This window comes from Streptosporangium sp. NPDC002607 (assembly GCF_053592655.1).
Map to the genome: position 1 here is coordinate 57672 of NZ_JBSFWD010000012.1, position 115343 is coordinate 173014.

Sequence of the window (115343 nt, forward strand, 5' to 3'; positions counted from 1 at the left end):
GGACCCGGCGCCGTGCCGAGACGGTCGGCGAGGAAGCCCCTGGTGTCGCCGTCGGCGATGAAGCAGATGTCGTGGCTGTCGGGTTTGTCGGCCACCATGAGCCCGCGCCGCGCGGCCTCCTCGCGCACCTGGGCCTTGGTGGAGTCGCCCAGCGGGAAGATCGCGTGACCGAGCTGCTCCCTGGTGAGCACGCCCAGCACGTACGACTGGTCCTTGCCCTCGTCGGGGCTGCGGCTCAGCACGCCGTCGGTGACCCGCGCGTGGTGCCCGGTGGCCACCGCGTCGAAGCCCAGCGCGAGGGCGCGGTCGAGCACCGCCTCGAACTTGATCTTCTCGTTGCAGCGCAGGCACGGGTTGGGCGTGCGGCCGGCGGCGTACTCGCTGACGAAGTCCTCGACCACGTCGCGGTGAAACCGCTCGGCCATGTCCCAGACGTAGAAGGGGATGCCGATCACGTCGGCGGCCCTGCGGGCGTCTCGCGAGTCCTCGACCGTGCAGCACCCGCGGGCGCCGGTCCGATAGGACTGGGGATTGGCCGAGAGGGCGAGGTGGACACCGGTGACGTCATGGCCCGCCTCGGCGATGCGGGCGGCCGCCACGGCGGAGTCGACGCCGCCGGACATGGCGGCAAGCACACGAAGACTCATAACCCCTTGAGCGTACCCGTGTTGGCGGGCACCCCGTCGGGCTGGGAGAATCCGGGGTCATGCGACTGTTCGGGCGGAAGAACGAGCCCGCCGCCGACCCTGCCGACGGTATCGGCGAGTTCTGGGCGTGGTGGGCGGAGGCGAGACCGGAACTGGACGCGATGGTCGCCGCCGGCGAGGCCGAGCGGCTGGCCGAGTGGATCGGGCCCGCGGTGCTGGTCGTTCACCCGTCGCTGGTGTGGGAGATCGCCCCCGGCCGGAGCGCCGACCAGGCCCTCGTGGTCACCTCGGCCGGCGACCCCGAGCTGCGCCCCATCGCGCATCGCTGGGCCGCCGCCGCGCCGCCCGCCGACGGCCTGTGGGAGTTCCACCCGTCCCGGCGGGCCAACCCGCACGCGATGGACCTCACGCTCGACGTGGGCGGCTACGAGTTCGCGCTCGACAAGCTCGTGCTCGGCCTGCGCGCCCCGCACGGCAACCCCCGGGTCGACGTGGTCGCCTACCATCCGATCTTCACCATCCTGGACGACGAGACGCGCACCGAGGCGGCGCTGCTCGCCCTCGACTGGCTGCTCGGCGAGGACGACGTGGCCCGCTGGGTGGGTGACATCTCCGCCGCGGCCTTCGAGCCGATCGACGCGGTACCCGCCGTACACCTGCCGAGCGTGGTCTCCGATCTGGCCTCCGGCTACCGGGACGAGCAGTGGGCGCTGCTGGAGGGTGAGACCGCCACCGGCGCCCGCCTGATCGCCACCGCCCGATACCCGCTCCGCCCGGTCGACCACCCGCTGTTCGACCAGCACATCGCCATCACGCTGCCGTACGCGCACCGCGACGCCGAAGGGCTGCCCACCGGCCCCTCGCTGGAGGCGCTGCGCGACTTCGAGGAGCGTCTCGCCGGGCGGATCAGCAGGCTGAACGGCCAGGCCCTGCTCGCCGCGCACATGAGCGCCGAGGGGCAGCGGGTGCTGCACGTCTACGCCGACCCGGTGAGCGAGACGGCCATCCACGCCAAGGAGCTCATCGTGAGCTGGGAGGAGGGGCGGCCCCGGGTCGACGTGGTCGGCGACCCCGGCTGGATCGCCATCTCGCCCTTCCTGACCTAGGAATCCTCGGCACGGGTCCTAAGGAGGCGCCGGGGTACCGGCGGCCGTATGGGATCACTCAGAGCCGTACGGATCAGCTCAGACCCGCGCGGCGGGCGCGCTCGACGGCGAGGCCGATGATCTCGGCCAGCCGGTCCACATCGGCCTCGGTCGAGGTGTGGCCGAGGGAGAAGCGCAGCGAGCCGCGCGCCCGGAACCCGTCGGCGCCCATCGCGAGCAGGACGTGGGACGGCTGGGCGACACCTGCCGAGCAGGCCGAGCCCGTCGAGCACTCCACGCCCTTGGCGTCCAGCAGCATGAGCAGCGCGTCGCCCTCGCAGCCGGGGAAGGAGAAGTGGGCGTTGCCCGGGAGGCGGTTCACCGGGTCGCCGTTGAGGATCACATCGGGCACCGCCTCACGGACCCGGCGGATCAGGTCGTCGCGGAGCGCGGCCAGCCGGGTCGAGGTCTCGGCCTGCCGGGCCACCGCGGTCCGCACGGCCGTGGCGAAACCGGCGATGGCGGGGGCGTCGAGCGTGCCGGAGCGGACATCTCGCTCCTGACCGCCACCGTGCAGTACCGGCACCGGGTCGACGCCCCGGGCGAGCAGCAGCGCGCCGACGCCCATCGGGCCGCCGACCTTGTGACCGGAGAGCGTCAGCGCGTCGATCCCCGAGTCGGCGAAGACCACCGGGATCTGACCGACCGCCTGGACCGCGTCGGTGTGGAAGGGGACGCCGTACTCGCGGGCCACCTCGGCGAGCGCGTGGACGGGCTGGACGGTGCCGACCTCGTTGTTGGCCCACATGACGCTGACCAGCGCGACGCTGCCCGGGTCGCGCTCGATGGCCTCGCGCAGGGTCTGCGGATGCACCCGGCCGAACTCGTCGACGTCGAGCAGTTCGACGGTCGCACCCTGGTGATCGCTCAGCCAGTGCGCGGGGTCCAGGGCGGCGTGGTGCTCGACGGCGCTGATCAGGATCCTGTCCGCGCCCCCGGCGCGACGGGCCCAGTACAGGCCCTTGATGGCGAGATTGTCGGCCTCGGTGCCGCCCGCGGTGAAGACGACCTCGCTGGGACGGGCGCCGAGCGCGGCGGCGATGGTCTCCCGCGACTCCTCCACGACCTGGCGGGTGCGGCGGCCGGCGGCGTGCAGGGAGGACGCGTTGCCGACCTGGCCCAGTTGGGCTGTCATCGCCTCGATCGCCTCGGGAAGCATCGGCGTGGTCGCCGCGTGATCGAGATAGGCGGACTGCACGGCCGCATCCCCTCCCCCACATCGCTGTCAACCTTCCAAGGGTATCCGTGCTCGGGAAGGGCCTCACCCCCGGAGTTGACCACTAAACCGTCCAGACGGTACAGTAGCGGCCATGAGACGGGGTGAACTGTTGGACGCGGCAGAGGATCTGCTCTCCGACCAGGGCTCCCAGGCGCTCACCCTGGCGACCGTCGCCGAGCGCGCCGGATGCAGTAAAGGCGGCCTGCTCTACCATTTCAGCACCAAGGAAGCCCTGATCAAGGGCATGGTCGAGCGGCTGATCGAGGAGTTCGACGAGCTCATCGCCGCCCAGGGCCACGACACCTACACCAAGAACTACCTGGCGGCCACGTTCGCCGCCGTGCGGAGCGGCAGGCTGCGGCGCTGGGCCGTGGTGACCGGAGCCTCCGGCAACCTCTATCTTCTGGCACCGCTGCGGGTGGCGATGGCCCGATGGCATCGCGAGGGGCTCGACAGCGAGCCCGACCCGGAGGCGGCGCAGATCGTGCGCCTCGCCTGCGAGGGACTGTGGGACGTGGCGAGCCACGACCCCGATCTCTATGACGACGAGCGCTACGAGAGCCTGAAACGGCGTCTGCTGGCCATGCTGCCCGCCTGACCCTGATAGGCCCCTGACACCTTACTTCTCCTGGTTCCCCTGGCACCCCTCACTCGCCCGCGCGCCTGATCGCGTGCCCGGCCAGGGAAAACCCATCACACAAATTGGTGGTCGCTTCCGCACGCGCGAAAGCGACCGTCTTTGGTGTGCCCGTTCACCGGTTTGTCAAAACATTTATTGAAGGGATTGAGCATGACCCGCGACCTGAGAACGGCTCGAACCGGGGCGGTTCTCACATTCGTGCTGGCCGGTCTGATGTGTGGATCGATGACCGTGCGCATTCCGGCGCTCTCCGACAAGCTCGGCCTGTCCGAGGCGTCGGTCGGTGTCACCCTCCTCGTATGGGGGCTGGGAGCGCTCATCACCATGCAGTCGATGCGCGCCGTGATGGCGCGCTTCGGCAGCCGGAGCATCCTCCGGGTCGCAGCCCCCCTCACCGCGACCACCCTGGCCCTGCTGGCGGTGGCGCCGTCGTTCCCCCTGGCCGTGGCCGCGAGCGGCCTGTTCGGCATGGCGTTCGGCGCGGTGGACGTCGCGATGAACGCGCAGGGATCAGCGGTCGAGCGCGCCTACGGCCGCCCGCTGATGAACGGCATGCACGCCGGCTGGTGCGCCGGAGCGATCAGCGCGGGCCTGCTGGGCACCGCGGCGATCGCGGCCGGACTCTCGATCACCGCCCACCTGGTGCTGATCGCCCTGCTCGCGCTCCCCGCGACGGTCCTGATCAGCCGCACCTACCTGCCCGACCCGACGGTGGTCTCCGGCACCGCCCCCACCGCGCCCCGCCGCCGGATGCCTCCGGTGATCTACCTGCTCGGTGTGATCGCCTTCTGCGCGTTCATGGTGGAGGGCACGGTCGCCGACTGGAACGGCCTGTACCTGCGGGACGCGCTGGGTGCCCCGGAGGCGGTGGCCGCCCTGGGTTACCCGATCTTCGAGGCGGGCATGCTGGCCGGGCGGCTGACCGGCGACCGGGTCCGGGCCCGCTTCGGCGCCCGCGGCATGATGGTCGCCTCGGGCCTGGCCACCGCCGCGACCTTCGGCGTGGTCATCACGGCCCCCAGCGCACCGGTCGCCCTCGCGGCCATGCTGTTCGTGGGCGTCGCCGTGGCGACGGTCTCGCCGATGGCCATGTCCCTGGCGGGCGAGGCGACCGGCACCCCGGGACCCGCCATCGCCCAGACCGGTGCGATGGGCTACGCGGGACTGCTGCTGGGCCCGGTGATCATCGGTTTCCTCTCCGATCTGGCCACGCTCAGGACGAGTCTCGGCATCGCCGTGCTGCTCGGTGTCCTGATCGCCGCGGTCGCGTGGTTCCTGCCCCGCCACCGCGCGGCGGCCGTCCCCGCGGAGACCGCCGGGCGAGAGCTCTCGATGGCGGCCTGACCCGGGAACGCGAGACGGCACCGCACATGTCGTGCGGTGCCGTCTCGCGTTCCCATCACCCCGCGCGTACCCCGTACCCCTGCCGGGTCACTTGCGCTTGATGACCTCCTGGGTCAGCTGCGGGACCACCTCGTGCAGGTCGCCCACGACGCCGAAGTCGGCGAGCTCGAAGATCGGCGCCTCGGGGTCCTTGTTGATCGCGACGATCGTCTTGGCGGTCTGCATGCCGGCCCGGTGCTGGATGGCACCGGAGATGCCCGCCGCGATGTAGAGCTGCGGCGAGACGGTCTTGCCGGTCTGGCCGACCTGGAACTGGTGCGGGTACCAGCCGGCGTCGGTGGCGGCGCGGGACGCGCCGACGGCCGCGCCGAGCGAGTCGGCCAGTTCCTCGATGATCGAGAACTTGTCGGCCGAGCCGACACCCCGGCCACCGGAGACCACGATCGCGGCCTCGGTGAGCTCCGGGCGCGCACCCTTCTCCTGCTTGACCCGCTCCACGATCCTGGCGCCCTTGGCGGCGTCGGACACGGTGAAGGAGACCTGCTCCTCGGTCCCCGCGCCCGCGGCGGCCTCGACCGGCGTCGAGTTGGGGCGGACCGCGATGATCGGGGTGCCCTTGGTCACGCGCGACCTGACGTTGACGCCGCCGCCGAAGATGGACTGGTCGGCGACCAGGCCGTCCTCGATGCCCACGACGTCGGTCAGCACACCAGAGTCGATCTTGATAGCGAGGCGGCCGGCGATCTCCTTGGCCTCGGCGGTCGCGGCCACGAGCACCGCGCTCGGCGACTTCTCGGCCACGAGGTGGGCGAGCAGCTCGGCCTTGGGGGCGACGACGTAGTCGCTGACCTCGGCGGAGTCGGCCACATAGATCTTCTCCGCGCCGTACTCGGCCAGCTTGGCCGCGGCCTCGGGCGCGTAGCCCGCGCCGGTCCAGACCGCCGACGGAGCACCCAGCTTCCTGGCGAGCGTCAGCAGCTCAAGGGTGACCTTTTTGACCTGGCCCTCGACGTGCTCGACCAGAACGAGAATCTCAGACATTTCCAGCTACCCCCGCTCTCAGACGAACTTCTTCGACGCGAGGAAGTCGGCGGCCTTCACGCCACCGTCGCCCTCGTCCCTGACCACCGTGCCCGCCGCGCGCGGCGGAGCGGCCGCGAAGTCGACGACCTCGCTCCAGGAGCCGACCAGACCCACCCGGGAGGCGTCGATCTCGGCCTCGGCGACGCCGAGCTTCTCGACCGGCTTCTTCTTGGCGGCCATGATGCCCTTGAAAGACGGGTAGCGCGGCTCGTTGATCTTCTCCACCACGGAGACGACGGCGGGCAGCGAGGCCTCGACCCTGTCATAGCCGTAGTCGGTGACGCGCTGGATGGAGATGGCGCCCTTGCCGATCTGGACCTGATTGGCGAAGGTGAGCTGCGGCACGCCGAGGCGCTCGGCCAGCATGGCGGCGAGGACCCCGGTGCGGGCGTCCGTCGACTCCGAGCCAAGTACGACCAGGTCGAAACTGATCTTCTTGAGAGCCTGCGCCAGGGCGTGCGAGGTGCCCAGCGCGTCCGAGCCGTGCAGCGCGTCGTCCACCAGGTGGACAGCCTTGTCCGCACCCATGGCCAGGGCCTTGCGGATGGTGTCGCTCGCCTTGTCGGGACCCATGGTGAGAACGGTCACCTCACCGCCATGAGCCTCCTTCAGGCGCAGCGCCTCCTCGACCGCGTATTCGCACAACTCGTTGATGACGCCGTCGGCGGCGTCGCGATCGAGCGTCTTGTCATCGGACTTCAGCTTGCGCTCGGTCGCCGTGTCGGGGACCTGCTTCACGCAGACGACGATGTTCATGGCTGGTGGCCGACCTCCCGTGGTCGCTTACGCCACCGCGTCACTGCGGTTGGCGCCGGATACTCGGTGCGTACACGCGGGGCACGTGCACACTGTGCCAAGACTGCCAGGTGCCCGAGAGCGGTGTGGCAGCGGGTGGCCCGGTTGGGACACGCCCGTCCCTACCCCGAGCCTATGTTACTTCCCAGTAGCTTGGCCGCAAACCGCCAGGCCGGACGGCTCACGACCGGGACCCCAGAGTCCCCAGGGGACCCTCGACCACCATACCGAACTATATTCCGGTATCTGCGCGCGGGCCCCTCACTACGGAAACGTACCCGGGAACCGGCCTGGGGAGCCCTGCCCGTTCAGCTGGCCACCAGGATCCCGACCAGGACGAAGACGACGGTGCCCAGCGCGAGTGCCAGGGTGATCGTGCTGAAGAACGCGCTGAGGGCCGCCCACAGCGCGACGGCCCCGGCTCCCGCGGACAGGGCGAGGATCGTGCGCCCGCGGTCCCTGCGGGCGAACAGGGCGATGCCCGCGTCGACGAGCATCGCCGAGCCGTACCCGGTCAGCAGCAGCAGGGCCACCTCGGGCAGCGGCTCCCTGGCGGTCGCGGCCATCAGCGAGACGAGCAGGCCGGTGCCGACGACCCAGCGGCGGTGCAGCACGACTCTGCGACGCTCGCGGGCCTCCTCCAGCGTGGGCCTGCCCTTCTGCGGGCGGGGGCGATCGCCCGGCCGCCACTCCCGGGTGGTGAGGCCGTGCATCCCGCTCTCCACCACGGCACGGGGCCGCGGCGGGCCCACCACGGGGGCCGCACCCAGCCGGGCCAGCAGCGCGCCCGCGTCAGGCCGGGCGGCGGGGTCGCGCAGCAGGCACTCCCGCAGCAGCGGCTCCAGCCAGCCGGGAACGCCTTCGAGGTCGGGAGGGTGGTGGACGACGCGGTAGCCGATCGCCGACGCCGGGCCCGTGCCGTAGGGGTGCCGCGCCGTGGACGCGTACGCCAGCGTCGCCCCAAAGGCGAAGACATCGGCCTCGGCACCTGACCCGGTGCCCTCCAGCACCTCGGGCGCCAGGTAGCCGGGCGTGCCGAGCACCGCCCCCGAGGCGGTGACCGAGGGCGAGTCGAGCGCGCAGGCGATGCCGAAGTCGATGACGACCGGCTCGCCGTCGGTCAGGATCACGTTCGCGGGTTTGAGGTCGCGGTGCACCACCCCCGCGGCGTGCACGGCCGCCACGGCCTCGGCCAGACCGCGCGCCAGCCGTACGAGATCGTCGCCCGCGACCGGCCCGTCCGCGCCGACCACCTCGCTGAGCGGGCGACCCTGCACGTAGCGGGTGACCAGGTAGGGGCGTGCCCCGTCAAGGGAGGCGTCCAGGACCTCGGCGACGTGCGGGCCCCGGACCAGCCGCATGGTCTCCACCTCGCGGGCCAGCCTGGTCAGCGCCGTCGCGTCGGCCGCGACGTGGGGATGCAGGATCTTGACCGCCACCGTACGCCCCTCGGGGTCCAGCGCCAGGTGGACCTCGCCGAAACCTCCGGCCCCCAGTCTCGACAGCAGGCGGTAGGGGCCAAGACGTTCACCGTCCGGCGCAACCATGCGACTCCTTCCGGTGGATCTCCTCCATCGTGCCGCAGAGAGGGCGATCCCGCATCAACTGGAGGCCAGGAAACCTCCACGGGCGGGCACGAGACGCAAGCTGGACGTTTTCCCTCGGCCACATCTCGCAGCCGAGCCCGGGACCGGCTTGACATTGAGCTCCAAGGGTCACCAAGAGGCAGGGGCCATACTGTCGTCACCATCCCCGGACGAGGAGAACCCCATTGACGACCAAGCGTCCCCCCTCCGTCCCGCAGATCAGGCTCCCCGGCCAGGCGGCGGCGGTGGAGGGCCCGCTGGACATGACGAACATCTATCTGGCCCACTACGGCTTCCGCCGCGACCTCGGTCGCCTGCTGACCGCCGTGTGCCAGGTGCGGTTGACCGACCGAGGCCGCGTCAGAGCCCTGGCCAAGCACCTCAAATGGGTGCTGCTGGTGCTGCACCACCATCACAGCAGCCAGGGCACGATGGTCTCGCCCCTGCTGAGACAGCGGGCGCCTGAGGCCACCGGGATGATCGACGCGCTGGAGGCCGAGCGCCGGGAGATCGACCGGTGGATCGGGGAGACCCAGAGCGCCTTCACCGTGTTCGAGCGCCACCCCACGGAGGAGAGGCGTGCCAGGCTGACCGGAGCGCTCCGCTCGCTGGCCGACACGCTGGGCGCCCACCTGACCCGCCAGGAGACCGAGGGCATCCCGCTGATGATGACCCACATCACACCGGAGGAGGCGGCGAAGAGAGAGCGGGACATCCGCAGGCTGTACGGTCTGCGGAGCCTGACGGAGTTGGTGGCCTGGATCGGTTTCGACCTTCCCGCCGACGTCGAGGAGCACCTGCGCCGGTACGCTCGCAGGGATCTGCTGCTGCTCCACAGGCTGGCCGGCCGCCGCTACCGGCGGCGCATGGCCTACCTGTGGAGCTGAGACGGCCCCGCCTCCGCCGACGGCGGGATCGTCACTTCCAGAACGTCAGGAACCCGAGGCCGAGGCTTGTCATCAGGTCGTCGAGGAGGCCGCCGATGAGATCGAGCACGCCCATCGCGCCCTCGTTCGCCGACTGCCGCCACTGCGTCGTGAGGTTGTCGACGACATCGGTCGGCTGCTGCCACGGGAGGAAGGAGGGCACCACGCTCACCGCGGCCATCACCGCGAAGAACGCCAGCGTGCCCAGGATGATCGTGGTCACCATGCCCGCGCCGGGGCTCCGGATGATCCCGCTCAGCGCGCGGGCGACGGCCTTGCGCGGCTTGCCGCCGCCGGGGAGGACGAACAGCCCGGCCGCGAAGGCGCCTGCCGCGTAGGCGGCCGCGTGGTTCTTGTTCATGTCGCCCGCGTAGACCAGGAACCCCCACACGCACATGCCGAACATGGCGGAGAGCATCGCGGTGACCAGTGTCGCGAACGCGGCCTTGATCAGCGCCCATGGGGTGCCGAGCACCGCGAGCAGCGGGTCGGTGGCGCTGCTGCCCCTGATGGAGCGGCGCTGGACCAGGTCCCCGAACAGGTACTCCCCCACCCGCAGGCAGAGCGCGGCGGCCAGCGCGAACACGCTCACCACCACCGGCAGCACGCAGGCCACCGCCACCAGGATCGTCAGCAGCAGGAACGCGGCCAGCGGGTGGCTGGCGCGGTAGCGCTCCTGCGGCGGGGTTCTGGGCGCGGGCCGCTCCTGCGGCGGGGTGTGCGGCCGTGCCTGGACCGGCGGCGGGTAGTGCCTCGACGGGCCGGTCGGCGGCGGCGCCGGGTATCCGGCCACCCGCTGGTCGGGGTAGGGCGGCGGTGCCGCGCCCCTGGCCTGCGCCGCGGGCGGCGCGGGGACGTAGGGCGGCGGCTGGGGGGCCGGGACGTACGGCGGCGGGGCGGTCCCCGTGCCGGACGCCTGGCCGGACTCCTGCCTCGGCCTGCGCTCGCGCCGCTCCGGCTTGGCGTACTCGACCGGCGGGAGCAGGTCGGCGTAGCCCTCGTCCTGCGGCAGGACACGGGTGCCGTTCGGCGGGGGCGGCGGGCTCTGGCCGTCCAGGATCCTGGTGCCGTCGGTGTTGAGGACCTTCGTCCCGCCGTCGAGGACGGCGGTGGGCGGCGTCTCGTGGAAGGTCGTCACCGTCGGGTCGAGGGCGCGGGCCATCCGGTGCAGCTCCGTCGCGGACGGCCGGGCGGCGGGGTCGACGGCCAGTGCCCGCTTGAGCCAGCCGCGCAGCCACCCGGGGGCCCTGTCGACGTTTGCCCGGCCCTCCATGATGTTGAAGCAGACGACCTCGAAGCTACCCGTGCCGAACGGCGGCTGGCCGGTCGCGCCGAAGAAGACCGTCGAGGCCAGCGCGTGCACATCGGCCGCCTGGGTGATCTCGGAGTCGCGGATGATCTCCGGGGCGAGGTAGCCGGGGGTGCCGACGAACATGCCGGTCTGGGTCAGCCTGGTCGCGTTGACCAGGTGCGCGATACCGAAGTCGATGACCAGCGGATCACCGTTGACGATCATCACGTTGGACGGCTTGAAGTCGCGGTGGATGACGTCGGCGGCGTGAATGGCCACCAGTGCCGCGCACATGCCCTGCGCCAGCCGGATGACCTGGTCCGCGGGGAGCGGACCGTCCTGCAGGACGGTCTCCTCCAGCGTGCGCCCGGGGGCGAACCGGGTCACGATGTAGGGCTGCCTGGCCGTCAGTTCGGCGTCGAGCACCTCGGCGACGTGCGGGCTGCGCACCCGCCGCATGGTCTCCACCTCGCGGGTGAGCCGGTCGCGGGCCTTGAGGTCGGCCGCCACGTGCGGGTGCAGGACCTTGACGGCCACCTCGCGCCCGTCCTCGTCGACCCCGAGGTGGACGACGCCCATGCCGCCCTCGCCGATCTTTCTGAGCAGCCGGTACGGGCCCAGCCTCTCGGGCGCCCGCGTGTCCCCCGTCATCACGCCGCCTTCTTTCGTAGGTCGCTCAGTTCGTCCACCACCGTCCCGACGTCGACCGGCGTCCACACCGCCGGCCGTGCCCTGTCTCCCACGGTGCCGATCGCCAGGAAGACCATCAGCGCCGCCACCGCGCCCAGCGCCGCGGCGGCGATCATGGCCGCGCCGCGTGACGGCAGCAGTGATGCCAGCGTACGTCGCATCTGGCGGCTGGGGCCCTCCACACCCGGTCCGGCGCAGACGGTCCAGAGCGCGACGGCCGCGCCCCAGCTCAGCGTGTTGGTGATGGGCATGCTCCCGACCAGCACGGCGAGCAGGAGCGTCACCGGCAGGCCGAGGATCAGCGCGTACGGCACCAGGGCGACGGTGATGCCGATCGACTTCAGGAGCGCGGCCGGCTGGCCGAGCACCCGGAAGACGTCGGTAGCCGCCTCACCGGCGGTCCTGCGGGCGTTCAGGGCCGGTTGGGCGATGTCGGCGGCGCGAAGCAGGATCGCCACCGGGATGGCCACCGCGGCGACGATCAGCGGGGCGATGACCGCCGCGACCGTCATGATGACCAGCATCAGCACGCTCACCACCCCGTACGCCTTGGAACGCTGCAATGCGTGCCCCGGCCGCTGCCCGGGGTGGAGCGGCAACGGCGCGGGGTGCTGCTGGGCCTGCTGGGGGTACTGCTGAGGGGGCTGCTGGGCCTGCGTGGGGGGCTGCGAGTGCGAGTAGGGATAGGGCGGGGGTGCGGGGGTGCGGACGTGCGGGGTCTGCTGCTGATCGAACGGGGCCTGCCGCTGCGGGTACGGCTGCGGGGCGCCCACCTGCGGCGACCGGCCCTGCTGACCCGGCTGCCCCTGGTAGCCACCATGCCGGCCCGGCTGGTTCTGCTGGCCCGGCTGGTTCTGCTGTCCCGGCTGGCCCTGCTGTCCCGGCTGGTTGGTGTACTGACGGATGTATTCCTGCAGGTCCTGGGGGCGGACCCGCTGGGTGGGGATGTCCCCGTCGGGGACCGGCGCGGTGAAGCCCTGGTCGTCGACCCTCGCCCCCGGCTGGTCACGGACGGCGGGGCCGGGTGCGGAACCCGCGACGGGCGGGGAGCCCTGGACCGCGCCGGGGGTGCGGGTGGGCACGTCCTCCGGGGCGAGCATGCCGGTGGGCAGGTCATGCGCGGACTGCTGGGCCGCCGCCTGGCGCAGTTCCTCGGGGGTCACCCGGCGGGTCGGCCACGGGTCGGGCTGCTCCTCGCCGAGCAGCGAGACGTACTCGTGGGGCTGGGCCACGGGGGCGGGAGGCCAGGGGGTGGGTGGGACCGCCGGGCGGGACGCCACCGGGGTCGGCACGTCGCCGGGATCACCGCGGAAACCCGGGTCAGGGGCGCCGCGAAAGCCGGGAGCGGGGTCGTCGAACTCCGCGACCGTGGTGATCTCGTCCGGCACCCGGGACCGGCCGGTGTCCGGCAGCAGGCGCCCCACCTGCGCCGCCAGGTCGGCGGCCGAAGGCCGCCTGGCCGGGTCGCGCTGAAGCGCGGCCCGCAGCACCGGCTGGAGCTCACGCGGGACGGCCTCGACGTTCGCCTTGCCCGCGGTGATGTTGTAGAAGATCATCTCCAGCGTGCCCTTGCCGAAGGGCGGCTGGCCGGTGGCGGCGAAGACCAGGGTGCCCGCCCAGGCGTGCACGTCGACCTCGGGGCCGGCCTCGTGTCCCTCGATGATCTCGGGGGCGAGGTAACCGGGCGTGCCGATGAACATGCCGGTCTGGGTGAGCCTGGTCGCGTCGACGGCCTGGGCGATGCCGAAGTCGATGAGGACCGGCTGGCCGTCCAGGATGAGGACGTTGCCGGGCTTGAGGTCGCGGTGGATCACGCCGACCGAGTGCACGGCGGCCAGCGCCGACGCCACACCGTGCGCGACCCGCAGCAGCGCGGGCAGCTCCATGGGGCCGTCCTGCTTGATCACCTCGTCCAGCGGCCGGCCGGCGACATATCGTGTCACGATATAGGGGCGGTGGCCGGTCACATCGGCGTCGATGACCTCGGCGATGTGCTCGCTGCGCACCCGCCGCATCGTCTCGACCTCACGCGAAAGACGGCGACGGGCGACGTCGTCGCCCGCCACCTCGGCGCGGAGCACCTTCACCGCGACCTGTCGGCCCTGTGGGTCGACCGCGAGGTGAACCACACCCATACCGCCCTCACCGAGCCGCCGCAGCAGCCGGTAAGGGCCCAATCGGTCGTCCTGATTCATGGCATGAAGCACCATATCGGCTTAGACCCCGCCCATGAGATGAACCATCGGGCCACATTTTCCGACTGAATAACGTTCACAGAACCCCGACGGTTTCCCGATTCCCGCTCTCACTTAATCTCATTTTCGCTTCAGTTCGCCAGGCGGAGAACCTGCGCCGTTTTCAACCCGGCCAGCAGGGAGCCCGACACCGCCAGTTTGGAGCGGCGGACCCCGCTGCCGATCACCACCTCAGGATGGGCCGCCACCGCCTCGTCGACGAGCACCGGCCACTCCTCGGGCAGCCCGAGCGGGGTGATCCCGCCGTACTCCATGCCGGTCAGCGTGACCGCGTCGTCCATCGACGCGAACGAGATCTTCCGCGCGTCCAGGTGACGCCGGACCACTCCGTTGACGTCGGCCCGCATGGTGGCGAGCACCATGCACGCCGCGTAGCGGACCTCCCCCGCGCGCCTGGCCGCCACGATCACGCAGTTGGCCGACTCGCCCAGGTCCACGCCGTAGCGCTCGCAGAAGGCCGCCGTGTCGGCCAGTTCCGGGTCGATCTCGGCGACCTTGATCTCGCCGAGGACCCCGTCGAGCCCGTCGGCCGCTCGCGCCACCGGCTCGGCCAGCAGGTCCAGCCGCTCGGTGGCACTCGTCCAGTCCAGTGTTCCGATCGCCATCGCCGTCTCATCTCCCTCAGATTTCCTTCGCACCGAAAACCTTACGGCCGCGCCGGAGAACTCAGGAGGTCGCGCTCAGCACCCGGCGGTGCAGCTCGGTGACCGTCCTCCTCGCCGACTCCATCGCGCCGGCCTGCCAGGCGATCAGCTGGGTGAGCCAGTCCCCGGCGAAGTAGACCCGCCCCGCCGGGCGCTGGAGGAGGGTGAAAGCACCCTCGTGGGAGGGCCAGCCCACCCAGCCGCCCTCGATGTGCGGCCTGCGCCGCCAGGCGATCGAGATGCTGGAGCGCAGCTCGGCGCGGTACTTCTCACCGTGGATCTTCTTGCCCTGGGTGAGCGCCCGGCTTCGACGGTCGCGGTGGGAGAGCGCGCCGTAAAGATCGGCGTTCTGCCCGACGTTGTAGTAGCCGACCACCAGGCCACTGCGGGAGTGGTAGCCGTGGGAGGGGTACCAGATGTGGGTGATGTCCAGGTCGGTCTCGGTGACACCGCCGTAGATGCGGTCGTCGATCTCCCACCAGCGCCTGCCGTACTCCAGCCCGATCTTTCCGGCGGAGACCGGTACGGGCGTGCGGAGCGCGGCGGTGACCGGGGTGCCGAGGTTGTGCGGCAGGCGCGCGAGCAGGTGGGGAGGCAGGGAGGCGATGCAGTAGTCGGCGCGGACCGTGCCGCCCTGGTGGGTCACCTCCACCCCGTCGGGCAGGTTCCTTATCCCGGTGACCCGGGTGCCGGTTCTGATCCGGTCGCGGCCGACCGCGTCGGCGAGCGCGACGGCGATCGCGTCCATGCCGCCCACCGGCTGGAACATGGGCATCGCCTGGTCGTAGCCGAAGTCCATGGTGACGGCCCTGCCGGTGCCCGCGGCGAGCACGTCCCGCAGCGAGGGCGCCGCGCCCAGGGGAACGCCCTGGTCCACTCCCGGATAGGTCTCGAAGCCCCGCCGTTCCGACCCTCGGTAGCTGAGATCGGGTCCGAGGTCGCCGAAGCGCCGCAGGAACTCCGCCAGCCGCTCGCGGTCGTCGGCGGTGAGCCTGCGGTTCAGCGCGCCGGCGCTGCTCGCCTTGGCCAGCAGTTCCGCGACGTAGCCGTACAGGTCCGCGCGGGCCGTACGCGCCCGGACCGGGGCACTCATGTTCTCGTTGTAGACGTACGCCGAGGCGTTGTTGTTGACGAACGTCTCGATGGGGACGCCCAGCTCGCGGCAGTAGTCCATGGTGACCATCCACGGCGCGATCCGCCCGGCCCCCGCGTTGAAGTAGGTGCCCTCCTCGAACGCGGCCGTCTGCGTCTCGCCGTCCAGCTCGTCCAGCCGGTCGCCCGCGCGCAGCGTGAGGTTCCTGCCGCCCACCCGGTCGGACGCCTCCAGGAGCGTGCAGTCGTATCCGGCCTTGCCCAGCTCGTAGGCGCAGGTCAGCCCGGTGATGCCGGCGCCGAGGACGACCACCTTGGCCGCCGCTCTGCCGCTGAGGGAGAAGTCGGAGGGCTGCGGAGGGGTGAACTCTCTCTCCTGGGACTCCGGGGCGAGGCCGAGCGCGCCCATGGCCGCGAACATGGCCCCGGCACCCCCGGCCGCGCCCACCCCGACCAGCAGCGCCCTGCGCGTCAGTCCTCCGCCTCCGGCCGTGGCGGCCTGGGCGACAGGCCCCGTCTCGTCACTCATCGAAAATCGTCAAGGGCATCGGGAACCGTCCGGGGGGCTATTTCCACGGGGACATTTCAAAGGGGACGTAGAGGGAGATCAGCCATAAATGCCGCTGCCGCAGGCGACCTGACCGCCGATCATGGCGAAGACTCCCAGCAGGGCCATGATCTGCGAGAAGTCGTCCGTGCTGAACTCGGTGTGCCGGGGGCCCACCGCCCGCACGCCGGGAATGATCGCGCATCCGGCCGCGATGGCCGTGGAGTTCCACTCGACGCCGAGGGTGAACGGCGGCTCGGGGGCGCAGAGGCGGAAGTCGGCCACCCGGTCGAGCGCGCGGGCGGTGGCCTCGCGGATGCGGGCCTGGGCGACGGCGGGCGGCAGGAGCTCGGCGGCGAACCTGTCGATCCCCTTCTTGACCGCGACGGTCTCCACGTCGCCGAGCAGTTCCCTGGCCTCCTCGCAGACCGCCTCGTCCCCGGTCACCAGGGCCACCGGCACGCCGAGCGCCCCGGCGAAGGAGGCGACGAGACGGGTCTCGCCGCAGACCTCGTCGTTGAGGTAGACGTTCTGGATCTCCCTGCCCATCCAGGTGTGGTTGAGGACGCCGTGCTGGACACCGGCCCGCGCGTGGTAGCCGACGAAGCAGGCCGCCCGGTGGCTCGCGTCGAGTCCCTGCCCCATCCGCATCGGCTTGCCGGGACCACGGAGCAGGGTCGCCCGCTCGTCGAGCAGGTCGATCCTGAGGTTCTTGGTCGAGCCGTGCGCGTCGTTGACGCGTACCGCGGTGGCGCCCGCGTCGAACGCCCCCTCGATGACCGCGTTGGCGTCGCCGGTCATCAGCTCGCAGCCACGCTCGTAGCCCCGCCCTCCGGCCTGCATCTCCTCGGGGTCGGTCAGACCGGTGACACCCTCCATGTCGACCGAGACGTACACCTTCACGCCGTCCCCCACGTCTCGACGCGCCGCACCTCGTCCTCGTTCATGAAACCGATCTCCCCATCCACGAAGTCGTGAACCTGCTTGCGCCACGGTTCGGGGATCTCCGCGATCGCGGGCCGGTAGCAGCGGTCCAGCCAGGCGGTGGAGGACTCGCTCGCGCGCAGGTACCCGGCCGCCGCGCCGAAGACGGTGTCCTCGATGCCGGGCACCCTGGCGCAGCCGTACTCGATCATCTCCTGGCCGCCGTATGGCGGCGGCTGCTGCCACCTGCGGGCGACCGGGCGGCCCGCGGTGATCGTGGTGCGGAGCGGGCGGCGCTCGACGGCGGCCTGGATGAGCTCCTTGTACAGGCACTTGCCGCAGGTCCCGCAGGGGCCGCTCACCCCGCGCAGGCACCAGCGAACCTGCCCGCGCAGCTCGGAGCCGAGGGCGAGCCGCATCGTGACGGCCTCGCTGACCCCGCCCACCGGGAGCACGATGTGCAGACCGGCCGCGGCGAACGCCCGCCCCCAGGCGCCGTGCGGCGCCCACATCGGGTTGTCGGGTGTGTAGCGGAGCAGGTAGCGGTCGCCTCCCAGCCAGCGCGAGCCCAGCTCGTAGCCGAAGGCCAGGCCCCCCAGGTCGAGCTCGTCCGCCAGCAGCAGCGCGCCGGCGGCGACCGCGTGGTGCTCGGGGTAGCCGGGGCGCGGCTCGGCGAGCGTGAACTCCAGGTCGGAGCGGACGACGGTCAGCTCGCGCCCGGTCCTGGCGGCCAGCGAGGCCAGCACGTCGGAGCGGTAGTGGGTCCACCGGTTGGGCACCCGCGGGTGGGAGACCCTCTGGAAGTGCACGAAGGGCGCGTCGGGCAGCATCGCGGCCACCGCGACCGAGTCCGCCCCGCCGCTGTAGGAGATCGCCAGCCTGTCACCCGACCGCGCCCGTCCGCCTCCGGGACCGGCCTCGATCCCCCAGCCGTCGCCGATCGCCCCCGCGAGCTCCGGTGAGATCGGCCGGTCGAAGACGACGCGCCGCCGGGTCCACGGCGCGACCACGGTCCACGCGGCGAGGGCGAGCAGGTCGGGATGGATGTCACGCGGGGCGCGGGGCAGTTCGACCCGGAACGAGTTCGTGGCCAGCTTCAGCGGCTGGCCGTCGGCGCAGAGGCCGGTGACGTCGTCCTCGGGGTCCAGCCGGAACGCCAGGTGCCAGGTGCCGCCGTCCGCACTCCAGGTCACTCTCACGCGGTGCCCCCGGCGGCCCTGTCTGGAACGCTCCCGCGCGCCCCGGGGAGTGCCGCCCGGCCCGTGCCCTCTCCCGCGGCGCGGTCCACGGCCTGCCAGAGCAGCACCTCGTTCTGGAGGACCCCGTCCAGCGCGACCGCGGTCTCCTGGGCCAGCCGGTGGGCGTCGTCCCAGCGCCCGGCCCGCGCGGGGTCGAGAGCGACCCCGGCCACCCGCGCGCGGAGCTCGACGACCTCCGCGCGCAGCGAGGTGACCTCCCTGGCCAGCGTCTGGACCTCCCAGAGCGCGTCCTTGACGTCCTGCCGGTGATCCGCCCTGGAGATGTACCGGGAATCGAACCAGCCGAGGACCGCCCGCCGCAGCGGAGCGGGCACCAGCGCACGCTTCACCAACCGCACCATAATCCGGCACGATACCGGCAATTTTTAATCATCCATGACCGATCCCAGCAAGCCGGCTGAATGCCTCAGCGGCCGGTGAACTCGGCCTTCGACCTCTCGGAGAAGGCGCGCATGCCGATCCCGGCGTCGGCGGTGGCGAACATGCCGGAGAACTGCAGGCGCTCGATCTCCAGACCGGTGTCCAGATCGGTCTCCAGGCCGTGGTCGACCGCCTGCTTGGCGGCGCGCAGCGCCAGGGACGGCCCCCCGGCGAACTGGGCCGCGTACGCGAGGGCCTCGGTGTACACGTCGTCGTCGGGGACCACCCGGTCCACCAGGCCGATGGCCAGCGCCTCGTCGGCGGCCACGTGGCGTCCGGTGAAGATGAGGTCCTTGGCCTTGGCCGGGCCGATGAGCCTGGGCAGCCGCTGGGTGCCTCCCGCGCCGGGGATCAGGCCGAGCAGGACCTCGGGCTGGCCCAGCTTGGCCGACTCCCCCGCGATCCTGATGTCGGCGCACAGGGCCAGCTCGCAGCCGCCACCGAGCGCGTAGCCGGTCACGGCCGCGACGACGGGCTTGCCGATCCTCGCGACGGCGGTGAAGCAGTCCTGCAGGGTCCGCGAGTGGACCGCCATGTCCGCGTACGACATGTCGGCCATCTCCTTGATGTCGGCACCGGCCGCGAAGACCCGTCCCCCGTAGACGACCACGGCGCTCACGTCCCCGTCGGCGTCCACCTGCCGGGCGCACTCGGCGATCTCCAACTGGACCTGCCGGTTGAGCGCGTTCATCTTCGGCCGGTCGAGCCTGATCGTCGCGACCCCGTCAGCCTTCTCCACCCGCACGAACTCACCCATGGACGTCCCTCCATCAAGATTCACAACGCGACCGGTCCGGTGCCGGCCGCGCCGTGATCCAACATAGAGCGCCGCTCAGTTGACGGGCATGGCCAGGTCCCTGCTCCCCGCCGCACTCTCCGTCGCGCTCGCCGCGACGCGCTCTCCTGCCCGCCTCGACGGCCCGGCGATCACCCTGCGATAGATCGCCTCGTACGCGCGGGCCATCGTCTCCACCCCGAAGAAACGCTCCGCCCGGGAGCGGCAGGCGTGCGGGGCGAGCACGCCGGCCGCCTCGATGGCGGCGGGGAGCTCCGCGGGGGCGCTCCGGATGAATCCGGTGACCCCGTCCACGACCACCTCGGGCACCGCGCCCCGGCCCAGGGCGACCACGGGCGTGCCGCAGGCCATGGCCTCGATCATCACCATCCCGAACGGCTCCTCCCAGAGGACCGGGAAGACCAGACACCTGGCCGCGGCCAGCAGCTCGCGTTTGCGGGCGGTGTCGGCCTCGCCGACGTATTCGGCGTCGGGACCCAGGCGTGGCCTGACGTAGGCGTCGAAGTAGTCGTGCTCGGTCTTCTCCGTGAGCTTGCCGGCCAGCAGGATGCGCCGCCCGGCCGCACGGGCGGCGTCGATGGCCAGGTGGGCGCCCTTGTCCTCGCTGAACCTGCCCAGCCAGAGCGTCCAGTCCTCCTTGCGTTCCCTGAAGGGGAAGGCCTCGACGTCGACCGCGTTGTGGACGACCCCCGCCCAGTTCAGGTCGGGGGCGATACGCCGCTGGGCCTCGGAGATGGCGACCATGGACATGCCCGCGCCGAGCACCCGGTAGTACTCGCCGTACTCGCCCCCCACCTCGCCGTGGCAGGTGATCATGGTCGGCACGGCCTGCGCGGGCGCGGTCAGCGGACCGGCCAGGGAGTGGTCGTGGATCACGTCCACGACGAGCTTCGAGCTCATCGCGTACGCCCTGGCGGCGTGCAGGACCTCGGGCAGCGCCTCGCCGATCCGCTCGGACGGCGCCCGCCCGTAGGTGGCCAGGAAGCGCGCCGGCGTCCCCGCCGTGCCCGCCCCGATCATCGTGACGTCGTGCCCGCGCCGGGTCAGCCCGGCGACGAGGCCCGCCACCATCGACTCGATGCCCCCGTAGCCGTGGGGCGGTACGTCGTACCAGGGCGGCGCGACCATCAGGATGCGCATGCCGTTGGACCAGCCCGGGACAGCTCTGGAAGAAACCATGGCGACCTCACCTGGAGAGAGACGAAGGAAACGGTCAGTGCACCTGCCTCAGGGCGGCGGTCAGCGGGCTGCGCGGCGCGTTGATCAGGGTGATCCCGTCCGGCAGCCCGCTGATGGCGGCGCCGGACGCGCCGACGTCGATCGTGACCCTGGAGTCCGCGAGCGGCAGCCCCTGGATCCGCAGGCCCTCCAGCCCGACCGGATCCAGCCACACCCGCCCGTAGGGAATCCACGGCTCGAAGCGCAGCAGGCTCCTGACCAGCTGGATGGGGCTCGCCGCGGCCCACGCCTGCGGGGAACAGGAGGTGGGGTACGGCACGGGCCAGGTGAACTCGGCCCGGTCGAACCCGCAGAACAGCTCGGGCAGCCGCCAGCCGAAGGCCTCGGCCGCGTCCAGCAGGCCGTAGGCGATCCGCTGCGCCTCCCGCGTGAAGCCGTAGCGCATCAGCCCGGACGCGATCAGGGCGTTGTCGTGCGGCCAGACCGAGCCGTTGTGGTAGCTCATCGGGTTGTAGGCGCCCATGGTGGAGGCGAGGGTCCGCACCCCGTACCCGGTGAACATCTCCGGCGAGAGCAGTCGCTCGGCGACCTGTGCGGCCCGGTCCTCGTCGACGATGCCGGCCCACAGGCAGTGCCCCATGTTGGAGGCGAGACTGTCGATGGCGCGCCCGGCGCCGTCGAGACCGACGGCGTAGTAGCCCCGGTCCGGCAGCCAGAAGCGCTCGTTGAAGGCGTCCCTGATCCGGCTCGCGCGGGCCGTCCACTGCTCCTCCAGAGTCGCGTCGCCGACCTCGTGGGCGAAGTGGGCGCGGGCGATGTAGGCGGCGTAGACGTAGCCCTGGACCTCCGCCAGGGCGATGGGCGGGCGGGCGAGGGTGCCGTCGGCGAAGTTGATGCCGTCAAAGGAGTCCTTCCATCCCTGGTTGATCAGTCCGTGGTCGGTCTTGCGCCGGTAGGACAGGAACGGGTCGGCGCACCTGTTGATCCAGTCGAGGGCGGCGTCGGCGTGCGGCATGAGTTCCTCGACGGCCTCCCCGTGCATGCCCCATCGGCGCAGTTCGCCCAGGACCATCACGAACAGCGGGGTCGAGTCCACCGAGCCGTAGTAGGCGCGGCCGACCTGCGGCGAGGCGCCGACCTGGGTCCCGAAGCGGAGCTCGTGCAGGATCTTGCCCGGCTCCTCCTCGGTGAGCGGGTCGTTGACGGTGCCCTGGAGCCTGGCCAGGCGGCGCAGGGTGCCCAGCGCCAGGCACTGGTCCATCTGGAGCGCCATCCACGAGGCCAGCAGCGAGTCGCGGCCGAACAGGGTCATGAACCACGGCGCGCCCGCGGCGATGGTCGGCGGTTCCTCCGGCCTGTCGGATTCGAAGAGCCGGAGCGCGCCGAGATCCTCCTTGGAGCGTTCCAGCACCTTTGCCAGGAGGCGGTCGGAGGTGACGACGACCGGGCTGAGGCGCTCCCAGTCGGCCCGGCGCCTGGCGGGCTCCGCGTGCTCCAGGGGATAGCGCGTGGAGAACCAGGCCGGCGACTCCTCGCCCTCCAGGATCGGGTTGACCTGCAGGCTGACGGTCCACTCGCCCCGGGTGGGCACCACGACCCTGAAGATGAGCATGCCCGGCACGGCGAACGGCGCCGGCTCCGCCACCACCCTGGTGCCGCGCGAGCGGCAGGCGGAGATGATCAGCAGCCCCGATCTGTCGGCCGTCATCTCCACGTCGGCCACGTGCCTGACCCGGCCCGCTTTCACCTCGAACAGGTCCGCCACATCGGAGGCCACGTGGATGTCGACGACGCATCCGGCGGGCTCGTCGGCCAGGTTGCGCAGGGTCAGGTCCTCACGGAGGCCACCGCCGACGTAGCGGTCCCTGATCACGAGCAGACTGCTCTCGGCCCGCCCCGGGCGGGGGCCGGCCCTGCCGAGGAACGTCGCGTGGTACGGCTCGGCCGGCAGCACCCTGAGGGGCTCCACCGCCGTCTCGTCCACCCTGAGCTCCCAGCGCGAGAGCAGCCGGGTGTCGGCGTGGTAGACACCCTGCGCCCCGCCGGGCCGGATGTCGCCGTTGCGCGCGCACACGCAGAAGGAGCCACCCTCGACCAGGGTGACCGTGGTGTCGCCCAGCGGACCCGGTTGCCCCTCGAACGTCCATGCGTTCAATGCTCACTCCAGCCTGTGCGATATGTCGGCTATCTAGCCATTCCCACATAAAAGGAGAGAGAACTAGGCAAAAGAGGTCCATTATCACGTTTTGCCCGATAAAAGAGCTTTTGTCCGATCCGGCTTGATATTCCGCTCCCGGGCGCCATCACCCACCCACCGACCCTCCGTCCGTCCATTGCGACAAAAACCGCAAAAAACAGGCTCCGTCACATCGGTTGGAGTCACAGCCTGGAAGATCCTGGCACACCGGAAGGCAAACCGATAGTAGTCATCTCATTACCTAGAGTGACTAGCGACAGGAGGATGCCGTGACAGGTATCGACCGGCGAGGATTCGCCAGGCTGGCCGGGCTGGGCGCGGTGGGGGCCATGGGCTCCGCCGTGGCCCCCATGGCTCCCACGGTCTCGGCCGCCCCGGCCCCCACCGGCACCCGGCGGGAGCCGCGCGACGGAGAGCGCTGGGACACCTGCCTGAAGGTGGCACGGGATCTGCTGCTGATCGACGAGGACGGCGCGGACCTCAAACTCGAATACCTCAGGGTGCTGATCGACAAGGGCCTGCCCAGGACCCGCAGCCCCAAGAGGATCCTGGTCGTCGGCGCCGGGATCTCCGGCCTGGTGGCCGCCACGCTGCTGAAGCGGGCCGGGCACAAGGTCACCGTCATCGAGGCCAACGGCAACCGGATCGGCGGCCGGATCAAGACCTTCCGGACCGGTTTCGCCGACCGACGGCAGTACGCCGAGGCGGGGGCGATGCGCATCCCCGACTTCCACCCGCTCACCCTCGCGCTGATCGACAAGCTCGGCATCTCCCGCCGCCTGTTCTACAACGTCGACGTGCGGCCCGGCGACGCGGCGAGCGGACCGACACCGCCGGTCGTCTACACCTCGCGCCGCGGACCGGTCTGGCGCTCCGGGCCGTCCCGCGGGGAGTTCACCGCACCGCAGCGGGCGAACCACACCTGGATCCGGGTCAACGGCATCTCGCAACGGCGCGACGAGTACGCCAGGGACCCACGAAAGATCAACGCCTCGTTCGGGCTCAGGGACGACAGGACCGCGGGAAGGATCCTGGACGAGGCGCTGGATCCGGTCAGGGACTACTTCTCCGTCGTCCGCGGCTCCGAGCGGGTCGACAAGCCGCTGCCCGAGCTGATCGAGGGCTGGGCCCGCGTGCTGTACGAATTCGACGACCACTCCATGAACCGCTTCCTCCGGGAGCACGCCAGGCTGAGCGACGCGGCCATCGACGCCATCGGCACCATCGAGAACCTGACCTCCCGGCTGCCGCTGTCGTTCATGCACACCTTCCTCACCCGGAGCCTGGTCAACCCGTCGGCGACCTACTGGGAGATGGCCGGAGGCAGCCGGGAGCTGCCCTACCGGCTGGAGCCCGGGCTGCGCGGGAACATCCGGATGGACCGCCGGGCCGTGCGGATCCAGCACACCGCCCGGGGGGTGCGCGTCGAGACGGTCACCGAGACGGGCAGCACCGAGTCCGTCTCCCGGCCCCAGGGCAGGGGCGAGACGTTCGAGGGAGATCTCGCGATCATCACGATCCCGTTCTCCGCGCTGCGCCACGTGGAGATCACCCCGGCTCTGCCCTACCCGAAGCGGCGCGCGGTGATCGAGCTGCACTACGACTCCGCGACCAAGGTGCTGCTGGAGTTCCGCAGGCGCTGGTGGGAGTTCGACGAGCGAGACTGGAAGCGCGAGCTGGGCCCCCGCTACCGCCCTGGGCCCGCGAGCCACGTGACGGGCGGCGGCTCGGTCACCGACAACGCCAACAGGTTCATCTACTTCCCCTCACACCCGGTGCGCGGCAGCGAGGGCGGCGTCGTGCTGGCCAGCTACGCATGGGCCGACGACGCCTCCCGGTGGGACTCCATGGACGACGCCGAGCGCTACGGTCACGCGCTGCGCGGACTGCAGGAGGTGCACGGGGAGCGCATCGCCGACTTCTACACCGGCCATGGCCAGACCCAGAGCTGGCTGCGCAACCGCTACGCCTTCGGCGAGGCCGCGGTCTTCACCCCGGGCCAGATGACCGAGATCCACCCCGCCATCACCGCACCCGTCGGGCGGCTGCACTTCGCGGGCGAGCACACCTCGCTCAAGCACTCCTGGATCGAGGGCGCCCTGGAGTCGGCCGTCCGTACGGCTCTGGAGGCCAACGCCTGACGGCGCCGTCCACCCGGCGCGTCCACCCGGCGCGCGCGCCGGGTGGACGCGCGCTCAACGGAGGGTGCCGTTGGTCATGCCCACCGGCTCCTCCGGCACCGTGACCAGGCCGAGTTCCGCGGGCGATGCCACCAGGGAGTGGTCGGGAACGACCCGGACCGTGTAGCCGAAGGGGCCGGTGCGCTCCAGCGGGATGGTCCCGCCGAAGACGGCCCTGCCGTCGTCACCCACGTTCTCGACCGTCAGGTCGGCGTAGGCGGGGGCGGCCAGGTCGTCGTGGTCCCCGACCCGACCGTAGGCCGCCTGAACCCGGATGTCACCGGGCTCCAGCTCGCCGAGGACGATGGTGGCCTTCAGCCCCAGGGACGATCCGAGCTCGGGGGTGTCGCCGAGACCCGAGGCCTCCACGTGCTCGACCCGCACGCCCGGCCAGGCCCTGCCGACCCTGAGCTTCCACGCCGCGAAGCTCCTGGCCTGCTCGTACCCGTCGCCGGACAGGGCGCGCGCGGAGGAGGCCGCGGGAGCGTAGAGACCGACCACGTAGTCGCGGAGCATCCGCCCGGCGAGCACCTTGGGGCCGAGCGAGGTCAGGGTGTGCCTGACCATTTCCAGCCAGCGCCGGGGCAGGCCGTCCGCGCGGTCGTAGAACCGGTCGGCCACCTCGTGCTCGATCAGGTCGTAGAGGGCGGTGGCCTCCAGCTCGTCGCGGCGGTCGGGGTCGGCGACGCCGTCGGCGGTGGGGATGGCCCAGCCGTTGGTGCCGTCGTACCACTCGTCCCACCAGCCGTCGCGGATGGACAGGTTGAGCCCGCCGTTGAGCGCCGCCTTCATGCCGGACGTGCCGCACGCCTCCAGCGGGCGGAGCGGGTTGTTCATCCACACGTCGCAGCCCTGGACGAGTAGCTGGCCCAAGGCCATGTCGTAGTCGGGCAGGAAGACGATGCGGTGCCGCACGTCCTCTGCGTCGGCGAACTTCACGATCTGCTGGATGAGCTTCTTACCGCCCTCGTCGGCCGGGTGCGCCTTGCCCGCGATCACGATCTGGACCGGCTTGACCGGGTCGAGCAGCAGCGCCCGGAGCCTTTCGGGGTCGGACAGCATCAGGGTGAGCCGCTTGTACGAGGGCACCCGGCGGGCGAAGCCGATGGTCAGCACCTCGGGGTCGAGGGCTTCGTCGATCCAGCCGAGCTCGGGCGGGGAGGCGCCCCGGTTGAGCCACGACTGGCGGAGCCGGGCGCGAGCCGCCCTGACCAGCTTCTCGCGCAGCCTCCCCCGGATGCCCCAGACGTCGCCGTCGGAGATCTTGGTGATGCTCTCCCAGCCCTGGGCCTGCTCGACCAGCGTGGGCAGCTCCTGGCCGGCCAGCTCCATGATCTCGCGGCCCACCCAGGTGGGCGCGTGCACGCCGTTGGTGATGAACCCGATCGGGACCTCGTCGGCGTCGAAGCCGGGCCAGAGCCACTGGAACATCTCCCGGCTCACCGCGCCGTGCAGCTCGGAGACGCCGTTGACGCGCTGGGCCAGCCGCATGCCCATCGCGGCCATGTTGAACTTGCCCGGCTCGTCCTCGGCGCCGAGCGCGAGGATGCGGTCGGTCGGGACCGTGGGCCACGCGTTGTCGCCGCCGAACTGGCGGGCGATCATCTCCGCGGGGAAGCGGTCGATCCCGGCGGGCACCGGAGTGTGCGTGGTGAAGACGGTGCCGGCCCGCACCGCCTCCAGCGCCTCGTCGAAGGAGAGCCTGGCCTCGGTGAGTTCGCGGATGCGCTCCAGTCCGAGGAAGCCGGCGTGCCCCTCGTTGGTGTGGAACACCTCGGGCTCGGCGTGCCCGGTGACCCGGCAGTAGGCCCGGATGGCGCGGACGCCGCCGACGCCGAGCAGCAGTTCCTGGAGCAGGCGGTGATCGGTGCCGCCGCCGTACAGGCGGTCGGTGACGTCGCGGGCCGCGGTGTCGTTCTCGGCCACGTCGGAGTCGAGCAGCAGCAGCGGCACCCTGCCGACCTGGAGCACCCAGACCTGGGCGTGCAGCGTGCGCTGCTCGGGAAGGCTGAGCTTGATCCGTACCGGGGTGCCGTCCTGCTCCTTCAGCAGGGTCAGCGGCAGGCCGCCCGGATCGAGGGAGGGGTAGTGCTCAAGCTGCCAGCCCTCGGGCGAGAGGGACTGGGTGAAGTAGCCGTGCCGGTAGAGCAGGCCGACGGCCAGGATGGGCACGCCGAGGTCGCTGGCCGCCTTGAGGTGGTCGCCGGCGAGAATGCCGAGGCCGCCGGAGTACTGCGGCAGGGCGGCGGCGATGCCGTACTCGGGCGAGAAGTAGGCGATGCTCCGGGGAGCGTCGGAGATGGTCTGGTACCAGCGGGGAGCGGTCATGTATTCGCGGAGATCGTCGGCCGCGTCGGCCAGCCGCCGCAGGAAGCGGCGGTCGGCGGCGAGCTCGCGGAGCCTTTCGGCCTCCACCGCACCCAGCAGGGCGACGGGGTCGTACCCGACACGCCCCCAGATCGCCGGATCGACCTCGCCGAACAGATCCAATGTCTCCGGGTGCCACGACCAGCGCAAATTCAGCACGAGCTCCCCGAGGGAGGCCAGCTCGGGGGGCAGGACGGTGCGGACGGTAAACCTGCGAATAGCTCTCACGGTGCCAGACCCTAGTTACTCAGCGCCACGAGGGCGACTCAAACACTCACCCGTCTCCCTCTCACCGTTATCAATCACCCCCAAACACATCAAAGGCAGGTGATCGACTGTTAGGACAACTCGCCGAAGAGTAAGAGGTCCCGCACTCTATCCACCGGCACGCATGAAGATGGACTATTAGGGCACCGGACATACGAGCCAGAATGCACTGCCCTCGGAACCGGCCGTCCCGGCAGGGCAGGGTTCCGCCCTGCCCCGAGAGCGGCCGCCGGGGACGATTGAAAATCGAAGATCCTTCCTTGCTGACTTCCCCGGCGGTACCGGGCGTGCCGCCGCTACCTTGAGACGCGATGATCGGACGAATCCCAATCCTGGACATCTACCCCACGGTCGAATGCGGGCGTTACCCCGCGAAGGCCGCCGCGGGTGAGACCTTCGAGATCTCCGCGACCGTGTTCCGCGAGGGACACGACGCGGTCGCCGCAGGGGTCGTGTTCACCGGCCCCGACGGCGTGCGCGGGCCGCTGCTGCCCATGGGCGAACTCGGGCCCGGCACCGACCGCTGGGGCGTGGAGGTGACGCTGCCCACCGAGGGCGAGTGGCGCTTCCGGGTGGAGGCCTGGGGTGACCCCCTGGCCACCTGGCTGCACGACGCGGGCATCAAGATCCCGCGCGACCTGGACGCCGACCTGATGTGCGAGGAGGGCGCCCGGCTCTTCGACCGTGCGGCGAGAGCCGTACGGGCCGCCGACTGCGGGCCGGCGACCGGCGGTGTCGCGACCGGCAGGCCGGTGAGCGGCAGGACCCCCGCGGCGAGGACCGCGAGACGGGGCAAGGTCACGCAGGCACACGCGTGCGGGCACCGCGCCGCGCTCCAGGCGGTGGCCGCCAGGCTCCGTGACACCCGGATCGACCCGCGTGCCCGGTTCACCGTCGCCCAGCTTCCGGAGACGGCCGCGCTGCTGCACGCGCACCCCCTGCGCGCGCTGATCACGAGGTCGTCGCCGCGCTCGGTGGTGGTCCACCGCCGCAGGGCGCTGTTCGGGTCGTGGTACGAGTTCTTCCCACGCTCCGAGGGCGCGATCATCGAGCGGGACGCAGCCCCCAAGTCCGGAAATTTCCAGACTGCCGCGAAGCGGCTGCCGGCCGTCGCGAAGATGGGCTTCGACGTCGTCTACCTGCCGCCGATCCACCCGATCGGGCAGAGCTTCCGCAAGGGGCGCAACAACACCCTGACCCCCGAACCGTACGACCCCGGCTCGCCCTGGGCGATCGGCTCGCAGGAGGGCGGTCACGACGCCATCCACCCCGACCTGGGCACCTTCGAGGACTTCGACGCCTTCGTGGCGAAGACCCGCGAGCTGGGCATGGAGGTCGCCATCGACCTGGCCCTGCAGTGCGCCCCCGACCACCCGTGGGTCACCGAGCATCCGGAGTGGTTCAACATCCGCGCCGACGGCTCGATCGCCTACGCGGAGAACCCGCCGAAGAAGTACCAGGACATCTACCCGCTGAACTTCGACAAGGATCCCCAGGGGATCTACGAGGAGATCAGGCGGGTGGTGCGGCTCTGGATGGATCACGGCGTGCGGATCTTCCGGGTGGACAACCCGCACACCAAGCCGGTGGCCTTCTGGGAGAGGCTGCTGGCCGACATCAACGCCACGGACCCGGACGTGCTGTTCCTGGCCGAGGCGTTCACCCGGCCGGCGATGATGCGGACGCTGGCCAAGGTCGGTTTCCATCAGTCGTACACGTACTTCACCTGGAAGAACTCGCGCTCGGACGTCGAGGAGTACCTGAGCGAGCTCTCCCACGAGACGTCGTCGTACATGCGGCCGAACGTGTTTGTTAACACTCCGGACATTCTCCACGAGTACCTTCAACATGGGGGAGTCCCGGCATTCCTCATCAGAGCAGTACTTGCGGCGACGGCGATGCCGACCTGGGGCGTCTATGCAGGTTATGAACTTGCGGAGAATGTACCGGTTAGACCAGGCAGTGAGGAATATCTAGATAGTGAGAAATATCAATACAAACCCCGTGATTGGGTAGGGGCTGAGCGGGAAGGACGTAGCCTTGCCCCGTTCATCACGCAACTCAATTTGTTCCGAAGAGCGCACCCGGCGCTCCAGGAACTGCGTAATCTACGGTTTCACAGCGTTAACCATCCGGACATGATCTGCTTCTCCAAGCGGCTGCCCGGCGCCTACGACACGGCCACACGACGGCACGGCCTGGGCGACGTGGTCCTCGTGGTCGTGAATCTGGATCCGCACAACACCCACGAGGCGACGGTGTCGCTGGACATGCCCGCCCTCGGTCTCGACTGGCAAGCCGAGTTCGTCGTGGACGACGAACTGTCGGGCGAGTCGTATCGGTGGCGGCAGGACAACTACGTGCGCCTCGATCCCCACATCCACCCAGCGCACGTCTTCACTCTGCGTGCAGCGGCGGCGAACCAGCGGTGAGCCGGCCGGGTACGCGTATACCGGCAGAACAGCGGGGAGTCCACTGGTGAGTCAGCTACCTGAGCCAATTCCGAACACCTTCGACGAGGAAGAGCCGCGCGATCCCTACTGGTTCAAGCGCGCCGTCTTCTACGAGGTTCTCATCCGGGGTTTCGCCGACTCCAACGGCGACGGCACCGGAGACATCCGCGGTCTCATCCAGAAACTGGACTACCTCCAGTGGCTCGGCGTCGACTGCCTCTGGCTGCTGCCGCTGTACGAGTCGCCGCTGCGCGACGGCGGGTACGACATCGCCGACTTCATGAAGATCCTTCCCGACTTCGGGGACCTCGGAGATTTCGTGAAGCTGGTCGACGAGGCGCACAAGCGCGGCATGCGGGTCATCGCCGACCTGGTGATGAACCACACCAGCGACCAGCACCCGTGGTTCCAGGCCTCCCGGCACGACCCCGAGGGTCCTTTCGGCGACTTCTACGTCTGGAACGACCACGACGAGCTCTACAAGGACGCCCGGATCATCTTCGTAGACACCGAGACGTCCAACTGGTCACACGACCCGGTCCGGGGACAGTACTACTGGCACCGCTTCTTCTCGCACCAGCCGGACCTCAACTACGAGAACCCCGACGTGCAGGACGCGATGCTGGAGGTGCTCCGCTTCTGGCTGGACCTCGGCATCGACGGGTTCCGGATGGACGCCATCCCGTACCTGTTCGAGCAGGACGGCACCAACTGCGAGAACCTGCCCAGGACCCATGAGTACCTGAAGCGGGTCAGGGCGGAGGTCGACCGGCTCTACCCCGACCGGGTGCTGCTGGCCGAGGCCAACCAGTGGCCCGCCGACGTGGTCGAGTACTTCGGCGACCCCGCCACCGGTGGCGACGAGTGCCACATGGCGTTCCACTTTCCGCTGATGCCGCGCATCTTCATGGCGGTCAGGAGGGAGTCGCGTTACCCGATCTCGGAGATCATGGCCCAGACGCCGAAGATCCCGGAGAACTGCCAGTGGGGCATCTTCCTCCGCAACCACGACGAGCTCACGCTAGAGATGGTGACGGACGACGAGCGCGACTACATGTACTCGGAGTACGCCAAGGATCCCCGGATGCGCGCCAACGTCGGCATCCGGCGGCGGCTGGCGCCGCTGCTGGAGAACGACCGCAACCAGATCGAGCTGTTCACGGCGTTGCTGCTATCCCTGCCCGGTTCTCCCGTGCTGTACTACGGCGACGAGATCGGCATGGGGGACAACATCTGGCTGGGCGACCGCGACGGGGTCCGTACCCCGATGCAGTGGAGCCCCGACCGCAACGCGGGATTCTCCGACTGCGACCCCGGCCGGCTGTATCTCCCGGTCATCATGGACCCGATCTACGGCTACCAGGCGCTCAACGTCGAGGCCCAGCAGCGGAGCGCGGGCTCGCTGCTGCACTGGACCAAGCGGATGATCGACATCCGCAAGCGCCACTCGGTCTTCGGTCTCGGCGCGTTCACCGAGCTGAACTCCTCCAATCCGAGCGTCCTGGCCTACGTACGGGAGCTCGGCGACGACCGGATCCTGTGCGTCAACAACCTCTCCAGATTCCCTCAACCGGTGGAGCTGGACCTCCGCCGCTTCGAGGGATCGATTCCGGTGGAGACGATGGGCGGGGTTCCTTTCCCGCCGATTGGCGAACTTCCGTATCTTTTGACGCTCCCTGGGCATGGGTTCTACTGGTTCACCCTGCCGCCCGTATCCCAGGAGGCGTAAAGCCGTGTTGACGGAGCTCCTTACCGGTTGGATCACCCATCAACGATGGTTCGCCGGTAAGGGGCGTCCGATCGACAATCTCGTCGTCGACTCGGACGTGCAACTCGGACCCCGCCTGCGCCACCTGGTCATCTCGGTGCACCAGGCCGGGGCACGCGACCGGTACCAGCTGCTGCTCGGCACCGACGCGCCCGATGAGTACCGCTTCAAGCCCGCCCACATCGGCGAGGACTACTACGACGCCGCCTATGACGCCGACCTCACCTGCGTCCTGCTGACAGGCATGGCGGAGAACCGCGATCTGGGCCCGCTCCGCTTCCGGCACCTCGACGGGGTGGAGATCAACACCTCCCTGCGGAGCCTGGTGCTCAACGCCGAGCAGTCCAACACCTCCCTGGTGTACGGCGACACCTACATCTGCAAGCTGTTCCGCCGCCTGACCCCCGGGGTCAACCCGGAACTGGAGATCGTCACCGCCCTGGCCCTCCGTGACGGCACCCACATCGCGCGGCCGTACGGCTGGATCGAGACCGACCTCGACGGCGAGCCCACCACGCTGGCGATGACCCAGGAGTTCCTGTCGAACTCCAACGACGGCTGGGCGCTGGCGCTGGCCAGCGTCCGCGACCTCTACGGCGCCCTGGAGTCCTCGGCCTCGGAGGCGGGCGGCGACTTCAGCGCCGAGTCCTTCCGCCTCGGCGTGGCCACCGCCCAGGTCCACCACGAGCTGGCCGCCGCCTTCCCCGTCGACGTGATCGAGTCGCAGGAGGTCAAGCGGATGGTCGAGGAGTTCGGCCGCCGCCTGGCCGTCGCGGTCGCCGAGGTGCCCGAGCTCCGCGAGCACGCCCATGTCGCCGAGGAGGCCTACCAGCGGGTCTCCGAGGTGGCCAGGGAGATACCGGTCCAGCGCGTCCACGGCGACTACCACCTCGGCCAGGTGATGCGGACCCCCACAGACTGGATCATCCTCGACTTCGAGGGCGAGCCTGGACAGCCCATCGCCGAGCGCCGGGCCCTGGCCTCACCGCTGCGCGACGTGGCCGGGATGCTCCGCTCCTTCGACTACGCGGCCCGCCACCTGCTGGCCGACCACGTCGACGCCGACGAGCTGCGCCCCCGCGCGGTCGAGTGGGCCGAGCTCAACCGCTCCTCCTTCCTGGCCGGCTACTCCGCCGGAGGCGGCCACCTGCGCGCCGAGGACGCCGTCCTGCTCCGCGCCCTGGAACTCGACAAGGCCGCCTACGAGGTCGTCTACGAGGCCCGCAACCGTCCGACCTGGCTGCACATCCCGATGGCCGCCTTCAGAACCGGCCATTAGGCGCCCGCCCGCGGCGCGCGGAGATCGCCGGCGTCGCCCCTCATCGGGACGGCCGCCGGTCGGGGGACCGGCGGCCGCACGAACATCTCAAGAGGTCAGCGGAGCTTGCGGACCTCCACCTTCTCCTTGCGGTAGTTGTTGCCATTGCCGTCGGGCTTGTAGTTGCTCTCCACGTTGCCCGCGATGTCCACGGCGAACCAGTGGACGTCGGAGGTCTTGTCGAGTGTGATCTGCTGGGAGCCCTCGCGCATTCCCGCGGCGAGAAGCTTGGTGGAGTTCAGCGTCGGCCGGCTGCCGTCCAGGGTGTAGTAGACGTTGGCGGGCTCGTCGACCTCGAAGGTGAACGTGGTCGACGTTTCGGTCCGGTCGGTCACCTTCACCTTGGAGGCGGGTTTCTTCTTGTCATCGGCGTACTCACGGGCCACCTCCAGGATGCCGATCTGGCCGGACGAGAACTCCATCGCCTCCTCGTGGCCCTCGGCGAACGGCGGCTGGAAGCCGACCGCCTCGAAGCGCTTGGTCTCCGGGTTGTAGACGTCCGCGCCGACCTCGAAGCTCCAGCCGATGATGCCCCGGTTGTACCAGTGCTCGTCGGCGCTGTTACCGGCCGCGGAGTACAGCACGTCCGGTATCGGACCGGTGCGGCCCGGCCAGATACCGTTGCCGCGCCAGGACTGGACGCTGGAGAGGATGTGGCTGGAGGCACTCCAGAAGAAGTTCTCCGTACCGAAGTCGGGCCGCGGCAGCGTCTCGCGCCCGGCGGTCTTGTACGCGCCCGGAGCCCACATGAAGTAGCCGCCGTAGGAGTGCGTGTTCATCGCGAACTTGATGTTCGGGTACTGCTCGGTGATCCAGACCTCGTTGCGCGCCTCCGGCTCCGACAGCTCGGCCGGGCCCGCGTAGGTGCCGCTGGTGCAGGTCGCCGAGGCACCGCTGTAGCCGTCGAACAACGAACCGACCGAGAAGTTGCGGTTCAGGTCCACACCCCAGGCGTTGCGGTTCGCGGGGTCGGCCGCGTTGACCGGGCAGTGGTTGGTCATGGTCTTGCGCTGCATGTTGTAGTCGTACACGCTGTAGTGCCCGCCGTCGGGGTTGACCGTGGGCATGATGAAGATGTCGAGGTTGTCGACCAGCTTCTTGGTCTGCCCGTCACGGGCGTAGTTGCGCAGCAGCCGCTCGGCGGTCTCCACACAGGTCAGCGGGGTCACCCATTCGCGGGCGTGCTCCTGGCAGTAGAGGAACACACCGACCTTCGAGCCGTCCCGCTGCTTACCGATGCGCAGCGCCTTCATCTGGAACGGGTCGCGCGAGACGGTGGCCGGCGCCTTGAGGTTGTCGGTCAGCTTCGTCGCCGCGGCCGCGGCGACGAGACCGGCACCGGCGTTGCCCCGGTAGGTGGCGGCGGTCAGCAGCGCCGACGCCGCGGCGTTGCCGTTGAGCGCGTCCACCACCGCCTTGGCGGTGCTGCTGATCGCGGAGGACTCGTTCGTGCCGAGGTTGACCACGACGTCCTTGCCGCTCACCGAGACGCTCAGCGCGGCCGAGGCGGCGTCCGGCTTCACCAGGGCGACGCTGATGTCGTTGCCGCCCTCGTGCCCGTACGCCTTGGAGGTCACGTAGAGCGTGCTCGCCGCGACCGTGCCGAACTGGGCCTGCGCCTGCCGGCGGTAGCCGTTCGTCTTGTACGGCAGATTGACGATCTGCGAGATCTTCGGGAACTCCTGGGCCAGGCCGGAGATCCGGTCGGTCACCTCGGTGGGGTCCATGTAACGGTCGACGAAGTCCGCGACGTAGTGCTTCTTCGGGGCCTTGCGCTTCTCACCCAGCCACTTGGTCACCGGAACCGTGACCGTACCGCCGCGGTTGCTGGTGATGGTGGCCTTGGTGGGAACCGCGGTGAGGGCCAGCGGCGAGCTGAACCGGTGGTACATGTACTGGCCGGCATCGGTGAAACGCGACATCGTCGCGGTGCCGCCCGAGTCGGGGGCCGTCCCCTTGCCGCTGTCCCAGGTGACGGTGAGCACCGTCGCCGCGTCGATGGCGCTCGACTTCACCTCGATCGACAGGAAGTTCTGGTCGTCGAGACTGGTGAACCACTCGGCGCGGAGCGGGGTCAGCGTGTCGACCTCCGCCGCCGCCTGGATCTCGGCCGCGACGGCGCCCCGCCGCTGGATCAGGTTATCGGCGACCTCCGTCTGGTCGGAGATCTTGCCGACTATGTTGAATCCGAGATCGCGGAGGTTCTGAGCCTCCTCTGGGCTCAGTATCGCGTGCATCTCGAACCCGCCGTCGACGGGCTTCTTGTACTCCGCGAGGTCGATTCCCATGGAGTTGAGCCGGTCGATGCCGGCCTCGTCGGGGACGATGACGCGCAGCAGCGCCACGCCGTTCTGTTCGGTGCTGGACTGACGGTCGGGGACAACCTCGCTGGCCGGCGGGGACGGCTCGGCGAGAACGGGGAACGAGCTGAGGCTCAGGACGATGGGAAGAGCGAGCACGACCGTGATACGGCCGAGCCTCCTGCCATTGAGAGAACTCCTCATGAGAGATGCCTCCAGTTGGCGCACGCCTCCGGGTATTGGGTCAGCCCGGCAGAAAGTACGCAATTGGCAAGAATCTTCGCCAGAGGACGGATCTTCGTCAAGGCCTCAAATCAATGCATTCTACGCATCTAACAACTTTAGGGTAAAATTTATATGAAATTTATACATAAGGTACATGTTTTGAGATGTAGTCGCCGTAGCTCTCAACCTCAAATTTTGCCGGATATAATCTAATTTGTCGCCTTTAAGGTGGTTTGAGGGTAATTCTGCCCCCGCTGCCGCCTTCTCGCCGGGTGACCGGCCGCAGCACGGCCCGCCACCGGACGCGGATCTCCGCGCCCAGGGCGTCGGTGTGCGCTCCGACCGGCGGCACCCCGCCCGCACGGGACCCTCCGGACGGTTTCCAGACCCGGCCCCGGCTCACGGAGTGTCCGCGCCGACGCGGTGAGCCACTTTCACCGGCATGCCGTCTCGGAGACCCGGCGAGGATTCATGGTCACCGCGAGCGCCCACGGGTTCACTTCGAGTGGGGCATCAGCACCTTGTCGATGATGTAGACGGTGGCGTTCTTGGTGCCGATGTCGCCACAGACCACCTTGGCCCTGCCGGAGACGACGAAGCTCTGACCCGAGCCCTTGACGGTGATCTGGCCGCCCTGCATGGTCTTCAGCGGCGCGCCGACCAGCTGGGACGGGGTCTTCTTGCCTTCGACCACGTGGTAGGTCAGCACCTTTGTCAGCAGCTTCTTGTCGGCCAGCAGCTTCTTGAGGGCGCCCGGCGGCAGCTGGTTGAAGGCCGCGTTGTTAGGGGCGAAGATCGTGACGTCCTTGACCGTGTAGAGCTTGTTGGTCAGACCCGCGTCCTTGATGGCGGTGCTCAGGGTGGACAGATCCGGGTTCTCGGCCACCGCGGTGGTGACCCGCTCCCTGGCCGCGTTGCTGAGGCTGCCCCTGCCCGTGGCCGGCAGGGCCGAGCAGCCGGGGCCGACCGGCTTGCCGCTCACGCCGGCCGACGGCGTCGGGGTGGGCGCGGAGTGGGTGGCCGCCCCCGCGGCGACAGGGAGCGCGCTCAACATCAGCACGCTCAGCCCGGAGACGAGAAGTTCCTTCTTCATGGGACCTCCTGATTCGGATGCATGAGCCGCCGGCTATACGCCCCAGCGGTTCATGCCGCCTGCTCACTGGCCACCTTCCCCGCAAATAGCCATCTATCGGGCATATAGCCATTAAATGCCTAAAACAGATCAGAATGTTCACCAGTAAGACGGCACCCCAGGTCACCCCCACACCGAATCAGGGCACAGAGTAATCAAACAAACTCATAGAGTGACAGCATGGCCCCACCGCTACCCGGCCCGCTGGCCCACCTGGCACCACTACTGGACCACTACGGCTACCTGGCCGTCGGCACGCTGATCTTCATGGAGGATTTCGGCATTCCCGTCCCCGGGGAGACGATCCTGCTCACCGCCGCGATCTACGCCGGGGCCGGGCAACTGCACCTCGCCGCCATCGTGCCGATCGCGGTGCTGGCCGCGGTGGCCGGGGACAACCTCGGCTACCTGATCGGCCGCACCGGCGGTCGCGCCTTCATCCGCCGCTGGGGCCACTACGTCCTGCTGCCCCCGGAACGCTTCCAGAAGGCGGAGCGGTTCTTCGAACAACACGGCGGCAAGGTCGTCGTCGTCGCCCGCTTCATCGCGGGACTGCGCGAGGTCAACGGCATCGTCGCGGGCACCATCGGCATGCCCTGGCTCCGCTTCCTGGCGTTCAACACCCTCGGCGCGGCGCTGTGGGTCACGGTGTGGACGGTGCTGGGATACACCGTGGGCAACTACATCGGCGAGGTGTACGACGAGATCGCCCGCTACTCCACCTACCTGCTCCTCGCCCTGGTCGTCCTGGCCGCCGGACTGATCGCCCGGCACCTGCTACGCCGCCGCCGCGACCGCCGGTGACACCGGAAAGCGTGTCGACCATGGTAGGCGACCAGGCTGGAGCCGATGGGAGGCAGGAGGCGGCCTTCACCGCCTTCGAGGACCGCCACGACGGCGGAGGGGCCGGACGGTCGGCCTCCCCGGTAACCGAAAAGGCGGATGGCCACGAAAGGATGTTCGTGATCATCCGCCTGCGGCGTCACAGGACGGTTCAGGAAGCCCGTGCCCCCGCGGTGTTCGGCTGCTTCCGTGTTCTCAGCCGCTTCCCGTCCGCGTCCTCGTCCTCGTAAACGGTCCAGTTGATCCGCGTCCCGGCTGTCCGCCCCGTGGGCGGCGTCAGATAAGCGAAGGCACCGCAGTTGCCGGGCCATGCCGGGTTTTCCCCGCTGCCGGGGGTCGGGTTGACCACGCACGCCGTCTGCGCGACCCTGCCGTTGTCGCTCAGCACGGTGACGTACAGGCGCCTTCCCAACGCCGCCAGGGTGACACCGACCACGTTGCCGGGGTAACCGGCCACCGACGAGAGGTCGTGCCAGTTCGGAGTGGTTCTCGGATCCCGGAGAAGGGTCCGGCCGTCGCCGGGGACATAGCCGAGGTATTCGGTGTTGTCATTGAAAGCCGAGTCGATATCGATTCCCGGCCCCGGGGGACCCTGCGGGCCCGGGTCGCCCTCCTCGCCCTCCTCGCCCTGAGGACCCGCCGGACCCACCGCACCCGCAGGACCCTGTTCGCCCTGGTCTCCCTTCCCGCCCTTCTCGCCTTGAGCACCCGCAGGACCCGCAGGACCCGCCGGCCCCTGAGCACCCTTCTCACCCGCCGGCCCCTGAGCACCAGCCGGACCTTGCAGACCTATCAGACCCTGCAGACCCCGCACACCCTGCGAACCCGCAGGACCCTTCTCACCCTTCTCACCCTTCTCGCCCTGCGAACCCGCAGGGCCCTTCTCACCTTGCGGACCCGCAGGACCCTGACCGCCCTTCTCACCTTGCGGACCCGCAGGACCTGCCGAACCCGGATCACCCTGTGTGCCCTTCCTGCCTTCCGGGCCCCGTTCCCCCCGAGGTCCGGGGAAACCCATCGGGCCTCGCTCACCCTCGGGACCTTCCGGACCCTCCGGACCTCGAGGTCCTGGAACACCCTGTATCCCCTTACGTCCCCGCCGTCCGCGCTCGCAGAATCTGTGACAACGGTGGCACGAACGGCCGCAACGGCGGCAAGGTCCGTGACGGCACTCCCCGCGGTGGTCGACGGATGCGACGGGACCGCCACCCTTGACAACCGCTCCGGCAGAGGTGCCCGGCACGGGCCCAGCCATCGCACTCACCGGCGCCTGGCTCAACAGCACCGTCCCCGCCGTGGTCACGACGACGGCACACTTCAAGAGGCGGCGGCTGACAGGACCCCCGGCCGGCTCGCTCCCATGAGGAATCAACGCATTTCCCTTTTCAGTGAGAATCCGATTTTTTATCATTTCCAGTGATCCAAATCGGAAGTACCCGCACACCAAAAAGGAAAACGCATCCTCCATTTTCGGGTCAGCAAACAGATGGCATTTCGGGGAAAACCAAATCCACCCCGACGGGACTTCTTCGCATTTTATGTACGAGTAGACAATTCAACCTAAAGCGCCAGTTACTACGGCCCTATTCCCTGAAATGCGCCGAACGCGATATCACGGGAGCCGTACGGCAGGATGCGTCGGCCGAGCCGAGGTCGTCGCCGTCCCCGATCACCATCGAGGCGACCGCCGCCTGAGGTCACGGCCGCCGAGGCCCCTGTCGTCCCGGCGGAGCGGATCGAACCGGGCCTCAGGCGCCTGGCGGAGAGCTTCCGCGCCGCGGCGGACTCGCGGGACTCTCAGGGTTGATGTTCTTCGGGTGGCTTGGAGACATCTTCTGTCCAGCGGTGGGCCGAAACCCTTCACCTGCCGACTGACAGTCGACGTCAAATACTGAAAAATTATGTATTGATGATCAAAATCATCAATGTTACGTTGATGCCGTTTCGTTTACTGATCTTCTTCAACTGAAGAGAGACGGCACATGGGAAAACGTCGCTCGAAGCGAAAAATCCTGGTCTTAGCACTGGTGGTCGTGCTGGGGGCAGCACTCACACCACCGGCCATCGCAGAGTCATCCCAGGTCACCCCCTCGGTCACGCCCGCAGCGGCCGAGGAGCCAAAGACCGAGCGCGAGGTCCGCGTCAGCTTCAGGTACGCCGACGGGACCACGCTCACCACGGATCAGTTACGGACCAAGGTCGCGAAGGCGACCGAGCCGCTCACGCCGGAGCAGGCACAGCGCGAGGCCAAGCAGGTCGCGGTCGCCACCGGTCAGAAGTCCTACCGCGACTCCGCCGAGTTCGGTGACGGCGAAGAGGAAGCGGGCAGGATCGCGGCCCTGGCCGAGCCGCCGGACGAGCCCGACAGCGGCTTCGTCGACACCTGCCTGTCACTGCCGGGCGCGGAGAGCGCGGTCGGCCGTATCCACAACAGGTTCCAGTACTGCCAGCGCGGCACGATGATCTTCGACTACTGGAAGATCTACACCAACAAGCCGCCGGAGCACGAAGGAACGACCGAGGCCAAGTACAACATCATCGGCCTGTCCAGCAACCAGACACGCAAGGCCCGGATCTACTTCAGGATCGAGAAGGACTCGGTCGACTACGACTGGGGCCTGATCGACAACTGGGTCACCGCGCCCGGCCAGTCCTTCGTCGCGGTCGGCGACTGCCAGGAGTCGCCGACCTACTGCCACGGCGCGTTCTCCGGCATCGACCGCACCTGGAGGGACTGGGATCGCGGAGATTGGGCCAAGTGGGACATCTACTCCCATGAGGACCAGTCCAGCTACCAGGACAAGGTGCTGTACCACAAGTGGTTCATCAGGTTGACCTCCGGCGAGGAGGGGGAGTTCAAGATGATCGATGACATCCACACTCCTGACCGGATGATCCGTTGTGACTCGGCCGGCTACTTCCAGCACGCCCCGAATGCCTGCGTCTTCAGCGAGGTGCTCCCGCACATCACCTACTCCACCGGCGACAGGGATCTCGAATTGGTCGCCTTCCACATCAAGACGGCCCAGGACTTCCCCAACGACACCTACCCGCTACTCGTCCCGCCGGGCGTGCCAAGCCCGCGCGACAAGAAGATGCCCGGCCGGCTGGGCAGCGAGAGCGACCCGGGCCTGCACCGCTACGACCCCGCGAACACCACGGTCGCCAGGTCGAACGAGGCGCACAAGGAGGCCGCCTGCTACCGCACCGGCACCGAGCGGGACTGGTACTTCGACCTGTGGTTGCCCACGCCACCCCAGCCGCCCGCCGAGCAGTGCGACGAGTACCCCTTCGCCTCCACGATCGAGGGCGCCGCACACCCCGACTGGGACTTCTCGGTCCGGCCCGTACCGCAGCGGCAGAACTCCGTCGCGGGCGGCAGGCTGCGTGCCTACTACACCGGCGACCGCATCCTGCACACCTCGACCGACCCCAACGCGCCCGTCCAGGACGAGTTCTGGGTGAACATCACCGACGGCGGCAGCGGTGGCTCGCTACCCGCCCCTGTCAACGAACCGCCCACGGCCAACGCCGGGCCCGATGTCACCGGTGACGAGGGCGCCCGCATCACGCTCAACGGCTACGCCCACGACCGCGAGTCCACACCCGCCCTGACCTGGACCGTGAGCCCCGTCTCCGGCACCGACGCGGGCGCCGCCTGCGTGGTGGCCGAACCGCACGCCGCCCGCACCACCGTCACGTGCAACGACGACGGTGAGTTCGTGGCGACGCTGACGGCCAGCGACGGTGTCAACGGTCCGGTCAGTGACCGCGCGAGCGTGACCGTACGCAACGTCGCCCCCAGGGTCTCCGGCTCCGGCGGCTCGCTGCGCGGCTCGGCGACCGCCGACCTCAACGGCTTCGGCCCCGAACCGTGGTCGGTCTACCGCGCCGGCACCGACGTCACCGTCACCGTGCCGGTCAGCGACCCCGGCACGAACGACACCCACACCTGCGTGGTCGTCTGGGACGACGGGGTCAGGGAGGAGTTCGCCGCCACGGGCAAGCGCTGCGACCGCACGCACCGCTACGCCCACCCCGGCATGTACACGATCAGCGTCACCGTCACCGACGACGACCTGGGTACCAGGAACCGGCAGACCATGGTCGTGGCCTACGACCCCGACGCCGGATTCGCCACCGGCGGCGGCCACTTCGTCTCGCCCGCACCCATCGAGGGCAAGGCACACTTCCAGTTCAACCCGAAGTACCTGCCCGCCGACCAGGGACCCGAGCCGGGCAACGGCAAGGTCACCGTCCGCGTGCAGGGAACGGACTTCGAGATCAGATCGGACCGTCTCGAATGGCTGGTGGTGACCCCCGACGACCGGCTCGCCGTGAAGGGCGAAACGGCGGACGGGCGAGGCTTTGTCCTGTACGGCTACGATCCCGGACGGCTCAGGCTCGTGGTGTGGGACCTGAAGACCGGGGCCTACCCGGTACGGGCCAAGCTTTACGACAACCGGCCTTCGCTGGAGTACGACCTGGACCTGGCCGATCCCCAAGAGATCACCGCGGGATCGGTGCAGGTGCACAACTGACCGCTGATCTGATGTGAGGGCCCGCCTCGTTCGCCGATCAAGGCGTCCGGGGCGGGCTCTCGTACCGCGGTGACCGGCGAGCACGCCCGCCTTTCGGATCCGTCATAACGTTTGCCTGCGAACCACATCCCCATACACCGCTTTTACTCGGCCTGTGGAACGCTCTGGGCAAAGCAGACGACGAAGATCGAGTGGGGACCAGGTGGCATCGAGTACTGGGGGATCGACATGGTGGCGTCCTGGACGGGCGGTCGCCTCAGCCGCGGGAGCCGTCATGACGGCGATGCTGGCGGCGAGTTGTTCCTTCGGCGGCACTCCGGACCGGGCGGTTCCCGACGCGCGACAGGCCGACGCCCCCTCAACGGCGGCGGCCGGCCCCTCAACCGCGGCGTCCAACAGCAAGATCCAGAAAGCGCCGGCGGTGGACCCCGCATGGCCTCGTTGGGGGTTCACCCACACGGGGGTCAGCGCCAACAACGTCACCCCGCAGTTCGAACAGGAGGTGAGCCGGAGGCTCGCCCAGACCCCGATGCTGCAGAACCAGCACATCATGGGGTTCGGGGCGCTCAACCCCCAACCGCGCCCGCAGGAGTTCTACTGGGAGGACCTGGACAGCCGGACGAACCTCATGAGGCAGTCCGGCGGCACACAGATCATCACGCTCTGCTGCGCCCCTGACTGGATGAAGGGCGGCCCCGAGGGCCCGACCGAGGACTCGGCCTGGGCCGAGCACCTGGAGGACGCTCCCTACCCCAAGCACTTCGACGACTTCGCCAAGCTGTCGGCGACCGTCGCCGCGAAGTACCGCGACGTCGAGTACTTCATGGTCTGGAACGAGTTCAAGGGCTTCTGGAAGGACCACTCCAAACCCGCGGACTTCAAGGGCTACACCGATCTCTACAACAAGGTCTACGACGCGGTGAAGGCGGTCCGGCCCGACGCCAAGATCGGCGGCCCCTACCTCGGCTTCGACAGCAACAGGACCGGCAAGTCCGAGCTGCGGGGCACCTGGGGAGTCGTCAACCAGAACGCCCTGGACGCTTTCAACTACTGGTTCGAGAACAAGAGGGGCGCCGACTTCATCGTGGTCGACGGCGCCTCGCTGACCGACGCCCACGAGTTGCTGCCCGACGCGTTCGGAGCACTGAGCAAGTTCAGCGCGGTCACCACCTGGCTGCGCGACAAGACCGGCGACCTGCCGGTCTGGTGGTCGGAGTGGTACTTCGTCCCCGAGGACAACACCACCTGGCCGGAGCCGATGCGGCTCGCCGTCCAGGCCGCCTCGATGATCGAGTTCGCCAAGAGCGGCGCCGCCACCGTGCTGTACTGGAATCCGCAGGTCAAGGAGGGCACCTGCCAGGGCTGCATGTGGGACCCGCGGACCGGTGCCGAGCTCCCGACCGGCAAGCTGGTGGCCGACTTCACCACCTGGTTCCCGGCCGGAGCCGAACTGGAGCACGTCACCTCCTCCGACCCCAAGGTCCGGGTGCTCGCACAGCCGCGGCGGCTGCTGATGGTCAACACCACCGACGCGAAGATCACCACGACCGTGGACGGCAGGTCGTTCGCCCTCCAGCCCTACGAGATCAAGTGGAGCGACCGCTAGCCCCAGGACGTCGCCGCCGGACACATCCCGGACGGGGCCGTGATCGGCGTACGGATGCCACCGGCCTTCCAGCCCCACCGCCGCGCCTGCTCACGGCGGAACGATCGTCCAGGCCGAACCGGTCTTTCGAGATGATGAGCGCAGGACGCTGTGCGGGATCGGGGAGATGAGCGTGGGGCAGAGGAGCGGGCCGTTGCGGGCCACCCGGTGGTTCGCTGACACACCGGTGCCGGCGGGCGACATCGTGCGGGTGCTGGAGGCGGCTCGCTGGACCGGGTCGGCGCGCAACCGCCAGCCGTGGAGGTTCGTCGTGGTCAGGGACCGCGGCCTGCAGCAGAGGTTGAGCCTGCTGGGAGGCTACGCGGCTCACCTGGCCGCCGCTCCCGTGGTCGTCCTGCTCGCGGTGGACCACGGCACGGGCGGCGAGGACGCGGAGTTCGACGCGGGCCGGGCCGCCCAGAGCCTCATGCTCGCCGCGCACGACCTCGGCCTGGGAAGCTGCCCGGCCTCGTTCTTCCCCGCCTCCAACGCCGAGCGGGCCGGCCGGATGGTCGGCGTCGAGGCTCCGTGGCAGGTCAGGACCGCGATCTCCCTCGGTCACCCCGCACCCGCGCCTCGCGGCAGGTCCGCGATCCCCTCGGGCCGCCTGCCGCTGAACGAGCTGGTCCGCTGGATCGGCCCCTGAGCGGCTGCCTTCTCACCGGCTGCTGTGCGGGGTCCGGCGAAGGGTCATGTCGGGCAGCGCCTCCACGTTGCGGCTGCCATCGCCGGTGCCGAGGACGGTGATGCCGGTCAGGGTCCGGTTCTCAGTCGCGGGTCGGTGATCCCGCCGGGGCAGGCGAGCCGGGCGACGTCCCAAGATCGGCCGGTTCCGGGAGGGGCGGTAGTGGCGGCAGGAGCTTGCTGTTTGAATGATCCGGATCGTAACGGTTCAGGGCTTGGAGTCCGAGTGACCGTTGTGGAGCTGGGCCGGGTGAGTGGAGGCGTGCCGGATGGCGATGGACGGCGGTACGGCCGCGGGACGGGTGGTTTCTCCGGTCCTGGTGGGGCGTGCGGACCAGTTACGGCGTCTGGTGACCGCGATGAGCCGTCCGCCCGCCGTGGTGGTGCTGGAGGGAGAGGCCGGCATCGGTAAGACCCGGCTGGTGACGGAGATGGCGGCCCACCCTGATGCGGCGGGTCGCCTGTTCCTCGTCGGGGGCGCCCGGCGGATCCGGGAGCCGTTTCCCCTGGGGCCGGTGGTGGAGGCGCTGCGCGGCACAGGTGAGCTGCTGGCGCGAGCCGAGCTGTCGCCGGTCACGGGTGCTCTGCGGGGGTTGCTGCCGGAACTGGCGGGAGTGCTGCCGCCTCCCCTGGAGCCGCTGGACGACCGAGCGGCCGAACGCCACCGGCTGTTCCGCGGTCTCACCGAGGTGCTGAGCGCGCTGGGACCGCTGGTGCTGGTGATGGAGGACCTGCACTGGGCCGACGAGCAGACGGTCGAGTTCCTCGCCTACCTGCTGGCGGCCCTGCCGGCCCGGATGTCGGTGGTGCTCGTCTATCGGGGTGAGGAGGTCGGAGCCGGGATCAGGGAGGCGACGGGCCGTCTCCCGGACTCGGTCTTCCACCACCATGTCGTGCTGGAGGCCCTGGACGCCGAACAGACCGGCGTGCTCGCGGCTTCGATCCTGGACGCGAAGGAGGTCACCCCCGACTTCGGGGCGCACCTGCATGAGCTGTCGTCGGGTCTGCCGCTGGCGATACAGGAACTGCTGGCGTTGCTGCGGGAACGAGGTGCGCTGATCCAGCTGCGCAGCGGGCGATGGGCGCGTAAGGCGCTGGCGGAGCTTGATGTGCCGCCGGGGGTCCGTGACTCGGTGCGCGAGCGGGTGGGCCGGCTGTCCGCGGCGGCGCGCGGGGTGGCCGAGGCGGCGGCGGTGCTGCAGGTGCCGGCGCAGGTGGCGGTGCTGGCCCAGGTGGGCGGGCTGTCCCGGGCCGAGACCGTGGCCGGACTGGATGAGCTGCTGGTCTCGGGGCTGCTGGCCGAGCAGGGCGGGACGGTGGTCTTCCGGCATGTGCTGGCCGCACAGGCGGTGTACGGGGGAATCCCCCTGGGGCGGCGGCAGGACCTGCACACGCGGGCGGCGGCCGCCGTACGCTCGGTGAAGCCGGTGCCGCTGGGGCAGGAGGCTCACCATCTGCGCCAGGCCGGTCTGCTGCGGGAGTGGGTGGACGCCGCGGAGCAGGCCGCCGGCCAGGCGTCGGAGCTGGGCGACGACGCCGAGGCCGTGCGGATTCTGGAGGACGTGCTGCGGAACGCCCCGCTGGAGCCCGAACGCCGGGGACACCTGGCGGTGCGGCTGGGCTGGGCCGCCGGCCAGGTGCTGCGCCCCCCGGAGGTGATCGACCTGCTGTCGGAGGCTCTGGAGTCCGAGCAGCCGGGGCCGTTGCGCGGGCAGCTGCACTTCCTGATCGGCCTGCTGCAGGAGCGGCTCGGCGACGCCCCCGGCGCGCAGCGGCGCGCCTTCATCGCGGCGGTCGACGACCTCGGCGACCGGCCCGAACTCGCGGCGTGGGTGATGGCGGCACTCGGAAGGCCGATGGACGCGACCGTGACGCTGGCCGAGCACACCGTGTGGCTGGACCGGGCTCTGGAAGTGGTGCCCGCCATAGGCGATCCGGTCGAGGAGGTCTTCGTGCTCGGCAAGGTCGCGACCTCGCTGAGCGGATTCGGCGACCGGCGCTGGGCCGCGCTGACCGACGCCGTCCGCCGGCGGACCGGCGGCCGGCCGCGGCATCGCCAGGAGGTGAACGCCTACCGGTCCATCGCGGAGAGCGCGTGTTGCACCGGGTATTTCGAGCTCGCCGATCAACTCCTGACCGCCGCGTCACAGGGGGCGGCCGGTGAGGAATCCTCCCGGGAACCGCTGGCCCGCTGCCGGCTGGTCGCTCTGGTCCTGGCCTACTGCCGGGGCACGTGGACCGGGCTGGACCAGGAGACCGCGCTGCTTCTCGACGAGTACGGCGGCCGCCCGTTCGACAGGATCACCGCCGAGACGGTCGCGGCCTGCCTGGCGCTCGCGCACGGCGACCTCGACGTCGCCCGGCGCGACCTGCACGATGTCGTCCAGCGCACCGTCGCCCTGGGCGGCTACGAGCTGCTCCCGCTGTCGGTGGCCGGATTCCTCCGGCTGTCCAGCGCACGCGGCGAGGCCGAGGCTGCGCTCGCGGTGACCGGCGCGGCGGTCACCGTGTGGGAGACCAAGGGGCTCTGGCCGCTGGCGGTACGGGCGGTGCCCGCGCTGGCCGAGGCGATGGCCGGCGTCGGCAGGCACGACGAGGCCGCCGATCTGATCACCCGGCTCTCGGCGCGACTCGACGGCCTGGACGCTCCACTGGCTCCGGCCGCGCTGGCGCACGCGCGCGGGCATCTGGCGGCCGGCCGTACGGCCGCCGCGGAGCAGTTCCTGGCGGCCGGGTCCGCCTACGATCGGCTGGGCGCCCCGTACGAGGCGGCCCAGGCCCGTGAACAGGCGGCCGGCTGCCTGTTCGCCGCCGCGGACGCACGGGCCGAGGAGCCGCTGCGCGCGGCGATCACGACGTTTCAGGCGTTGGGTGCCCGATGGGATCTGGACCGCGCCGCGCAGCTGGCCCGCAGGTACGGGGTGGCGGTGAAGGGGCGATACCCCGGCGGCCCGCAGGGTTACGGCGGCGGGCTGTCTCCCCGGGAACGGGAGATCGCCGAAATGGCCGCCGCCGGACTGACCAACCGGGAAATCGGCCAGCAGCTTTTCGTATCCCCCAGAACGGTGGAGAAGCACCTCGGCGCCGTGCTGCGCAAGCTCGGACTCCGCTCTCGCGCCGCCCTCGGGATGCACCTGGGCGTCGACCGCGACGGTCTCTGAGCCGGGCACGGATCCGTACGGCACCGCCCACCCCCGTAGTACCCCACCCGATTACGGCCCTCCGAATGGGGTGCCCTACCCATAGTCCCGACGTGCCGCGCAGGCGACGCTAACGGCATGTCCGAAACCGACTCCACGGATGGCCGCCTGGCCGATGCCGCCCCTGAGGCCGACGCAGACCAGGAAGGGCGGGTATCCCCCGCCGCCCCGCCGGATGAGGCGGCCGCCGAACTCCCCGACGACACCCCCGAGGGGTTCGAGCCCCTCTGACCTCCCCTACCTCCAGCCCCCAGCTCCCGAAAGGGCAGTTCCGCATGTCTGCACACAGCTCCACTGACCGCCCCCCGCCGGGCGGCGACCCCGGCTCTACCCCCGCTCGAACCGGCACGAGACGGAAGGTGACGCGCGGAGGATCGCTTCTGGCGGCCTCGGCCATGGTGCTGGGCACCCTGGTGGCACCGGGCACGGCCGCCCTCGCCCAGGAGCAGGAGCCCGCACCGGCCACCCCGGCGACGGAGCCGGTCCCCGGCCTGATCGCACTGACCGGGCTGGGCACAGGATCCCGCACGATCACCCTGGTCACCGGGGACAAGGTGAGGTTGAGCGACGCCGGCGGCGGCAAGTACGCCGTGCACCCGGAGCCGAGCGTCCGCCCCGACGGCACCAGCGCCCGGTTGTCCACGCTGGCCACCCCGAAGGGCGTGTACGTCACCCCCAGCGACGCCATGCCCGCCATCAACGCCGGCCGCCTGGACCGGGAGCTGTTCAACGTCACCTACCTGGCCGAGAACGGCTACACCGACGACAAGACCAAGCAGCTGCCCGTCATCGTGCAGTACCCGCCACAGCACACGGACAAGGCCATCGCCTCGGCCGCCAAGGCCATCCCGGCCAGCGAGCCGGTGCTCACCCTGGAGAGCGTCAACGCCTCCGCACTCCAGGTCGCCAAGGCCGAGGCGGGCACGTTCTGGAACGCGGTGCGGGCCGTACCCGAGAAGCGCGCGGACGGGATCGCCGGGCCGGCCAACGTGCCGGACACGCTGCGCGGCGACATCGCCAAGGTGTGGCTGGACGGCAAGGTCAAGGCCGACCTCGCCGAGAGCGTCCCGATGATCGGCGCGCCGCAGGCCTGGGCCGGCGGCCACGACGGCACCGGCGTGAAGGTCGCCGTCCTGGACACCGGCATCGACACCAAGCACCCCGACCTGGCCGACCGGATCGCGGACAGCAGGTCCTTCATCTCCGGCCAGGAGGTGCAGGACGGCCACGGGCACGGCACGCACGTCGCCTCCACCATCGCCGGCTCCGGCGCGGCCGCGGCCGGAAAGTTCAAGGGCGTCGCGCCCGGCGCCCAGCTGATCGTCGGCAAGGTGCTGTCCGACGGGGGTGAGGGCCTGGACTCCGGAATCATCGAAGGCATGGAGTGGGCCGCGGCCTCCGGTGCCAAGGTGATCAGCATGAGCCTCGGTGGCGGCGCCACCGACGGAACCGACCCGATGAGCCAGGCGGTCGACACGCTCAGCACGTCCTCCGGCGCACTGTTCGTGATCGCCGCGGGCAACGCCGGCGCGGCGGGCGCCGAGACCGTCGCCACCCCCGGCGCGGCCGACGCCGCGCTGACCGTGGCCGCCGTGGACAAGAGCGATGCCTGGGCCACCTTCTCCAGCCAGGGGCCGCGCATCGGCGGCGGCCTCAAGCCGGACATCGCCGCCCCGGGCGTGGCCATCGCCGCGGCGCGCGCCGCGGGCACCACGATGGGCACCCCGCTCGACGAGCACTACACGGCCGCGAACGGCACCTCGATGGCCACCCCGCACGTCGCGGGAGCCGCCGCCATCATGGCGCAGCAGCACCCGGACTGGACGGGCACGCAGATCAAGGCCGCGCTCATGTCGACCGCCAAGGACGACGCGCTCAGCGTGTACAAGCAGGGCGCCGGCCGGGTGGACGTGGCCAGGGCGTACACCCAAAAGGTCTTCGCCACCACCGCGGGGCTGGACTTCGGCGCGGTCGAGACCGACGCCGCCCCCGCGACCCGGGAGCTGACCTACACCAACCTGGGTGGCCGGCCGGTCACCCTGACCCTGACCCCCGATCTGCGCGCGTCGGACGGCAGCGCGGTCGAGGGCGGGCTGAGCATCGCCGAGACGACGCTCACCGTGCCGGCCGGAGGCACCGCGACCGCCACCGCCACCGTCGACCCCAAGACCCTGGCCGACCTGGACAACTACACCGGCGCCGTCACCGCGGCCGCCGACGGCGTCCAGCTGCGCACCCCGGTGGGCGTGGTGCGTGAGGCGCCCAAGGCGACGCTCACCATCCACACCCTGGGCCGCGACGGCAAGCCGCGCAGCCCCTGGGCCCAGGACACCATCGACGTGTCCGGCGACAAGGGCCTCCTCGGCGGTGTCGCCCTGACCGCCGAGGGCACCACGGTCGTCCGCGTCCCGCAGGGCGTCATCAGCGTGACGCAGCTCATGGACTGGGTCGGCGACGACGAACGGAGCAACCTGGCGCTCCTGTCCGTGCCCGAGCTCACCGTCACCGGGGACACCGAGATCACGCTCGACGCCCGGAAGCTCACCGAGGTCCGTTTCACCACCCCGCAGCCCGCCGAACCGTTGAGCAACATCCCCTACCTGGCGTATCAGCGGACCGTCAGCAACGGCACCCCCTACATGGGGTTCGTGTGGCCTGGCCACGCCTGGACCCGGGTGTGGGCCCTGCCCACGGAGAAGGTCACCAAGGGCGCCTTCCGCTTCCACACCCGCTTCACCCTCGGCAAGTCCGAGGTCGCCATGAGCGTGCGCGGGCGGGGCGGGCGTGGCGGGCTCACCCTGCACCCGGCCTCCGCGCTACACGGCATCAACACCTACGGGGTGCACGAGCAGAGCGACGGCTTCCCCGACTTCCGGCCGTTCACCGGCACCCGCGAGCTGCAGGTCGTCGACGTCGGCGAGGGCAGGCCCGAGGACATCGTGGGCCGTGACCTGCGCGGCAAGCTCGTCCTCATGGAAGCACCGATGTCAGCGGGCCTGTCCGGACCCGTGTGCGGAGTCCAGATCGAGCGGATCGGCCCGATCCGCGACGCCGGCGCGGCCGCGATCGCGCACTTCCCGCAGCCCGGGACCGGCTGCGCGATCCCGATGGGCTTCACGCAGATCCCGTTCACCGGAGAGGCCAGGCCCATCGGCGTCCCCACCGCGTCCCTGCCCTCCCGCGAGGCGCTCGACCTGCGCGAGCGGCTCTCCGGCGGCAAGCCGGTCACCATCCGGGTGACCGGCACCGAGGAGTCGCCCTACACCTACACCTTCGCCCCCTACGAAGAGGGCCGGGTGCCTCGCTCGCTGCACTACACCTTCGCCGAGCGCGACCTGGCCCGGATCGACCTGGCCCCCCACACCGTCGCCCCCGCGCGCTACAACGACTGGCGGTACGCGCAGAAGCCCGACGACGTCATGCCGATGTCGACATCGCTCACCGGGTGGGGCGCCCCCCGGCTCACCCTGCAGGAACGCCGCGACTGGGTCGGGCCGCTCGACTCCGAGGTCCTCTGGTCGCACGGCATGGAGGAGATGCGCGGCACGCCGATGGAGGATCGGGTTCCGCAGTGGGCCCTGGAGGTGTTCGACAAGCCGGTCCGCATCCGGCAGTCCTGGATGACCACCCCGTTCACGCCCGGCGCCGCAACCGGCTCTGACAAGGTCTACAAGCTCGCCAAGCCGGGCGCGAACATCGGCTCGTTCTTCCGGTGCATGATCTGCGTCCAGGGCGACAGCCTGTGGGCGGAGTTCGAGCCCAGCTACGGCTCGCCGGGCGCCAGGAAGTACAACGGCGACTACTGGCCGACGACCGACCTGTCCAAGCCGGGCTTCGACGTCCGCCTCTACCAGGACGGAAAGGAGATCCCGCGCACCCCTGTCGGCGGCACCGACTTCATGCCGCTCTTCAGCCTGCCGGACGGCCCCGGCAGCTACCGGCTGACCGCCAAGAACGACCGGAACGACACCGAGTGGACCTTCACCACCCCGGTCTCGGCCGATCCCCTGCCGGGGTCCTTCTGCTCCCTCGAAGTGCTGTACGGCAAGGCGGAGCCCTGCAAGCCCGCCCCGGTCGTGTTCGTCGGCTACGACCTCGGTGACACCCTGGACGCCGCCAACGCCGTGCGCGCCGGCCGTACGCACACCTTCACCGTCTCCCCCTACCACTCCCCGTCCCCCTCGAAGATGCCCGCCATCGCCGGCCTGAAGTTGTGGGCCAGCACCGACGACGGCGCCACCTACACCCCCGTCTCGGTCAAGTCCAGCAAGGACGGCACCTACACCGCCACCACCCGCTACCCCGCCCTCAAGCACACCAAGGGCGCCGTCACCCTCAAGGTCGAGGCCTGGGACAAGGCGGGCAACACCATCAAGCAGACCACCGTCCGCGCCTTCGATCTCCGCGGTTAAGCCGCCGGACAACCGCACGACCACACCGAGCGGAGAAACCCGGGGTCACCCAGCGTGACCCGGGGTTTCTCCCGGTTCGCCGCCACGGTTAACCCGGTGGACCTTCCCGGTCAGGGTCCGGTTCTCAGTTGCGGGTCGGTGATCCCGCCGGGGCAGGCGAGCCAGGCGATGTCCCAACCGGCACGCCGGGCTCCGGCCTGGTAGGCGCTCTCGTAGAAGGCCAGTACCGCGGCGCGCGGGTCGGCCGCTGATCGGGCGTCGTCGTAGCGCAGCACGGCCAGATGGCTGCCTCGCTGCTCGATCCACTCCGCGGCCCCGGGGCTGAGCGGTTCGTTCTCCAGCCCCTCGGGCTCGGGGGCGGTGTAGGAGTAGAAGGCGGGCTCGGGGAAGGCGTCGTCACCGAACCAGAAGCCGGAGCTGATCACCTCCCGCGAGTAGGCCTCCCGCGTCACGGAGTCGACCGACGGCGGCTGGTCGACCCGGCGGTCGGAGAAACGGCTGCAGGCGATGTCGAAGGTGTGCCAGAAGTGGTGCACCGGGCTGATCTTTCCCGAGAAGCCCGCGGCGAACTCCTCCAGCACCAGGTTCACCTGGCTCAGCACCTGCCAGTAGCGATTGGCCATGGCAGGGTCGTAGGCCGCGTGCTCGGTGTCCTCGACGAACGGCCGACCGGAGTCGGGCAGGTCGAACGGCCACGGCCTGTCCAGATCCACCTGCACGTCCAGCTCCGCCAGCGCCAGCATGACCTTCTGGTAGAAGGACGCCACCGACTGACCGTAGAGCGGGAAGGACACCGCCCGGCCGTCCAACTCGGTGACGAGTAGCTGGTGGCCGACGAAGTCGAAGTCGATCGTGAAGATCGGATTGCCGTCCGCCTGTCCCATCGGGCGGGTGGTGAACCCTCTGCCGGTGAGATGGAACGGCACGTTCCACCAGTGGTTGCGCCGGACCTCGGCGGTGAGCCGGACCTTGCCCACCACCTGGCAGAACCGGTGCAGCGTGGCCTTGGTGTCCCGCCACTCGTCCAGCGGTATCGGGGCGAACAACTCCATGACGCCACCATTCCCACGGCATGCACATCAAAGACCCGGCCGGCACCACAAACAGCAAGATCTTCACCGGGCCGCGCCGGGAACACCCGCAGGCAGTCCCAGGCTCTCCTGAGCGGGCGCGGGGGCAACTCGGGGCGCCCCCGTGCCCGCGCCTCGCGGCAGGTCCGCGATCCCCTCGGGCCGCCTGCCGCCGGATGGCCTGGTCCGCTGGATCGGCCCCTGGGAGGATGCCGCCTCTCCGGCCTGTCCGAGGTGACCCACCGCGTATCCGTGCGGCACCCGACAAAGAGTCATATAGGAAATCTTTTATAAAGAGTAGGCAAATCCTTTTATAGCAGTGAGTACGCCCTTTTATTGGGGGTATCGGCCACGAGTATGTCCGGCCTGCGCGTGCTGCTTCCCGCACAGTCGACTTGCGTGTGGCTCGCCATTCTCATCACCACCCTGGCGACACTGGTACTGGCGCCGGGAGACGTTCTCATGGCGGCGTACGTCCGAGGCCGGATCGCGATGTCCCGGTGGAACCCCGGTACGGAAGCCGCCACGGCCCTCGCCCACGGCGTCCATGCGGGACGGTCCGACAACCCTGGGCGTCGATCCGCTCCAGGTCGCGGAGCCGGGCGATGAGGTACCGAGCTCGCCGGCCGCCCGGGGCACGCCTCCGGCACACCCCGGAGGCCTCCCGCCCGATGATCCCGCCCGGATCGGTCGGCCCTGCTCCCATCGCACCAGGGGCTGCCCGCGTGCGGTCCGCTCCGGACTCCCCTGCCCTTCACGCGGCGCGACGCGTCCTCGGGCCTGTCGTCCCAGGCCTGCTCGGCATCCTCTTCGCGGCCCAGACGATCATGCCGATGGCGCTCGCCGGCTGGAGGATGCGCGGCATCGTCACGGCTACGCTGCGCCCGGTGAGGAGGATCTGCGACCGCCTCGACGAGATCAACGAGGGTCACCCGGAGGGCCGGATCCAGGAGTTCCCGGACCGGCAGGAGATCAACCGGCTCGCCCACGGCATCAACAGCGCCCTTGAGCGCAGCTGGAAGGCGTACCGGTTCGCGTCCGACGTCTCACATGAGCTACGCAACCCGCTTACCGCCCTTCGCGTGCAGATCGAGGAGGCACGGCTGCATGGCGGGCAGACCGACCTGGACGACCTGCTCCGCCGGGAGTTATGCGAAGTCGACCGCCTTGAATCGATCATCGATGATCTCCTGACGCTGTCTCGCGCGGAACAGAGTGGCGGATCAGCGGCGTGTCGCCCGCTGGACATGGCGGTAGTGGTGAAGGAGTACGTCGCCCGGCGGCACGACCGCGTTCCGGCCGGGCTTCGGCTTGAATCCGGTGTGTTCGTCAACGGCGTGGAAACCCAGATCTCCCGGATTCTCACGAACCTGCTGGACAACGGGCAGCGACACGTCAAGAAATCGATCACGGTCGGAGTCCGGCGCGACAGCGACATCGCCGAGATGACCGTCGAAGACGATGGCGACGGCGTCCCACCCGCTGAGCGGGAGCGCATCTTCGAGCGCTTCGCCCGGTCCGAGAAGTCGCGCCGCGTCGACCCGCGCGGCGCCGGGCTGGGTCTGGCGATCACACGCGAGATCGCCCACGCGCACGGCGGCACCATCCATGTCGAGGATTCCGCAGCCGGTGGCGCCCGCTTCGTGCTCCGGCTGCCCGCCATCGACCCGCCGGGTGAAACCGGCGAGATGAGATCGGTGTGATCATGCGCAGCGGCCGTACCTGAGGGACCGCCACCTGCCGGCGACACGGCACCGGCAGGTGCGGAGAACGCGAGCGAGGCACGGCACCGGACGCGGGCGAGGCCGCTGACGAACCGGCCACGCGACACCTCGGTCAGGTCGCCACCGCGCCGCGCTCCCGATGCTCGTCGAGCAGCGCGATCGCGGTGCTCGACACCATGCTCGCCACCGCCCTGCGGCAGCACGCTCCTGTGCCGGAAACTTGACATTGATCGAGATCCGCGAAAATGCCGAAGGCGGTGACTTTCCATAGGCGCCTAGGTCAGACTGGTGGCCATACGAGCGAGAGGAAACCGCGTCGAGTTACGCGGTGGTCGCAACAGCGGTGCGGGGGCCCAGGAATTCTGGAGTGCCAATTTGGACGTGCTGGTGACTGTCACAGCCGAGAACTCCGCGGACGAACTCCGTAATCTGTGCTCCTGCCCGTGATGGCGACGGCTGAACCGCTTCCCGGCCTTCTGCTCGCCGCGCCGGGCACCCAGGTCCTCCTGATCGGCTCGGGAACATACCCGGCCGGCTCCCGCCTGCCCGATGTTCCCGCCGTCCCCGGCACCATCAGCGATCTCGGGCAGTGCCTGATCGACCACGCGGGGCTGGACCCGGCCAATCTGACCATGCTGATCGACCCCTCCGACCCGCAGGAACTCGGCGCCGCCCTGGTCCAAGCGGCACAGCGGGCGCGAAACGCACTGTTCGTCTACTACGTGGGCCACGGCCTGGTCAGCAGTCACAACGAGCTTCATCTGGCCACCCGCTCGACCGTCGATCTCACCGAGGGGATTCCCAGCCACCAGGCCCTGCCGTACTCGGTCGTCCGGGAGGTCGTCGCCGGCTCCCCGGCCCGTCTGACGCTCATCGCGTTGGACTGCTGCTTCGCCGGTCGGGCACAGGGGACCACCGGCCGCGCCGACATCGACCAGGTCTTCGATACCGCCCAGCAAGGCATGTATCTCCTGACCTCCACCAACAGGGACGAGGCCGCATGGGCCCCCGAGGGGCAGCGGCACACCGCCTTCACCGGTGCCCTCATCCACCTGCTGGCCGGCGGAGACCCCACGGCTCCACCGCTGCTGACCCTGGACGATCTCTACCGGTCGCTGTCCCGCACTCTTTCCGAGCAGGGATTTCCCCGGCCTCGACGCCAGGCCGCCGACTACGGAGACCGGCAGCCGCTTGTCCCCAACCCCGCCTACCGGAGCAGATCTCCGGATGTCCGGAGGGAGCAGGTAGGAGATTTCAGCCCCTACCGGGGGCTGGCCGCTTTCGGCCCGGAAGACGCCGGACTCTTCTTCGGGCGCACCGATCTCATCACCACCCTGGTCGACCGGGTGACCGAACATCCGTCCCAGGCGGGGCCGCTCGTGGTGATCGGGCCGTCTGGGTCAGGCAAGTCGTCGCTGCTCTGCGCCGGTCTGGTCCCCGCCCTCCAGCGAGCACCACACTCCGGCGAGACCGGCACCAGATTCATGATCTTGAGCCCCGGTGACGATCCGGTGGGCATGCTCGCCAAGCGGTTCGCCGTTCTCGGCGACTCGTCTCCCGAGGAGCTCCGGCGACGGCTCCAGGATCGGCCCGGTCATCTCCGTGAGACGCTCGGACAGATCCTCGGCGACCGGACCGAGCGTCCGGTCATCATCGTCGACCAGTTCGAGGAGGTGTTCACCGCCTGTCCTGACGAACGCCAGCGTCGAGTCTTCGTTGAGGCACTGCACTCCGTATCCGTCGGTTCCGAGGGTGATGCCCCGGCTGTGGTCGTCATCGGAGTGCGGGCCGACTTCTACGGACACTGCACGGCCCATCCGGAACTCCTGTCCGCCCTGGACCACCCCCTGGTCGTCGGCCCGATGACGACGGCGCAGCTGGGCGAGGCCGTCGAAGGACCGGCCGCGCTGACGGGGCTGATCCTGGAAGACGGGCTCGTCGACCTCCTCCTGGAGGATCTCGGGACCGGCGCGCAGCTCAGCGCGATGGGAATGGGAGGCGTGCTTCCCCTTCTTTCCCACGCCCTGCTGGCGACCTGGCAGAACCGGGAGGGGCGGACGCTGACCCTGGCCGGATACCGCGCGACCGGAGGGATCTCCAGATCACTGGCGCAGACCGCCGACACCACCCTGGAGGATCTCGACCCGGCGAGCCGTCGGATCGCCCGATGGCTGCTGCCCCGCCTGGTACGGCTCGGCGAAGGCACCGAGGACACCCGGCGGCGGGTCCTGCTGCTCGACCTGCTCCCGCCGGCCACCTCACCGGGACACTCCGAGGCGCGGCAGGTTCTCGACCGCTTCGTCCACGCCCGGCTGGTGACGGTTGACGAGGACAGCGTGCAGCTCACCCACGAGGCCCTCATCCGCGCCTGGCCTCAGCTACGCCTCTGGATCGAAACGGACCGCGCCACCTTGCTGGTGCTCCAGCAGCTCGGTGAGGACGCCCGCGAATGGGTCCAGCATGACCGTGATCCAGCGTTCCTCTACCAGGACACCCGTCTCCTGACAGCTCAGCAGGCTCGTACGCGCTGGGAAGACGACCCCGTGCGCCACCACGTCATGCTGACCGTGACCGAGCAGGCGTTCCTCGACGCGGGTTCGGCGTTGATGAGGCGGCGGCGTCGGCAGCGTCGGCTGACTCTGGCGGTTCTGACGGGACTGCTGGTCGTCGCCCTGGCAGCCGCGGGTCTGGCCGAGAGCCAGCGCCGGGTGGCCAACGAGCAGACCGCCGCGGCACGCGCCCAGCAAGACCGCGTCGTCGCCAGCCTCGTCGCCGCTCGCGCAGGCGTCCTGCGGCCTACCGACCCGGTGAACGCCACCCTGCTCAGCATCGCCTCCTGGCGGCTCGGACAGGTTCCGGAGGCCCGAGGCAGCCTGTACGAGGCGCTGGACCAGCTGGAACGGTCAGTGGTCACCGTCCCCGGCGCGATCGTGTACGAGCTCAGTCGGGACGGCACGGAACTCGTCACCTTCGGACCGGACGGTGGCGGCGTCTGGGACGCCGCCACGGGCAGGCGGCTGCGGACGCTGAGCGGCTCCGGATCGGACGTCACCGTGCCGACGAGCAGGGGCGCCGCAGCGGGGAGGTCGTTCAAGACCGTCACGCTCAGTCCGGACGGCCACACGCTGGCGGTCGTCACCAAGAAGGGCAGGGTACGACTCTGGGACACCGGAACAGGCCGTCAGGTGGGCGCCGAGTTCGGCTCCGAGGTCAAGGCCGTGGAGTTCAGTCCCGGCGGAAAACGACTGGTTCTCGACAGGGGAGAGCCCGAATGGTTGACGTTCGATCTGGAGGTCTGGGACGTGGCCCGGCAGGTCATGCTCCACAGAACCTACTCAAGTCGGCGACTGGTCACGTTCAGCCCCGACGACCGGCTGGCCGCCTACTTCGACCTGGACCAGGACACCATCGTCTGGGACCTGGCCTCGGGGAAGAAACGTCTCACTCTGAGGACGAGGTCAGCGGGAAGCGAGGCGATAAATACTGACACATTGGGAATAGCCTTCAGCCCCAATGGAAAGTACCTGGCCGTTGCCGGCCACAGTAGCGGCCCGCGACTGTGGGACCTCGGCACCCGGCAGGTCTTCCAGGACGAATACGGCGTTGACGGCTACAGCGTTAACGACTACGACGGAGTCGGCGTGGCCATGCTGCGCTTCAGCTCCGATGGACGGTTCCTCGCCGGATTCGACGACGACAGAGCCGTGTGCCTGTGGCGCGTCGCCGATCACGCCCTGCTCCAGCGCTACAAGCCCGCCTACGAGGAGGTCTTCGACTTCCGGTTCACTCCGGACGCCTCCTCGCTCAGGCTGGTGGGCGACGACGGTGCCGTACTCACTCTTGACCTGCGCGCCAACACCCACCCGACGATCCTCGAAGGAGCGTCGCTGAGCCGCGACGGCTCAACGGTCGTCTCGGTGGGAGAAACCAGCACCACCCTGCTCGACTCACGCAGCCGCAAACCGATCGGGTCGATCCCCAACGACGCCTTCGACACGCTGGAGGTCGGACCCGGCGCACGGATCGTGGCGTTGCAGAAGGGCTCCCGCGTGACACTGGCCAAACCCGCGGGCCAGGCACCGGTGGTCTTCGACCTACCTGGCAAAGCGCCGTACGGACGCTGGCAGTACTTTCTGCACGGCATGACGTTCAGCCCCGACGGAAAGAGCATCGCCTTCGTCACCGGTGACGACACCAGGCCCAGGCAGACGGTCCTGCTGTACGACGTCGCGACCGGGCGGCGACTCCACTCGATCGAGGTCGATCACATCGACAGGCCCACCGGGACATTGGCCTTCCAACCGGGTGGCCATCTGCTCGCGCTCGGCACCTACCCCGGACGCACACTCGACCTGACCTCAGGCAAGGTCCTTCCGGAAAAGTTCGGTCCGGGGACGAACCAGATAGGCACGCTGGCCTTCAGCCCCGGCGGCGACTTGATCGCCGTCGGCGGCAACGACGGCCAGGTCACCTTCTGGGACGCGACCACGTTCAGACGGGTCGGGCTCAGCCTCCGCGGTCACAAGAACGGCGTCGACTCGCTCGCCTTCTCCAGCAGGGACGATCTGCTCGCCGTCGCGGCATCCGACGGCGTGCGGATCTGGGACGTCGCGAGCCGGCACCAGCTAGGTCTCCTGCTGACCACCCTGGGAGGTGACGTGACCTTCGCCCCCGATGGGTCGGCCCTGTACACGACCGGAAGGACCGAGTACGAGGAGACCTGGCTCTCCGCCTTTCCCACAGATCCGGAGCAGGCCGCCGCCACGCTCTGCGCCCGGGTGGGAACCACCCTCTCAAGGGAGGAGTGGACGAGACTTATCCCCGAATCGCCCTACCGCGAGATCTGCCCGAAGGGCGCGGCGGGGATCAGATAGGCGGTGTCCGCTCGGTCATGGGATGACTCCCCCAGGACGCCCCTGCTTGGGGGCGTCTGCTGGGGCTCACCCGCCAGGAGTGCCCGGCCGAGGAGTGGGTGGCGACCCCGCTCAAATCTCAAGCCTCGGATCCCGGCCGAGCGGCTCTGGCGGTCAGAGGATGCCGCGCTTCTGTGGCAGGTCGATGCCGCCGAACACGGTGACCAGGACGAGCCCGGCGAGGCCGATGACGACAAGGCCGAGCAGCAGCCAGGCGATGGGGTGCCCGAGGTTGAGCGTCCAGCTGGAGGAGCCCAGCCGGGCGTGGACGAGAAGGGCGGGGTCGCGCCGGTTGGCATAGATCGTGCCCGCGAGGAACCAGTACCGGTCATCGTCGCGCTGCGCCATCCCAGTGTCCTCCTCCTGTTCATCGGGCAGGGCGGGCAGGCGATGCCCTGCCTGGCCGACCTTCGTCTCCCACACCAGCCATCCGCCGAGCAGGGCGACCAACGGCAGGCACCCGGCCACCAGCCACCCGACCGTATTCCCGACGACCCCCCATTGCCGCAACGCCCAGATGAGCAGGCTCAGATTGAGGCAGGCGGCGGACAGCAGCGACAAGGTGGCCACACCGCGCAGGTAGATGCGGTAGCGGCGAGCCGAGGACTTGGGCCGGGCCGCGTCGAGGTCGGGCCGGGCACGCAACACGATCAGGATCACGACGACGACCAGCAGAGTGAGCCCGGCCTGGGACAACACAGGCTCGAGCCATCCGGCCACGGTGCCGGACGACCGCCAGCCGATCCCCGCGGTGAGCAGCACGACGGCCAGGGCGGGCAACCCCCACACCCACGGCACGCGGACCGGGTCGGTGCGGAAGGTCGTGTCCATGGTGATGCCCTGGCGCCGCTCGCCCGCCCATCCCCCGCCGCTCTTGGCGGCGCGGACCTTGAGATGGGCACGGTAGTACAGCAGCAGATCGGCGGCGACCAGTACCCCGAGTGTCACCGCCGGCTGCCCTGTGAGGATCGAGACCACCGCGGCGACGGCGGCCACCGCGACGACCAGGCGGGTGTAGCTGCGCCGCTGGGTGACGATCGCCGGGTCGCCTGCCCGCTCGGCGGTCACCCGCACCCCGAACGGCAGCGTCGGCCGCGCCAGCGCGGGCAGCACCAGCATGAGGCATGTGACCAGCGCGACCAGAGCCAGGTCGGCGGCGATGGACAGCATCATGACCGTGTCCCGAAGCCGGCCACGATCGCCTCGCAGCGTCGTATCACGTCGTCGCGGTCCAGGCCGTGAACGGTGGCTTCCGCCAGGAGTACCCGCATTCTCTCTTCCCAGTCGTCGATGAATCCGGCCTCGGGCGGGCCGGTGTCGGCATCGCGGCGGATGACCGCGCCGCTCTTGCGGTTGATCCGGATGATGCCCTGCTGTCGTAGCAGGTCATAGGCCTTGTTCACGGTATGGAAATTGATACCGAAGTCCGCGGCGAGCTGCCGTGTCGAAGGTAGTGGGTCGCCTTCGCGCGCCTGCCGGCGGGCGATCGCCTCCACGACCCGGTCCCTGATCTGCTGGTAGATCGGGACCTCGCTGTCCAGGTCAAGTGTCAGGTGCACATCGACATCCTATCTGATATAGAACTAATAGAACAGATACAACTTGCCGAGGAGGCAGCATGATCCAGGTACGGATTCACGACGGAACGCTGAGCGTGCACTTTCCGCCGTGGACGCGACCGTTCGTCAGGGCCGGCCAGGTGGACGTGCCCCTGGAGGCGATCGCCGACGTACACCACCTCGACCAGCCGCTCGCCGCGGCCAAGGGGCTGCGTTCCGGGCTGGTGGTCAGCGGCTACACCAAGGTCGGCACGTGGACGTCCTTCAGCGGCGTCAAGCGGCTGGTGGCCGCCCGCCGAGGCGTTCCGGGCGTGCGGATCGTCCTGAAGCACAGGGTGGCGGGCGTCGACGAGCTGATCCTTGGCGTCCAGGACGCCAAGGAGATCCAGCGCCGGCTGACGCAGGTGCAGCAGTGAGCATCGAGGTACGCGGCCTGACCAAGGCGTTCGGCCCGGTATCCGCGGTCACCGACCTCACCTTCCAGGCCGCCCCCGGCACGGTGACCGGCTTCCTCGGGCCGAACGGCGCGGGCAAGACCACCACCATGCGGATGGTGCTGGGCCTGGTCGCGCCCACCTCCGGCACCGCCACCATCGACGGAAAGCGCTACGCCGACCTGGCCAGGCCGTCGGCGACCGTCGGCGCGGTACTGGACGGCTCCGGCTTCCACCCGGCCCACACGGCCCTGCGCCACCTGCGGATCTACTCCCGCATGGGCGGGTACGGCAAAGCCCGCGCCCTGCAGGTCGCCGAGTTGACCGGGGTGTCGGCCTTCGCCGGCCGCGCCACCCGCACCCTGTCCACCGGTATGCGCCAGCGCCTCAACCTGGCCACCGCCCTGCTCGGCGACCCCCACGTGCTCCTGCTGGACGAGCCGGGCAACGGCCTCGACCCCGAGGGCATCGCCTGGATGCGCACCTTCCTGCGCGACCTGGCCGCCGAGGGCCGCACCATCCTGATCTCCAGTCACGTCCTCGGCGAGATCGAGCAGACAGCCGACCGCATCGTGGTGATACATCAGGGACGGCTGATCTCCACCGGCCCCATCTCCGAGCTGTACGGCAAGACAGCCGTGCTTGTCCGGTCACCGCAGGCAGAGCGGCTCAGAAGTCACCTCACGGTCCCCACGGAGATCCTGGGACCGGACACCCTGCGCATCCACGGCATGACCACCGCGCAGGTCGCGACCGCCGCGGCGGACCGCGGCATCGCACTGCACGAGATCACCCCCGAACGCCCCACCCTGGAACAGGCGTTCCTCGATCTCACCGGAGGCCACCGATGATCGCTCTCATCGCGGCGGAATGGAGCCGCCTGACCGGCACCAGGCTGTGGCTGTGGGGTCTGCTGGCCGCTCTCGGCAGTGGTGCCCTCACCGGGCTGCTCGCGCTCATCGGGCCGGAGAACTTCACCCCGCCCATGCCGGGCCTGGACACGGCCGAAGGCGTGCACGTCATGCTCGGCCTGCTCGGGTTCACCATGTTCATCCCCGCCCTGCTCGGGACGGCTGCGGTGACCACCGAATACCGGCACCGGACCATCACCACCACGGCGCTGTTCGCCCCCCGGCGGTGGACCTGGCTGGTGGCCAAGCTCCTCACCTACACCGGAGGCGGACTCGTCTACGGCCTCATCGCCTGCACCGTCGCCGCCGGCGCCCTCTTCGCCGCGGCGGCGCTCAGGGGTGTCGCCCTTGGCCTGCCCACGAGCACCGTCCTGGCACTCCTGGCCCGCATCGCTCTGGCCATGGCCGTCTACACCCTGCTCGGCGCGGCGGTGGGCGCGATCCTGCGCAACCAGGTGGCGGCACTCGTCACCGTCGGCGCCTACCTGTACATGATCGAGACCGTCCTCATGCTCATCCCCGGCGTCAAGGCGGTCTACCCCTACCTGCCGGGCGGCGCGACCTCCGCGCTGACCGGATTCACCTACCTGGCCGACGCCATCGCCGGCCAGACCGGCACCTCGGCCACCGCGTTGCTCTCCGCGCCACTCGGCGCCGCCGTACTACTCGGCTATGCCCTGATCGCCACCGTCATCGCCGTCGCAGCACCGCTCAGGCGAGACATCACGTGAAAGATCTGCTGGAACACCTGGTGGTCCAGCACCGGGCCGATCTCCCAGCCGGTGTGGCGGCCCCGCCCTGTCCGGTGGCGGACATCGGGCGGGGCCGCCGGGGGTCAGCGGGCCTCGTGGCGCCGCTGGCAGGCGATGCAGTACCGGGCGAGCGGACGGATCTTCAGCCTCTCGAAGGGAATGTCCGCTTCGCAGCCGGCGCACCGGCCGTAGGTGCCGGCGTCAAGGCTCTCCATGGCCCGCCTGGTCTCCGCGAGGTCGCGGCCCGCGGCGGCGAGGGCGACGAGCTCGTCCTGCCGGGACGCGACCTCCCCGTCCTCCACCGAGGCTTCGAGCTCGTTCACCCGGGTGGTACGCCACAGGAGCTGCTCGTCCAGCTCCTCGCGGATGATCCGGGCCTGCACGCTGCTGAGACGGGTGCGCTCACTGTTGACTGACATGATCGGAAGTCCTTTCCAAAGCTGAGAACGCCAAGCGGCGCACGTGGCCGCGCTCGTCATCGAGTTCGCCCGGCGGGGCCTGGTCGCGGCCTCGCGGGCATGGCGTGAAACGGGCCGGAGTACGGCCCGATGAAACCTGCGGGGTATCGGCCGGAGCGGGAGTGTGCACAGAGCCACGGCCGTTCCACGACTCTGTCCGGTGACACGCGGACACGGCGGACGGCAGAGCGCGCACCCGGGTGTTCGGTGAACACCGGCGCGCGTACGCCACCCGCCGGTCGAGCGCGTGGCCCGACAGGTGGTGAAGGGGAATGGATCGGCTAGATCAGGGGCGGGCTGCGCGAGCCCGAGGTCCGGTGAGTGGCCAACTGGGGGCTGCGCACCATGTCCGGATCCCGCCACGCGGGGGACAGGAGCGGTAACAGGTTCGTCAGATCGGAGGCGGAGCGCTGGTGCAGCCGCCGGAGGGCCGGCAGGTGCTCGAAGGCACCGGCGGATGCCCGCGGCATGGTCGACGACTGTTCGAGCCAGTTCCCGGGCTCCCAGATGTCGCCGATCGCTCCGGCGGACCGCTGGACGGGGCCGCCGCCGTACGAGGCCGGGGCCAGGGCGGCGAGCAGTAGGGCGGCCAGAACCAAGCCCACCACCCCGGACAGGGCGGTGGACTCACGTGGGGTTCGCCACGAGGTCGCCATGCTGCCGACCATAGCCCAACCAGCGAAAACAGGCACACGCCCAGTCCGGTGCCCCTGGACTCGCCGATCCCGGACCCGCCGGCGAGCGGTGGAACCGGCCCCTTCGTCCGGTCCGGCCAGGAAGATCTGCCGGAACCCGGCCCCGGCAAGCGGCAGTTCAGCGGCTGCCAAGGCGGGCGCGTCAGGCTGTTCCGTATGTCGTTCCTACCAAGAACCCATGAGATTCCCGCGGGTGTGGAGCATGAGCGGTTCCGCATCCGGCCCATCACGGTGCACGACGCGGTGCGTGACTTCGACGCCGTGATGAGCAGCGCCGCCCGGCTGCGGGAGCGCTTCCCGCTGTGGGGCGGCTGGCCGCTCGACGACATGACGCTGGAGGACAACCTGATCGATCTGGCCTGGCACCAGAAGGAGGCGCTGCTGCGCAGGTCGTTCAACTACGCGGTGATGAGCCCCGACGGCTCCCGCCTGCTCGGGTGCGTCTACGTCGATCCCCCGGAAAGGCAGGGGGCCGACGCCGACGTGTCGCTCTGGGTACGGGCCGACGAGGAGGGCACCGGCCTGGAGGAGGAGCTGGAGCCGGTGGTCCGCGCCTGGTTGCGCGAGGCGTGGCCGTACGCCTCGGTCCGCTGGCCCGGCAGGGAGATCTCCTGGCGGGAGTGGGATCTCCTGCCGCCATACCCTGGAGGATCGTGAGAGCGGGATCGGGGCGGCGGGAATCCAGCACCGGATGGGGTTCGCCGCTCCGTCCGTTCAGTCGCTGACCCGGCTGCGGTTCTGGTAGAGGAGATCGGCGTACTCGGGGTGGCGGCTGATCCAGGCCAGGTAGAAGGGGCAGGTTGCCAGCACGCTCAGCCCCGACTCCCGCGCCGCGTCCAGAGAGACGCGAACCAGCGCGGAGCCGATTCCCTTGCCCTCGTGGACCGGGCCGACCTCGGTGTGCACGAACGCGATCAGATCCGGCGTGCGGATGTACTCCGCGAACCCCACGACCTCGGACCCGCCTTCCAACCGCGCCTCGTAGCGGCGTGCCTCGGGCGCGTCGGTGACCTTGACCGTCATATGTCCTCCTCGGCTTCGATCGCGTTCGGCCTCCCCGGCCCGGCACGGCCGGGCGGAGCCCTCCGCGATCGGTGAGATGTCAGCTGGGGCAGCCCGAAGGACTGGTACGGACGAATGTAGCCGACCGTGTCCCATGCCTTATCGCCCCGCCTTCCCGTCCGGCCGGCAACCGGTCAGGTCGCCGGGCCGGCACCGTACCGGAGCAGGACATCGGCAGAGCCGTCCCACGTGCCGGTGGTGCGGCTGAACGACGGCCGCCGGTCGGTGGACCGGCGGCCGTGCGAACGTCAGGCGGGGTCAGCGGGCGTCGCGGACCTTCACCTTCTCCTTGCGGAAGTTGTTGCCCTTGCCGTCCGGCTTGTAGTTGTTCTCGACGTTGCCGGCGATGTCAACGGCGAACCAGCGCACCTCGGTGGTCTTGTCGATCGTGATCTGCTGCGCGCTCTCACGCATTCCCGCGGCGGCGAGCTTGGTGGAGCTCAGCGTCGGGCGGCTGCCGTCCAGCGTGTAGTACACGTTGGCGGGCTCGTCGGTCTTGAAGGTGAACGTGGCCGAGGTGCTGGTCTGCCCCGTCACGCTCAGCTCCGACTTCGGCTGCTTGTTGTCGTCGGAGAAGGACCTGGCGACCTCCAGGATGCCGATCTGACCGGCGGCGAACTCCATCGCCTCCTCGTGGCCCTCCTCGAACGGCGGCTGGAAGCCGACCGCCTGGAAGCGCTTGGTCTCCGGGTTGTAGACGTCCGCGCCGACCTCGAAGTCCCAGCCGATGATGCCCCGGTTGTACCAGTGCTCGTCGGCGCTGTTACCGGCCGCGGAGTACAGCACGTCCGTCACCGGACCGGTGCGACCCGGCCAGATCGCCGTACCGCGCCAGGACTGGACCGCGGACAGGATGTGGTCGGAGGCCTTCCAGAAGAAGTTCTCCGTGCCGTAGTCGACCCGCGGCAGCAGCTCGCGCCCGGCGGCCTTGTAGGCGCCCGGAGGCCACATGAAGTAGCCGCCGTAGGAGTGCGTGTTCATCGCGAACCTGATGTTCGGGTACTGGTTGGTGAGCCAGACCTGGTTGCGCGCCTCAGGCTCGGACAGCTCGGCCGGGCCCGCGAAGGTGTCGCTGGTGCAGACCGTCGAGGCGCCACTGTAGCCGTCGAACACCGACCCGACCGAGAAGTTGCGGTTCAGGTCCACGCCCCAGGAGTTGCGCCGTGCCGGGTCGCCGTTGGTCGCGTCACAGTGGTTGAACATGTTGCGGCGCTGCATGTTGTAGTCGTACATGCTGTAGTGCCCGCCGTCGGGGTTGGACGTGGGCATGATGAAGATGTCGAGGTCGTCGACCAGCTTCTTGGTCTGCCCGTCACGGGCGTAGTTGCGCAGCAGCCGCTCGGCGGTCTCCAGGCAGACCAGCGGGGTCACCCATTCGCGGGCGTGCTCCTGGCAGTAGAGGAACACACCGGTCTTCGAACCGTCGCGCTTCTTGCCGATGCGCAGCACCTTCGTCTGGAACGGGTCGCGCGAGACGGTGGCCGGCGCCTTGAGGTTGTCGGTCAGCTTCGTCGCCGCGGCGGCGGCGACGAGGCCGGTGCCGGCGTTGCCCCGGTAGGTGGCGGCGGTCAGCAGCGCCGACGCCGCGCCGTTGCCGTTGAGCGCCGTGACCACCTGGGCGGCGGTGCTGTTGATCGCACCGGACGCGTCGGTGCCGAGGCTGACCACGACGTCCTTGCCGCTCACCGAGACGCTCAGCGCGCTGGAGGGGGCCTCGGGCTTGACCAGGGCGACGCTGATGTCGTTGCCGCCCTCGTGCCCGTACGCCTTCGAGGTCACGTAGAGCGTGCTCGCCGCGACCGTGCCGAACTGGGCCTGTGCCGCCCGGCGGTAGCCGTTCGTCTTGTTGGGCAGGTCGACGATCTGGCTGATCTTCGGGAACTCCGCGGCCAGGGCGGTGATCCGGTTGGTGAGCTCGGTGGGGTCCATGTAGCGGTCGACGAAGTCCGCGACGTAGTGCTTGCTCGGCGCCTTGCGCCTCTCACCCAGCCACTTGGTCACCGGGACCGTGACCGAGCCGCCCCGGTTGCTGGTGATGGTGACCTTGGTGGGAACCGCGGTGAGAGCGATGGGCGAGCTGAACCGGTGGTACATGTACTGGCCGGCGTCGGTGAAGCGCGACATCGTCGTGGTGCCGCCCGAGTCGGGGGCCGTGTTCTTCCCGCTGTCCCAGGTGGCGGTGAGCACGGTCTGCGCGTCGGTGGCGCTCGACTTGACCTCCACCGAGAGGAAGTGCTCGTTGTCGAGGCTGGTGAACCACTCGGCGCGGAGCGGGGTCAGCGTGTCGACGTCCGCCGCCTCCGCCTGCGCCGCCTTGGTGAGCGCCTCCTGCCGTGCGGCCCTGTTCTCGGCCACATCGGCCTGGTCGGAGATGGCATCACGCACGTCGAAGCCGAGGACGCGCAGTTCCTGAGCCTCCTCCGGGCTCAGTACGGCGTGCACCTCCAGACCCTCGTCGACGGGCCTGCGGTACTCCGCGAGGTCGACGCCCATGTTGTTGAGCCGGTCGATGGACTCCTGGTCGGGAACGATGACGCGCAGCAGCGCCACGCCGTTCTGCTCTGTGCTGGACTGCCGGTCGGGGGCGACCTCACTGGCCTGCGGCGCCGGATCGGCCAGCACAGGCATCGCGCTGAGGCTGAGGGCAAGGGGCAGGGCGAGCACGACCGCGGCGCGACCGACTCTCCTCCCGTTGAGGGGGCTCCTCATGAAAAATTCCTCCAGTTCGCGCACACCCCAGGTAGTTGGTCATTCTGGAATGAAGTGCGCAATTGGCAAGAATCCTCGCCAGAGGCCGAATATTCGTCAAGGCCCCAAAAGGGCATATCAGGCGTACTTAAATTCTGTAAGCAAATATTCACATGAAGGTTATATATGACTTATGCCATTCACCCCAGGACTGTGGTATATAGCAAAGATCAATAGCCTGTCAAGTAAGTACATCGCGTAATTGATGACTGTTTGGGCGATTTGTAGTCCTTAGTGCATATATGTCGCGATCGGCGACCCCTGTCGTCGGCCCCACCGCCGGCCGGCGCCTGCCGGCGAGGCGCTTGGGGGCATCAGCCATGCCCCGAACCCTCTCACAAACATTTCTCAAAACAACCTCGGTCGAGGACTTGCGGGAGAACGAGTCATGAGAGGGATTCGAGGCTGTCGGCCGTCCCGTGCGGCGTTTTGGTGATCTTCTCTCGGAATCGAGTGTCTGTGAGAAGCGGCTCTGTGCGGGACGGGGCAGCGTGGCGGCCTCCTACAGTGGGTGTTTGTGCTTTACGGCAGATCTGCGGAAATCAGCGCACTCGACGAGGTGATCGCGCGGGCTCGCGACGGTTCCGGCGGCGCGGTGGTGTTGCGGGGCGGGGCAGGCGCGGGCAAGACCGCCTTGCTCGACGCGGCGGCCGCGCGCGGTGGTGCGATGCGGGTGTTGCGGGCCACCGGCGTTGAGTCCGAGTCCGACCTCGCGTTCGCGGCGCTGCACCAGGTGCTGTGGCCGGTGGCCGGTTCGCTCGACGCACTGCCCGAGCCGCAGCGCGATGCCGTGCGCGCGGCCCTGGGGCTTGCCGCGGGCAGTCTCGGCGATCGGTTCCTGGTGGGGGCCGGTGTGCTCTCGCTGTTGGCCGAGGCGGCCGCGCCGGACGGGCTGATGTGCGTGGTCGACGACTTCCAGTGGGTCGACCGGGCCTCGGCCGATGCGCTGCTGTTCGCCGCCAGGCGGTTGGGGACGGAACGGATCGCGATGTTGTTCGCCGTACGCGGGGAGGCTCCTGTCAAGGGCGTGCCGCTGACGGTGAACGTGCGCGGTCTGGCCGAGTCCGCCGCGGCCGAGTTGCTGGAGTCCCGCCACGGTGTGCTGCCCGCCCAGGTGAAACGGGAGCTCGTCACGCTGACCGGCGCGAACCCGCTCGCCCTGGGTGAGATCGCCGCCCGCCTGACGCCCGCGCAGCTCGCCGGGCGCGAACCGCTACCCGACCCACTGCCCGCCGGCGCCCGGCTCTTCGGCGATCGGGTGAGCGGGTTGTCGGCCGCTGCCCGGCTGGTCGCCTTGGTCGCCGCCGTAGCGGCCGACCTCGATCTGGTCCTGCGCGCCACTGAGCGGCTGTTTGCCGAGCAACCGGTACGGCCTGGCGCGAACGCGGCCCGATCGGCCTCATCCGGGCCGGGGACGGAGGTCGGGGCCGGGCGGGTGGCGTTGGCCGAGCTGGAGGAGAGCGGGCTGGCCGAGGTGTCGGGCACGAGCGTGCGTTTCGGTCATCCGCTCATCCGATCCGCGGTGCACGAGGCGGCCGGCGCCGCCGATGTTCGCCGCGTGCACGCCGTTCTGGCGGAGCTGACCGCGGATGACCGCCGCGCCTGGCACCTGTCCGGAGCCGCCCTGGGTCAGGACGAGCAGGTCGCCGCTGCGCTGGTGGCCGCCGCGGAGCGGGCGCGTGACCGTGGCGGGTACGGCGCCGCCGCCACGGCCCTGGCCAGGGCCGCCGAGCTGACCCCCGAGCCGCGCGCCCGTGCCGTCCGCCTGAAGGACGCCGCCGTCGCGGCCTGGCTCGGCGGCCGCCCGGGACAGGCGGAGTCGCTGCTGGCCGAGGCGCGCGAACGGGCCGGCGGGGACGCCACCCTCGCCATGGAGATCGCCCAGCTCCGGGGCCGGTTCGAGCTGAACTCGGGCAACGCCGCCGAGGCCGTACGGATCCTGGCGGCGGGTGACAGCTTGGACATGCTGGCCGACGCCGTGGAGGCGGCCTCGTACGTCGGTGACACGGCGGCCATCGTCGAGCTCGGCCGACGGGCGGCGGCGCACCCCGAAGGGTTCTTGCGGGACACGGTGGCCGGGATCGGCCTGACTCTGGACGGCGACGCCGCCGGGCCGGGCCTGCTGCGGCGGGCACTGGTGCGGGCCGGCGAGCTGGAGGACGCGGCGGGGTACCTGTGGGCGACGGCCGCGGCCAGCGCTCTGGGCGAGTCGGATCTGGCGGCCGAGATGGCCGAGCGGGCCGGGCGAGTGGCCAGGGTGTCGGGGATGACCGGGCAGCTGCCCGTCGTACTGGAGTTCGTGGCGACCGCAGAGCGTATCGGCGGTCGGCTGGCGCGCAGCCAGGCCGTCTCCGAGGAGGGCCTGGCGCTGGCCCGGGAGGCCGGGTACGAGAACACGGTGGCCGCGCACCTGGCCAACCTGGCGGTGCTGGCGGCTCTGCGGGGTGAGGAGGAGCCCTGCGAGCGGCAGGCCCGCGAGGCGCTGGCCATCGCCATCCCGCACCGGGTGGGACTGCGCGCGGGCGTTGCGGCGTACGCGCTGGCGATGCTCGACCTGTGCCTGGGCCGCTACGCGGCGGCGCACGACCGTTTCACGGCCATCGCCGCGGCGCGACCGGGCGCCGGGCATCCGACCGTGGTGTGGCGGATGGCGCCGGACCGCGTCGAGGCCGCCGTGTGCGCGGGCGACGAGGCGGGCGCGCGGGCGGCGCTGGAGGCGTACGAGCAGTGGTCGGCGCACGCCGCGACGCCCGAATCGCGCGCGCTGCTGGCTCGCTGCCGGGGCCTGGCCGACGCCTCCGAGGACGCCTTCGGCGAGGCGCTGCGGCTGCACACCAACCCGTTCGAGGCGGCCAGGACGGCCCTGCTGCTGGGTGAGCGTCTGCGCCGCGCGCAGCGGCCGGGCGAGGCACGGGCGCATCTGCGGACGGCGTGGGAGACGTTCGAGCAGGCGGGTGCCCGGCCGTGGGCGCGGCGCGCGCTGGAGGAGTTGCGGGCGGCGGGAGAGAGCGGGCAGGCCCCGCCCGCGGCCGTGCTCGACGCGCTGACCCCGCAGGAGCTGCGCATCGCGGGCCTGGTCGCCGACGGGTTGTCGAGCAGGCAGATCGCCGCCCGGCTCTTCCTGAGCCCGCGCACGGTCGAGTACCACCTGTACAAGATCTATCCGAAGCTGGGCATCGGCTCCCGTACGGATCTGGCGCGGCTAGTAGTTCTACAGAAGGCGCCCGTAGCCGGAGACGACATGCTCTGAGGCATGCAAAACGTGACCATCTGGAGTGAGGAGTTCGGCGCCGAGACGGACGCGCCGATCCTGTTGATCATGGGTTCGATGTCGCAGGGCATCCTTTGGCCGGACGAGCTCGTCGGCCGCCTGACCGCCGGAGGCCGCCGGGTGATCCGGTACGACCACCGTGACACCGGCATGTCGGGCACCGTCGACTTCGCGACCGAGCCGTACACGTGGGACGACATCAAGAACGACGTCTACCGTGTGATGGACGCCCACGGATTGGACGGCGCGCACCTGGTCGGCCACTCGGCGGGCGGGCTGCTCGGCCAGTTCATCGCCGTGGAACGGCCGGAGCGGGTGCGCTCGCTGACCGTCATCGCCTCCTCGCCGCTCGGCGGTGGCGAGGGCCAGGTGCTCCTGCGGGCCCTGACGGGGCAGCCACAGCCCGAGGGGAGCCTGCCCGAGCCGGCGCCGGAGTTCGTGGCCTTCTACCGCGCGCTGATGGCCGCCCCGCCGCCGCAGGACCGGCGCGCGCTGATCGACGGCATGATCGCCGAGCAGCGCGTGCTGCACGGCACCGGGCTGTCTTTCGACGAGGACGCGGCGCGCCGGCTGCAGGAGCGGATCCATGAGCGGGCCCGCGACCTGTCAGCGGTGGCCAATCACCGGCTGGCCGCAGCGGGCAACCCCGATTTCGAGCCGGTGGACGTGCTACACCGGGTGAAGGCACCCACCTTGGTCATCGAGGGCAGCCACGAGCCGGTCAAACCGGGTCACGGCGCGATCATCGCCGAGCAGATCCCGGGGGCGCGGCTGACGATCGTGGCGGGCATGGGGCACACACTGCCGCCCGAGGCGCACGAGGAACTGGCCGCCGCCATCCTCGCGCACACAGCAGAGTGACGCGCGTTCCTGATCGACGACGAGCCGTTCGACGCAGAGCAAGGGCATCGAGCACCGGGCCGCCCCCCGGATGCGGCACGGACGGCAGCTGGGCCCCCAAGAAGGCCATCAAGTTCCACAAACCTCAGTAACACCCACCAAAAACGCAATACGCCTTTAGACCCGCCACCTCCCTCCCCGATCGCTACCCTTCGCAATGAAAAGTCAACGGTGAGTAAAGAGGGCACTCATGGGGCGAAGGTTGATCGTGACGGCGATCGCGGGGGCGGGGGTGGCCGTCGTCGCCGGTGCGCTGCTGTTCGTCTCCGGCGAGCAGGGGTCGCAGGCGGCGAGGTCCGCCCCGCAGATGCCCGCACGGGAGGATCCGCTGACCGGTCAGGAGGTCGCCCAGGCCACCACGATCGCGTCGGCGGGCTCCAGATCGCACCTGGCCGCGGGGCGGATCAAGCTGCTCTACGTGGAGCGCGACGACGACAAGGACACCTCGGACCGCCGCCGTGCGGACGCGTATCTCTACGACTACGGCAGTGACCGGCTCATCGTGCGGACCGTCGACCTCGGCCGGGGCACCGTCGTGCGGGAGACGGTGGCCCGGGGGGTGCAGCCGCCGCCGTCGAAGGAGGAGGAGACGACGGCCGCCGGGCTCCTGCTGGCCCACCCGGGATACGGCAAGGTCGCGCGCGAGGCGTACGCCAGGGCGGGGGGCGGGCAATTGGGGTCGGCGGCGGACCTGGGGCTGCGCGGGCTGATCTTCACCCCGTCCGGCGAGAAGGGACCGGCCAGGCGGTGCGAGGTCCACCGGTGCCTGCGGCTGTTCGTCCGGCTGCCCGACGGCACCTGGCTGGACACCAGCCGGCTCATCGTCGACCTGTCCGCCAAGAAGATCCACACCCTGGAGTGGTAATCAGTGTTCCTCCGCTTCGCCCTCTCCTGCGCCCTGCTCGCCGGAACTCTCACCGCCCCACAGGCCGCACCGATACCGCCGCCCCCCTCGCCCGGTGCGTCGTCCGGCGCTCCGGCGGAGACGACCGCCGCGCAGCCCGCGACGGCACCGTGTAACGCGCCGTACCGGATCGACAAGACCCTGCCCAACGGGGCGCGCTGGCAGCTCTGCTGGGAGATGCGCAACGTCGAGGGGCTGACCCTGACCAGGGTCGTCTACACACCGAGGAACCAGCGGGCGATCGCCGTGCTGCGCAGCACCTCGCTGGCCCAGATCCACGTGCCCTACGACAGGGGCCGGCCGCGCTACCACGACATCGGGTCGCTGGGCTACACCGCCATCCCGCTCCGGGCGGCCGACTGCCCGCTCGGCGAGCGTCGCGAGCAGTTCGTCTGCGTGACCACCAGGGCCCGCGGCCACGCGTACCTGAAGTCGGTCCCCGACCAGCCGAACCTGACTGCCCAGGGGCGTGACCTGGTGGTGTTCGCCGCCTTCCAGGTCGGCTGGTACACCTACCTGGCCGAATGGGCCTTCTCCGACGACGGCGCGATCACCCCGCGGGTGGGGGCCACCGGGTCACTCGCCGGATTCACCACCACGCCGGAGCACGGCTGGCCCATCGGGGTGGGCGACGACAAGTTCGAGGCGAGCCACACGCACAACATCTTCTGGCGCCTGGACTTCGACGTGGCGGGCCGGGCCGACGACGTCGTGGAGCAGTACGACTTCAGCGGCTCGGGCACCGCGAACCGGCGGCTCGAGCGGACGACGTTCAGCACGGAGACCAAGGCCGTCAGCAGGCCGATGCGCTGGTGGCGGGTGGTGGACCGCAAGGTGCGCAACGCCGACGGGCACCGCGTCTCCTGGGAGATCAACAACTCCGACAGCGCCCAGTACCGGGGCCCCGCCGACGAGGCCTTCACCCGGGCCGATCTCTACGTCACCGACTACCGCTCCTGCGAGCGCCTGGCGAGCGTCAACCCGACTCCCCAGTGCGCCAGGTCCGTCGACCGCTACACCAACGGCGAGCGACTGACCGACCCGGTCCTGTGGGTCAACGTCGGCTACCACCACGTCCCCCGCGACGAGGACGCCGACCCCATGCCGAGCCACTGGCAGGGCTTCCGCATCACCCCCCGCGACGTCACCGCCAAGAACCCGTACTGACGCCGCCGGGCATCCGGGCCGGGCGCCTCGCCCGGCCCGGGTGCCCGGCACCGCCGGCGGAGGGCGTTCCGGTATGCCCCATATAACCAATAATCGTCACTTTTCTCTCACTCAGATCTGCACCTTTTCCCAGCACGCATGGTGATAGTGGACAAGGGCATGGGTTGAGAGACCCGGGTAGGGCAAGGTAGGGGCTATCGATCTACGGGAGTGAGTCATGAACGCGCACTTGGACCTGGACCGGCTCGCGGGCGGAGCGCACCATGACCCGCACTCGATCCTCGGGGCGCACCAGGGTCCCGAGGGCGTGACGATACGGACGCTGCGCCCGCTGGCGCAGAAGGTCCAGGCCCTCGTCGACGACAGGGCCCACGACATGAGGCACGTGGCCCACGGCGTTTTCGCGGTGACGATCCCCGGCCTCGACAAGATCCCCGACTACCGGCTCCGGATCGCCTACCCCGATGCCGAGCCCTACGAGACGGACGACCCCTACCGGCACTGGCCCACGCTGGGCGAGATGGATCTGCACCTCATCGGCGAGGGGCGCCACGAGCGGCTCTGGGAGACCCTCGGCGCGCGGGTCATGCGGCACGAGGACACCGAGGGCACGGCCTTCGCCGTGTGGGCGCCCAACGCCCATGGTGTCCGGGTCATCGGCGACTTCAACCACTGGGACGGCACCGCGTACCCCATGCGCTCGCTCGGCAGGTCGGGTGTGTGGGAGCTGTTCATCCCCGGTCTCGGCCCCGGCGACCGTTACAAGTTCGGCATCCTCGGCTCGGACGGGATCTGGCGGGCCAAGGCCGACCCGATGGCCCGGCGTACCGAGATGCCGCCCGCGACCGCGTCGGTGATCGAGAAGTCGGAGTACACCTGGCGGGACGAGGAGTGGATGCGGCGCCGCGCCGACAGCGTCGCGGTGCGGGAGCCGATGAGCGTCTACGAGGTACACCTCGGCTCCTGGCGCCCCGGCCTGTCGTACCGGGAGCTGGCCGTCGAGCTGGTCGACTACGTGGTGGACATGGGGTTCACGCACGTGGAGTTCATGCCGGTGGCCGAGCATCCGTTCGGCGGTTCCTGGGGCTACCAGGTGACGTCCTACTACGCGCCGACCGCCCGTTTCGGCTCCCCCGACGACTTCCGTCACCTGGTCGACAGCCTGCACGAGGCGGGCATCGGGGTGCTGGTCGACTGGGTGCCCGCACACTTCCCGATGGACGACTGGGCGCTGGCCAGGTTCGACGGCACCCCGCTGTACGAGCACGCCGACCCCGCGCGGGGCGAGCACCCCGAGTGGGGCACCTACATCTTCGACTTCGGCCGCAGGGAGGTGCGCAACTTCCTGGTCGCCAACGCGGTGTACTGGCTGCGCGAGTTCCACGTCGACGGGCTGCGCGTCGACGCGGTGGCCTCGATGCTCTACCTCGACTACTCGCGGCGCGAGGGCGAGTGGACGCCGAACGAGTACGGCGGCAGGGAGAACCTCGACGCGGTCGAGTTCCTCAAGGAGATGAACGCGGTCGCCTACCGCGAGGCGCCGGGCATCGTCACCGTCGCCGAGGAGTCGACCGCGTGGCCGGGCGTCTCACGTCCCGTGCACCTGGGCGGGCTCGGCTTCGGCTTCAAGTGGAACATGGGCTGGATGCACGACACGCTCGCCTACCTCAGGCACGAGCCGATCTTCCGCCAGTACCACCACCACCAGATGACGTTCTCGCTGATGTACGCGTACTCGGAGAACTTCGTGCTGCCGCTGTCGCACGACGAGGTGGTGCACGGCAAGGGGTCGCTGCTCGGCAAGATGCCCGGCGACGAGTGGCAGCGGTTCGCGAACCTGCGCGCGCTGTTCGCCTTCATGTGGGCCCACCCCGGCAAGCAGTTGCTGTTCATGGGCGGCGAGTTCGGCCAGGGCTCGGAGTGGTCGGAGGAGCGCGGGCTCGACTGGTGGGTGCTCGACTTCGACGGGCACAGGGGGGTGCAGCGGCTGGTCCGCGACCTCAACCGGGTCTACAAGGACTCTCCCGCCCTGTGGAGCGTGGACGCCTCCCCCGAAGGGTTCCGCTGGATCGACGCCGACGACGCGCTGGGCAACGTGTTCTCCTTCCTCCGCTACGCCGAGGACGGCTCGGCGGTGGCCTGCGTGGCCAACTTCTCCGGCGCCCCGCACGAGAACTACCGCCTCGGCCTGCCCTTCCCCGGCTCGTGGGAGGAGGTGCTCAACACCGACGCCTACGACTACGGGGGCAGCGGCGTGGGCAACCTCGGCTCCGCCGAGGCCGTCGAGGAGCAGCGCCACGGCCTGCCGTACTCCACCACGCTGCGCGTCCCGCCGCTGGGCGCCCTCTGGCTGCGCCACCCCGGCGCGCCTGAGTCCACTGTGGAGCCCACCGTGGAGCCCGCAGCGGACGAGCGCGCGGTGGAGGTCGTACGGGAGCAACCGGGGAGGCGTGCCGCGACCGATTCGCCCGCCGACGAGCCGGAGGAGCGCGAGGAGGCCGAACCGGCCTGATCGAGGCTCGGTGCCCCGGCGATCGGCTCCCTGACCTGTCTCTTGACCGGTGAGGCGACGGCGACGTTCGGGCGCCGCCCCTTCGGAACGGCCTCCCCGGGAACCGGACCGCAGAGGGCCGGTCACGCGACCGCGTGACCGGCCCTTTCCGCGTTTTCGCCCCCCTGCCTCCACCCGCTTCCCCCAAAACCTTAAATCGGCCTTATATCCATGACCGAGGCATTGACCGCCGGCGAAGGAGAACCTACGCTCAGGAAACTAATAGGAAACTTTCCTATGAGTACGGGGGCTTGGCACTCTCTGACCTGGAGCGACCCTTGCGACGAATTACCATCGGCTCCTTCATCGCAGCGGCGGCGCTGCTGGTTCCCCTGGGGATCGGCAACGCGACGGCCGCCACACCCGCAACCGCGACGTACTCGACCGCCTCCGACTGGGGCTCCGGCTTCGAGGGCAAGGTCATCGTCAAGGCCGGCACGAGCGCGCTGACGAGTTGGCGGGTCGAATTCGACCTCCCCGCCGGCAAGTCGATCAGCTCGGCGTGGGACGCGGACATGACCAAGAGCGGGAACCACTACACCTTCGTCAACAAGTCGTGGAACGGCGCGCTGGCGGCGGGTGCCTCGGTGAGCTTCGGCTTCAACGGCGCGCCCGGCGGGGTGTCCGGCGTACTGAACTGCAAGCTGAACGGCGCCACCTGCGACGGCACCGGCGGCCCCGACCCGACGCCCACCCCGACTCCGACGGTGACCCCGACGGTGACCCCGACCCCCACCCCCACGCCGACCGTGACCCCGACCGTCGACCCCTCCGCCAAGAAGCTCATCGGCTACTTCACCCAGTGGGGCGTCTACGGCCGCAACTACCACGTGAAGAACCTGGTCACCAGCGGTTCCGCGAGCAAGCTGACGCACATCCTGTACGCCTTCGGCAACACCACCGGCGGCAGGTGCACCATCGGTGACTCCTACGCCGACTACGACAAGGCATACACCGCGGACCAGAGCGTCGACGGCGTGGCCGACACCTGGGACCAGCCGCTGCGCGGCAACTTCAACCAGCTCCGCAAGCTGAAGAAGGCGTACCCGAACATCAAGGTCATCTGGTCCTTCGGCGGCTGGACCTGGTCCGGCGGCTTCACCCAGGCCGCGGCCAACCCGACCGCGTTCGCCGAATCCTGCTACAACCTGGTCGAGGACCCGCGCTGGGCGGACGTGTTCGACGGCATCGACATCGACTGGGAGTACCCCAACTCCTGCGGTCTCACCTGTGACAACAGCGGCCCGAACGCGTTCAAGAACGTGATCTCCGCGCTGCGGGCCAAGTTCGGCACCGGCAACCTGGTCACGGCGGCCATCACCGCCGACGGCTCCACCGGCGGCAAGATGGACGTCGCCGACTACGCCGGCGCGGTCTCGAATCTCAACTGGCTCATGCCGATGACCTACGACTTCTTCGGCGCCTGGGACGCCCAGGGTCCGACGGCTCCGCACTCGCCCCTCACCGCCCTCCCCAACCCCACGAAGCCCGGCTTCTACTCCGACGCCGCCATCCAGAAGCTGAAGGGCAAGGGCGTGCCCGCCAACAAGCTCATGCTCGGCATCGGCTTCTACGGTCGCGGCTGGACCGGCGTGACCCAGGCGGCCCCCGGCGGCACCGCCACCGGTCCCGCCCCCGGCACCTACGAGCAGGGCAACGAGGACTACAAGGTCCTCAAGACCAAGTGCCCGGCCACCGGCACCGTCGCCGGCACCGCCTACGGCTTCTGCAACGGCCAGTGGTGGGGCTACGACACCCCCGCCACCATCACCGGCAAGATGACCTACGCCAAGAACCAGGGCCTGGGCGGTGCGTTCTTCTGGGAGACCAGCGGCGACACCGCGAACGGTGAGCTCATCACCGCCATGTCCAACGGTCTCAAGTAATATCCCAATCACTCGACCCTCCGTGTGCGTCACGCCGCGGGGGGTCGAGCAGTTTCTGAGAAGATCCTCAAAATCCGGGGCAAAGTATTCACTCGGCGCATATCGCTGCTTAGACTCCGAAACGCCCTTTGATCCCCCCGGAGGACGTGTGCGAGTTCGAGCCCTGGTGGCCATGGCGTTGGTTCTCACCATCGCACCTGCGGTACCCGCCCTCGCCGAGAGCCCTCCGGCTCCCCCAAGCGCCTCCGCGAGTCCGTCCCCCGGCCCGGATGAGACCGCGCCCGCCGACGTACCGGCCCCGCCCGCCGACGGCGAGACCCCGCCCGGTGACGGCGAGCCTCAGCCTGGTGACGGCGAACCCCAGCCGAAGCTGGAGACGGGGCTCGCCTCGGAGAGCGACGGGACCCGGGTGATCGTCGAACTGGCGGCCCCCGAGGAGGCGGCGCCGGTGGCCGGGGAGGCGGAGCGGCTACCCGATGCCCAGGTCGTCCTCGAACCCTCCGACACCTCGTTCATCGTGGTCGAGGGCAGCGGCGAGTCGCTCGCCAAGCTGGCCGAGGACCCGCGCGTCCTGTCCATCCGCCGCGACCGCACCTACTCCCCCGCCTCGCTGGGTTCGCTGGGCTCGCTGGCCTCCAGCCTGCAGGTGGTCGGCGCGGACAAGGCGCACGCCGCCGGGATCAAGGGGGCGGGCCAGACGATCGCGATCATCGACACCGGGATCGACGCCGACCACCCCGACTTCGGGGGCAAGGTCGTGGAGCAGGTCTGCTTCTCCGCGACGGACGAGGGCGCGCAGTCCCTGTGCCCGAACGGGCAGACGAGCGACCCCGGATCCGCCGACGCCGAGACCCCCGCCTGCGTCCACGAGCAGGTCAACCTCTGCGACCACGGCACCCACGTGGCGGGCATCGCCCACGCCGTCGCCCCCGACGCGGACATCGTGGCGATCCAGGTCTTCAGCAGGTTCAACGACTGCGACGAGGCGGGCGGGGCCTGCCTGGTCGCGTTCGACTCCACGATCCTGCTCGCCCTTGAGCACGTCGCGAAGCTCAGGGAGGGCGGCAGGAACATCACCGCGGTGAACCTCAGCCTCGGCGGCGGCCTCTACGAGAGTGCGTGCGACGCCGAGCCCGAGGTGGCGTCGTTGAAGGGCGGGATCGACGACCTTCGCGCCAAGGGCGTGGCCGTGGTGGCCGCCGCCGGGAACGAGGGCGTGTCCGGCTCCGGAGCTCCCGGCTGCCTCTCCGGCGCGGTGACCGTGGGCGCGACGGGTGACGACGACAACATCCCCTACTGGTCCAACTACGGCTCCGTGCTCGACCTCTTCGCCCCCGGCCTGGAGATCGACTCCGCGGTGCCGGGCGGCGGCCACCAGGTCTACAGCGGCACCTCGATGTCCACCCCGTTCGTCACCGGCGCCCTGGCGCTGATGGCCCAGAAGGCACCGGGCACCCCGGACGCGCTGGAGGCCGCGCTGAAGACCGCGGGCCGACAGATCACCTACGACAGCGTGACCACCCCCCGCCTCGACCTGAACGCCGCGATCGCCGGGGGCGCCCCCGGCGACCCCATCACCCAGACCCCTCCCCCCGACTCCCCCGACTCCCCCGAGGACCCGTCCGAGGAGCCCGACCCGGAAACCAGCCCTGAGCCGAGCTCGGGTCCCTCCCCATCACCCACCCCGGCCGATCCGGTGCCGACGCCGATCCCGCTGCCGACGGTAACGGTCACCGTGACGGTGACCGTCCCCCCGACAACTCCCTCGACGGCGGCCCCCACGGTGTGCACGCGCGGCAAGTCCACGAAGACGCTGACCACCGCGCAGTGGGCGACGGAGATCAGCCGGGGCAAGGGGACGATCCCGGACGCGACGCTCGGCTGCTACCTCGGCCTGGTGAGCAAGGCCAGCAAGGTCTTCTCCGAGGTCACCCGCGCCTCCACTCTGGGCACCGCGTACAAGGTGCTCAAACCCGCGAAGAAGACGTCGAAGGCCAAGCTGGAGAGCGAGCTGCTGGCCGCCTGGCTGAACTGGGCGAACGGCGGGGTGAACTTCACCGCGAAGATCAAGGAGACGGCGACGCTGAAGACGGTCCTCACCTCGGTGGAGAAGCAGCGCCTGAAGGGCACCACTCCCGTCGCGTCCGCCTCGCTGCTCAAGAAGCAGGTGAACGCCCGCCGAGCCGCCTAGTGCGTGTCCGGCCGGACCGCACCGATCCGTTCGGCGGTCCTGCCGGCCCCGATGGCGTGATCCGGGGTTGAGGAACAGCCGGCGGCTGTTCCTCAACCCCGGATCAGCCGCCGCTCATGCCTGGATGAGGGTGAGGATGTTGCCGGCCGGGTCCTTGACCTGCGCCTTGACCACCCAGCCGTTGTCGGTCGGCGGCATGGTGACCGCGCCGCCCAGTTCGGCCGCGCGGCGGACCGCCTGCTCAAGGTCCGGGACCACCACGCCCAGGGTGACACCGGCCTGTTCGGTTTCGACGATCGCCCCGCCCAGCCCACCGGGCGTCTGCACCAGCGCATACCCCGGCCCCTTGCGGTTGATCTGCCAGTCCAGCAGATCGCCGTAGAAGCGGTGCAGGCCCGCGTCGTCCGGGCCGCTGATGTCGAAATGCGCCACCGCATTCGCCTGGCGCACAGTCTGCTCGTTCATGTCGTGTCCTCCTGGGTCTCTTCGCTGTCCTGGGCTCGGACGGTGGCCGGAAAAGCCTGCATGAGCAGATCGGCAAGCTGGTGAAGCCGTTCAGGGCAGGCCCGGTAGAGCCGATACGTCCGGTTGACCCTCATCGTGACCAAGCCGGTCTTGCGCAGCACCTTCAGGTGCTCCGAAACGCTGGCCGGGGCCAGGCCGAGCCGGTCGGCCAGTTCTCCCGCACCACGCTCACGCTCCCAGACCTCGAAGAGGATGCGCCGACGGTGTCTGCCGGCCACGGCGCGCAGGAGTTCGTCGAGATCATCCGGCTCAGTCACGACGGCGATGCTATTTCGGATTATTCCGAAATAGCAAATGATCGGTCACCCACGTTGACCCGACGTGAAGCAGGAACCGCACACCCGGCGGGCAGGTGAACCTCACCACACCGCACAACCCCGGCACCGCCGGTGAGGGAGCACCCACCGCGTACCCGGCAGGCAGGCGAACGCCCGGCGGGGCCGGTGAAAGCGGGACACCGGTGACCCGCCCCCTGCCTCCCCGGAAAGCCGGTGAACCTTCGCCGATCCGCATAAGCCCGGTATGTGTCGCTTAGGGTGAAGGGCATGGACGCGACCAAGGTGATCATCGATACCGTCGACCGGTTCAAGCAGCGGCGTACCGCTCCACTGGTCCTTGAACTCGACCTCACCGAAGGTCTGACCGACAGCGCCCCGTCGGATCCGCTGGGCGCCATCCTCGCGATGCGCAAGACGAGCCTGGCCGACGTGCTGGCCGGGCTCAAGCGTGCCAGGAAGGACGACCGGGTCAAGGCCCTGATCGTCAAGATCGGCGTCCAGTCACCGGGGCTCGCGGCCGTCCAGGAGCTCCGCCAGGCCGTCGCCCTCTTCCGGGCCTCGGGCAAGCTGACCGTCGCGTTCGCCGAGAGCTTCGGCGAGTTCGGCGGGGGCACCGTTCCCTACTATCTGGCCAGCGCATTCGAGCGGGTCTACCTCCAGCCGTCCGGCGACGTCGGGCTCACCGGCATCGCGATGGAGCAGCGCTTCCTGCGGGGCGCGCTCGGCAAGCTCGGCGTCGAGTACCAGCTCGGCCAGCGGCACGAGTACAAGACGGCCGCCAACACCTTCACCCAGGACCACATGACCGACGCCCACCGCGAGTCGATGGGCCGCATCACCGAGTCGGTCACCGAGCAGGTCGTGGCGGGCGTCGCCGAGGGGCGCGGGCTGGAGCCCGCCAGGGTACGCGAGCTGATCGACCAGGGCCCGTTCATCGGCGCCGAGGCCGTCGACGCCGGGCTCGTCGACCGGATGGCCTACCGCGACGAGGTCTACGACGAGGTCAAGCAGGAGGTCGGCGACAACGCGCTGCTGCTGTACGTCGGCCGCTACGCCAAGGCGCTGACCGCGAAGAAGCTCCCGCACCCGGGCGAGCAGGCCGTCGCGCTGGTCCGCGGCAACGGCGCGATCCGGCTCGGCCGCAGCGGCCGCAGCCCGATGGGCGGCGGCGGCGCGATGGGCTCCGACACCGTCTGCGCCGCACTGCGCGCGGCCCGCCGCGACGACGGCGTCAAGGCGGTCGTCTTCCGGGTCGACAGCCCCGGCGGCTCATACGTGGCCTCCGACGCCATCTGGCGCGAGGTGGTGCTCACCCGCAAGGCCGGCAAGCCCATCGTGATCTCGATGGGCGACCTGGCCGCCTCCGGCGGATACATGGTCTCGATGGCCGCCGACGTCATCGTGGCCCAGCCGGGCACGCTCACCGGTTCCATCGGCGTGTTCGGCGGCAAGGCGGTCATCGGCGGCCTGCTGGAGAAGATCGGCGTCACTTCGGAGACCGTGGGCGAGGGTGCCAACTCCGGGATGTTCTCCCCCACGAACGCCTTCTCCGAGGCGCAGTGGGCGCGGATCAACGCCTGGCTCGACCGGGTCTACGACGACTTCGTGAACAAGGTCGCCGAGGGGCGCGGCCTGACCCGCGAGCGCGCCCACGAGCTGGCCAAGGGCCGGGTCTGGACCGGGGCCGACGCCCTGGAGAACGGGCTCGTCGACGAGCTCGGCGGTCTGGAGGACGCCCTGGCCGTGGCCCGCAGGAAGGCCGGCCTGCCCGCCGACGCCCCGGTGCGCGCCTACCCCAGGCTCAACCCGCTGGAGCGGCTGCGCCCCGCGGAGTCCAGCGAGGACAAGGCCGCCGCGCTGGCCCAGGTCCGCGTGGAGGCATGGGGCCCCCTCGCCCATCTCGCGGGCGAGCTGGGCCTGCCCTCGTACGGGCCGCTCATCCTGCCGGGCTCGTGGACGATCCGCTGACCGCGTTCTCTGGTGAATAAGCCGCCGCGTTCGAACGCGGCGGCTCTTGCCCGTACGAGAAGAATGAGCCATGGCTCGCCGGGTCAGCGGTAGCGACTCCGGTAGCGCGACAGCGGCAGCACGGACGCGTCGACGTAGTCGACCCCGAGGACCTTGGCGATGAAGAGCGTGTGGTCCCCGGCCGGAACGACCTTGACCGTCTCGGCCTCCAGCGCGGTGACCCCGCCGTCCACGATGAGGGCCCCGCTCCGCTCCCCCCGGTGATGCGGCATGCCCGCGAGCAGCAGCCTGGCACCGGGACGACCCGCGGTGGCGAACCGGCTGGCGACCGTCTTCTGCCCGGCCGACAGCACGCTGGCGGCCCAGCGGTCGTGCCGGAGCAGCAGCTCGTTGAGGTATCCGGCGTTGTCCAGGCTCACCATCACCAGCGGCGGATCCAGCGAGATCGAGGTGAACGTGCCGACCGTGACCCCCACATCGTCCCGCTCGTCCTTCACCGTGACGACCGTCACCCCGGTCACCACCTGGGCCATGGACTCGACGAACTCGTTCATGCGGCAATCATCCCGGATGCTCAGCCTTCGCCGGGCAAGCCCGTGGCCGCACCGCGCTGATCAAGGTTTCGCCAGGTAGGACAGCGACGGCGCTGGACGGGTCGCGCCGTCGGCCGGATGGCCGCCCTCTGGCATCATGGTCATCGGCCGACGCGACGGGAGCAGTTCCATATGCATGTCGAGACGCATGGTCCCGCCGGTGCCCCGCCCGTGCTCCTGCTGCACGGTGGTGGTGTCGCCGGCTGGATGTGGGAGCCGGTGCGGGAGCGTCTCGCGCGCGACCACCGGGTGATCGTCCCGGACCTGCCCGGCCACGACCGCAGCGCGGACGAGACGTATCACTCCCATGCCCGCACCGCCGAAGCCTTGACGAAGCTCCTGCACGACGTGGGCGGTCGCGTCTCCGTCGGCGGGTTCTCCCTGGGCGCGCAGCTGACGGTCCTGCTCGCCGCACACCGGCCCGAGCTCGTGGAACGCGTGGTCGTGGTCAGCGCGCAGGCCAAGCCCATCGCGGCCGCCGGGTTCACCCTCGGCCTGCTCGGCGCCACCGCCGGGCTCGCCCGGCAGCGGTGGTTCGCCAGGTTGCAGGCCAAGCAGCTGTTCGTCCCCGGCCCGCTGCTCGACGACTACGTCCGCACGTCCGCGAGCGTCTCGAAGCAGACCCTGCTCGCCGCGGTCGGCGAGAACCTGCGCTTCACGCCGCCGCCCGCGTGGTCGCGTTTCCCCCGCGAGGCGCTGATCCTCGCCGGCGGGCGTGAACGGGGCCTGATGCGGGAGTCGGCCCGCGTGCTGCACGAAGCCCTGCCGGGCAGCGAGCTGGAGATCGTGGCGGACTGCGGGCACGGCATCCCGCTGCAACGGCCCGGCTGGTTCGCGGACCGGGTGCGCGGCTGGCTCGGCGCATGACCCGTCCACCGAGCCGCACCCCTGGGCGCTCGACGCCAGAGTAAATGACTGAATCGGCATTTTCCGTCATTTAGGGGGCCCGCATGGCCGTCCCAGTGTCGACACGAACGTGATCCTCGACGCCGCCGCGGAACTCGTCGCCGAACGGGGCTTCGGCGGGGTGCGGATCGACGAGGTCGCCAAAGGCGTGCTCTACCTGAGGTTCACCGGGCCGACAAGACGTCTGTCAGCATTGGCGGTTTTTGAGTAGCGTGAAGTGATGTTCTTCGATCCCGTACCGACGGAACAGGAACCCATCGCCCGCCCTGAGCTCCCGCCGTGGTCCGCGCCGCCCTCGCAGGAGATCGGAGCGGTGCTCGCGGTCGAGCGGGTGGTGGCCCGGAGTGCGAACGTCGTGGTGCTCCTGCCGACGATCCGGGTCTTCAGCACCGGCTGCATGCTGGATGTGGAGATCGCGTCCAGGCAGGGTGACCTGCCCGCCGAGGACTGGTGGTACGTGCAGCTGGCCGGGGCCCCGATCGCCCAGGCGTTCGGGCGCGGCAACCGACCGGACTCGCTGTTGCGGCTGGGCGTGCGGTTCGCCGACGGCACGAAGGTCACCACCCTCGAATGGGCACAGAGCACAAAGAGCGCCTCCGGCGATCCGCCGGCCGGGCCGCTGCTGTCCTGGCTTCCGATGGGCAGCGGCATGCGCGGCGGCGAGTTCGGATTCAACAACTTCGGGCTGTGGCTGTGGCCGTTGCCCCCGGCCGAGAACTTCGAGTTCGCCGTGGAGTGGCCACTGGGCGGCGTCGAGCTGACGACCGTCGAGCTCGACGGCGCGGCCATCGTCTCCGCCTCCGGCCGCTCGGCGCACTGCTGGCCGGACTCCACCGGGTAGAGCCGTTCACCTGAGCGAGGGGAAGCGGGTTACCCGGTGTGAGTGTCGGCGCCTCGCTTCGTCCACGGCCTTCTCCCCGCCGGAGTCCGCGACGATGTCCGCGCGGATGTCGCTCCAGCTGGGAAAGTTCGTCCTCGGTCCTCCTGGCTAGGACAGCTCCATTCGACCCCACTGGCCCCGCCCCGGCCACACAGACGGCTGGTTGGCAGACACCCGGACCTCCTACGACACAGTAACGATCTTGGACGCCCTGTCTGCGTTCCCGGACACACCATCAGCATTCGAATGTCTCGACGAGAGCTACACCCCAGTTGAGTCGGCGACCGTCCCAGCAGTCGTGACAGGGTGAACGAATGGCGACGAACCGCGAGTACTCCCCCCATCTCCACCCCACCGGATTCAAACCGTGGTCGGACACCACTCCGGCCTACAGAGATCTCCTCGCGGCGAAAACGCTTGTCTACGACCCCTGCGGGTTCACCTGCTCGCAGCCGGTCCCAGAAACCGAGGGTGCCGCGTACGCCGCCCACGCCTTCACCCTTGACGGGCTCGCCATCCGATTCCGCGCAGCCAAGACGACCCCCACCAAGGTCGGCCAGTTCGTCACCGTATGGAAGAGGTCCCCGGGCGGGCCCATCCAGCCTTTCGACGCAACCGACCCCGTCGACCTCTTCGTCGTCAGCACCCGCGACCATCACCACTTCGGCCAGTTCGTCTTTCCCGTGGACGCGCTCTGCCGACACGGTGTCGTATCAGCAAACGGTTCCGGTGGGAAACGAGCCTTCCGCGTCTACCCGCCCTGGGTGACCACCACCAACCGCCAAGCCGGCACTGCTCAGGCGTGGCAGCTGGACCACTTCCTGCACCTGCCCCAGGACCGCCCCATCGACTCCGCCCGCGCCCAAGAGCTCTACCACCCATAGGACGGACAACCCAGCCGGGGTGACATGATCGCCTACGACCTCTAATCATTTGGAATGACTCGCCCAGTACCGTGACAGGCGTTTCCGTACTAGACGAGCTACTGCAAGTAGCGCCACCTTGTCCACAGCGCCCGCTATTGATAAGTACAAAGTTCCATGAACAGCAGCAGAGCAAAAGGGAAACACCTACGGCTGCCCGGGAAAGACGATTATCGGCTCAGAGAGGGATCGAAATGACACGGACACTCGTTGGGCGCCTCCCATGCCGTTCCGTCATCGGATGCGTAAGCGCCGCGGCACTGGTGTTCGCGCTGGCCGGATGCGGGGAGGGGCCGTATCTCCCAATCGGTGATCCATTGCCCCGTGCCGTGGCGACGGGTCTCAGCGCCGACGGCAGGCTCCAGTACTTCGCGCCGCTCTGCCCGGGTGAGCAGGTCACGTCGGTCCAGGTCCTGGACTACGCGACCCACCGGGTGCTGTGGGAGGCGTCCAGTCCGGTAAAGAGCATTCGCGAAGGCGGCCGGATCACTGTAGGGGCTTCCGAGGAGTTCGAGCAGGTGAAGGTTCCGCTCGTCTCCCCGCTGCCCGACTCCCTGAGCCTGGAGTTGTCCTTCAGCAGAAGGGTGACCGGGGTCCAGGCGAGTCGTCGGGCCATCTCCTCTGACATGGCCGGCAGCGACACCGTCCTGACGGATTTGGGAGAGAAGATGAAGGAAGCGGACTTCAGAACCCGAACGGTGCAGGAAGTCTGCTGACGGCTTCGCGTGTTCATCGTGTTTCTCGTGCTCATGATGTTGATCCTCAGGTTGAATCCCGTGCTGCGGCCGGCCACCGTACGGCATGCCCCTGAATAAGCAGAAGTCGATCTGGGTACGCCGAGCGCCTCCGATGAAGCCACGCAACCACTACTCAAGCTGAGTCCGGGCTACCTCCACTGGCACACAAAGACCCCTCATGGCGTACCGAAGGCCGAAGGTTTCAAAGGATGTGCATGCGGACGCCGAGGCGGCGGATGCGTTCCCTGTAGTTGTAGCGCTCAAGGTCCAGCAGGGTCCGTACGGCTTGGCGGGCCATGGGGTGGTTGCGGATGAGGAGGGGGCCGCTCGGCCATTGAAGCACAACGTTACGCAGGCGACTTCATGGCGGCCAAGCCTACAATGGTAGGAACCCTTGACGGGAAGTAGGCGCGGAAGGCTTATGGTTAATCAGATTAAGGGCGATCACCCCCAGAAAGGCGCTCCCGGCCGAGAGGCGAGGCGTGTGGCATGCACATTAATTTGGGCACTGCTGTTTTCACTAAGCGTGTTGATTGCCCTCATGGGCTTCATTGTTAACGTATATGATTACAGCTGGAACACCGGAGAGCCCATAGGCGTCGATCCTGACGCCCTTCTTGTGGCGCAGTTGATTTTATATACTGCTATCAGCATGGATATGCTATCCATGCTTGTGGCCCGTAAAATATCAATGAGAATTGCATCTCTTGTGCTGGGGTTCGCGGTAGTTACGCGACTGGTTTCGCTGCCCGGCTGACCTCTATCCGCGCGGGAACGTAAGGTGAGATGGGTTCGCAGCGATGGTGCCTGCGAAATTATTCGCACAATCAGCTAAGGTGCTTGAAGTCTCAGTGAACAGGCTGGACAGCGGGACGCCGAGGAGAAACTTGCATATTCATCGACGATACTTATTCGGGCGGTTCCGGCGGCAATGAGCGGAACAGGGAACGGCTTCCGGGACCGAAAGGCAGAAGCCCTGCCGTTCATCGAAATCCCGACGTGCGACTGGAGGTTAGGCCATTGATTAGCAGTCCTGATTGTCGAACACTCCGCTTTTGATACCACCGATGAATGACTGCCACTCGCTGCTCGCGAAACGCAGCATGGGCCCGTTCGGGTCCTTGCTGTCTCGTATGGCGCGGCCTCCGCCCGGAAAGGCTGCCACCTCCACGCAGTTGTCCTGCTGAGCGCTCTTACTGCTCTTGCGCCAAGCAAGTGCAGGGGAGATTTGATCCATGGTTGTCGCCTCTACGTCGGAGTCATACTGTCGGCTTCAGATCGCATCTACTGTCGATTGGTAGAGGTCCTCGAATCTTCGGACCGCTGCGGTGTCCGCGAAAGGGCGAAGGCGGGCTCGGATGGTCTCGATGCGGTCGGTGACGCGGGCTGAGTTGACCTTGACCGCCAGGTTCAACGACTTCGAGGCCGCCTCGGTGGCCCGCTCGACCTCGCGGGCCTGGGCATAGGCGTCGGCGAGCCAGCTCAGGTAGAGCGAGACCTCCCGAGCGTGCGTGGCGTCGTAGGTGTCGATGCCCTGGGTGAGCAACGGTTCGGCCCTGAGCGGGCGGCCGAGTTCGGTGAAGCACCGACCGGCCATCACATCGACCTCGCCCCGGTCCAGCCAGTAGACCCACTTCGGGTCCTCATCACCCTCTCGATGTAGCCCGAACACTTGATCAACCTCGCCGAGCGCCCGTTCAGTGATCGCCGAATCTCCCGCTTTGGCGTGTGCCCAAGCCACTCGTTCCAGCAGCAGGGCACGGGTGAGCGGGGTGCTTGATCGCTCAGCGCCCTTGACCGCCGTACGGGCCATCATGGCCGCCTCCCTGGGATCACCCACGTTGGCCATCTGATAGCTCAACGAGGACAGCAGATTGGCCGCCGTCGGCTCATCCCCGGCGACATGCGCGGCTTGGATGCCTTTGACATAGTAGGTACGAGCGCGACCGTACAGTCCGGCGTCAGAGGTCACCCATCCCGCGAGCTGGCAGAGCTCTCCCACGGCCTTCAGGAGTCGGCGGCCCACCTCCTCGCTGTAGGCGGCCTCCCTGACGACCGTGACGGTCGCCTCCAACTCCTGGGAGACGAGCGCGTGCAGGTCCGTGCCGCCCACGTAGTCATCGAGGTGCCGCAAATGGTCGACCCGGTTCTCGATCTTGTCGATCAGTGAGTGACCGATACGACGTCCCGCCCGGATCTCATGAAGCTGTGGCGACTCCACGATCAGCCATTCGTGAGCGACGCGAAGCGCGGACTCCTCCGACATGGCCTCGCTCTCGGCGACCAGCCCGGCAGCCATCGCCTCATTGTTCTCTCGCGTCCAGCCGTCACTGAACAGCGTCAGGCGATCGCCGTTCACGTTCGGCGAAGTGACACCCAGTCGTTTGGCGCGGGACAGGACAACCGCCTGGTCGAGCACCGCCAGCGGGAGATCGAGCACGATGCTCAACCACGGCAACCAGGCCAGGGGCAGCCGCTTGCCGCGCTCCCAGCGGGAGACCTCGCTGCGAGTGATCGTGGCCTGCCCGGACACTCGGGCGAGCCGGTCGGCGAGGCTCGCCTGTGTAAGGCCTTTGGCCTGCCGGGACTGCTTGATCACTTCCTCGATCGTCAGACCCTCCACGCCCTGGCTCCTTTCGCTCGCCACCTGTAGGCCAGGAAACGGCCCCCTCGCGACTGACCTGGCTTCGGGGCGGCCCCTCGGCGCGGGCCCCCACGAGGCTCCTTTCATCGTCACCCACCTGCGGTTCTCTTGGAAGGGAATTACACAGAGTTACTCGATCTCACCTGGAGAAGATATGCCGGGCGACTCCCCACCAGTGATCACCGTGAATCCCTGCCAGGCCGCAGAGCCTCCGCGAGAAGAGGAAACCGCCTGCGACGGGTACGAGCGGGTGCCGCGTGCGCCGGCGTTACGGTTCACCGGCTGGTGCTTCTGGTACGGCAAGGCCACCGGACATTGGTGGGCGCTCTCCCCCACCTGGTGCCGACAGCGCGTCGGTCTGATCGAGGCCGACACGCCCGCCGAACTGGCCGCACAGATGCAGCACATCGAGGACTTCCGCCTCCGCCTCACCCCCGAAGGGCCTTCACGCCCACTCCCCACGTCAGACATCCCGGTACCGCAAGACCCCAGTGGGGGGAGCGGCAGGGACGTCAAGGTCACCGGCAACACCGGGCCCAACAGGATCGAGGGCAAGGGAGGTGACCGAGATGGCAGCGCGTCTCCTGTCCGTACTCGTCGGCGTGCTCGCTGACCGCTTCCGGACCATGGAGCAGGCCACGGGACCGGCTCCCCCTGCCACCAGGTGGTCACCACACCTGGGACGAATCCCTGGATGGTCAGCGCTCCAGGAGCACCCGCCGGTGAGACCCCCCGTGATCTCCCAACGGTTCGCGGCCGCCCCCGACCAGGTCAGACCCGCACGCGTCTTCGTCGCCGAACTCCTCGGCGACGACCACCCGCTCCGCGACGACGCCGTACTCCTGACCAGCGAACTCGCCGCCAACGCCGTCGAGCACTCCAGCGGACCGCTCGATGCCCGACCGCTCGACACCGGACCGCGCGACGCGGGGCCGGTCGACCGCCCACGGGAGTTCGTCGTCACGGTGGCCTTCCTCCCCCACGGCGCACTCATCACCGTCCAGGACCCCGGCGCCTCGGAGGTCCCCTGTACGAGGAAGCCCGGCCTGGACGCCACCAGCGGCCGAGGGCTCATGCTCGTCAACGACCTCGCCACCCGCTGGGGATTTCACCGCGACTTCACCGGAACCGTCATCTGGTTCGAGCTCTGCTCGACCAGCGGGTAGCCCCTGATTACGGCGCCTCGCCTCGGTTATGGCCTTCTCGCCGCCGGAGTCCGCGACGATCTCCGCGCGGATGTCGCTCCATCTGGGAAAGTTCGTCATCGGTTCTCCGCCTCGCGTTCTCGCGGGTGATTCCCAGCGCATCGACTGGGTACCACGCGGCCACGGTTACCGTCTCCGAGAACGCGAACCGGCCCCGGACAAGACGTCCGGGGCCGGCCGGGTGAATCGCTAGAGCAGGCCGTTCTGGGTGAGCCAGTCCTTGGCGACCGCTTCGGCGTCGTCCTTGTCGACCGCGACGCGCTTCATCAGCGCGACCAGGCCGGCGGTGTCGAGCTTGGCGGAGACCGCGTCGAGGGTGGTCTTCACCGTGTCGTTCACGCCCGCCTTGTTGACCAGGGGGGCGATGTTCTCCGCGGCGAAGGCGCTCTTGTTGTCCTGGAGGGAGACCAGGTCATTGATGATGATCTTCGGGTCGGTGGTGAAGACGTTGCCGACCTGGACGGTGCCGTCCTTGATGGCGTCGGCGGTGGCGTCGCCGGTCTTCTTCCACTCCTTGAACTCCAGGCCGTAGGTGTCCTTGAAGTTCTTCTCCTGGCGGGTCTTGAACTCCGGCGGACCGCCCACCGCGTAGTTCTTGGCGACCTTGACCAGGTCCTCGATCGTGGTGAGACCCTCCTTGGTGGCGGTCTCCTTGGTGACGGTCAGCGAGTTGTTGTCCTCGGCCGCGGCGGGCGTCAGGACCTCCAGCTCGGCCGGGAGCTTCTCCTTGAGCGCGGCGACGACGTCGTCCTTCGACTTCGCCGTGGCGGTGTTGTCGACGAAGGCGAGGAGCGAGCCGATGTACTCCGGCAGGATGGTCAGGCCGCCGCTCTTGACCTGGTCGTACAGGACCTCGCGGCTGCCGATGTTGAACTTCTCCTCGACCTGGACGCCCTTGGCGGCCAGAGCCTGCGAGTAGATCTCGCCCAGCAGGACGTTCTCCGGGAAGTTGGCCGACCCGATGACGACCTTCCCGGCGGCCGCCGGCTCGGAGGCGGACCCGGATTCGGCGGGAGCCGGGGACGCGCTGGTGAGGGGATCTCCGCCGCCGCACGCGGTAAGTGTGAGCGCCGCGGACAGAAGGATCGCCGCGGTGCTGAACAGGCGCTTCATGGTGCTATTCCCTTCCAAAACGGGGGGTAATCAAGACTATCGGATGGTCTGGCGCTCGCTCACCCCCGGGGAGACCGTTGCGCGCTGTACCAGGGTGAACCCGAGCTGAACGAGAAGCGCCAGCAGTGCTACGAGAACCGCTCCGCCGATCGTGCTCGGGAAGTTCTTGGTCGCGAGACCGTCGATGATGAAGCGGCCGAGGCCGCCCAGGCCCACGTACGCGGCCACGGTCGCGGTCGCCACCACCTGGATGGCGGCCAGTCGCAGGCCGAGCAGGATGAGCGGCAGCGCGACCGGCACCAGCACCCGGCCGAGAACCTGCCCGCCCCGCAGTCCCATACCGTACGCGGCGTCGCGCAGGTCCGGGTCGACCCCGCGGATGCCCTCGTAGGTGTTGACCAGGATGGGCGGCACGGCCAGCGCCACCAGCGGGATCAGCACCGGCAGGATGGTGCCGACGCCCATCAGCAGCACGATGAGGACGAGCAGGCCGAGCGTCGGCAGGGCGCGGGCCGCGTTGGCGATGGAGACCACCAGCAGGGCGCCCCGGCCGGTGTGGCCGATCAGCAGCCCCAGCGGGAGCGCGATCAGCATGGCCAGCAGCAGCGAGAGCCCGGCGAACTCCAGGTGTTCGAGCAGCCGGACGGGAATCCCGTCCGGGCCCGACCAGTTGACCGGGTCCCCGAAGAAGTCGATCAGCCAGTTCACGCGGACCCCCTCGCCCACGACCACAGAGTGAATCGCTGACCAGACGTACGGCTTCCGGTGGCGACTCCGGCGAGGCGGCGACCGGAGATCCGGGGCACCACACCGGCCGGGTCACCAAAAAGGTCGATCAGCCGGTTCACGCGGACCCCCTTGCCCGCGACCACGGCGTGAGCAGGCGCTGCGCCAGGATCAGCAGCAGGTCGGCGACCCCCGCGAGCACCACGACCAGCACGATGCCGACCACGATCGGGGTGTAGAACTGCCGCTGCCAGCCGTCGATGAACAGGTAGCCGAGCCCTCCCCTGCCGACCAGCGCGCCCACGCTGACCAGGCTGACGCTGGCGACCGTGGCCACCCTGAGCCCGGCCAGCACGACCGGCACCGCGATCGGCAACTCGACCTGGAGCAGCCTGCGCAGCGGGGTGAAGCCCATGGCCACCGCGGACTGGCGCACGTGGTCGGGGACCGAACCCAGCCCGTCGACGACCGCCGGGATGAGCACCGCCATGGCGTAGAAGGTGAGCGGGACCATCACGGTCAGCCGCGTCGCGAGGCCGGTGACCGGGATGAGCACGATGAAGACGGCCAGCGAGGGCAGCGAGTAGATCACGTTCATCACGCCGACGGTCGGCTGGTAGAGCCAGCGCCAGCGGGCTCCGGCCAGCCCGAGCGGGAGCGCGATGAGCAGCCCGACGACGATCGGGACCAGCGCCATCACGATGTGGTCCTCCAGCAGGCCCTGGATCGTGGGCCAGTTGCGCCCGATCCAGTCCCAGCGGACCAGGGGTTCCTCACTCACCCGCGTCCCCCGTGCCTCCCGTGCCCTCACCGGGGCTTTCCGCGTCCGCCGCCGATCCGGCCGCGATTCCCGTGCCTCCGGTGGATCCGCCGACATCTCCCGTGCCCCCCGCGGAGCGGGAACCCGGCACCGATCCGCCGACGCTCCCCGCCACCACGGCCAGCGCCTCGTCCAGGGCCTCGCGGGTGGCGACGCCCACGGCCCTGCCCGCCCCGTCCACCGCGACGGCGTTGCCCGACGGGGAGAGCAGCGTCGCGTCCAGCGCGCCGCGCAGCGAGTCACGCCCGCTGACGAACGTCCCGTACGGCGCGAGCTCCACCTCGGCGAGGCTGCCCGACTCGGGCAGGTCCTTGACCGCGACCCAGCCCAGCGGCCGGTTCCCCGCGTCCACCACGGCCAGCCACGGCTCGCCGGCGGCGCGCGCCGAGGCCGACGCGGCGTCGGCGTCGGTGGAGACCGGGACGAGCAGGTCGGTGCGGAGCCGTACCCCCTCGTCCGAGACGAACGAGAGCCGCCGGATGCCCCGGTCGCGGCCGAGGAACTCGCGGACGAAGTCGTCGGCGGGCCTGGCCAGCAGCGTCGCGGGGTCGTCGAGCTGGGCCAGGTGGCCCCCGACGCGGAAGACGGCCACCCGGTCGCCGAGCTTGACCGCCTCGTCGATGTCGTGGGTGACGAACACGATGGTCTTGTTCAGCTCGGCCTGGAGCCGTAGCAGCTCCTCCTGCAGGCTGGTCCGGACGATCGGGTCGACCGCGCTGAACGGTTCGTCCATCAGCAGCACCGGCGGGTCGGCGGCGAGCGCGCGGGCCACGCCGACGCGCTGCTGCTGGCCGCCGGAGAGCTGGAAGGGATAGCGGTCGGCCATCTTCAGATCGAGCCCGACCCGCTCCAGCAGTTCCATCGCCCGGTCACGGGCCTTCTTCTTCTCCCAGCCGAGCAGCAGGGGAACCGTCGCCACATTGTCGACGATCTTGCGGTGCGGGAAGAGCCCGGCCTGCTGGATGACGTAGCCGATGCCCCGACGCAGTGTCGGCGGGTCTATGGTCTTGACATCGACGCCGTCCAGGAGGATCTGGCCCTCCGTGGCGTCGATCATTCTGTTGATCATGCGGAGGGAGGTCGTCTTGCCGCACCCCGAGGGGCCGACGAAGACGGTGATCTCCCCGGTGGGCACCTCAAGGCTCAGGTCGTCCACCGCTACGGTGCCGTCAGCGTAGCGCTTGGTGACACCGTTGAATGTGATCATGCGCAACCTCTTGTTTTCGCCGGGTTACGGCCTCCCTGCCCCGGCCGCCTCCCTGATCTGGCCCAAGTCAGCCTATGCCCCACTTCTCCGATCTGTCTTCCCGGCTTTGTCCGGTAGATCGACATGTGTATTTCTCACCAAAAGGGCATTCGGTAGTGCGGGAGGTGCCCATGACTTGACATGATTACCCACATTGCTGGAGTTGATCCCTCTGGCACCGTATGTCACAGGCTTCACAGCCGCCCCAACTCTTCACCACGCTCGACGAACCACCAGAGGAACCGGTCCCGTGACCCAACCGCTCCTCGGTCAACGCTCGCGCGGCGAACTGATCGCCGAGCTCTACGACCGCCACGCAGCAGGGCTGTACGCCTACTCCCGCGACCAGCTGGGCAGCGCGGACTCGGCCTTCGACGTCTTGGTGACCGTTCTGTCCAGTGTCACGGACACCCACCCCCCGCGCGCCGCGCTGTACGCGCTCGCCCGCCGCGAGATCTTCCTGCGCGACATCGTCTACTCGCCCCCGGTCACCGGCCTGGACCCGGTCCCCGCCCTCGTCGAGCGCGTGCTGAGCGAGCTGCGCCCCCACCAGCGCGAGGTGCTGTACCTGTCGGGCGTCTGCGAGATGAACGCCGCCGAGCTGTCCTGGGTGCTCGACGTGGCCGTCGACACCGCCGACGAGCTGACGGTGAGCGCCTGCCGCAGGTTCGCCCAGTCGCTGGGCGCCGCCCTGGCCTCGGCCCGGATCCCCACGCACCTGACCGAGGTGTTCGGCGCCCTCGCCGTCGCCCCGGTCCGCGACGTGCTCGTCCTCGCGCCCTGGGCCACCCCTCCCTCCGGGCTGCGCGCCGCCGTGCTCGGACCGCGGGCACCGCTCGCTCCCGTCGCCAGGCGGTCAACGTCCCCGCTGGTCAGGCAACTGTGGCCGACGTCACCCGCCTGGCCGCCGCCGTCTCCCGAGAACGACGCCCAGACCAGCGCCCCGGCCTTCCCCGTGCCGGACCACATGGCGGGCGACCGCTTCCCGGACCCCTTCGCGCCGAGGGACCCCGGCACGGTCTCCACCCACGAGGCCAGCACCGAACCGCTGCCCAGGCTCGGCGACTCGGTGCTCACCGCTCTGGACACCGCGGCCCTGCGGCCGCGCCGCCGGCTCCAGCGTCCCAGACCGCGCCGGGCGGCACCGCTGTCGGCGCCCATCCCCGGGGACGTGCTGGAGGGCGCCCCCGTACGGGAGAACCTGTTCCGCCCGCTCAGCCCCGAAGCGCGGGCGGCCCGCGTCTACACCGACAGGCTCGTCGCCGCCGCGCCCCGCCCCGAGGCCGCACCCGCCGATCCGCCCGCCGATCCCACGCCCGTCGAGACGCCCAAGGCTCCGTCCGCCGAGGCCCCTCGCACGCCCCTCACGATCGCCCCGGCTCCCGGCCCCGTGCCGGGAGATGTGCTGGACGATGTGCCCACCGCGCACCCCACCGCGCACCCGCTCCCCGGCTGGCCCCTGCAGACCGATCAGCTCGACGCCCTCTCCGACGCCGAGCGCCACCGGCCTCTCTTCCCCGTCAGGTCCGCACAGGTGGAGACTCCTGACGGCGAAACCGGTCGCGCACAACCGCCGATGCCCACCTGGGCCACACCGGCACCGGCCCCCGACCCCGAAACCGGTCGCGTGCAGCCGCCGATGCCCACCTGGGCCACCGACCCCGTTCGGGCGCCCGCGGTCAACTGGTTCACGGACGCCGCTCCCTCCGGCACCGAGACCGGCGACGAGACCGGCACCGGAACAGACGCTCAGGCCGACGAGACCCCGACGGCCCTCCCCGCCTGGTCTCCCCGGCCTGACCATCTCAGCACCCCGGCGGGCCGTGCCCAGCTGCGCCTGCCCAGCTGGATCATGCGGGTCGACCAGCCGGACGACGCCCCGCCGCACACCGTGCCTCCGAACTACACCGCACCCCAGGACCAGTACGACGCGCAGTGGAGCGAGCCGACGACCGCGCAGGAAGGCGATTCCGGGGCGGAGACCGGCGAGGCCGGGACGGCGGAGACAGGGCTCCGGCTTTCCGGACGGGCCGGATCCCGCAGGCGTGCGGGCCGCCGGGCGGCACGCAGACACAAGGCGCCGGCGAAGGTCTCCCACCACGACTGGGCCTGGGAAGTGATCGGCTTCATCATCGCGGTGGCGATCGCCATGATCGTCTTCTTCGCGGTACCAATGATCACAACCCCGTGAAGCCGCCCTGGCTCCTTCGCCGGCCCTTCGGGGACCTGATCTCCGCAGGTCGGCGATGGAACCGCCGTGGGAGCTCCGCCAAGCTACGGCTGGGTCAGCTGCCAGAGTGCCGCTGAGGACCACAGGATCGCGATGAGGGTGACCAGGGTGCCGCCGGCGACCGGCAACGCCCAGCCGGGTAGGTACCGGCTGCGGACGAGGAGTACCTTCGCGGCGAATGCGCCGTAGAAGAAGCAGCCGGCGAGGGAGTGCAGGGCGACCCGGGCGCTGTCCAGCTGCACTCCGTAGGTGGTGATGCAGTGGTAGGCGACGGGGAGGGAGAGCACGAACAGCACGGCTCCGCCGATGCGGTGGGCGAGGGGTACCGGGCGGGGGGCTGCGCCGGCCCCGGGTAGCCGCCGGTACATCCACAGCGCCAATATGAGCTGGTAGAGGGCCAGGCCCAGCAGGGCGGTGCCGAGTTGCGCCTTCAGCAGGTTCGCGTCGTTGCCACGGCGTCCGAACAGGCTGCCGGCGTAGTCCGGAGTGTGTATCCGGCCGAACGCGTACAAGGCCGCCGCCACGGCCAGGGCGAGCCCGGCGGCCACCGCCGGCCGCAGCCAGACCGGGCGGGGTGACATCGTCCGTGCTGCTCCCATGTTCGTCTGCTCCCTTCCGTGATTCCGGCTGCCGGTGCTCTCGCAACAGCCCGCTCAGCGTTGCCCGTGTAGTGACTCATGGCGACCGACGGTGCTCAGCCCGTGTCAATCTTGTTTCCCTGCGGGTTGAGCACGTACCACTTGGCGCCGAAGGAGTTGAGGCCCTGCCCGCTGGTGTCGCCGGGCTTGGTGTCGCCGACGTAGTAGTACAGCGGGTGGCCGTTGTAGGTGACCTCTGTGGTGTGGTCGGTCCTGGCGGTGGTGCCGAGCAGGGCGGAGGATGCGCCGCTGCCGGCCTGCGGCCTGCCCGTGGCGACCAGCGGCGGCCAGGCGATCGCACACGCGCCGTAGCAGGTCGACTTGGTGCCCTTGTCCGTCTCGAACAGGTACAGCGTGCGCCCTTGGCCGTCGGTGAGGATCTTGCCGAGCTTGGAGTCCCGGACCGCGACGGTGACGCCTGCGGCCGGGCCGCTGCCGGCCGGGGGCTTCGCGGTCGGGGAAGCCGGTGTGGCTGGGGCGAGCTTCAGTTGGCTGAGCGCGTAGTGACCGATGGTGGTGCCGAGTTTGTTGCCGGCCTGGTGGTCCATCCGGGTGTGCACGCCCGCCCAGATGCGGCTGAGCCCGGCTTCGGTCGCGGCGGCGCTGAAGTTGGTGTAGGTCTCGGTCACGCTGGACGCGGTGGGTGAATGGGCGGCGGGTGCTGCGGCGCCCTGGGCGCCGATCGTCAAGACGGCCACCGCGAGCGCGAGCACAGGCCGCCGCTGGGTTCTCCGCGGTTCTGGAAGCGCGAACATCCTCATGATCCTCCTCCTGTCAGGTAGCAGGGAGAGAAGAGATGACAGGCCAATTCAGCGTTTCCTCGCCGGCCGGCGCCGACCGTGTCGGGGGCCGACTTCCTTAACCCAGTCGGGATTTGGCCGGGCCGGCCGTTACCGTGCCGGCCCGTGGAGCTTGCGTCGCCGGTTTGGCCTGCGGAAGCCGCTCCAGCTCATGGCAAAAAGCACCGCAAAGAAAGACGTAACCAGAAGTCATAATCTCGCTGTTCTTTTCATGGAGAACGGCACCCCTTTGTCAGCGGTGTTCGCCGGTTCGAGCTTTGAAGGCAGAGACCCCTCTTCTGAACGAAGACACTTCCCGATCGGTCAGCCGACGGCGAGAGTTTTCTGCTCACGGGTCACTGCAACAGGGCACCCTCGGTGCCGGAGGTAATCAAACATTCCATACCGTCACACTCTCTACCGTAGCGGACAGCAAGCACACATAGCCATTGCCGCGGCAAAGCCCTATGCAAATTCAGAGCGCCGGAGCGCTCATTCCACAGCCGCAGTGACCGATTACCGTAAGCCTCAGGGGTCGGAGAACAACGGAACGGCAACGTGCGCCGCGAACAACGCTACGCGAGCCGTGTCAGCGCGATCACGCCGAGAAAATGATCGATTTTTGGTTGCGATGGAGTGGAAACATATGTCAAGGCGGTGCACCCAACCGTCATTAAGCTGCATCGTTGCCCTTTAGTGCACGTTTCCGATCCGCCGTTTTACACCTGGCGTCATATCGCCGCGGGTCAGAGCCAGCCTTCGGTGGCGGCGCGCCAGGCCAGCTGCATGCGGGTCTGGGCGCCGGCGAGTTCCATGACGTTCGCGACGCGCCGCCGCACGGTCCGCCGGCTGACCCCCAGCTGGACGGCGATCGACGTGTCCGGCACGCCGGCGACCAGCAGTGCGAGCAGGTAGAGGTCGTCGAAGCCGAGCGGGCAGGGCGTCGTCCCCTCGATGATCCGCAGCGGCGTCGCCCGCTCCCGGTAACCCTCGAACGGCTGGTCGAACCGCTCCCGGAACGCGGCGTGGTCGGACAGGACCTCGACCTGCAGGCCCGCGTCGCGGCGGCGGGCGTTGTCCCGGTACTCCTCGGACAGCCGCTCCACCTCGCGCCGCGCCCAGTCGAGCGCCTGCTGGTGGCGGAGGAGTTGCGAGCCCAGCACGATGTCCGGTGCCACCGCGGCGAACCGCCGCCTGCCGGGAGAGACCGTCCTGATCAGTCCCCTGACCCGCATGGCGACCAGCACCGTCTCCGCCGTCTCGGCATCGATGCCCAGATTCCCGATGAGGTCGGTGACATCCGCCTCCGCGGTCGTCACCAGGAACCGGTAGACGCGCTCCTCCACGGGATCGAGCCCGAGGGATTCCAACATGCCGCAATAGTGGCACCCTAAACGCCGATAAAAGTTACATTTAATAGCTAACCGGACGGATCATGCCCCGGTGAACCGGCGGCGCGCGAGATTCCCCGCGTTTGGAACGCACCCGGCCCGCAATGGCGGGACCCGATGTCCGAACGGGTTGTGACAGTGATCTGTCAAGGCTAGTATCACGGCAACTCTTAGGAAACTTTCTTAAGAGAAAGATCGGGTTGGTAGCCCCACACCTCGCGGCAGACCCGCCCGATCCAGGTATGAGCTGCGCGAACGCGATGACGCGGGCCGTCACCGCGCGAAAGTCCGACCGTCCGGACACCCCACACCATCCGGTTTCCCCCCATGGGAGTGATCAAGTGTTGAGACAGCGCATCATGGCCGCCCTCGCCGCCCTGGCGGTCACCGGCGTGCTCGCGGTCGTCCTGCCGACGTCCTCCGCCTCCGCCGAGAGCTGCGCGGCCGCGTGGAGCTCCTCGGCCGTCTACACCGGCGGCATGACCGCCTCGTACAACGGCCACAACTGGTCCGCGAAGTGGTGGACCCAGAACGAGAGGCCGGGCACCGCCGACGTCTGGGCCGACAAGGGCACCTGCGGCGGCACGACGCCGCCCACGGGCAACTGCAACCACCCGAACTGGGCGGCGGGCACCTGGTACGTCGCCGGCAGCATCGTCAAGTACACCGACGGCAGGTACTACATCGCCGAGCACGACAACCCCGGCTACGACCCGGTGATCAGCACCTGGTACTGGGACCCGTACACCTGCGGCGGCACGACGCCGCCCACCGACCCGCCCACCTCGGGCTTCGTGGTGAGCCAGGCACAGTTCAACCAGATGTTCCCGAGCCGGAACCCCTTCTACACCTACAGCGGGCTGACCGCCGCGCTGAGCGCCTACCCCGGCTTCGCGAAGACCGGCAGTGACACCGTCAGGAAGCAGGAGGCGGCCGCCTTCCTCGCCAACGTCAACCACGAGACCGGCGGGCTGGTCCACATCGTTGAGCAGAACACCGCGAACTACCCGCACTACTGCGACGCGAGCCAGCCCTACGGCTGCCCCGCCGGCCAGGCGGCCTACTACGGGCGCGGCCCGATCCAGCTGAGCTGGAACTTCAACTACAAGGCGGCCGGCGACGCGCTCGGCATCAACCTGCTCGGCAACCCGTACCTGGTGCAGAACGACGCGGCGGTGGCCTGGAAGACCGCCCTGTGGTACTGGAACACCCAGAACGGCCCCGGCACGATGACGGCGCACAACGCGATGGTCAACGGCCACGGCTTCGGCCAGACGATCCGCAGCATCAACGGCAGCCTGGAGTGCGACGGCAGGAACCCGGCGCAGGTGCAGAGCCGGATCAACGCCTACCAGAGCTTCACGCAGATCCTCGGTACCACCCCGGGCAACAACCTGAGCTGCTGAACGACCGGGCGGCTGGTGTGGGTGATCCGCCCTCCGCGACCACCGGAGCCACCGAACGACCGCGTACCCGGCCTCCCGCCGGGCATGCGGCCTCCGTGAAACGTCCCGCCGAGCGCGAACCCGCCAGGCGGTGACCACACGCGTGCGACCCACACGCGTGACACGAAGGGCGCGGCCCACCGGCCGCGCCCTTCCCGCGTTCGCCCTTTCCCCGTGCCGATCCTGCTTCCGCTCCGTTTCCGAGCCCGCCCGGCCGCGAGTGGCGCCGGCTCACTCCGCCGACAGGACCAGCCCGCTGGTCGGCACGCCCGTGCCCGCGGTGACCAGCACGTTGCGTACCGAGGCGAGCTGGTTGGCCGAGGTGCCGCGGATCTGCCTGACGGCCTCGGCGATGCCGTTCATCCCGTGGATGTACGCCTCGCCGAGCTGGCCGCCGTGCGGGTTGACCGGCAGGCGGCCGTCGATCTCGATGCCGCCGTCGGCGACGTAGTCGCGGGCCTCGCCGCGTCCGCAGAAGCCCAGCTCCTCCAGCTGGGTGAGCACGAACGGGGTGAAGTGGTCGTACAGGATGGCCGCCTGCATGTCCGAGGGCCCGAGCCCGGACTGCTTCCACAGCCGGCCGCCGACCACCCCCATCTCCGGCAGGCCCGTCATGTCGTCGCGGTAGTAGCTGGTCATCGTCATCTGACCGGCGCCCGCGCCCTGGGCGGCGGCGGTGATCAGCGCGGGTGACCTGCGCAGATCCCTGGCCCGTTCGGCGGAGGTGACCACCAGCGCCACCGCGCCGTCGCTCTCCTGGCAGCAGTCGAGCAGGTGCAGCGGCTCCGCGATCCACTTCGACGCCTGGTGCTCCTCCAGCGTGATCGGGCGCCCGTGGAACCAGGCGGCCGGGTTGGTGGCGGCGTGCCTGCGCATGGCCACCGCCACCCTGCCGAAATCCTCGGAGGTGGCGCCGTAGGCGTGCATGTAGCGCCGGGCGAACATGGCGACCCAGGCGGCCGGGGTCATCAGCCCGTACGGCAGGTGCCAGCTCATGTCCAGACCGTGGGACGTGGGCTCGCCGCCGATCCCGGGGTTGGGCTGGCCGAACCTGCGTCCGGAGCGCTCGTTGAACGCCCGGTAGCAGACCACGGTCTCGGCGACCCCGGTGGCGACGGCCATCGCCGCGTGCAGCACGGTTCCGCAGGCCGCGCCGCCGCCGTAGTGGACACGGGAGAAGAACGACAGGTCGCCGATGCCCACCTCGCGGGCCACGGAGATCTCCTGGTTGGCGTCCTGGGTGTAGGTGACGAGGCCGTCCACGTCCGAGGGCGCCAGGCCCGCGTCGTTGAGCGCCGCGAACACGGCCTCGGCGGCGAGCTGGAGCTCGGACCGGCCTGACTGCTTGGAGAACTCGGTCGCGCCGATGCCGGCGACGGCCGTACTCCCGGAAAAGGAGACCACGCTGGTGAGGGCCTTTCTACGGGAGGGCGAACCTGACGGTGCCCGAGGCGTGGTCGCCGAGGCTGACCCTGCCGCGGACCTCGACCGTGAACTCGCCGTCCTCGCAGGCGAGGACGGCGCCGCTGAAGGCCAGTCTGTCGCCCGCGTACGCGGGGACGCCGAGCTTGACGTTGATGCCGCGGATGATCGCCTCGGGTCCGGCCCAGTCGGTGACGTAGCGCTCGACGAGGCCCATCGTGGTCAGGATGTTGAGGAAGATGTCCTTCGACCCCTGTGCCCTCGCGCCCTCGACGTCGTGGTGGACGGGGGTGAAGTCCATGGTCGCGAGTGCGGTCGAGACGACCACGGTGGGGGTCAGCTCGATCGCGAGCTCGGGGAGGACGGCTCCGACCCGCACCTCGTCGTCGGTAAGTGTCCGCATCACGCCTCCCGGGGGACCCACATGGGCAGGATCAGCTCGTCGTCCATCTGGCGATACGTCAGGCGCACCGGCATACCGATACCCACCCGTGAAGGAACGCAGTCCACCACGTTGCCCACGATCCGCACACCTTCCGGCAGTTCCACCACCGCGACCACGAAAGGCGTCCCAAGGCCCGGCACCGGGGGGTTGTGGTGGACGACATAGCTGTAGACCTCGCCCTCACCACTCGCCGTCAGGTACGTGCGCGCGGCCGAGCGGCACGAGGGGCAGACCGGTCCCGGCGGGTGGCGGAGCTCGCCGCAGTCGGCGCACTTCTGGATCCGGAGCTCACCTTCGGCGGCGCCCTCCCAGAAGAACGCGGTGTCGGCGTTGACGGCGGGTCTCAGCGGGTACGGCGCGCGAGCGGGTGCGTCCTCATCGGCCGCGGGCGCGTCCCGGCGGGCCGCCGACCCGTTACCGCCCGTCGCGGGCGTGCCCGTACGAGCCGGGGGCGTACCCTCGCCGGCCGCCTGCCCGTTTCCCGCGGGTTCCTTCGCCCGTTCCCTGGGCCTGAACTTCAGCACCCGGAACAGCATCTCGGCCACCGCCTCGCCGGCCACGTACCAGGTGACGTTCCAGGTGACGAAGTAGCCCTCGCCGAGCGCGGTCCGTTTCGGGCCGGCCAGGCCGGTGAACCGGGTGGCCGGGACCGGGGACTCGCCGAGCCTCAGGTAACGGTGGTAGGTCTGTTCGCAGTTGGTGGCGACCACGCCGGTGTAGCCGTTGCCGTCCAGCATCGCGAGCACGGCGTCGACCGGGGTGCCCGCCTGCTTGCGGTCCCTGTTCACGCCGGGCATGGTCCAGACCTGGATCATCGCCGGTGGCGCCACGATCTGCCCGTGCACCCCGGCCGCGGCCGCCTCGGGGTCGGTGTAGATCGGGTTGGCGTCGCCCAGGGCGTCGGTCCAGTGCCGGATCATCGGGGCGTTCACCGGGTCCGCCGCCGCGACCCCGAGCACCTCGCCCGCGGCGATCTGCCGCTCGGCCAGGGCGGTGAGCCGCTCGTGCAGGTCGCTGGGCTCCGCCGTCGCGGTCATCGGGGCGGCCTCGGCAGGCTCAGGCCGAGCATGGCGATGAGCTCGCGCTGTACCTCGTTGACGCCGCCGCCGAAGGTGAGCACCAGGGCGCCCTTGGCGCCGCGGTCGACGCGCTCCATCAGGTCGGCGGTGCCGGGGTCGGACGGGTCGCCGAAGCGGGCCAGCACCTCGCCGACGATCCGGCCGACGTCCTGCAGCCGCTCGGAGCCGTAGACCTTGGTGGCCGAGGCGTCGGGGGCGCCCAGCCAGCCGAGGTCCATGTTGGCCGCGACCTGCCAGTTCAGCAGCTCGTTGGTACGGAAGTAGGCGTAGACCTGGCCGAGCGCCCTGCGCACCGCGGGTTCCTCGATCGCGCCGGTACGGCGGGCCCAGGCCAGGAACCGGTCGTAGGTGTGCGCGATGTTGCCCGCCGGGCCGAGCGTGACCCGCTCGTGGTTGAGCTGGTTGACGATCAGGTCCCAGCCCTTGTTCTCCTCCCCCACGACCATGTCCACCGGCACCCGGACGTCGGAGTAGTAGGTGGAGTTGGTGTGGTGGCGCCCGTCCATCGTCAGGATGGGCGTCCAGGAGAAGCCGGGGTCGGCGCAGTCGACGATCATCATGGTGATCCCCCGGTGCTTCTTCGCGTCCGGGTTGGTGCGGGCGGCGAGCCAGATGTACTGGGAGTAGTGTGCGCCCGAGGTGAAGATCTTCTGCCCGTTGACCACGTAGTGGTCGCCGTCGCGGACCGCGGTGGTGCGCAGCGACGCCAGGTCGGTGCCGGCCCCCGGCTCGCTGTAGCCGATCGCGAAGTGGCACTCTCCGGCCAGGATGCGCGGCAGGAAGAACTCCTTCTGCGCCGCCGTGCCGTACTGCATGAGGGTCGGCCCGACGGTCTGCACCGTGATGATCGGGTACGGCACTTCGGCGCGGGCGATCTCGTTGGCGAAGATCTGCTGCTCCAGCGGGCCGTACCCGCCGCCGCCGTACTCCTTGGGCCAGCCGAGACCGAGCTTGCCGTCACGGCCGAGGTTGCGGCAGTGCTCCATGTAGGCGTGGCCGAACGGGTCGGTGGAGATCTTCTTGCGGTCGGCGGCGGTGAGGCAGGACTGGAAGTACTCGCGCAGCTCGGCGCGGAGCCTCTGCTGCTCGGGAGTCAGGTCGATCAGCATCAGACGAGCGCTCCGATCATGTCGAGCCGGGCTTCCACCCCGCCCAGCAGGTGGGCGTGGTGCTTGCCCCAGGCGAAGTAGCGGTGCAGCGGGTAGGTCACGTCCACGCCGATCCCGCCGTGCAGGTGCTGGCAGGTGTAGAGCGCCCGCAGCGCCTGGTCGGTGGCGGTCAGCGCGCCGACGGCCAGGTCGGCCTCGGCCTCGGAGTCGGCCCCCTCGGCCAGCCGCCACGCCCCGGACCAGACGGCCACGTCCAGTGCCCGACCGGCGATGTAGACGTCGGCGATCTGCACGGTGACCGCCTGGAACTCGGCCAGCGCCCGGTCGAACTGCCTGCGCGTCCTGATGTACTCGGTGGTGAGCGCCAGTGCTCCGGCCAGCACTCCGGAGGTGACCGCGATGTTCCCGGCCAGCACCAGCCTGCGCAGGCCGTCGGCCGCGACACCGTCCGCGGCGCCGACGAGCTCGCCGGGAGTGCCCGCCAGGCTCAGCGCGGCGGCCGGCTCGCCGGTGGAGAGCGTCACCCGGTGCTGTGTCGTCTCGGCGGGGTCCACCAGGAACAGGCCGACGCCCGTCCCCGTGGTGGCCGGAACGAGGATCCTCGCGGCCTGGGCCGCGTAGGGCGTCGTGGTCCTGGCACCGTGCAGCACCCACCCGGAGCCGTCCTCACGCGCGGTCGTGGCGGGCGGGGCGCCGAGGTCACGTCCCGGCTCGGACGGCGCGGCGGCCAGCGAGATCTCACCGTCCGCCAGCGGGGCCAGTGCCTCGCGCTGCTCGCGGGAGCCGTACCTGGCGATCACCTGCGCGGCGACCAGGCTCTGCTCGGCGGGGACCGGCGCCACGTGGGCGCCGATCTCCCGCAGGATGACCGCCATCTCCACCGGACCCAGCCCGGCCCCGCCGGCCTCCTCCGGCAGGCAGACGCCGAGCAGTCCCGCCTGGGCCAGGGAGCGCCACAGGGCCGCGTCGTAGGGGGCGCCGCTCTTCTCGTGGGCTTCGAGCCTGGCCGAGGTCACCTCCCTGCCGAGGAGGTCGACCGCGAGCTCGCGCAGGTCGGTCTGGGTCTCGTCAAGATTGAAATCCACTGGCGCTCCAGGGTTGCCGTCGGCCGTGCTGGATGAACTCGTCGTCGATGCGGCTGGCGTCCTCGGGGGTGAGTGGCCGCCAGGACGCCTGCCCGGGTGGGCGCCACCAGACGGGGTCGCCGGTGTGCCATGCCTCAGCGGCGAGGATCCGCTTGATGACCTTGTTGGACGCGGTCTGCGGCAGTTCCGCGCTGATCCGGATATATCGGGGTATGGCCTTGGGGCCCACGTCCTTCCTGCCGGCCAGGAAGCTCGCGAACGCCTCGGGATCGAAGCCGTCCCGCAGCACCAGGGCCGCCATCACCTGGTCGCCCGCCGCGGCGTCCGGTACGGGGTAGACGGCCGCCTCGACCACGCCGGGGAACTCGCGCACGACCGCCTCTATCGGCGCGACCGCCAGGTTCTCCCCGTCCACCCGGAGCCGCTCGGTGCCCCGCCCGGCGAAGAACACGTAACCGTCGGCGTCGGCGTAGGCCAGGTCCCCCGACCAGAAGGCGCCCCGCCTGACGCGCTCGCGGTCGGCGTCGGGGTCGTTGTAGTAGCCGTCGAACAGGCCCAGTCCGCGGGTGTTGACCAGCTCCCCGATCGCCTCGCCCGCGTTGAGCAGCCGCCCGTCCTCGAAGACCGCGACCGGGCACCTTTCCCCCGTGGCGGGGTCGCGGATCTCGACCTCCTCGGGGAGCCTGCCCAGGCATCCCGGTGGCCCGGACGGGGCGGGGGTGATCGAGATCGCGGTCTCGGTGGACCCGAACGCGTCGATGACGTAGCAGCCGAAACGCTCCCCGAACCGGCTGACCGCGGTGGCGCTGCCCTCGTTGCCGAACGCGATCTTCAGGGTGTTCTCCGCGTCCGAGGGCTCCGCCGGGGTGGCCAGCACGTAGGAGAGCGCCTTGCCCACGTAGTGCAGGTAGGTGACCCCGTAGCGCCTGACGTCGGGCATCAGGCCCGAGGCCGAGAACCTCCGCCGCAGCACCAGCGCCGCCCCCGACGCCACCGCCGGGGCGTACGCGGCCATGATCGCCCCGGAGTGGAAGAGCGGCATCGAGCAGTAGACGACGTCCTGCGGCGACAGCATCGCCGCCAGGCTCGCCCCCGGAACCGCGATCTTCCGCTGCGTGATCTTCACCGCCCTGGGCCGTCCCGAGGTCCCCGACGTGAAGATCAGCATCGTCAGCGCGTCCTCGCGTACCGGGCCCGCCAAAGGAGCGGGCGACGGCGCGGCGGGATCGGCGGATGGCCGGGAGCGGGCCGATTCCGGATCGCGGAGCGCGGCGAGGTCGGCCGCGAGGGTGGCGTGGGCGGGCTCGTGCAGGATCAGGTCGACATGTGTCGCGTCCGCGTCGCGGGCGAGTTCGGCGGCGCTCCTGGTGGTGTTCAGCGCGACGACCACGTGACCGGAGAGCGCGGCCCCGCCCAGCAGGAACAGCACCTCGGGAACGTTGTCGAACAGCACGCCGACGTGCAGGTTCCGGCCACGCGCGTCCAGCAGGGCGGCGCGGGCCCGGCACTCGGCGACGTACTCGCGCCAGCTCCAGGTCCGCTCCTCGAAGAGCAGGCCGGGCCGGTCGTCGTCGGCGCGCCGCTCCAGCAGCCCCGCCAGCGTCTCTTCGGACATTGCGCCTCCCGCCAGGATGCCCAGGCCAGCTGCTCCGAAAAGTAGAACAGATTCTATTCCGTGTCCAGAGCCGGCTGATCGCAACACCTCACCGGATAACCGCGACATCGCATATGCCGTGTAAGCGCGGGGCGTCTTTGTGACCGGCGAGTAACCCACCGGAGTATCCGGAAATCAGATAACGTGTTCTCATGCGTACCCCGCATGTGTCCACCGACGTGCCGGTCACCCCGCACGCGGCCGACAGGCCCGTCCCGAGAGACCTCGATCCGGTCACGACCGAGAAGACATCCGGCATGCAGAGCGAACCGGCGTCCACGGGCGTCCGCACCAGGAGCCAGCACCAGCGGCGCAAGCGCATCGTCCAGGCCGCCGCCGCCCTCGCCTCGCGAGGCGGCGTCGAGGCGATGCAGATGCGGACCGTCGCCGAGCGTGCCGGGGTCGCACTGGGAACGCTCTATCGGTACTTCCCCTCCAAGATGGATCTTGTCGTCGCCGTCGTGGGCGAGGAGATCGACCTCCTCGAAAGCAGCATCGAGCGCCGCCCGCCCAGCGCCACCGCGGCCTCGGGGCGGGCCGTCGACATCCTGATGCGCGCCACCCGCGGCCTGATGCGCGAACCCGAACTCGCCGACGCACTCATCCGCTCGCTGATCATGGCCGAGGTCGAGACGCCGTTCGGCGACCGGATGACCGGGCTACTGCTCCGCGTCGCCGGAGACGACCTCACCGTCGACACCGCCACCGAGGAGCAGTTCGCCCTCGCGGGCTCGCTGTCCAGCATCTGGGTGCACGAGCTTCTGGAGATGCTCAGGGGGCGCCGCACCTACGAGCAGATCCAGCGGCGCATCGAGATCGCCGCCGAACGCCTGCTCGCCGATTTCCGACCCTCTCCTTCCACCTGAAACTAGAACCCGTTACAGTCGCACTGGAAGGCGACTAGAGCAACGTTCTGGGGCGGCGGGCGAGGAGATCGTATGGGTGCAGTGATCGTCGAAGCCGTGAGAACCCCGATCGGCAGGCGCAACGGATGGCTCGCCGGGCTGAAGCCGCAGGCGGTCCTCGCGGCGGCGCTGGGTGGTCTGATCGACAGGGCGGGCATCGACCCCGCCGCCGTGGAACAGGTCTTCGCCGGGTGCGTCACGCAGGCCGGTGAGCAGGGCGGTCATGTCGGGCGGCATGCCTGGCTGTACGCCGGCCTGCCCTACCAGACGGGCGTGACCACGATCGACGCGCAGTGCGGCTCCTCCCAGCAGGCCGTGCACCTGGTCGCGGCGCTCATCTCGGCCGGTGTCATCGACGTCGGCGTGGCCTGCGGCGTCGAGGTGATGAGCCGGGCACCGCTCGGCTCCAACGTGCTGCCCGCCCGGCCCCGGCCCGACGACTGGTCCATCGACCTGCCCGACCAGTTCACCGCCGCCGAGCGGATCGCGCGACGGCGCGGGCTGACCCGCGAGCGGCTCGACGGGTTCGGCGCCAGGTCCCAGCGGCTCGCCGCGGCGGCGTGGGCCGAGGGCCGCTTCGACCGGGAGATCATCCCGGTGACCGCGCCGATCCTCGGCGAGGACGGGCAGCCCACCGGGGAGACCCGCGTCGTCAGCAGGGACCAGGGGTTGCGCGAGACCACGCTCGAAGGGCTGTCCGGGCTCAAGCCCGTGATGGGCGAGGGTGGCATGCACACCGCGGGCACCTCCTCGCAGATCTCCGACGGCGCGGCGGCGGTGCTGCTGATGAGCGAGGAGGCCGCCGCCCGGCACGGCCTGCGTCCCAGGGCCCGCATCCTCGCCCAGGCGCTCGTCGGCGCCGAGCCGTACTACCACCTGGACGGGCCGGTGGACGCGACGGCCAAAGTCCTGTCCGCCACCGGGATGAGCACGGCGGACATCGATAGGTTCGAGGTGAATGAGGCTTTCGCAGCGGTGGTCTTATCCTGGTCATCGGTGCACAAGCCAGACATGGAACGGGTCAACGTCAACGGTGGTGCCATCGCACTCGGCCATCCGGTCGGCGCGACCGGTTCCCGGCTGGTCACCACCGCCCTGCACGAGCTTGAGCGGTCCGACTCCTCGACCGCGCTGGTATCGATGTGCGCGGGCGGGGCGCTCGCGACCGCGACCGTCCTGGAGCGCCTTTGACCGGCGCCGGTAAGGAGCAGCACCGTTGAAATCCCGCCGCAGGCCGTACAGCGAGCAGCGTCCGTTCGACACCGGTGGCGGTGTGTGGAGCGTGCCCGTCCCGATCCCCGGCAATCCGCTCGGCTACACCCTGGTCTACGCGATCGAGTCCCCCGCCGGGCCGGTGCTCATCGACGCGGGCTGGAACGCCCCTGAGGCGTGGCTGGCCCTGCGCGACGGGCTGGGCGCGGTCGGCATGGACGTACGCGACGTGCGCGGGGTGGTCGTCACCCACTTCCACCCCGACCACGCCGGGCTGGCCGGGCAGGTCAGGGAGGAGTCCGGCGCGTGGATCGCCATGCACGAGGCCGACGCCGAACTGGTCAGTTTCATGCGGGAGGTCGAGGGCGACGCGCACCGCGACCTCCAGGCCGACATGCTGCGCCGCGCGGGAGCGGGCACCGTCGAGGTGGAGGAGGTGACCGTGAACCGGCCGAAGCCGCCCGCGCTGCCGGACCGCGTTCTCTCCGACGGCGACCTGATCGACCTGCCGGGGCGCAGGCTCCGTACGGTCTGGACCCCCGGCCACACGCCGGGCCATGTCTGCCTGCACCTGGAGGACGCCGACCGGCTCTTCACCGGCGACCACGTGCTGCCGGCGATCACCCCGCACATCGGCATCTACCCGTACGACCGGGCGGACGTCGACCCGCTCAGCGACTTCCTGGAGTCGCTGGAGAAGGTGAAGGGCCTGGGCGAACTCGAAGCCCTGCCCGCTCATGAATGGATATTTCCGGATACGGCGGCTCGGGCGGCGGAGATCGGCATCCACCACGAGGAGAAGCTCCGACGGCTGGCCGCACTGCTCGCCGAGGCGGCGGAGCCGCTGACCATCTGGGAGATCGCCGGACGGATGACCTGGAACCGGCCCTGGGAGGACTTCCCTCCCATGCTGCGTGGGATGGCGGCCGGGGAGGCGGCGGCGCACCTGCGCACCCTGGAGGCTCGCGGGATCATCCGCCGGGTGACGGGGGTGGATCCGGTCCGGTTCGCCATACACTCATAGACATCGGATGTCTGGCGAAACCTGAGGACGGTGCGGAGTGGCGGTCACCGACGCCGCTATCGACAGGATCAAGCAGATGATCCTGTCCGGCGAGCTCGCCCCGGGCAGCAGGCTGCCCAAGGAGGCCGACCTGGCCGACCGGCTCGGCCTCTCGCGCAACTCCCTGCGCGAGGCGGTCAGGGCGCTGGCCCTGATCAACGTGCTGGACGTGCGCCAGGGCGACGGCACGTACGTGACCAGCCTGGAGCCGAGGCTCCTGCTCGACGCCATGTCGTTCGTGGTCGACTTCCATCAGGACGACACGGTGCTGCAGTTCTTCCAGGTTCGCCGGATCCTGGAACCCGCGGCGACCGCCATGGCGGCGACGTACATGTCCGAGTCGGAGGTGGCCGAACTCCGTAAGATCCTCGACGCGCTGCCTCCCGACCCGAGCGTCGAGCAGCTCGTCGCCAACGATCTGGAGTTCCACCAGCGCATCGCGGCGGGCTCGGGCAACGCCGTGCTCTGCTCCCTCATCGAGAGCCTCTCCGGTCCCACCACCAGGGCCAGGATCTGGCGGGGCCTCACCCAGGAGAACGCCCTGGAGAAGACCCGCGAGCAGCACACCGCGATCTGCGACGCCATCGCCGCCCACCAGCCGGAGGTCGCCCGCGCCTGGGCGACCGTCCACATCGCCGGTGTCGAGGACTGGCTCCGCAACGCCCTGGCCTGACGCGCCCGCCCACCGGCCGGTCCCCCACCCTGCCTCTTGTTCACGGCAACCCGCCGCCTGTCCCATGCCTGCCCGGCAGCACCGTTCCCCGGTCGTGAAACGCGCCTGGCGAACCATCAGCCCGTCGTCTCCGAAAGCGTCGGGAGACAGCACGCCCGGCCAGGGCCAAGATCACGCCACGCGGTCTCCCGAACCACCTCCTGTGAACCTCGGCGATCCACGGATGCCATCTCACATTCACGCACGTCCGGACGTCTTCAATGCATGAGGACGAGGTCGTACCGCAAACACGGATGGATCGCATCTCGGCGTGGGAGCGGCACCGCTTCGGGATCACCTTCGTCGGAGACGACTGGCGCGGGAGCGAGGACTGGCATCGCTACGAGTCCTTCTTCGGTCCCGCCGGTGTCCGCATCGTCTGTTTCCCCTACACGGGCGGCGTGTCGAGCACGTTGCTCCGCGAACGACTGTCTACTCGACTTGCCGCCGCGTAGCGCAGCAGCAACGTCCTTTCTGTGACGCTGCGCGAGTCGACGTCGCGAGGTTCGGCAGTCCTCGACATGTCTGAACAGAAGCCGCCTCACATTTGAGGCGCCCCGTGCGTCTCCACAGCAGAGAAAGCGAAAGGAACCGACATGAGTACTCGACACACCGTGGTGAATACCACCCTGGGGCCGGTCACGATCGTCGCCGAGGGCGACGCGGTCACTGGCCTGTACTTCCGGCACCACATCCGCAGTCCGGCGCAGGAGACGTTCGGCGCCGTGGTCGCGGGCGACGCCCTGCTTGCTGAGGCCGCCACGCAGCTGGAGGACTATCTCGCCGGTCGCCGGCGGGAGTTCGCTCTACCGCTGCGGGCAGATGGCGACGCGTTCCAGCAGGCGGTGTGGAGCATCGTGAACGAGATCCCGTTCGGCGAGACGACGACCTACGGTCGCATCGCAGAACGACTCGGCGACCGCGGTCTGGCGTACCGCGTCGGTCAGGCGGTCGGTGCGAACCCGCTATGCGTTTTCGTGCCGTGCCACCGCGTGCTCGGCGCGAACGGAAACCTCACCGGCTACGCCGGCGGGCTGAAGCGCAAGCAGGCGCTGTTGGAACTCGAGGAGCCCGCCCAGGTCCGCGCCGGACGATTGTTCTGACAGGACCTCACGTAAACCTGCGTTCAGCGACTTCATGGGATGAAGATGAAACAACCGTTCGAGAAGGTGGTCGCGCAGCACGGCACCACCGTGTTGCGCGTCTGCCGCGCGCTCCTGGGCGTGCATGAAGCCGACGACGCCTGGTCGGAAACCTTCCTGTCGGCAATGCGTGCCTACCCCGACCTGCCGGACACGGCGAACGTGGAAGCCTGGCTCGTGACCATCGCCCGCCGCAAGGCAATCGACGTGCACCGGGCCGCGAAACGGAACCCGCTGGCCGTCGAAACCCTCCCCGAGGCGCCGACCAACCTCGGCATCCCCGGAGCGGACGACACGAGTCTGTGGGACGCGGTGGCGAAGCTGCCCGACAAGCAGCGCCAAGCCATCACCTTCCGATACCTCGCCGGGATGTCGCACGCGGAGATCGCGGCGACCCTCGGCGGTACCGTCGACGCGGCCCGAAGAGCCGCGGCCGACGGGTTGAACAATCTCAGAAAGAACTATCCGGGCGCACACACGAAAGGAGCATTCTCATGAGCGACATCCGACACGATAACGACACTCTCAGCGTGCTGTCGACGCCCATCGACGCCGACACCCTCGCCCGCCTCCACGCCCGGCTCGAACGTGACGCCGAGGCCAACGGGCTCGTGGACGTCGCGTACACCACCATCGACTCCCCGGTCGGGAAGCTGCTTCTCGCGGCAACCTCGAAGGGCCTCGTCCGGGTCGCATACGCGAACGAGGACCACGATCACGTGCTGGAGACTCTGGCGCGGAAGATCAGCCCCCGCATCCTGCGCGCACCCCGCCGGCTCGACGACGCGGCCCGCGAGATCGACGAGTACTTCGACCACCGCCGGAAGGCGTTCGACCTGCCCCTCGACCTGTCGCTGTCCCACGGGTTCCGGCAGCTCGTGCAGCGGCACCTGCCCGAGATCGGCTACGGGCAGACCCGCAGCTACCGGCAGATCGCCGAGCTCGTCGGCAACCCGAAGGCCGTCCGCGCCGTCGGCACCGCCTGCGCCACCAACCCTCTCCCCGTCGTGGTTCCCTGCCACCGCGTGCTCCGCACCGACGGCACCCTCGGCGGCTACATCGGAGGCCTCGACGCCAAGACCGCCCTGCTGAACCTGGAGGCCGCGGCATGACCCCCGCCGCCAATCCCCAGACCGATCCGTGGCGCGACCGCGTCGACGCCGCGGACTGGGCCACCGTCACGGCCGAGATCGACGAGTACGGCGGCGCCCTGCTCCCGCAGCTCCTCACTCCGACCGAGGCCGAGCAGGTCCGAGAG

General features: G+C 69.7%; 92 protein-coding genes (2 of these 92 cut by a window edge). 48 read left to right on the forward strand and 44 right to left on the reverse strand.

Annotation, left to right across the window (positions count from 1 at the left end; all coding sequences use genetic code 11):
• Nucleotides 1–647, reverse strand: partial view of a tRNA 2-thiouridine(34) synthase MnmA gene (mnmA, locus tag ACWD3H_RS16295; protein WP_355626341.1) — the 5' portion only. It extends 424 nt beyond the left edge of the window; 647 of the gene's 1071 nt are visible here — the first part of the coding sequence; its start codon is at nucleotides 645–647; its stop codon lies off the left edge, out of view.
• Nucleotides 648–706: 59 nt separating this feature from the next.
• Between mnmA and ACWD3H_RS16300 the strand changes: the two genes are divergently transcribed.
• The gene (locus tag ACWD3H_RS16300) at nucleotides 707–1753 is read left to right on the forward strand and encodes a DUF695 domain-containing protein (protein WP_350956615.1); all 1047 of its coding nucleotides are present in this window, start codon (nucleotides 707–709) and stop codon (nucleotides 1751–1753) included.
• A gap of 73 nt (nucleotides 1754–1826) precedes the next feature.
• Here ACWD3H_RS16300 and ACWD3H_RS16305 read toward each other — a convergent pair whose 3' ends face one another.
• Complete coding sequence (locus tag ACWD3H_RS16305) at nucleotides 1827–2990, reverse strand: cysteine desulfurase family protein (RefSeq protein ID WP_355555003.1); 1164 nt, start codon at nucleotides 2988–2990, stop codon at nucleotides 1827–1829.
• A 112-nt stretch (nucleotides 2991–3102) separates the two neighbouring features.
• Here ACWD3H_RS16305 and ACWD3H_RS16310 point away from each other — a divergent pair, with 112 nt between their 5' ends.
• Both ACWD3H_RS16310 and ACWD3H_RS16315 read left to right on the forward strand, forming a co-directional pair.
• Nucleotides 3103–3609: a TetR/AcrR family transcriptional regulator gene (locus ACWD3H_RS16310; RefSeq protein WP_355555001.1), complete on the forward strand. Its 507-nt coding sequence runs from the start codon at nucleotides 3103–3105 to the stop codon at nucleotides 3607–3609.
• A gap of 192 nt (nucleotides 3610–3801) precedes the next feature.
• On the forward strand, nucleotides 3802–4995 hold the full coding sequence (locus tag ACWD3H_RS16315) for an MFS transporter (protein ID WP_451955522.1): 1194 nt from the start codon (nucleotides 3802–3804) through the stop codon (nucleotides 4993–4995).
• Between the two features lie 87 nt (nucleotides 4996–5082).
• Here ACWD3H_RS16315 and ACWD3H_RS16320 read toward each other — a convergent pair whose 3' ends face one another.
• The 3 genes from ACWD3H_RS16320 to ACWD3H_RS16330 form a co-directional block, all read right to left on the reverse strand.
• Entirely contained in the window at nucleotides 5083–6036 is a 954-nt protein-coding gene (locus ACWD3H_RS16320; RefSeq protein WP_355565314.1) for an electron transfer flavoprotein subunit alpha/FixB family protein, read from the reverse strand.
• A gap of 18 nt (nucleotides 6037–6054) precedes the next feature.
• Complete coding sequence (locus ACWD3H_RS16325; protein ID WP_451955523.1) at nucleotides 6055–6834, reverse strand: electron transfer flavoprotein subunit beta/FixA family protein; 780 nt, start codon at nucleotides 6832–6834, stop codon at nucleotides 6055–6057.
• A 347-nt stretch (nucleotides 6835–7181) separates the two neighbouring features.
• Complete coding sequence (locus ACWD3H_RS16330) at nucleotides 7182–8420, reverse strand: serine/threonine-protein kinase (RefSeq protein WP_355625410.1); 1239 nt, start codon at nucleotides 8418–8420, stop codon at nucleotides 7182–7184.
• Between the two features lie 224 nt (nucleotides 8421–8644).
• On the opposite strand from ACWD3H_RS16330, the gene ACWD3H_RS16335 reads away from it, so the two are divergent.
• Nucleotides 8645–9346 carry a hemerythrin domain-containing protein gene (locus tag ACWD3H_RS16335; RefSeq protein ID WP_451955524.1) on the forward strand — a complete coding sequence of 234 codons (702 nt, stop codon included), beginning with the start codon at nucleotides 8645–8647 and terminating at the stop codon, nucleotides 9344–9346.
• Between the two features lie 31 nt (nucleotides 9347–9377).
• On the opposite strand, the gene ACWD3H_RS16340 is transcribed toward ACWD3H_RS16335, so the two are convergent.
• The 10 genes from ACWD3H_RS16340 to ACWD3H_RS16385 form a co-directional block, all read right to left on the reverse strand.
• Entirely contained in the window at nucleotides 9378–11327 is a 1950-nt protein-coding gene (locus ACWD3H_RS16340) for a serine/threonine-protein kinase (protein ID WP_451955525.1), read from the reverse strand.
• The gene (locus tag ACWD3H_RS16345; RefSeq protein WP_451955526.1) at nucleotides 11327–13561 is read right to left on the reverse strand and encodes a protein kinase domain-containing protein; all 2235 of its coding nucleotides are present in this window, start codon (nucleotides 13559–13561) and stop codon (nucleotides 11327–11329) included. Before ACWD3H_RS16345 ends, ACWD3H_RS16340 begins: the two co-directional genes overlap by 1 nt.
• A gap of 131 nt (nucleotides 13562–13692) precedes the next feature.
• On the reverse strand, nucleotides 13693–14226 hold the full coding sequence (locus ACWD3H_RS16350; RefSeq protein ID WP_355565295.1) for a YbaK/EbsC family protein: 534 nt from the start codon (nucleotides 14224–14226) through the stop codon (nucleotides 13693–13695).
• Between the two features lie 61 nt (nucleotides 14227–14287).
• A complete protein-coding gene (locus ACWD3H_RS16355; RefSeq protein WP_451955527.1) occupies nucleotides 14288–15886 on the reverse strand; it encodes a flavin monoamine oxidase family protein in 1599 nt (532 codons plus the stop codon).
• Nucleotides 15887–15964: 78 nt separating this feature from the next.
• Nucleotides 15965–16819 carry a M55 family metallopeptidase gene (locus ACWD3H_RS16360; RefSeq protein WP_451955528.1) on the reverse strand — a complete coding sequence of 285 codons (855 nt, stop codon included), beginning with the start codon at nucleotides 16817–16819 and terminating at the stop codon, nucleotides 15965–15967.
• On the reverse strand, nucleotides 16804–18027 hold the full coding sequence (locus ACWD3H_RS16365; RefSeq protein WP_451955529.1) for a DUF6395 domain-containing protein: 1224 nt from the start codon (nucleotides 18025–18027) through the stop codon (nucleotides 16804–16806). The genes ACWD3H_RS16360 and ACWD3H_RS16365 overlap by 16 nt, the downstream gene beginning before the upstream one ends.
• Nucleotides 18024–18416: a hypothetical protein gene (locus tag ACWD3H_RS16370; RefSeq protein WP_355565283.1), complete on the reverse strand. Its 393-nt coding sequence runs from the start codon at nucleotides 18414–18416 to the stop codon at nucleotides 18024–18026. The genes ACWD3H_RS16365 and ACWD3H_RS16370 overlap by 4 nt, the downstream gene beginning before the upstream one ends.
• A gap of 77 nt (nucleotides 18417–18493) precedes the next feature.
• A complete protein-coding gene (locus ACWD3H_RS16375) occupies nucleotides 18494–19264 on the reverse strand; it encodes an enoyl-CoA hydratase/isomerase family protein (protein ID WP_350914601.1) in 771 nt (256 codons plus the stop codon).
• Between the two features lie 75 nt (nucleotides 19265–19339).
• Nucleotides 19340–20482 (reverse strand): glycosyltransferase family 4 protein, encoded by a 1143-nt coding sequence (locus tag ACWD3H_RS16380; protein ID WP_355565277.1) that lies wholly within the window; start codon nucleotides 20480–20482, stop codon nucleotides 19340–19342.
• 34 nt (nucleotides 20483–20516) lie between these two features.
• Nucleotides 20517–22637 carry an amylo-alpha-1,6-glucosidase gene (locus ACWD3H_RS16385; RefSeq protein WP_451955530.1) on the reverse strand — a complete coding sequence of 707 codons (2121 nt, stop codon included), beginning with the start codon at nucleotides 22635–22637 and terminating at the stop codon, nucleotides 20517–20519.
• A 311-nt stretch (nucleotides 22638–22948) separates the two neighbouring features.
• On the opposite strand from ACWD3H_RS16385, the gene ACWD3H_RS16390 reads away from it, so the two are divergent.
• Nucleotides 22949–24820, forward strand: coding sequence for an FAD-dependent oxidoreductase (locus ACWD3H_RS16390; RefSeq protein ID WP_451955531.1), 1872 nt, complete (start codon nucleotides 22949–22951; stop codon nucleotides 24818–24820).
• Between the two features lie 54 nt (nucleotides 24821–24874).
• On the opposite strand, the gene glgP is transcribed toward ACWD3H_RS16390, so the two are convergent.
• Entirely contained in the window at nucleotides 24875–27454 is a 2580-nt protein-coding gene (gene glgP / locus ACWD3H_RS16395) for an alpha-glucan family phosphorylase (RefSeq protein ID WP_451955532.1), read from the reverse strand.
• 350 nt (nucleotides 27455–27804) lie between these two features.
• Between glgP and ACWD3H_RS16400 the strand changes: the two genes are divergently transcribed.
• Genes ACWD3H_RS16400 through ACWD3H_RS16410 form a run of 3 tightly spaced genes read left to right on the forward strand, consistent with a single transcriptional unit; the run spans nucleotide 27805 to nucleotide 32993 of the window.
• On the forward strand, nucleotides 27805–29925 hold the full coding sequence (locus tag ACWD3H_RS16400) for an alpha-1,4-glucan--maltose-1-phosphate maltosyltransferase (protein ID WP_451955533.1): 2121 nt from the start codon (nucleotides 27805–27807) through the stop codon (nucleotides 29923–29925).
• A gap of 46 nt (nucleotides 29926–29971) precedes the next feature.
• Entirely contained in the window at nucleotides 29972–31675 is a 1704-nt protein-coding gene (treS, locus tag ACWD3H_RS16405; RefSeq protein WP_355568254.1) for a maltose alpha-D-glucosyltransferase, read from the forward strand.
• A gap of 4 nt (nucleotides 31676–31679) precedes the next feature.
• Nucleotides 31680–32993, forward strand: coding sequence for a maltokinase N-terminal cap-like domain-containing protein (locus ACWD3H_RS16410; protein ID WP_355568251.1), 1314 nt, complete (start codon nucleotides 31680–31682; stop codon nucleotides 32991–32993).
• 95 nt (nucleotides 32994–33088) lie between these two features.
• On the opposite strand, the gene ACWD3H_RS16415 is transcribed toward ACWD3H_RS16410, so the two are convergent.
• Together ACWD3H_RS16415 and ACWD3H_RS16420 are read right to left on the reverse strand one after the other, a co-directional pair.
• Nucleotides 33089–35536 (reverse strand): M14 family zinc carboxypeptidase, encoded by a 2448-nt coding sequence (locus ACWD3H_RS16415; protein ID WP_451955534.1) that lies wholly within the window; start codon nucleotides 35534–35536, stop codon nucleotides 33089–33091.
• Nucleotides 35537–36053: 517 nt separating this feature from the next.
• On the reverse strand, nucleotides 36054–36650 hold the full coding sequence (locus ACWD3H_RS16420) for a fasciclin domain-containing protein (protein WP_451955535.1): 597 nt from the start codon (nucleotides 36648–36650) through the stop codon (nucleotides 36054–36056).
• A gap of 219 nt (nucleotides 36651–36869) precedes the next feature.
• Here ACWD3H_RS16420 and ACWD3H_RS16425 point away from each other — a divergent pair, with 219 nt between their 5' ends.
• Nucleotides 36870–37493 carry a DedA family protein gene (locus tag ACWD3H_RS16425; RefSeq protein ID WP_350965663.1) on the forward strand — a complete coding sequence of 208 codons (624 nt, stop codon included), beginning with the start codon at nucleotides 36870–36872 and terminating at the stop codon, nucleotides 37491–37493.
• A 190-nt stretch (nucleotides 37494–37683) separates the two neighbouring features.
• Here ACWD3H_RS16425 and ACWD3H_RS16430 read toward each other — a convergent pair whose 3' ends face one another.
• Nucleotides 37684–38181, reverse strand: coding sequence for a hypothetical protein (locus ACWD3H_RS16430; RefSeq protein WP_451955536.1), 498 nt, complete (start codon nucleotides 38179–38181; stop codon nucleotides 37684–37686).
• A 1333-nt stretch (nucleotides 38182–39514) separates the two neighbouring features.
• Here ACWD3H_RS16430 and ACWD3H_RS16435 point away from each other — a divergent pair.
• From ACWD3H_RS16435 to ACWD3H_RS16460, 6 genes are all read left to right on the forward strand, one after another.
• Nucleotides 39515–42073, forward strand: a complete 2559-nt coding sequence (locus ACWD3H_RS16435) for a PKD domain-containing protein (protein WP_451955537.1) — start codon at nucleotides 39515–39517, stop codon at nucleotides 42071–42073.
• 274 nt (nucleotides 42074–42347) lie between these two features.
• Nucleotides 42348–43679, forward strand: a complete 1332-nt coding sequence (locus ACWD3H_RS16440; protein WP_451955538.1) for a xylan 1,4-beta-xylosidase — start codon at nucleotides 42348–42350, stop codon at nucleotides 43677–43679.
• 172 nt (nucleotides 43680–43851) lie between these two features.
• Nucleotides 43852–44364: a nitroreductase family protein gene (locus tag ACWD3H_RS16445; protein ID WP_451955539.1), complete on the forward strand. Its 513-nt coding sequence runs from the start codon at nucleotides 43852–43854 to the stop codon at nucleotides 44362–44364.
• Between the two features lie 307 nt (nucleotides 44365–44671).
• Nucleotides 44672–47563: a helix-turn-helix transcriptional regulator gene (locus tag ACWD3H_RS16450; RefSeq protein WP_451955540.1), complete on the forward strand. Its 2892-nt coding sequence runs from the start codon at nucleotides 44672–44674 to the stop codon at nucleotides 47561–47563.
• A gap of 117 nt (nucleotides 47564–47680) precedes the next feature.
• Nucleotides 47681–47833 carry a hypothetical protein gene (locus ACWD3H_RS16455; protein ID WP_451955541.1) on the forward strand — a complete coding sequence of 51 codons (153 nt, stop codon included), beginning with the start codon at nucleotides 47681–47683 and terminating at the stop codon, nucleotides 47831–47833.
• A 128-nt stretch (nucleotides 47834–47961) separates the two neighbouring features.
• Nucleotides 47962–52014 (forward strand): S8 family serine peptidase, encoded by a 4053-nt coding sequence (locus tag ACWD3H_RS16460; protein ID WP_451955542.1) that lies wholly within the window; start codon nucleotides 47962–47964, stop codon nucleotides 52012–52014.
• 110 nt (nucleotides 52015–52124) lie between these two features.
• On the opposite strand, the gene ACWD3H_RS16465 is transcribed toward ACWD3H_RS16460, so the two are convergent.
• On the reverse strand, nucleotides 52125–53066 hold the full coding sequence (locus ACWD3H_RS16465) for a DUF5996 family protein (RefSeq protein WP_350914567.1): 942 nt from the start codon (nucleotides 53064–53066) through the stop codon (nucleotides 52125–52127).
• A gap of 851 nt (nucleotides 53067–53917) precedes the next feature.
• Here ACWD3H_RS16465 and ACWD3H_RS16470 point away from each other — a divergent pair.
• Both ACWD3H_RS16470 and ACWD3H_RS16475 read left to right on the forward strand, forming a co-directional pair.
• Nucleotides 53918–54787: a sensor histidine kinase gene (locus ACWD3H_RS16470; RefSeq protein ID WP_451955543.1), complete on the forward strand. Its 870-nt coding sequence runs from the start codon at nucleotides 53918–53920 to the stop codon at nucleotides 54785–54787.
• A 467-nt stretch (nucleotides 54788–55254) separates the two neighbouring features.
• Nucleotides 55255–59682 (forward strand): caspase, EACC1-associated type, encoded by a 4428-nt coding sequence (locus ACWD3H_RS16475; RefSeq protein ID WP_451955544.1) that lies wholly within the window; start codon nucleotides 55255–55257, stop codon nucleotides 59680–59682.
• 153 nt (nucleotides 59683–59835) lie between these two features.
• On the opposite strand, the gene ACWD3H_RS16480 is transcribed toward ACWD3H_RS16475, so the two are convergent.
• Nucleotides 59836–60894, reverse strand: coding sequence for a DUF1648 domain-containing protein (locus tag ACWD3H_RS16480; RefSeq protein WP_451955545.1), 1059 nt, complete (start codon nucleotides 60892–60894; stop codon nucleotides 59836–59838).
• Nucleotides 60891–61280, reverse strand: a complete 390-nt coding sequence (locus ACWD3H_RS16485; protein ID WP_355566077.1) for a GntR family transcriptional regulator — start codon at nucleotides 61278–61280, stop codon at nucleotides 60891–60893. Before ACWD3H_RS16485 ends, ACWD3H_RS16480 begins: the two co-directional genes overlap by 4 nt.
• A 59-nt stretch (nucleotides 61281–61339) precedes the next feature.
• Between ACWD3H_RS16485 and ACWD3H_RS16490 the strand changes: the two genes are divergently transcribed.
• Genes ACWD3H_RS16490 through ACWD3H_RS16500 form a run of 3 tightly spaced genes read left to right on the forward strand, consistent with a single transcriptional unit; the run spans nucleotide 61340 to nucleotide 63356 of the window.
• Nucleotides 61340–61696, forward strand: coding sequence for a hypothetical protein (locus ACWD3H_RS16490; RefSeq protein ID WP_355566081.1), 357 nt, complete (start codon nucleotides 61340–61342; stop codon nucleotides 61694–61696).
• The gene (locus tag ACWD3H_RS16495) at nucleotides 61693–62565 is read left to right on the forward strand and encodes an ABC transporter ATP-binding protein (protein ID WP_451955546.1); all 873 of its coding nucleotides are present in this window, start codon (nucleotides 61693–61695) and stop codon (nucleotides 62563–62565) included. Before ACWD3H_RS16490 ends, ACWD3H_RS16495 begins: the two co-directional genes overlap by 4 nt.
• On the forward strand, nucleotides 62562–63356 hold the full coding sequence (locus tag ACWD3H_RS16500; RefSeq protein ID WP_451955547.1) for an ABC transporter permease: 795 nt from the start codon (nucleotides 62562–62564) through the stop codon (nucleotides 63354–63356). Before ACWD3H_RS16495 ends, ACWD3H_RS16500 begins: the two co-directional genes overlap by 4 nt.
• A 104-nt stretch (nucleotides 63357–63460) precedes the next feature.
• Here the strand turns inward: ACWD3H_RS16500 and ACWD3H_RS16505 are convergent, their stop codons facing one another.
• Together ACWD3H_RS16505 and ACWD3H_RS16510 are read right to left on the reverse strand one after the other, a co-directional pair.
• Complete coding sequence (locus ACWD3H_RS16505; protein WP_451955548.1) at nucleotides 63461–63796, reverse strand: TraR/DksA family transcriptional regulator; 336 nt, start codon at nucleotides 63794–63796, stop codon at nucleotides 63461–63463.
• Between the two features lie 320 nt (nucleotides 63797–64116).
• On the reverse strand, nucleotides 64117–64491 hold the full coding sequence (locus ACWD3H_RS16510) for a hypothetical protein (protein WP_451955549.1): 375 nt from the start codon (nucleotides 64489–64491) through the stop codon (nucleotides 64117–64119).
• A 195-nt stretch (nucleotides 64492–64686) separates the two neighbouring features.
• On the opposite strand from ACWD3H_RS16510, the gene ACWD3H_RS16515 reads away from it, so the two are divergent.
• On the forward strand, nucleotides 64687–65187 hold the full coding sequence (locus ACWD3H_RS16515) for a GNAT family N-acetyltransferase (protein ID WP_451955550.1): 501 nt from the start codon (nucleotides 64687–64689) through the stop codon (nucleotides 65185–65187).
• Nucleotides 65188–65244: 57 nt separating this feature from the next.
• Here the strand turns inward: ACWD3H_RS16515 and ACWD3H_RS16520 are convergent, their stop codons facing one another.
• Both ACWD3H_RS16520 and ACWD3H_RS16525 read right to left on the reverse strand, forming a co-directional pair.
• Complete coding sequence (locus ACWD3H_RS16520) at nucleotides 65245–65553, reverse strand: GNAT family N-acetyltransferase (protein ID WP_350914504.1); 309 nt, start codon at nucleotides 65551–65553, stop codon at nucleotides 65245–65247.
• Nucleotides 65554–65850: 297 nt separating this feature from the next.
• Nucleotides 65851–68301 (reverse strand): M14 family zinc carboxypeptidase, encoded by a 2451-nt coding sequence (locus tag ACWD3H_RS16525; RefSeq protein WP_451955551.1) that lies wholly within the window; start codon nucleotides 68299–68301, stop codon nucleotides 65851–65853.
• A gap of 556 nt (nucleotides 68302–68857) precedes the next feature.
• Here ACWD3H_RS16525 and ACWD3H_RS16530 point away from each other — a divergent pair.
• The 7 genes from ACWD3H_RS16530 to ACWD3H_RS16560 all read left to right on the forward strand — a co-directional run bounded on the left by ACWD3H_RS16530 (nucleotide 68858) and on the right by ACWD3H_RS16560 (nucleotide 81210).
• Entirely contained in the window at nucleotides 68858–71590 is a 2733-nt protein-coding gene (locus ACWD3H_RS16530) for an AAA family ATPase (RefSeq protein WP_451955552.1), read from the forward strand.
• A gap of 3 nt (nucleotides 71591–71593) precedes the next feature.
• Nucleotides 71594–72472: an alpha/beta hydrolase gene (locus tag ACWD3H_RS16535; RefSeq protein WP_451955553.1), complete on the forward strand. Its 879-nt coding sequence runs from the start codon at nucleotides 71594–71596 to the stop codon at nucleotides 72470–72472.
• Between the two features lie 229 nt (nucleotides 72473–72701).
• Entirely contained in the window at nucleotides 72702–73376 is a 675-nt protein-coding gene (locus tag ACWD3H_RS16540; RefSeq protein ID WP_451955554.1) for a hypothetical protein, read from the forward strand.
• Nucleotides 73377–73379: 3 nt separating this feature from the next.
• Complete coding sequence (locus ACWD3H_RS16545) at nucleotides 73380–74582, forward strand: copper amine oxidase (protein ID WP_355567704.1); 1203 nt, start codon at nucleotides 73380–73382, stop codon at nucleotides 74580–74582.
• Nucleotides 74583–74799: 217 nt separating this feature from the next.
• Nucleotides 74800–77094 (forward strand): 1,4-alpha-glucan branching protein GlgB, encoded by a 2295-nt coding sequence (glgB, locus tag ACWD3H_RS16550; protein WP_451955555.1) that lies wholly within the window; start codon nucleotides 74800–74802, stop codon nucleotides 77092–77094.
• A gap of 317 nt (nucleotides 77095–77411) precedes the next feature.
• Nucleotides 77412–79019 (forward strand): glycosyl hydrolase family 18 protein, encoded by a 1608-nt coding sequence (locus ACWD3H_RS16555; RefSeq protein ID WP_451955556.1) that lies wholly within the window; start codon nucleotides 77412–77414, stop codon nucleotides 79017–79019.
• Nucleotides 79020–79167: 148 nt separating this feature from the next.
• Nucleotides 79168–81210 carry a S8 family peptidase gene (locus tag ACWD3H_RS16560; RefSeq protein WP_451955557.1) on the forward strand — a complete coding sequence of 681 codons (2043 nt, stop codon included), beginning with the start codon at nucleotides 79168–79170 and terminating at the stop codon, nucleotides 81208–81210.
• Between the two features lie 114 nt (nucleotides 81211–81324).
• Here ACWD3H_RS16560 and ACWD3H_RS16565 read toward each other — a convergent pair whose 3' ends face one another.
• Complete coding sequence (locus tag ACWD3H_RS16565) at nucleotides 81325–81675, reverse strand: VOC family protein (protein WP_355558646.1); 351 nt, start codon at nucleotides 81673–81675, stop codon at nucleotides 81325–81327.
• Complete coding sequence (locus ACWD3H_RS16570) at nucleotides 81672–81992, reverse strand: ArsR/SmtB family transcription factor (protein WP_355558643.1); 321 nt, start codon at nucleotides 81990–81992, stop codon at nucleotides 81672–81674. Before ACWD3H_RS16570 ends, ACWD3H_RS16565 begins: the two co-directional genes overlap by 4 nt.
• A gap of 288 nt (nucleotides 81993–82280) precedes the next feature.
• On the opposite strand from ACWD3H_RS16570, the gene sppA reads away from it, so the two are divergent.
• Nucleotides 82281–83981, forward strand: a complete 1701-nt coding sequence (gene sppA, locus ACWD3H_RS16575; RefSeq protein ID WP_451955558.1) for a signal peptide peptidase SppA — start codon at nucleotides 82281–82283, stop codon at nucleotides 83979–83981.
• Between the two features lie 83 nt (nucleotides 83982–84064).
• On the opposite strand, the gene ACWD3H_RS16580 is transcribed toward sppA, so the two are convergent.
• Complete coding sequence (locus ACWD3H_RS16580) at nucleotides 84065–84535, reverse strand: flavin reductase family protein (RefSeq protein WP_451955559.1); 471 nt, start codon at nucleotides 84533–84535, stop codon at nucleotides 84065–84067.
• Between the two features lie 171 nt (nucleotides 84536–84706).
• Between ACWD3H_RS16580 and ACWD3H_RS16585 the strand changes: the two genes are divergently transcribed.
• From ACWD3H_RS16585 to ACWD3H_RS16610, 6 genes are all read left to right on the forward strand, one after another.
• Nucleotides 84707–85441, forward strand: a complete 735-nt coding sequence (locus tag ACWD3H_RS16585) for an alpha/beta fold hydrolase (protein ID WP_451955560.1) — start codon at nucleotides 84707–84709, stop codon at nucleotides 85439–85441.
• A gap of 109 nt (nucleotides 85442–85550) precedes the next feature.
• Entirely contained in the window at nucleotides 85551–85691 is a 141-nt protein-coding gene (locus ACWD3H_RS16590) for a TetR family transcriptional regulator (RefSeq protein WP_451955561.1), read from the forward strand.
• A gap of 9 nt (nucleotides 85692–85700) precedes the next feature.
• Nucleotides 85701–86321, forward strand: a complete 621-nt coding sequence (locus ACWD3H_RS16595; protein ID WP_350914461.1) for a hypothetical protein — start codon at nucleotides 85701–85703, stop codon at nucleotides 86319–86321.
• 353 nt (nucleotides 86322–86674) lie between these two features.
• A complete protein-coding gene (locus tag ACWD3H_RS16600; protein WP_451955562.1) occupies nucleotides 86675–87244 on the forward strand; it encodes a MepB family protein in 570 nt (189 codons plus the stop codon).
• 368 nt (nucleotides 87245–87612) lie between these two features.
• Entirely contained in the window at nucleotides 87613–87999 is a 387-nt protein-coding gene (locus tag ACWD3H_RS16605) for a hypothetical protein (RefSeq protein WP_451955563.1), read from the forward strand.
• A 442-nt stretch (nucleotides 88000–88441) separates the two neighbouring features.
• On the forward strand, nucleotides 88442–88777 hold the full coding sequence (locus tag ACWD3H_RS16610; protein WP_451955564.1) for a hypothetical protein: 336 nt from the start codon (nucleotides 88442–88444) through the stop codon (nucleotides 88775–88777).
• 267 nt (nucleotides 88778–89044) lie between these two features.
• Here the strand turns inward: ACWD3H_RS16610 and ACWD3H_RS16615 are convergent, their stop codons facing one another.
• Nucleotides 89045–89257 carry a DUF397 domain-containing protein gene (locus tag ACWD3H_RS16615; protein ID WP_451955565.1) on the reverse strand — a complete coding sequence of 71 codons (213 nt, stop codon included), beginning with the start codon at nucleotides 89255–89257 and terminating at the stop codon, nucleotides 89045–89047.
• Between the two features lie 36 nt (nucleotides 89258–89293).
• Nucleotides 89294–90643: a helix-turn-helix domain-containing protein gene (locus ACWD3H_RS16620; RefSeq protein ID WP_451955566.1), complete on the reverse strand. Its 1350-nt coding sequence runs from the start codon at nucleotides 90641–90643 to the stop codon at nucleotides 89294–89296.
• Between the two features lie 175 nt (nucleotides 90644–90818).
• Between ACWD3H_RS16620 and ACWD3H_RS16625 the strand changes: the two genes are divergently transcribed.
• Entirely contained in the window at nucleotides 90819–91277 is a 459-nt protein-coding gene (locus tag ACWD3H_RS16625) for a hypothetical protein (protein WP_451955567.1), read from the forward strand.
• Between the two features lie 109 nt (nucleotides 91278–91386).
• Nucleotides 91387–91830: an ATP-binding protein gene (locus ACWD3H_RS16630; RefSeq protein ID WP_451955568.1), complete on the forward strand. Its 444-nt coding sequence runs from the start codon at nucleotides 91387–91389 to the stop codon at nucleotides 91828–91830.
• A gap of 228 nt (nucleotides 91831–92058) precedes the next feature.
• Here ACWD3H_RS16630 and ACWD3H_RS16635 read toward each other — a convergent pair whose 3' ends face one another.
• From ACWD3H_RS16635 to ACWD3H_RS16650, 4 genes are all read right to left on the reverse strand, one after another.
• A complete protein-coding gene (locus ACWD3H_RS16635) occupies nucleotides 92059–92982 on the reverse strand; it encodes an ABC transporter substrate-binding protein (protein ID WP_355558617.1) in 924 nt (307 codons plus the stop codon).
• A gap of 36 nt (nucleotides 92983–93018) precedes the next feature.
• Nucleotides 93019–93690 (reverse strand): ABC transporter permease, encoded by a 672-nt coding sequence (locus ACWD3H_RS16640; RefSeq protein ID WP_326829379.1) that lies wholly within the window; start codon nucleotides 93688–93690, stop codon nucleotides 93019–93021.
• A 136-nt stretch (nucleotides 93691–93826) separates the two neighbouring features.
• Entirely contained in the window at nucleotides 93827–94489 is a 663-nt protein-coding gene (locus ACWD3H_RS16645; protein WP_355558611.1) for an ABC transporter permease, read from the reverse strand.
• The gene (locus ACWD3H_RS16650) at nucleotides 94482–95735 is read right to left on the reverse strand and encodes an ABC transporter ATP-binding protein (protein WP_451955569.1); all 1254 of its coding nucleotides are present in this window, start codon (nucleotides 95733–95735) and stop codon (nucleotides 94482–94484) included. The genes ACWD3H_RS16645 and ACWD3H_RS16650 overlap by 8 nt, the downstream gene beginning before the upstream one ends.
• 289 nt (nucleotides 95736–96024) lie before the next feature.
• On the opposite strand from ACWD3H_RS16650, the gene ACWD3H_RS16655 reads away from it, so the two are divergent.
• Nucleotides 96025–97965, forward strand: a complete 1941-nt coding sequence (locus ACWD3H_RS16655; protein ID WP_451955570.1) for a hypothetical protein — start codon at nucleotides 96025–96027, stop codon at nucleotides 97963–97965.
• Between the two features lie 83 nt (nucleotides 97966–98048).
• Here the strand turns inward: ACWD3H_RS16655 and ACWD3H_RS16660 are convergent, their stop codons facing one another.
• The 3 genes from ACWD3H_RS16660 to ACWD3H_RS16670 all read right to left on the reverse strand — a co-directional run bounded on the left by ACWD3H_RS16660 (nucleotide 98049) and on the right by ACWD3H_RS16670 (nucleotide 100794).
• Entirely contained in the window at nucleotides 98049–98603 is a 555-nt protein-coding gene (locus tag ACWD3H_RS16660; protein ID WP_451955571.1) for a DUF6529 family protein, read from the reverse strand.
• Between the two features lie 95 nt (nucleotides 98604–98698).
• Nucleotides 98699–99403, reverse strand: a complete 705-nt coding sequence (locus ACWD3H_RS16665) for a hypothetical protein (RefSeq protein ID WP_451955572.1) — start codon at nucleotides 99401–99403, stop codon at nucleotides 98699–98701.
• A gap of 764 nt (nucleotides 99404–100167) precedes the next feature.
• A complete protein-coding gene (locus ACWD3H_RS16670; protein WP_451955573.1) occupies nucleotides 100168–100794 on the reverse strand; it encodes a helix-turn-helix domain-containing protein in 627 nt (208 codons plus the stop codon).
• 362 nt (nucleotides 100795–101156) lie between these two features.
• On the opposite strand from ACWD3H_RS16670, the gene ACWD3H_RS16675 reads away from it, so the two are divergent.
• Nucleotides 101157–102218: a glycoside hydrolase family 19 protein gene (locus tag ACWD3H_RS16675; RefSeq protein WP_451955600.1), complete on the forward strand. Its 1062-nt coding sequence runs from the start codon at nucleotides 101157–101159 to the stop codon at nucleotides 102216–102218.
• 270 nt (nucleotides 102219–102488) lie between these two features.
• Here the strand turns inward: ACWD3H_RS16675 and ACWD3H_RS16680 are convergent, their stop codons facing one another.
• The 6 genes from ACWD3H_RS16680 to ACWD3H_RS16705 are packed head-to-tail and all read right to left on the reverse strand — an operon-like array spanning nucleotide 102489 to nucleotide 109012.
• Nucleotides 102489–103661 carry a lipid-transfer protein gene (locus tag ACWD3H_RS16680; RefSeq protein WP_355558585.1) on the reverse strand — a complete coding sequence of 391 codons (1173 nt, stop codon included), beginning with the start codon at nucleotides 103659–103661 and terminating at the stop codon, nucleotides 102489–102491.
• Between the two features lie 16 nt (nucleotides 103662–103677).
• A complete protein-coding gene (locus ACWD3H_RS16685) occupies nucleotides 103678–104082 on the reverse strand; it encodes a MaoC/PaaZ C-terminal domain-containing protein (protein ID WP_350914428.1) in 405 nt (134 codons plus the stop codon).
• Entirely contained in the window at nucleotides 104082–105161 is a 1080-nt protein-coding gene (locus ACWD3H_RS16690) for a bifunctional MaoC family dehydratase N-terminal/OB-fold nucleic acid binding domain-containing protein (RefSeq protein WP_451955574.1), read from the reverse strand. The genes ACWD3H_RS16685 and ACWD3H_RS16690 overlap by 1 nt, the downstream gene beginning before the upstream one ends.
• Nucleotides 105158–106312 (reverse strand): acyl-CoA dehydrogenase family protein, encoded by a 1155-nt coding sequence (locus tag ACWD3H_RS16695; protein ID WP_350914425.1) that lies wholly within the window; start codon nucleotides 106310–106312, stop codon nucleotides 105158–105160. The genes ACWD3H_RS16690 and ACWD3H_RS16695 overlap by 4 nt, the downstream gene beginning before the upstream one ends.
• Nucleotides 106312–107397, reverse strand: coding sequence for an acyl-CoA dehydrogenase family protein (locus ACWD3H_RS16700; protein WP_451955575.1), 1086 nt, complete (start codon nucleotides 107395–107397; stop codon nucleotides 106312–106314). Before ACWD3H_RS16700 ends, ACWD3H_RS16695 begins: the two co-directional genes overlap by 1 nt.
• On the reverse strand, nucleotides 107381–109012 hold the full coding sequence (locus ACWD3H_RS16705; protein WP_451955576.1) for an AMP-binding protein: 1632 nt from the start codon (nucleotides 109010–109012) through the stop codon (nucleotides 107381–107383). Before ACWD3H_RS16705 ends, ACWD3H_RS16700 begins: the two co-directional genes overlap by 17 nt.
• Nucleotides 109013–109308: 296 nt before the next feature.
• Here ACWD3H_RS16705 and ACWD3H_RS16710 point away from each other — a divergent pair, with 296 nt between their 5' ends.
• The 9 genes from ACWD3H_RS16710 to ACWD3H_RS16750 form a co-directional block, all read left to right on the forward strand.
• Nucleotides 109309–109917, forward strand: coding sequence for a TetR family transcriptional regulator (locus ACWD3H_RS16710; protein WP_030913896.1), 609 nt, complete (start codon nucleotides 109309–109311; stop codon nucleotides 109915–109917).
• Nucleotides 109918–109989: 72 nt separating this feature from the next.
• Nucleotides 109990–111147, forward strand: a complete 1158-nt coding sequence (locus tag ACWD3H_RS16715; RefSeq protein WP_350914418.1) for a steroid 3-ketoacyl-CoA thiolase — start codon at nucleotides 109990–109992, stop codon at nucleotides 111145–111147.
• 25 nt (nucleotides 111148–111172) lie between these two features.
• Nucleotides 111173–112192 (forward strand): MBL fold metallo-hydrolase, encoded by a 1020-nt coding sequence (locus tag ACWD3H_RS16720; RefSeq protein WP_451955577.1) that lies wholly within the window; start codon nucleotides 111173–111175, stop codon nucleotides 112190–112192.
• Nucleotides 112193–112229: 37 nt separating this feature from the next.
• Nucleotides 112230–112904: a FadR/GntR family transcriptional regulator gene (locus ACWD3H_RS16725; protein ID WP_350914414.1), complete on the forward strand. Its 675-nt coding sequence runs from the start codon at nucleotides 112230–112232 to the stop codon at nucleotides 112902–112904.
• A gap of 293 nt (nucleotides 112905–113197) precedes the next feature.
• A complete protein-coding gene (locus ACWD3H_RS16730) occupies nucleotides 113198–113398 on the forward strand; it encodes a hypothetical protein (RefSeq protein WP_451955578.1) in 201 nt (66 codons plus the stop codon).
• 141 nt (nucleotides 113399–113539) lie between these two features.
• Nucleotides 113540–114046: a methylated-DNA--[protein]-cysteine S-methyltransferase gene (locus ACWD3H_RS16735; protein WP_451955579.1), complete on the forward strand. Its 507-nt coding sequence runs from the start codon at nucleotides 113540–113542 to the stop codon at nucleotides 114044–114046.
• Nucleotides 114047–114085: 39 nt separating this feature from the next.
• A complete protein-coding gene (locus ACWD3H_RS16740; RefSeq protein ID WP_355558559.1) occupies nucleotides 114086–114583 on the forward strand; it encodes an RNA polymerase sigma factor in 498 nt (165 codons plus the stop codon).
• A complete protein-coding gene (locus ACWD3H_RS16745; RefSeq protein WP_451955580.1) occupies nucleotides 114580–115197 on the forward strand; it encodes a methylated-DNA--[protein]-cysteine S-methyltransferase in 618 nt (205 codons plus the stop codon). The genes ACWD3H_RS16740 and ACWD3H_RS16745 overlap by 4 nt, the downstream gene beginning before the upstream one ends.
• Nucleotides 115194–115343, forward strand: partial view of a 2OG-Fe(II) oxygenase gene (locus ACWD3H_RS16750; protein ID WP_451955581.1) — the 5' end (the start) only. 585 nt of this gene lie beyond the right edge of the window; the window shows 150 of its 735 coding nt (coding positions 1–150); it begins with the start codon at nucleotides 115194–115196; the stop codon falls past the right edge of the window. Before ACWD3H_RS16745 ends, ACWD3H_RS16750 begins: the two co-directional genes overlap by 4 nt.

Coding starts and splice junctions, on each gene's coding strand:
- ACWD3H_RS16300 (WP_350956615.1), top strand. CDS start 707: ATGCGACTGTTCGGGCGGAAGAACGAGCCCGCCGCCGACCCTGCCGAC.
- ACWD3H_RS16310 (WP_355555001.1), top strand. CDS start 3,103: ATGAGACGGGGTGAACTGTTGGACGCGGCAGAGGATCTGCTCTCCGAC.
- ACWD3H_RS16315 (WP_451955522.1), top strand. CDS start 3,802: ATGACCCGCGACCTGAGAACGGCTCGAACCGGGGCGGTTCTCACATTC.
- ACWD3H_RS16320 (WP_355565314.1), bottom strand. CDS start 6,036: ATGTCTGAGATTCTCGTTCTGGTCGAGCACGTCGAGGGCCAGGTCAAA.
- ACWD3H_RS16325 (WP_451955523.1), bottom strand. CDS start 6,834: ATGAACATCGTCGTCTGCGTGAAGCAGGTCCCCGACACGGCGACCGAG.
- ACWD3H_RS16330 (WP_355625410.1), bottom strand. CDS start 8,420: ATGGTTGCGCCGGACGGTGAACGTCTTGGCCCCTACCGCCTGCTGTCG.
- ACWD3H_RS16340 (WP_451955525.1), bottom strand. CDS start 11,327: ATGACGGGGGACACGCGGGCGCCCGAGAGGCTGGGCCCGTACCGGCTG.
- ACWD3H_RS16345 (WP_451955526.1), bottom strand. CDS start 13,561: ATGAATCAGGACGACCGATTGGGCCCTTACCGGCTGCTGCGGCGGCTC.
- ACWD3H_RS16350 (WP_355565295.1), bottom strand. CDS start 14,226: ATGGCGATCGGAACACTGGACTGGACGAGTGCCACCGAGCGGCTGGAC.
- ACWD3H_RS16355 (WP_451955527.1), bottom strand. CDS start 15,886: ATGAGTGACGAGACGGGGCCTGTCGCCCAGGCCGCCACGGCCGGAGGC.
- ACWD3H_RS16375 (WP_350914601.1), bottom strand. CDS start 19,264: ATGGGTGAGTTCGTGCGGGTGGAGAAGGCTGACGGGGTCGCGACGATC.
- ACWD3H_RS16380 (WP_355565277.1), bottom strand. CDS start 20,482: ATGGTTTCTTCCAGAGCTGTCCCGGGCTGGTCCAACGGCATGCGCATC.
- ACWD3H_RS16400 (WP_451955533.1), top strand. CDS start 27,805: ATGATCGGACGAATCCCAATCCTGGACATCTACCCCACGGTCGAATGC.
- ACWD3H_RS16415 (WP_451955534.1), bottom strand. CDS start 35,536: ATGAGGAGTTCTCTCAATGGCAGGAGGCTCGGCCGTATCACGGTCGTG.
- ACWD3H_RS16420 (WP_451955535.1), bottom strand. CDS start 36,650: ATGAAGAAGGAACTTCTCGTCTCCGGGCTGAGCGTGCTGATGTTGAGC.
- ACWD3H_RS16425 (WP_350965663.1), top strand. CDS start 36,870: ATGGCCCCACCGCTACCCGGCCCGCTGGCCCACCTGGCACCACTACTG.
- ACWD3H_RS16435 (WP_451955537.1), top strand. CDS start 39,515: ATGGGAAAACGTCGCTCGAAGCGAAAAATCCTGGTCTTAGCACTGGTG.
- ACWD3H_RS16440 (WP_451955538.1), top strand. CDS start 42,348: ATGACGGCGATGCTGGCGGCGAGTTGTTCCTTCGGCGGCACTCCGGAC.
- ACWD3H_RS16450 (WP_451955540.1), top strand. CDS start 44,672: ATGGCGATGGACGGCGGTACGGCCGCGGGACGGGTGGTTTCTCCGGTC.
- ACWD3H_RS16455 (WP_451955541.1), top strand. CDS start 47,681: ATGTCCGAAACCGACTCCACGGATGGCCGCCTGGCCGATGCCGCCCCT.
- ACWD3H_RS16465 (WP_350914567.1), bottom strand. CDS start 53,066: ATGGAGTTGTTCGCCCCGATACCGCTGGACGAGTGGCGGGACACCAAG.
- ACWD3H_RS16470 (WP_451955543.1), top strand. CDS start 53,918: ATGGCGCTCGCCGGCTGGAGGATGCGCGGCATCGTCACGGCTACGCTG.
- ACWD3H_RS16475 (WP_451955544.1), top strand. CDS start 55,255: ATGGCGACGGCTGAACCGCTTCCCGGCCTTCTGCTCGCCGCGCCGGGC.
- ACWD3H_RS16480 (WP_451955545.1), bottom strand. CDS start 60,894: ATGATGCTGTCCATCGCCGCCGACCTGGCTCTGGTCGCGCTGGTCACA.
- ACWD3H_RS16490 (WP_355566081.1), top strand. CDS start 61,340: ATGATCCAGGTACGGATTCACGACGGAACGCTGAGCGTGCACTTTCCG.
- ACWD3H_RS16500 (WP_451955547.1), top strand. CDS start 62,562: ATGATCGCTCTCATCGCGGCGGAATGGAGCCGCCTGACCGGCACCAGG.
- ACWD3H_RS16505 (WP_451955548.1), bottom strand. CDS start 63,796: ATGTCAGTCAACAGTGAGCGCACCCGTCTCAGCAGCGTGCAGGCCCGG.
- ACWD3H_RS16510 (WP_451955549.1), bottom strand. CDS start 64,491: ATGGCGACCTCGTGGCGAACCCCACGTGAGTCCACCGCCCTGTCCGGG.
- ACWD3H_RS16515 (WP_451955550.1), top strand. CDS start 64,687: ATGTCGTTCCTACCAAGAACCCATGAGATTCCCGCGGGTGTGGAGCAT.
- ACWD3H_RS16520 (WP_350914504.1), bottom strand. CDS start 65,553: ATGACGGTCAAGGTCACCGACGCGCCCGAGGCACGCCGCTACGAGGCG.
- ACWD3H_RS16525 (WP_451955551.1), bottom strand. CDS start 68,301: ATGAGGAGCCCCCTCAACGGGAGGAGAGTCGGTCGCGCCGCGGTCGTG.
- ACWD3H_RS16535 (WP_451955553.1), top strand. CDS start 71,594: ATGCAAAACGTGACCATCTGGAGTGAGGAGTTCGGCGCCGAGACGGAC.
- ACWD3H_RS16540 (WP_451955554.1), top strand. CDS start 72,702: ATGGGGCGAAGGTTGATCGTGACGGCGATCGCGGGGGCGGGGGTGGCC.
- glgB (WP_451955555.1), top strand. CDS start 74,800: ATGAACGCGCACTTGGACCTGGACCGGCTCGCGGGCGGAGCGCACCAT.
- ACWD3H_RS16565 (WP_355558646.1), bottom strand. CDS start 81,675: ATGAACGAGCAGACTGTGCGCCAGGCGAATGCGGTGGCGCATTTCGAC.
- sppA (WP_451955558.1), top strand. CDS start 82,281: ATGGACGCGACCAAGGTGATCATCGATACCGTCGACCGGTTCAAGCAG.
- ACWD3H_RS16580 (WP_451955559.1), bottom strand. CDS start 84,535: ATGAACGAGTTCGTCGAGTCCATGGCCCAGGTGGTGACCGGGGTGACG.
- ACWD3H_RS16585 (WP_451955560.1), top strand. CDS start 84,707: ATGCATGTCGAGACGCATGGTCCCGCCGGTGCCCCGCCCGTGCTCCTG.
- ACWD3H_RS16595 (WP_350914461.1), top strand. CDS start 85,701: ATGTTCTTCGATCCCGTACCGACGGAACAGGAACCCATCGCCCGCCCT.
- ACWD3H_RS16600 (WP_451955562.1), top strand. CDS start 86,675: ATGGCGACGAACCGCGAGTACTCCCCCCATCTCCACCCCACCGGATTC.
- ACWD3H_RS16610 (WP_451955564.1), top strand. CDS start 88,442: ATGGTTAATCAGATTAAGGGCGATCACCCCCAGAAAGGCGCTCCCGGC.
- ACWD3H_RS16615 (WP_451955565.1), bottom strand. CDS start 89,257: ATGGATCAAATCTCCCCTGCACTTGCTTGGCGCAAGAGCAGTAAGAGC.
- ACWD3H_RS16625 (WP_451955567.1), top strand. CDS start 90,819: ATGCCGGGCGACTCCCCACCAGTGATCACCGTGAATCCCTGCCAGGCC.
- ACWD3H_RS16635 (WP_355558617.1), bottom strand. CDS start 92,982: ATGAAGCGCCTGTTCAGCACCGCGGCGATCCTTCTGTCCGCGGCGCTC.
- ACWD3H_RS16650 (WP_451955569.1), bottom strand. CDS start 95,735: ATGATCACATTCAACGGTGTCACCAAGCGCTACGCTGACGGCACCGTA.
- ACWD3H_RS16660 (WP_451955571.1), bottom strand. CDS start 98,603: ATGGGAGCAGCACGGACGATGTCACCCCGCCCGGTCTGGCTGCGGCCG.
- ACWD3H_RS16665 (WP_451955572.1), bottom strand. CDS start 99,403: ATGAGGATGTTCGCGCTTCCAGAACCGCGGAGAACCCAGCGGCGGCCT.
- ACWD3H_RS16670 (WP_451955573.1), bottom strand. CDS start 100,794: ATGTTGGAATCCCTCGGGCTCGATCCCGTGGAGGAGCGCGTCTACCGG.
- ACWD3H_RS16685 (WP_350914428.1), bottom strand. CDS start 104,082: ATGCGGACACTTACCGACGACGAGGTGCGGGTCGGAGCCGTCCTCCCC.
- ACWD3H_RS16690 (WP_451955574.1), bottom strand. CDS start 105,161: ATGACCGCGACGGCGGAGCCCAGCGACCTGCACGAGCGGCTCACCGCC.
- ACWD3H_RS16695 (WP_350914425.1), bottom strand. CDS start 106,312: ATGCTGATCGACCTGACTCCCGAGCAGCAGAGGCTCCGCGCCGAGCTG.
- ACWD3H_RS16705 (WP_451955576.1), bottom strand. CDS start 109,012: ATGTCCGAAGAGACGCTGGCGGGGCTGCTGGAGCGGCGCGCCGACGAC.
- ACWD3H_RS16710 (WP_030913896.1), top strand. CDS start 109,309: ATGCAGAGCGAACCGGCGTCCACGGGCGTCCGCACCAGGAGCCAGCAC.
- ACWD3H_RS16715 (WP_350914418.1), top strand. CDS start 109,990: ATGGGTGCAGTGATCGTCGAAGCCGTGAGAACCCCGATCGGCAGGCGC.
- ACWD3H_RS16730 (WP_451955578.1), top strand. CDS start 113,198: ATGGATCGCATCTCGGCGTGGGAGCGGCACCGCTTCGGGATCACCTTC.
- ACWD3H_RS16735 (WP_451955579.1), top strand. CDS start 113,540: ATGAGTACTCGACACACCGTGGTGAATACCACCCTGGGGCCGGTCACG.
- ACWD3H_RS16740 (WP_355558559.1), top strand. CDS start 114,086: ATGAAGATGAAACAACCGTTCGAGAAGGTGGTCGCGCAGCACGGCACC.
- ACWD3H_RS16745 (WP_451955580.1), top strand. CDS start 114,580: ATGAGCGACATCCGACACGATAACGACACTCTCAGCGTGCTGTCGACG.